This is a genomic window from Dactylosporangium maewongense (genome assembly GCF_039531485.1).
In the GTDB taxonomy this organism is placed as follows: domain Bacteria; phylum Actinomycetota; class Actinomycetes; order Mycobacteriales; family Micromonosporaceae; genus Dactylosporangium; species Dactylosporangium maewongense.
In genome coordinates this window covers 1-115,343 of record NZ_BAAAQD010000012.1, presented here as the reverse complement: position 1 = coordinate 115,343, position 115,343 = coordinate 1, and the positions used below count along the sequence as shown (strand labels likewise).

Genomic DNA, 115,343 nt, shown 5'->3' with positions numbered 1-115,343 from the left:
GACCGGAGAGGTCAGGCACGCCGTCCCGGGCGTCACCGGCGGCGACACCAAGGTCGACTACGCCTACCCGACCAACGGCAGCCAGCCGCACACCCTGCAGTCGGCCACCACGACCAGCGCGACGGTGACCAAGGCCAGCACGTTCACGTACGACACGATGGGCCGCACCATCACCCGGGTGACCCCGGAGCGGGACACCCAGACGTTCACCTGGGACCGGCACGACAAGTTGCTGGCGGTCAAGACCGGCAGCGTGTTCAACGCCGGTTACGTGTACGACCCGGACGGCGGCCTGCTGATCCAGCGGAACCCGAGCGCGAACACCACCACGCTCTTCCTGCCCGGGCAGGAGCTGACGCTGCACACGGACACCAACGTGGTGACCGGGCGGCGCTACTACTCCGCGCCCGACGGCGCGCAGTGCGTGCGGACCGGCACCACCGCCACCGCCTACAGCTACCTGTTCTCCGACAGTGTCGGCACGGCCACCCTGAGCCTGGACCGCAACGGCGCCAACCCGACCTGGCGGGCGGTCACACCATTCGGTGCGCCGCGCGGTGCCCAGCCGGCGAACTGGCCGGACACCCACGGCTACCTGGGCAAGTCGACGGACGCCACCACCGGGCTCACCATCCTCGGTGCCAGGCACTACGACCCCGTCATCGGCCGGTTCATCTCCGTCGACCCGCTGCTGAGCACCGAGGACCCGAACCAGCTGGGCGGGTACTCGTATGCCGGCAACGACCCGATCAACTCGTCGGACCCCTCGGGTCTGCAGGGCTCGGCGAGCTGTGCCCCCGGCTACGTCGGCGGCCCGGGCGGCTGCACCGGCACCGAGAACGACAGCGGCTCCTCCGGCGACTACTGCTGGTCGGCCACGACCCGCTGTGACATGCCCGGGTGGAGCCCGCCGCCGCCGAAGGCATCGCCGCCGAGCAAGAAGAAGAAGAAAAAGAACTGCGGCTTCCTGTGCAGCGCGTGGGACGCCAGCGCGGACTGGGCCATGAACCACGCCGAGCTGGTCGGTGCGGTCGCGGGCATCGCCGCCGGCATCGCGGTCGGCGCGATCTGCACCGGCGCCACGTTCGGTGCCGGGGCGGTGGGGTGTGCCGCCATCGCGGGTGCGGTCGGCGGCGCGGTCTCCGGCGCGGTCACCCACGGCCTCGACGTCGCGGCCGGCCGGGCCGACGGCAGCAGCATGATGGGCTGGGTCGGCGCGGTCGGGGTCGGGGCGGTGGTCGGCGCCGTCGCGGGTGCCGTCGGCGCGGTCGCCGGTGCCGCGGCCCTGGGCGGCGCGGTCGCCTGGGCCTCCGGGCAGGGCTTGAAGGCGGCCGGGCAGGCGGCGATCGCGGCCGGCCGCACAGCGATCACCGGCGCGGCCCGCGGTGCGGCCGCGGCCGAGGGTGCCGCCGCCGGCTCGGAGGAAGGCGCCGCGGCGAACACCGCCCGCCGGGCCGCGACCAGCTGCCGGGCCTGCCCGTGCAACAGCTTCTCCCCGGACACCCCCGTCCTCATGGCCGACGGCACCGTCAAGGCGATCAAGGACGTCGACCTCGGCGACTGGGTGCTCGCCACCGACCCGGTCACCGGCAAGACGGAGCCACGCCTCGTCACGGCGCTGCACGACAACCTCGACCACGACCTGGTGGACGTCTTCGTCCGCGACGCCGCCGGCACCGAGCAGGTCGTCCGCACTACCGCGAACCACGCCTTCTGGAGCGTCAGCGCCGGGGCCTGGATCCCGGCGGGCAAGCTGCTGCCCGACGAGCTCGTCCGCACCGCCGACGGCGGCACCGTCCCCGTCCTCGGCGTGGACACCCGCCCGGGCAGCGAGCACATGCTCAACCTGACGGTCGCCGACGCCCACACGTACTACGTGACCGCCGGCACCTCCACCGTCCTGGTCCACAACAGCGGCATCCCAGGCTGGGCCCGCGACGCGATCAGGGCCATCACGGGCGGCAACGGCTCGCCGAACAATCACAAAGGCACGCAGAACCAGAAGCTTTGGACCGGTACAGTTGCCGATGAGCACGGCAATCTCCCATCCGACGCATACAAGCGGAAATGGGGTGCGGCGCCCATCCGTAAGCCGGGGTTCCAGGGCAGTCCGGAGTGGAACGTGCCCGGGCGTGGCCCGAGCTTCAAGATTCTCGGCCCGAACGCTGACGGCGACTACGGTTACACCAGCAACCACTACAAAAAGATCACCGACGTGCCGAAAGGCATCTGCTGACACGTTGTCGGCGCCCGAATGACGAGAGGTGGGCGCATGTCCCGACCGCGGTACGCGTTCCGGATCCATGAGACCGGTGCCGTCGTGCTGCGGTGCGCGGACATCGCCCGCTTCTTCGTCAGCGACCGCACCGTCTACGACGACTTCGAGGATCCCGAGGACGCGGCGCACCAGCTGCGGTTCGGTCTCACGGGTGTCGATGTCCTGGGGGAGTTGCCCCCTGGAGTCGACATGGCCGTCGACGTGCTCGACGCGGCAGGCGCCGTGATGGGCTCCTATGAGATCTGGGACCTGCGACTCGAGCATGCGCCCGGCAACGGCGCCGCCGAGGCCACGTGCTGGATCATCAGCCTGCCGCACGCCGCGGCTGCCGGCGTCTGGGAGTGGTGGCGGGCGCGGCGTCCGGATCTGCCTGGACGGTGGGCTGCGCTGCCGCCAGGCGAGCGGGAGGGCTGGCTCGAGGTCGCCGAGCTGTGCAGCCCTTGGTCCGCGACCATCCAGCCGGACCGGGTCCACACCGTCGACGCGGTGCTCGACGGCAGGGACGTGGTCGACCTGGCGAGCTTCTTCTGCGCGCTGGGTGAGGCGGTGGAAGGCCCCGGCGGCTGGGTCGGGTCCGCATTCATCTCTGTCGCTACGATCCTGGAACTGCGGGCGGAGCAGACCTCGGCGCCATTGCGGGTGCGCTGGACGAATGCTGAGGTCGCCCGGCGCAACCTGACCCGGACCGTCCAGTACGGAGAGGACGGCAGGAGGTTCGGGTATCTGGACCTGGCGATCCGGATGCTCCGCGGCGCGGGCGTCGAGTTGACGCTTGTGGACGGTCCTGGCTGACGGGTCCAATCGGCTGCGCTGCTATGGGCGTGGGTGGCGTGCAGGAGACGTGCAGCGGCGGTGAGGCCGCTGAGCCAGCGGAACCATGGGGCGCTTTCGTCGATGTCGTGGTTGAGGGCGACGACGGCCGGCGGCGTTACCGCGGCTGGGTCGGCTGCTGCCGCCAGGACAGGCCCGCCACCAGCGCGAGCGCGCCGCCGAGGACGAGGCTGCCGAGCCACGGGCCCCACCAGTCGAGCTCGTCCAGGCCGTCGTACAGGGCCACGACGCACGCGCCGCCGAACAGGCCGCAGGCCGGCACCAGGGCGAGGACCTGGGTCAGGCGGTCGAGCACGGCAGGTCCGGGCCGGGTCAAGCGATACCAGCGGAGTGCGGCGGCGGCGAGCAGCAGGACGGCGGACACCTCCTGGACGGACTCCACCTGGTTGCTCGGTGGCACGGCGAACACCACCACCGCGGCGATCAGGGCCGCGGCCAGGCCGCGGATCTCGGCGGGCCGATTCGGCAGCTTCGACAGGGTCACCGGTGGGTCCGCGGGCGCGGGCCGGGCGGTGGTCGCCGCCCACGCGACGACGGCGCCCGTGGCGGCGACGGCGGCGGCCGCGGACGCCACCACGTAGGACGACAGTCCGGCAGCCATCAGATCATCCCCGAGATGCGTATGAAGGTGTACACGACGAGCATGAGGGCGCCGGCCGCCGCTGCCGAGAACGCCAGCCAGTCGGCGCCGCGGGGGCCGGGGTGACGCAGGCGCCAGCCGCGCCACAGCAGGCCGGCGGTGAGCAGGCCGCCGCCGATGAGCCAGAACCCGTTGCCGCTGGCCTCCAGGTAGCCCACGAGCAGGACCAGCACGGCGAAACCGGCGGCCACGAGTCCGAACAGCTCGCGTGTCCCGGTTCCGACCCCGGCCATGGGTCCGGACGCCGCGGGTACGGGCCGGGGTGCGGGCGCTGGGGGTACGGGCGCGGCGATGGGAGCCGACGGTGGCCAGGACGGCTCGTCGACCGGCCCCGCGGTGGCGGCGGTGACGACCGGCGCCGGGGGTGGGACGGTGCTCTGCATCGGCGCGACCACGGGTGGTGCGGAGACGGGTGGTGCGGAGATGGGTGACGCGGAGACGGGCGCGGAGGTGATCGGGGGCGCTGCGAAGGGCGCCGGCTCGGCGGAGACAGGCGCGGCTGCGACCGAGGGGGCCGCGAAGGTCGCAGGTGGGGCGGTCGCGGTCAGGCTCGCCAGGTGCAGGGCGCCCTCGGCCACCACCAGCTGCGGCTCCTCCAGGACCGTCGGCGCCACCCCGGTCGCCCGGTGCAGCATCGTCGCGATCAGCGGGGTACGGGTGCCGCCGCCGACGAGGAACCAGCCCGCGACCGCCTCGGGCCGCACGCGGGCCTCCTTCAGCGTCGTCAGGGCCAGGTCGACGGTGCGGCGCAGCAGCGGCTCGGCGGCCGTCTCGAACTGCTGCCGGGTCAGCAGCACCTCCTCGTCGGCCGCGGGGATGAACAGGCTGGCGGACGACTCCCGCGACAGCGCCTCACGCAGGTGCTTCGCGTCGGTCCACAGCATGGTCGTGTGGCGCAGGTCCGCGGCCGACGACGGCGCCTCCAGCCGCTGCCACAGCTCGGGCGCGCGGGACGCGACGACCGTGCGCGCGTGGGCGACGACGAGCGCGTCGAGGTCGATGCCGCCGACGTCGTCCAGGCCGCGGCAGGACAGGTCGCGGAACCCGTCGGCGGTGCGCTGCACGACGCTCGCGTCGAACGTGCCGGCGCCCAGGTCGTACACGACGACGCACTGGCCCGGCGCCACGGCGTGGCCGAGGACGGAGGCGAAGTAGGTGGCGGCGGCGACGGGCTCGGCCACCAGCGCCGGCACCGGGAGCCCGGCGAGGGCGGCGGCGTCCAGGAGCACCTGGCGGCGGGCGGCGCCCCAGGTCGCCGGGCACGTCATCGTGATCGTCGCCGGTGGGCCGCCGAGGGTCCGCAGGGCCTCGGCGCGGACCCGGGTGAGCACGGCCGAGATCAGCTCGGGCACCGGCACGCCGCGGTCGCCGAGCAGCACGTCGAGCTCGTCGATGCGCCGCTTGGGGTGCGGCTCGTAGCGGGCCGGGTCGAGCCGCGCGGAGTTCTCCGCGTCCCGCCCGACGAGCAGCCGCCCGGCGCTGTTGGCGAACACGGCGGACGGCAGCAGCGGCGACGAGTCGAACAGCAGCGGCCGGATCCGGCCGTCGGTGTGGCGGACGACGGCGACCGTGCTGGAGGTCCCGTAGTCGATTCCGAGGGCGGTGTCCGGCACCCCCGCAGCCTAGGAAGCACCGAATCCGCCCGCGATCGTGCGAACGGATCACGCCCGCTGCTCCGTTCGGCGGCGAATCGGGGCCGTGTCGGAGGTTCCGCGACCCGCCCGGCCGAGCCAGACGCTGCCGGTACATCCTGCAACAAACCTGCACACGTCACGCCTTGTCTCTAGGAAAGCGCTTGCCTTACGGTGACGAGCGTCGATGTGGATCCGCCCCGCTCCCGCCGCCCCGGAAGCGCCGCCGATCGCACTGCCGCACGCCCGTCGCGCGTGCGCGTCTGTCTTTCCGGAGGAACCATGAGTGCACAAGTCCGAACCCGGCCGCGGGCGCGCCGGTGGCTGGCCGCGTCCGCGGCGGTGGCCGCGGTCACCGGTGTCGCGCTGGCCGCGCAGGTCGCGTTCGCCGACACGGCGTTCAGCGCGACGTTCGAGGACGGCTCCACCAGCGGCTGGTCCAAGTCCGGCGGCTCCTGGAGCGTCGTCACCGACGGCAGCAAGGTGCTGCAGCAGTCCAACGCCGGCAGCGAGAACGCCCGCGACTTCGCCGGCGACAGCGGCTGGACCAACTACACGGTGCAGGCCGCGGTGAAGCCGCTGTCGCTGGGCTCGGGCGGCTTCGTCGGCCTGCTCGCCCGCTCGACCGGGGCCACCACGTTCTACCGGCTCGCGCTGCTGCCCGGCAACCAGGTGCAGCTGCAGGCGGTCAACAGCGGCTCCGTGACGGTGCTTGGCAGCGCCTCCCGGACCGTGTCCACCGGCACCTGGTACACCCTGGCCATCACCGTCAACGGCGGCGCCATCAGCGGCTCCGTCGACGGCGCCCAGGTCGCCTCCGCGAGCGACGCGTCGATCGCGAAGGGCCGGATCGGCCTGCAGACGGCGTACTCCAGCGCCAGCTTCGACAACGTCACCGTCACCACCGGCGGGACCACCCCGACCCCGACGGCGACCGTGTCACCGACGCCGTCCCGGTCGCCCTCGGGCTCGCCTTCGAGCTCGCCGTCGCAGTCCCAGCCGCCGTCGTCCGCGCTGTACGTGGCGCCGAACGGCAGCGCGGGCAACCCGGGCACGCAGGCCAGCCCGACGACGCTCGCGTCGGCGATCACCAGGGTCACCGCCGGCGGCACGATCACCGTGCGCGGCGGCACCTACAACCTGTCCTCGACCGTCACCATCGCGGTCGGCAACAACGGCACGTCGGGCGCGCCGAAGCGGATCACCGCGTACCCCGGCGAGACCCCGGTGCTGAACTTCGCCGCGCAGACCGAGGACCCGGCGAACCGCGGGCTCGCGGTGAACGGCAACTACTGGCACATCACCGGCATCGTCGTGGAGCGGGCCGGCGACAACGGCATCTTCGTCGGCGGCAGCAACAACACCATCGAGCGGGTCGTGACCCGCTTCAACCGCGACAGCGGCCTGCAGATCTCCCGCGCCGCCTCCGACACCCCGCAGTCCCAGTGGCCGGCCAACAACCTCATCCTCTCCTCGGAGTCGCACGACAACGCCGACTCCGACGGCGAGGACGCGGACGGCTTCGCCGCCAAGCTGACCAGCGGCCCCGGCAACGTGTTTCGCTACACCGTCTCGCACAACAACATCGACGACGGCTGGGACCTCTACACCAAGACCGACACCGGCCCGATCGGCGCGGTCACCATCCAGGACTCGCTGTCCTACAACAACGGCACCCTGAGCAACGGCACCGTCAACACCAACGGCGACCGCAACGGCTACAAGCTCGGCGGCGAGGGCATCGGCGTCAACCACGTCGTCCAGCGCAGCATCGCCTACCGCAACGGGCACCACGGCTTCACGTACAACAACAACCCCGGCTCGATGGCGATCTCCAACAACCTGTCCATCGACAACGCCGAACGCAACTTCTCGTTCGACGCGGGCACCCACACGTACCGCAGCAACACCTCCTGCCGGTTCAGCAGCGGCGGCTCCAACGACAAGACCGTCGGCAACGCCGACAGCAGCAACCAGTTCTGGACCGGCACGAACGGCTCCCGCTGCGCCACCTACAGCGGCGCCCTGGCCTGGTCGTTCGCCGCCGACGGGCACCTCGTGGTGACCCTCGGCGGCCGCGCGGTCAGCCTGTAGCACTGGTTCCCCGGGGCGGGCCGTGGTGACGGCCCGCCCTTTTGCGCGGCCTCAGCCGACGGGGTCACCGCCGGGGCCGCTCTGGCCCCTTGGGTCGCCGTTGACGAGCGCCACATTGGGATTCGGATCAGGGTCGCTCTCGTGCTTCGGATCGGCGGCATACATGGATGCGATGGACAACGCGGTCAGCGCCACGGTGGGATTCGGATCGCCGGTGGTCTCGTGCTTCGGATCGCTGGCATACAGGGCCGCGACGGCCGACGCGACCAGCACCGCGACGGCGAGCCGTTTCGTTCGAACCATGTCGGTCTCCTCGATGGGTTGCAAGGACCCCGGCATTCTCGGTGAGCCGGTCCAACGCCCGCGTGCAATCCGGTTGCAGCTCAGCGGCCGATCTCGTCGAGCTCGGCCAGGTCGTCGTCGGAGAGCCGAAGTCCCGCGCCGGCGGCGTTCTCGCGCAGGTGGGCCGTGGCCGATGTACCGGGGATCAGCAGGATGTTCGGCGAGCGGTGCAGGAGCCAGGCCAGGGCGACGGACATCGGGGTCGTCCCCAGGCGTGCGGCGACGCCGGAGAGCGCCGAGGACTGCAGCGGGGTGAAGCCGCCGAGCGGGAAGAACGGCACGTAGGCGATGCCTCGCCCGGCCAGGCGGTCGATCAGGTCGTCGTCGTGGCGGTGGGCCAGGTTGTACAGGTTCTGCACGCACACGATCGGGGTGATCGTCAGAGCCTCCTCGACCTGCTCCGGGGTCGCGTTGCTCACGCCGAGGTGCCGGATCAGGCCCTGCTGCCGCAGTTCGGCGAGCGTCCCGAGGGCCTCGGCGAGCGAGCCGGGCCGGGGACCCTCGGCGTCGCCGAGCCGGAGGTTGACCACGTCGAGCGCGTCGAGGCCGAGGCTGTCGAGGTTGTCGTGGACGGCCCGGCGCAGGCTCTGCGGGTCCCTGGCCGGCGGCCAGCCGCCCTGCTCGTCGCGGGTCGCCCCGACCTTGGTCGCGATGTGCAGGTCCGCCGGGTAGGGGTGCAGGGCCTCCCGGATGAGCTGGTTGGTGATCCGCGGCCCGTACGCGTCGGCGGTGTCGATGTGGGTGATGCCGAGCTCGACGGCCGCGCGGAGGACGGCGACGGCGCCGTCACGGTCGGCGGGCGGCCCCATGACCCACGGGCCGGCGAGCTGCATGGCGCCGTAGCCGAACCGGCTGACGGTCAGATCCCCCAGCGTCCAGGTGCCGCCGGGAAGTGCAGTGGACGACATGCGTGCTCCTCTGTTCTGCTGCCTGACAGGTGCCGCTCCACTCTCAGGGGGTAACTTCCTATTGGGAAGTACGCACCTCAAGGTGCGTAACACACCCGGTGGTTGGAGGGACGGCCGATGGCGACGACGACGGCGGCGCAGCAGCGGGCACAGAGCAAGGCGGAGTACGACGCCTTCCTCGCGGTGTGCCCGAGCCACAAGCTGCTCGAGCGGATCTCCGGCAAGTGGGTCGCGCTGATCCTGACCGCCCTGGGCAGCGGCCCGGACTGTGGCGGCGACCCCCGCCCGATGCGCTACTCGGAGCTGTCCCGCCTGCTCGCCGGCGTCAGCCAGAAGATGCTCACCCAGACGCTGCGCGCGCTGGAGCGCGACGGCCTGATCAGCCGCACCGTGACGCCGACCGTCCCGGTCACGGTCTCCTACGAGCTGACGGACCTGGGCCTGTCGATGTACGGCCTGGTTCGCGGCTTGAAACTGTGGGCACAGCACCACATGGACGACGTCCTCGCCCACCGTGCCTCCTACGACGAAACGACCGCCTGAAGACGGTCATGGCGCAGGTCGAGGCCGTGGACGCCTGATGAAAGTTTCGGGTCCCGGACGCGTCCTTCTGGCGTCCCGGGGCCTTCCCGTTGCCGCCGGGTGCGGCTTAAGGGTCCGAAAAGCAAACGCAAAAGGAGACTTCAGTTGCCCCGAAAAGGTTTTCGGTGCAGGGTGTGATGCCATGACCACCATCAATCTCCGATCGCGCCGGCTGTGGCTGGCGCCGCTGGTCGCGCTCGTCGTGATCGCCGGGGTGCTCGTCGCCCTGCAGACCCGGCCGGCCGCCGCCGCCGCGAAGTCGCTCTACATCCCGGCCCGCTGGACCCAGACCGGCGAGGTGCCGTGGGCCCAGAACCGCACCCGGGAGTCGACGAACTTCATCCTGCTGTGGGGCGAGAAGTCGGGCACCAACCCGGCCTCGGCGCCCTCGCCGTACAACTTCGACCCGAACAGCATCATCACCCAGCTGGAGAACCTGTACTCGTTCTACGTGAACACGATGCAGTTCACGCCGGAGCAGGGGCTGCTCGCCCAGTACAAGATCATCGTGATCGTCACGAACACGTGGAACCGCACCGAGCTCAACGCCTGGGCGACCGGCGGCTCCGTCGACGGCAAGGTCGGCGTCATCAACATCGACCCCAAGGCCGCGCTGCCCGGCTCCTGGGGCCTCGCGCACGAGCTCGGGCACGTGTTCCAGAACTACACGTTCCTGGGCCGCTCCGGGTACGGCTTCACCGACGCCAGCGCGGGCACCTTCTGGGAGACCAGCGCGGAGTTCATGGCCATGCAGGCGCTGCCCACCACCGCCGCGGGCGACCTGAGCCGCTGGCTGCGCTCGGAGAACCTGTACTACAGCTCCAGCCGCCACCACTACGGCAACTGGATGCTGATGCAGTACATCAAGGACCGCGACGGCCTCGCGATGTTCAACCGCATCTGGAACGAGGCTCGCAACACCGAGCATCCACTGGAGACGTACCGGCGAATCACCGGCATCACGCAGACCGAGCTGAACCGGCGCGTGGGCGAGTACGCGACCCGCACCGTGACCTACGACTTCGGCAACAAGTCGACGCTGATGCCGTTCATCAACGGCGTGTACGGCGCCGGCTTCCTCAACAACGCCTACAACGGCGGCAGCGTCGAGGCGGTCGACGCCTCGCTCGGCCACTACCGCATCAACGCCCGCGTCGCCCCGTCCGACTACGGCTTCAACAAGATCAAGCTGGTGGCGGCGACCGACGGCGGGCTCGTCAAGGTCCGGCTCAAGGGCCACGCCGAGACCGGCGCCACCGGCTGGACCTTCGGCCTCGTCGCCGTGCGCAACGGCACGCCGCGGTACTCGCCGCTGACGACCGGCACCGACGGCCAGATCGACTTCCAGCTGCAGGCCGGCGAGCGCGAGGTGTGGCTCGTCGTCACCGGCACCCCGTCGGCCGTGCCGCACTACGCGTTCCTCGACGGCTACCCCAAGGCGCGGCGCTTCCCGTACGAGTTCCGCGTCGCCGGCGCGGCGCCGTCGGGCTTCGAGCCCGGCTACGTGAAGCCGGCCGCCACCAACGGCGGGCACTGGCACAGCAACGGCGGCGGCTGGGTCGCCGGCAACGCCAGCGTCGCCGCCACCGCCTACGTCGGGCCGAAGGCGGCCGTCTTCGCCGGCACGGTCACCGGCAACGCCCGCATCGAAGGCCTCGGCTGGGTCAACGGCGGCACCGTCGGCGGCAACGCCGTCGTCAAGGACAACGCGCTCATCCAGAACGGCGCCAACCTCTCCGGCAGCATCGTGGTCGGCGGCGACGCCGAGTTCGCGATCGCCTGCTCGTCGGGCACCTACCTGGCGTTCAACCCGGACCGCCGCTGCGACGGCGCCGGCGGCGAGGCCGACGTGAACCCGTCGTTCAGCGCGTTCCCGAGCGCGGACCTCGCCATCGGCGGCACCACCACGCCCCCGCCGACCGGCGGCGTCAACGTGGCCGGCTCCGCGACCCCGTCGGCGTCCTACACCTCGGCGTGGGAGTCGGTCGCCGCCATCAACGACGGCATCGACCCGCCGTCGTCCAACGACACCGTCAACCGCCGCTGGGGCACCTGGCCCAACAGCGGCCAGCAGTGGGCGGAGCTCACCTGGCCGAGCGCTGTGCAGCTCAACAAGGCGCAGGTGTACCTCTTCGACGACAACCAGGGCATCGACCTGCCGTCGAGCTGGAAGCTGCAGTACTGGACCGGCAGCGCCTACACCGACGTGCCGGGCGCGTCCGCCTACACCGTGACCGCGAACGCGTACAACACGGTCACGTTCACCGCGGTGAGCACCACCCGGCTGCGCGTGGTGCTGCAGTCCAACGGCACCAGCTCGGTGGGGCTGCTGGAGGTGAAGGCCTTCACCGCCTGATGCTTTAGTCGAGGCCGGTGCGGCCGGCTGCCCAGTACGCTTTGCCGGTCACTTTGGCGGGCGGTGCGGACCACGTGCGGATCTCCCGCCGGACGGCGTGGACCGTGGCCGCGTTGCCCGTCACGACCAGCCGGTACGGGCCTGCCATGCCTGCCCTGGCGGCCCGTAGCCGGTCGAGCAGTGCGGCCGGCTCGCAGACCTCGGCGCCTGGCCGCAGGCCGTCCAGCGCCGCCGGCCGCTCCGCCTCGAACAGGCACGTGAGCGCGGCTCCCGTGGTCTCGAACGCGCCGGCCAGCGCCACGCTCGTGGCGTCGCCGACGAACAGGACCGACTCACCGGCGGCCGGCGGATCGATCGACCGGCGCGGCCCCATCAGCTTGACCCGGTCACCGGCCTGGACCCGCCGGAACCAGACGCTCGCCGGCCCGTCGCCGTGCAGGTAGGCGAGCAGGCTGGTTCGCCCTCCGTCGACGTCCCAGCTCGTGGGCGTGAACGTGCGCAGCCCCCGGCCGGCCCCCGGCGGGCGGATCTGCACCTTGGCCCCGGCCGCCCACTTGGCGGCCCGGAACGCCGGCGCCACGAGGTCGACCCGGACGAAGTCGTCGCCGACCCCGTCGACGGCCGCGACCTCGGCCTCCGTCAGCAGGGCGGCCTCGGCCATGTCGATCAGACGACCCGCGATCCCCACAGGGGCTCCTCCCACTCCGGTGCTTGCCCGTATCTTGCAGCACCGGTGTTGGCGTCCCCGGCGGGACCACGGTATGCGGTCGCGGTGGTATTGGATACGGGCATGGGACTGGCCAAGGCACGCCGGATCGCGGCTCGGGCGCACCAGGGGCAGCTGTTCGCCGGCGGTGGGCTGCTGCTCGGCCACCTCGAACGGGTGGACCGGATCCTCGCCGGGTCCGGTGCGGGGGCGGGCGTGACCGTGCGCCAGGCCGCGTGGCTGCACCTCGTGCCCGGACGTGGCGTGTCCGTCGCGGACCTGGCCCGTGCGGGGGTCGCGCCGCGCGTCGTCCACCTCGTCGAGTCCATGTCCATGCGCCCGGGCGACGACCGGGCGCGCTTCACGGAGCGGCTCGTGCGGACGCCCGGCGCGGCGACGATCCGGCACGCGGTGCTCACGGACATGCGCGACCACCTCGCCGGGCAGCACGCGTACGAATACTGGCGGGAGCAGCACGTCCGGCTCGCCGATGCGCTCGGCCTGCCGCGCCCGCTGGATCGCGCGGACGAGACGGTGCCGGGCGAGTCACCGGGCAAGGACGGGCACCTCGGCGGCTACGCGCGGCGGCTCGGCGCGATCGGCACCGGCGAGGCACTGACGGCGCTGCTCGCGGCGTACGAGGCGGAGCGGGCCGGACCGGCCCGGTTGTGCTGCCTCAATGCGTTGCGCGCCGGCGTGTACGCCATCGCCACCCGGCCGGAGACGGCGTCGTGCCGGCTTGCCGTCGCATGGTGGGACTCGACCGACGGCTGGGAGCGGCTCGTCGCCGTGAAGACGCAGGTGGCGAGCGGCCAACCACTGGACCGGGACCGGCTGCTGGACGTCGTCGAGCGGGAGACGGGATGGCTGGCCGTGGCCGCGATCCGGGGGCTGACCGGGCCGGCCGGCGACCGGGAACTCCGCCTGCTCGCCGCGGCCGCCGCCACCGCCAGGCCGGAGGACCGGTGGGTCCGCCGCGCGGCGGTAGACCGGCTGCGGGCGGTCGGCGGGCCGGCGGCCGAGGCCGCGCTGCACGGCCGGTTCCTCGATCCGATCGAGCCACCGTGGCGGGACGATCCGGGCTGGCTCACCGAGCACGGGGCCGGACACATCGCCTTCTTCATCGACAAGACCACGGATCCGGCGTGGGCGGAGTCGGCGCCCCATGCGCTCGGCGAGCTCCGCGCCGTCGAGGCGGTGCCCGCCCTGTGCCAGATGGCGCGGGAGGCGCGATGGGTGCCGATCGCCCTCGTCGCGGCGCTCGGGAAGATCGGTGCGCCCGACGCCGTGCCGACGCTGACCGACCTGGCCGGGCACGCGAACCCTAACGTCCGCGATCACAGCCTCCGGGCGCTGGCACACATCGACGACCCCCGGGTGCCCGACATCGCCCTCGTGGCCTGCGATGATCCGGACCCGGCGGTCCGTGACCGGGCGGCGCGGGTCCTGACCCGCACCGGTGACCGGCGGCACGTCGGTGCGTTGATCAGGCTGTGCGACACCGCGTACGCCGGCCGGGCGGCGGAGGCGCTGGGCCGCATCGGCGATCCGGCGGCGGCACCGACGCTGCGGCATGTGTTCGTGACTTCGCCGGACACCGCGGTCTGGCGCGCCGCCGGCCGCGCGCTCGCCACCATCCCCGGCACCGCGAATGACTGGTACGGGTTGCCCGGCGGCGACATCTTCCGGCAACGCGCGTACATCTGGATCGTGGGTCACCAGCAGGGCTGGGACGCGCGTCACGGGCTCGCCGGCGCGCTGACCCACGAGGATCCGGGCATGCGGGCGAACGCGGCCACCGCGGTGGCCCGCCGCGCCGACCGGGACCACCTGCCTGCCGTCCGCGCCCTGCTCGACGACCCGGCGCCGCAGGTGCGGGCCAGGGCGGCCGCGACGCTGCGGGCGCTGGCCGACCCCGACGCCTGCGACCGGCTCGACGCGCTCCGGTCCTCGGATCCGGACCCCCGGGTCCGCTCCGCCGCGTCCGCCGCGTCCGCCGCGTCCGCCGCGTCCGCCGCGGGACGAGTGGACCCGGACCGCTGACCTGCCGCTCGGCGGCGGCGCCGTGGACGAGACCCGGCCGCGGACGCAGAGCCGTGGTGCTACCGCAGCCCGCTGAGGATCGCCGCGGAGGCACCCATCGCCTGCGCCGCCTGCAGGGCGCTGTGTCCGTGGCTGTCCGGCACGGCGGGGTCGACGCCGGCCGCCCGCAGCCGCCGGATCAGAGCGACGTCACCGATGAGGTGGGCCATGTGCAGCAGTGATCGGCGCTGCACGCCGCGGACACCGCGAGGGTCGACCCCGGCGTCCAGCAGCCGGTGCACCTCGGCGACGTCGCCGTGGCCGGCCGCGAGCAGCATGTGGCGGGCGACCATCCGGATCTGCCGCGGCAACGGTCCGGTCCGGGCCGACCAGTTGTCCAGCACGGCGAGGCAGCCGGTTGACCTGCCACCCAGCGCACGCAGGGCGAGTTCGCGGCGCACGTCGTCCGGGGTGTGGCTCAACGCCGCCAACCTGCCGTCGCGCCACCCCACGTAGTGCCGCCGGTGGCCGCACTGGACGTGGATGCCTTCGGGCACCCGTACACCGGCCGCCGGGGCGTACGCAGTGTCCGGGGCGTCCGGGAACATCGCGGCGCGTACCAGCGGATGCACGGCGCTGATGGGCAGCCACCCGCGGCGCAGCGCCTCGACGAACCACGGCAGGTTCAAGGCGGTCTCCGGCACCGCCGGCAGGCGCTGCGCCCGGCGCCACCTGTCCACCCGCAGCACCGCCCCCGCGCCTCGGCGCAGCGTGAGCGTCAGCGCCTGGTCCGGCAGCTGCGGCAGCCAGGTCACCAGGACCGTGCCCGACCTCGCGCCGGCGCCGAGCAGGTCCCAGGCGGCCGGCACGACCAGGCTCATCCGGAAGAACGGCAGCAGCGCCCCGGCGGCGTTGAACGCCGCCGTGACCGTCGGGTCGATCTCGACCCCGGCCGCCCGCCATCCGGCGAGGCGGTCGTCGAGGAGCAGCCGTTGCTCCCACTCCGCGCTCGCCGCACGGTCGTCCCTCGGCGGCGCCGTCTGCGGCAGGTCCGCGCGGTCCAGGCGGCGGCCGTCGCGGTGGAAGCCCGGTGTACGGTCACCGCCGCCCAGCCGGTGCGGCAGCCGCGTGGCGTGGCGCGCGTCCCACAGATGCCGGCTGCTGTCCCACCGGCTACGTACCCAGGCTGTGTCCGTCGACAGCCGCAGCCGGTGCGGCCCGTACGTCTCGAAGCGGCAATGCACGACGAGCGCCAGCCCCCTGGGGTACTGCGCCAGCAGCAGCGGCAACCGGACGCCGCGCGCACACTCCAGGCCACCGTCGAGCAGATGCCAGCGGAGCAGATCCGGCGCCAGGTGCCGCAGGTCGTCCAGCATCCGGGGCTCCGCCGCGAGCACCGACGCGTCGACCTCGACGCCGGCCGCCGCGCACGCGCCCTGCCAGTCGCCCGCGAGCCGGCATCGGGTGGCGGCCCGCACGGCGGCGGCCGGAAGGTCGTACCTGCGCAGCACCGGCTCGGACAGCGCCATCGGCGTCCCCCGAACACGCGACGACAGGACGATGACGGGCGGCCGGATTCGAACCGGCGTCCTCAGGAATTGCAGTCCCGCCGCGACGACCTCTGCGCTACACCCGTCGCGGCGCATGCTACCGGCCGGCGAGCACCGGTCGGGACACCGTGCTCAACGGAGCCGATGCGCTACGGACGGTGCACCCTTGGCCGCGCACCCAGTAGCATCGGCGCACCGATCGATGCGCGGCGACAGGGAGACGACATGTCCACTGCCAACCAGCTCGCTGAAGACCTGCTCGACGTGATGCTCGACGTGTTCCCCATCGGCGCCTCCCTGCTCGGCATCCCCGGCCGCGACGACCAGATGCGCGACTACAGCGAGGCCGGCGACGCCGCGATCAGGGACCGCGCGCTCGCGATCGCCGCCCGTGCCCGGGCGCTGGACCCCGCCGGTCTCAGCGACGACGACCAGCTCACCCTCGGCGTCGTCCTGCAGCAGGCGCAGTCCATCGTGGACACCGTGGACCTGCGCTCCACCGAGTATGCGATCACCGACACCTGGACCGCACCGGCCGCGGCGCTGCTGGTCCAGCTGCCGATGGTCGGGCTGACCGACGCCACCCGCGCCGACGGCTATCTCGCCCGGCTCAGGAAGCTGCCGGAGGCGTTCGCGCAGATCGCCCAGCGCCACCGCGACGGCATCGCCGCGGGCCGACGGCCGGTCCGGCACCTTGTCGAAGGTGCCGTCGCGCACCTCGACCGCTACCTGGCCAACGCCGACGGTGACCCGCTGCGCAAGCCCGCGCCGGCCGACGACAACGGGTTCGCCGCCGAACGTGACCGGCTGATCGACGAGGTCGTCCGGCCCGCCGTCGCCGCCTACCGCGACACGCTCGCCACCGAGATCGCCCCCGCCTCCCGCGGCCTGGAGGAGGCCGGCCTGTGTTTCCTGCCCGGCGGCGACGAGCTGTACCTGCGCCAGGTGCGCCTGCACACCACCACCGACCGCACGCCCGACGAGCTGCACCGCATCGGCCTCGACCTGATCGCCGGGCTCGCCAGGGAGTTCGCGGAGATCGGCGCGGAGGCGTTCGGCGCCTCCGACACCGCCGACGTGCTGCACCGTCTGCGCACCGACCCGGCGCTGCGTTGGCGCGACGGTGACGAGATCCTCGACGCGGCACGCGACGCGATCGAGCGCGCCGAGAAGGCCGCACCCGAGTGGTTCGGCACGCTGCCGGCGCAGCGGTGCACGGTCGCGCCGGTCCCCGCCGCCGAGGCTCCCGGCGCTCCCGCCGCCTACTATCTGGCCCCGGCGATCGACGGCAGCCGCCCCGGCATCTACTTCGCCAACACCTTCCAGCCCGGCGGCCGCGACCGCACGGTCGCCGAGGCGACCGCCTTCCACGAGGCCGTCCCCGGCCACCACTTGCAGATCAGCCTCGCGCAGGAGCTGACCGGTCTGCCGCTGCTGCGGCGTATCGCGCAGTTCACCGCGTATGGCGAGGGCTGGGGGCTGTACGCGGAGCGCCTCGCCGACGAGATGGGCCTCTACTCCAGCCCGCTCACCCGGCTCGGCATGCTCGCCACCGACTCGATGCGCGCCGCCCGTCTCGTCGTGGACACCGGTATCCACGCGAAGGGCTGGAGCCGCCAGCAGGTCGTGGACTACCTGCGGGCCAACACCGCGATGGCGGAGGTCGAGATCCAGTCCGAGACCGACCGGTACATCGCCGACCCCGGCCAGGCCCTCGCGTACATGGTGGGCCGCCTGGAGATCCAGCGGCTCCGTGAGCAGGCCCGCGCCGCGATGGGGGACCGGTTCGACATCCGCGCCTTCCACGACACCGTCCTCACCTCCGGCCCGCTGCCCCTCGGCACTCTCGCCGAGCGCGTCCGACGCTGGGCGGCGTGAGCGGCCGCGGCGTGAGCGGGCGCGCGGCTATTCGCGGGTGGCTCCGATCGGCACGGGCAGTGCCGCGGCGACGCGTCGCGCCAGCTTGACCGGGTCGGCCCAGCCGGGGACCAGGGCCTGCAGAAGCTCGACGGCGGTCTGGCCGTCGGAGGCCGCGGCCGGGGAGTATTTGAGCAGTTGCCAGCCGGCGCGGCGGGGCGGGTCGTCGCGGGGTTCGGTGGGGTACTGCCAGCCCTGGTTGGTGCCGAAGAACAGATGCTCGTCGCCGACCGGGAGGACGTCGCGGATGCCCCAGTTGCAGGCGTTGTTGAACCCGGTGGTGGTGAGCGGCCAGGCGGGGCTGTCGGCGTCGTCGAACACCCAGACCTGCCCGGCGGTGCGGTTGTCCCGCAACACCAGCCGGGCCGCCAGCTGCCGCCACATCGTAGTCTCCACCGCGGTGACGGGCCGGCCGAGGAGCTGCGCGAGTATCCCGGTGGCGGGGTTGAGGGTGATGTCGCGGAACACCCGTTCGGCGTTGAAGGTGCTCGGCATCGAGGTCGACGAACAAGCGGTACTTCGCGCCGCCGAGGTCGGCCACCGCTGGCGCAACCCGATCTGGCGCCACGCCGACGGCTCCCTCGCCGAGTGGTGACAACATGAGCGTCCTCCTTTGGCACCGATCCGCGCGGTTCGGTGTCGTAGGTCGGGTCGGTGCACAGATCCATCGCCTGAGGCCAGACGAGTGGTCAGGCCGGCGGGTGACCACCGCCTGGCTGATCGTCGGTGGTTTGTGCGAGTGGGTGTGGTTGGCCGGTCATGGTGGCGAGTGCGGTGGCGACGGCTTGGAGGTCGGCGTGGATGCAGGTGGTGGTTGCTGGTCCGGTGTTGTCGGTGCGGCAGGCGTAGGGCCGGGGCTTGGAACAAACGCGCGATCGGCACGCGGGAACCCGGGCTGCGTCTCGCGCAAGGTCGGTGCGTGCGAGCGGTTGAGCTAAGGGGTTGGTGTGACGGTGGTCCGGCGGGGGGCCAGGGTCGGGGTGAGCTTCATGTGGGTGGCGGGGCGGGTGCGGTCGGCGATGCGCTCCAGGATGAGCCGGGCCGAGTTGCGGCCCATCTGGCGTCCGCCCTGATCGACGCTGGTGAGCGAGATCGGTGCGAACGCGGCGAACATCGTGTTGTCGTAGCCGGCGACGGCGACGTCGTCGGGCACGGCGAGGCCGGCCTCCGCGATGGCCTGCAGTGCCCCCATGGCGACGATGTCGGCGCCCGCGAAGATGGCGGTCGGGCGGTGCAGCCGCGACAGCAGCTGTTGGGCGCCGAGGTATCCGCCCTCCTGGGTGTAGCTGGTGGACGCGATGTCGATGTACTCGTCCAGCCGGTGGGCCCGCATCGCCTGCCGGTAGCCGTCGGCGCGCACGGCGTTGGGCATCTCGGCGAGGCGGTCCGGGTCGTTCTCGAGGTGATCAATGTGGGCGATGCGGCGGTGGCCGAGCTCGACGAGGTGGTCGACGACGAGTCTTGCTCCGGTGATGTCGTCGTCGGCCACGGAGTCGTAGCTTGCCGAGCGTCCGTGCCGTCCGACGGTGACGGTCGGGACCAGGCCGGCGACGCGGTCGAGGTGCTGGCGCGAGGAGACCGGGGCGACGAGGATGAGGCCGTCCATGCTGTGATCGATCATTGTCTCGGTCACCCGCGCCTCTTCGGCCTGGCCGTTGCAACCGGGGCCGATGAGCACCTGATAGCCGGCGTCCCGGAGGAGCTCGGTGATGCCGTCGAGGACGTCGGCGAAGAACGGGTTGCGGATCGTCGGCAGCATCACGCCGATGCTGTAAGTCTGGCCGCGCATGCCTCGGGCGGCGGCGTGCGGCCGATAGCCGAGGTCGGCCATCGCTTGGCGGACCTTCGCCTGCATCTCCGGACTGGCGCCGTAGGCGTTGCGGAGTACCTTCGACACCGCGGTCGTGGACACGTTGGCGTGGCGTGCGACGTCGACGATGGTGACGCGCCGGGCGGGTGCCGCCGTCTTGCGCATCCAGGCTCCTCCGGCTGGTCCAGTGTGGGCAACGTTACCCGCGAGTATACGGCCGGCCAGGTGGGCCCGGCCAGTATGTGCTGCGCCCGCAGCGGTGCTGCCGAGGGCAGCCGGTCACGGCAAGCAGCTTGCTGTGCGTGCTGGGCACGTCCACGATCGTGACCCTTCGAGCTGGGGCGTCAGGACTCATCCGGTGGACCTCCCATAGGTTGGGCAACGTTACCCTCGCAGAGGTAGGGATGATCTCCCTCGGAGGCGCAGTCCCTTGAGGACGCGGTGCTGGGTAATGCTGGTGAAGCACTGCCGACCCCTTGACGTAACAGCGCGAATGATCCTATGGTCGGCGTCACACATTCGGAAAACGTTGCCCATTCCCTGCGAAACTTCCCACCGCTTTTGGTCGGGTGGTCTCGGATCTGCGACAGCCCCGGCACCAATCCCATGGCGGCCGGCCGTACGACGCCGGCCAGCACCTGTTCGGCCCAAGGATGAAACGTTTCATAAGGTGGTCATTGCCCATGACACTTGCCGTGAAGCCGCAGGCCCCCTCACGCTATGCGGGAACACCGCGAGGGCGCCGAACCGGCCCCCCATGGTGGTTCGGCCTGCCGGCGATGCTGCTGTTCGCCTTCGTTGTGCTGCTGCCGAGTTCCCGCGGCGTGTACTACGCCTTCACCGACTGGGACGGGCTGTCGCCGGACTGGTCGTTCGTCGGCCTCGACAACTTCACCGCGATGGTCGACGACCCGGACGCGATGCAGGCGGTCTGGCACACGCTGGTCATCGCCGTCGCGATCACGGTCATTCAGAACGGTGTCGGGCTGCTGCTCGCACTCGGCGTCAACGCGATGATCAAGTCGCGGAACGTACTGCGGGTCTTCCTGTTCGCGCCGGCCGTGGTGACGCCGATCGTGACCGCCTACCTGTGGCGCAACCTGCTCGGCCCGGACGGGGCGGTCAACAGCCTGCTCGCCGCGCTGGGGCTCGGGTCCTGGCGGCAGGACTGGCTCGGCGACCCGCAGCTGGCGCTCTGGTCGGTGGTCGCCGTCATCGTGTGGCAGTTCGCCGGCTACTCCATGGTGATCTTCCTGGCCGGGCTCCAGTCGATCCCGAAGGAGATCTTCGAGGCCGCCGCGGTGGACGGCACCGGCCCGGTACGCCGGTTCTGGTCGATCATCCGGCCGCTGCTCGCACCGGCGATCACCATCAACCTGATGCTGTCGATCATCGGCGGGATCAAGCTCTTCGACCAGGTGTACGCGCTCACCGGCGGCGGCCCCGGGCACGCCACCGACACCATCTCCACGCTGATCTACAAGGACGCGTTCACCCTCGGCGAGTTCGGCTACAGCATCGCCCTCGCCGTCGTCCTCACGATCATCGTCGCGGTCGCCTCCACCGGCCAGTACCTGGTGCTCGCCCGCAACGAGCGGGCGGCGTCATGAACCGCTACCGCTGGCGGACGTTCGCCCTCGAACTGGTCATGGTCGCGGTCGCCGCCGTCATCGGCTTCCCGGTGTACGTGCTCGTCAACCTGGCGTTGCGGGCCCCGTCGGACACCCACTCGCCGATCGAGCCGACCACGTCACCGACGCTGTCGAACTTCACCGAGGCATGGCAGCAGGCTGGCCTGGGCGGTGCGCTCGTCAACAGCGCCCTCGTCACCGCCGTCAGCGTTGTGGTCGTGCTCGCGGTCTCCTCACTCGCCGCGTACCCCCTCGCACGGATCACGGCGCCCTGGTCCCGCGGCACGTTCCTGCTCGTCATGCTCGGCCTCGTCCTGCCATTCCAGCTCGCCGCGCTGCCGCTCTACCAGACGATGCGCGACCTCGGCCTGCTCGGATCGGTGTGGGCGCTGGTGCTGTTCTACTCCGGCCTGCAGGTGCCGTTCACGACGTTCCTCTACGTCGGGTTCCTGCGCTCGCTGCCCCGGGAGTTCGAGGACGCCGCCGCCATCGACGGCTGCGCTCCCGTCCAGGTGTTCCGCTACGTGGTGTTCCCCATGCTCAAACCCGTCACCCTGACCGCGCTCGTGCTCAACGCCGTCGCGGTCTGGAACGACTTCTTCACCCCGCTGCTGTACCTGTCCGGCGGCACCCAGCAGACCGTGCCCGTCGCGCTCGCCGGGTTCTTCGGCCAGTACGTCTCGGACTGGAACCTCGTCTTCGCTGCGCTGCTCATCAGCATCATCCCGGTGCTGGCCGTCTACTTCGCGCTGCAGCGCAGCATCATCAACGGCTTCGCCGGAGGGCTCAAAGGATGACCATCCGCGTCTACGGCCTGCAGACCGAGCAGCGGGCGGAGCCGCTCGGCATCGACCACCCCCGGCCGCGGCTGTCCTGGAAGCTCGACAGCGACCGGCGCGGCGCCGCGCAGACGGCCTACCGCATCACGGCGGCGCTGCAACCGGCGGACCGTCCGTTGTGGGACACCGGTCGCCGTGAGTCCAGCGAAGGACTGCTGGTTTCGTGGGACGGGCCGGTCCTGCAGTCGGCCACCCGCTACCACTGGCGGGTCGAGATCTGGGACGAGACCGGCACGCCGGCCGGGTCTGCGGCGAGCTGGTTCGAGACCGGGCTGCTGCACCGGACGGACTGGACAGCGGTCTGGGTCGGCCGTGACCTGCTGGCCCTGCCACCGGTCGACCCGCCGGGCGCGCACGACGTTGCCGGCGGCGAGCTGTTCCAGCCGCCGCTGCACCTGCGGCGGACGTTCGATCTCGACCGGCGGCCGGTCCGCGCCCGGTTGTACGCCACCGCGCGGGGCGTCTACGAGCCCTGGCTCAACGGCGTGCGGATCGGCGACCACGAGCTGGCGCCGGGTTGGACGGAGTACCACCGGCGCCTGCAGTACCAGACATATGACGTGACCGGCCTCGTCGACGACGGGCCGAACGTGCTCGGCGCGGTGGTGGCCGACGGCTGGTGGAGCGGCTACATCGGGTTCGACCCGCGCCGCGCGGCGCAGCACTACGGCGACTGCCCGGCCTACCTCGCGCAGCTCGTGCTCGACTTCGCCGACGGCTCCCGCCGGGTGATCGCCACCGACGCCGGGTGGACCGAGCAGCCGGGCGCCGTTCTGTCCGCGGACCTGCTCATGGGCCAGGTCGTCGACGCCCGCCGGGGCACCGGGACTGGCGGGTTCGCGCCGGTCGCGATTCTCGACGCCGAGCCTGGCCCGTTGGTCGCGCAGCCCGACGAGCCGGTCCGCGTCACCGCCGAACTGCCAGCCGTGACGGTCGAGCTGCGGGCGCCCGGCCAGTACGTCGTCGACTTCGGGCAGAATCTCGTCGGACGCGTCCGGCTCACGCTGCGCTCGGCACCACGCGGCCACCTCGTCTCCATCCGGCACGCCGAGACGCTCGCCGGAGGCGAGCTGTACGTGGCGAACCTGCGCCGCGCCGCCGCCGCCGACCGCTACATCGCCGCCGGCGAACCGCAGGAAGTGTTCGAGCCGCAGTTCACCATCCACGGCTTCCGCTACATCGAGATCGACGGCCACCCCGGCGAGCTGGCCGCCGCCGACGTCGTCGCCCGCGTGCTGCACAGCGACACCGCCTGGACCGGCCGGTTCGAGTGCTCCGACCCGGTCACGAACCAGCTGTATGCCAACATCGGCTGGGGCCAGCGCGGAAACTTCGTCGCCGTGCCGACCGACTGCCCACAACGCGACGAACGCCTCGGCTGGCTCGCCGACGCGCAGATCTTCGCCCCGACGGCGAGCCGCAACGCCGACGTCGCCGCGTTCTTCGCCCGCTGGATGCGTGACGTCGTCGACGGCCAGGACACCGGCGGGGCATTCCGGGACGTCGCCCCAGTCATCACCATGCACCGCGAGGCCGCCCCGGCCTGGGGCGACGCCGGCGTGATCATCCCCTGGCACCTGTGGCGCACCTACGGCGACCGGCAGGCGCTGGCGGACTCCTTCGACGCGATGACCGCATGGATCGCCCACGTCCGCCGGCACAACCCGGACCTGCGGTGGCGACACCGCACCGGCAACCACTACGGCGACTGGCTGCAGATCGACGCGACCACACCCCGCGAGGTCCTGGCGACGGCGTACTTCGCCCGCAGCACCGCGATCGTCGCCGCCGCCGCCGACGTCCTCGGCCGGCAGCGCGCCGCGGCCGAGCACCGCGCGCTGCATACGGCGATCCGGGATGCGTTCATCACCTCGTACGTGCGCGCCGACGGCACCGTCGAAGGGGAGACCCAGACCGCCTACCTCCTCGCCCTCGCCTTCGGGCTACTGCCCGACGAGCTGATCCCGGTCGCGGTCAAGCACCTGGCCGCGGACATCGAGCGGCGCGGCAACCGGCTCACCACCGGGTTTGTCGGCGTGCCGCTGCTGTGCCCGGTGCTGGCCCAGCACGGCCGGGCCGACCTCGCCTACGCGCTGCTGCACCAGGACGAGTTCCCGTCCTGGGGGTACTCGATCCGCCACGGCGCGACCACGATCTGGGAGCGCTGGGACGGCTGGACCGAGCACGGCGGGTTCCAGGCCGATGCGATGAACTCCTTCAACCACTACAGCCTCGGCAGCGTCGGCGAATGGCTGTTCGGCCGGGTCGCCGGCATCGACCAGACGCCCGGCTCGGTGGCCTACCGGGAGCTGCTGCTGCGCCCGCTGCCGGGCGGGCGGCTCACCTGGGCCCGCGCCGAGCAGGACACCGCCCGCGGCCTGGTCGCCTGCGGCTGGGCCGTCACCGGCGACCGGATCACCGTGACCGCCACGGTGCCGCCGGGATGCACCGCCCTGCTGGAAGTCCCCACCGCCGAGCCGGCCAGCGTGCGCGAGCACGACGAGCCGGCACGTGCGCGGCCCGGGGTCCTCGGGGCCGAACCGTCTGCCACCGGGCTCACCGTGCGGCTGACGTCCGGCCGTTACACCTTCACCGCATCCCACACCCCCGATCACACCCCCGTCCAGGAGATGTCATGAGACCGTCCCGAATACCAGCGCTCGCCGCCGCGCTGACCGTCGCGCTCGTGCTCGGCGCGTGCAGCAGCGGCACGAACGCCGGCTCCGGCAGTGACAGCAACACCCTGACCCTCGCGTCCGTCGACCAAGGCTCCATCGAGGAGGTCGTGAAGGCGTTCGAGGCCGCCAACCCCGGCGTCAAGGTCCGCTACACCACCAGCGGTGCCGACCAGTACCAGCAGCAGATCCGCACCCAGCTGGCCTCCGGCACCGCGCCCGACGTGATGACGGTCTGGCCCGGCAACGGCAACCCCGGCGCCACGTTCGTGCTGGCCAAGCCCGGCTACCTCATGGACCTGTCCGACCAGCCGTGGGCGTCGAAGCTGCCGGCCGGGCTCAAGAGCGTGGCGCAGTACCAGGGCAAGACCTACAACGCCGTGTTCGGCCTCAACGGCATCGGTGCCGTCTACAACGAGCAGGCGCTCGCCCAGGCCGGCCTCAAGGCACCGGGCACCTGGACGGAGCTGCTGGCCTTCTGCAAGGCCGCGGCAGGCAAGGGCAGCCCGGCGTTCGCCCTCGGGATCCAGGACAACTGGGTCAACCAGCTCGCCCTCTACGCCCTCGCGGCCACCGTGGTCTTCGGCGCCGAGCGGGACTTCGACACCAAGCTGCAGAGCGGTGCCACCTCGTTCGCCCAGTCGCCGTGGACGACCGCGATGGCCAAGTACCAGGAGATGGACAAGACCGGCTGCTTCCAGAAGAACCCGCTCGGTACCAGCTACGAGGCCAGCCAGGACCTCGCCGCGACCGGCAAAACCCTCGGCATCATCCAGGGCAACTGGGTCGTCGCCCTGCTCAAGGGCAAGAACCCCAGCGGCACGTTCACCCTCAAGGCGTTGCCCGCGACCGACACCCCAGCCGAGTTCATGATGCCCGCCGCCGCGGGCGCCGGCTACGGCGTCAACGCCAAGGCCAAGAACAAGGACTTGGCGCTGAAGTTCGTCAACTTCGTCATGTCGCCGGAGGGCATGAAGGTGTTCAACGCCAAGCAGGGCAGTCTGCCGTCGCTGGCGGACAGCGGCTCCGCGGTCGACCCGGCGTTCACCGAGCTGACCACATACCTCAAGGACAACCGGACCGTGCCGTTCATGGACCAGCTCTGGCCCAACGCGAAGGTCCAGCAGACCATGCTGTCCGGCCTGCAGGAAATCTTCAGCGGACAGTCCACCCCGGACAAGGTGCTCGCCGCCATGGACGCCGACTACAAGGCCGGCGCCTGACTACCCCACACTGCGCCGGTCGGCAACGGCCGGCGGGGCCACATGTGAAGGAGTACCAGTGTCAACCACCAGACATCGGGTGCGCGCACTCGTGGGACTTTGGGCGACCCTCGCCCTGGTCATGTCCCAGGCATTGAACGCCACGCCGGCCGCAGCAGCCGGCGAGCGGGCCAACGTCGAAGTCATCAACCTCAACGTCGACGGCCGGTCCGGCCAGTCCCTGGGCATCGACAACGCCGCCCCGGTCCTCGGCTGGCAGATTGCCGAAACCCGCCGCGCGGCCACACACCCCTGCTACCGCCCGAACTCCCGTGCCGCGTGCCCCGCCGACCGGCAGACCGCGTATCAGATCCGGGCCGCCACCAGCGAGGCGAACCTCGAACACGGCAGGCTCATCTGGGACACCGGCCAGGTGCAGTCCGCGACCCAGACCGGCATCTCGTACGCGGGGCGCAAGCTCGGTTCCCGCGACCGGGTCGTGTGGCAGGTCCGGGCCTGGGACGCCGACCGGCGCCCGTCCGAGTGGAGCACGCCGTCGTCGTGGGAGATGGGCCTGCTGCAGCCGTCCGACTGGGGCACGGCCCGCTGGATCGAGTACCCCGGCCGGGTCGAGAACCAGCCGATGCCGATGTTCGCTCGGCAGTTCACCGTCGACCATCGCAGACGCGTGAGCTCCGCCCGGCTGTACCTGTCGGGCGTCGGCCTGCACCTGCCGACCCTCAACGGGCGCACGCTCACCGACGAGGTCCTCGCCCCCGGCAACAGCAACTACCAGCTCTCCAGCGAGTACCGCACCTACGACATCACCCGCGACCTGCGCGACGGCGGCAACACCCTCGGCGTCCAGCTTGGCAACGGCCCGGCGTACGTCCGCCGCAGTGTCACCAACCCGGCGGTCGGCCGGATCTCGCCGTACTCCTGGTGGCAGAGCCAGCTCAAGGGCGCCGGAACCCTGGTCGCTGACTCCGCGTCCGGCGCGACGACCGTCAAACTCGACAGCGTCGCCAACTATCACGTCGGCGGCACGATCAACATCGACACCGGCAACGGCGGTGACGGCCTCGAATCCCGCACGATCACCGCGATCGGCACCGCCGGCGTGGATGGCACCGGCATCACGTTCACGCCGGGCCTGGCGAAGCCGCACATCACCGGCACGGCGGTCACCGGCTCCGGCAACAATGTCGCCGCCAGCGACGCCTCGGCCGGCGCCGCAGTAACGCCCCGGCTGATCGCGCGGCTGGAGATCGCCTACACCAACGGCTCGACCGACGTGGTCGTGTCCGACCGGTCCTGGCACACCGCGCTCGGTCCGCTCGTCACCGACGCCTGGTACTCCGGCGCCGACTACGACGCCCGCCGCGAGCAGGCCGGCTGGGACCGGCCCGGCGCCGATCTGTCGACCACCGCGAAGCGCCGCGACGGAATATCCACCGGCTGGATCGACGCGGGCATCGCGCCGCCGCCGAACCTGGCCACGAAGCTCGTCGCCCGCACCGCCGAACCCGTCGGCGTGGTTGAAACGTTTACACCGGTGTCGGTGACGAACCCCGTCCCCGGCACGTGGGTGTTCGACTTCGGTCAGAACATCGTCGGCTGGCCCGAACTGCACCTGCCCGGCGGCCTCCCGGCCGGCACGGTCGTCAAAATGGCCCCGGCCGAGTCGCTCGCCGCGGACGGCACCGTCGACCAGGCGTCTCTCATGGGCGGCGGCGGTAGCCGCGGCCGCGACCTGTTCAACACCTACACCACCGCCGGCCTGAGCGGCGGGGAGACCTGGCATCCGAACTTCAACTATTTCGGCATGCAGTGGGTGCAGGTCACCGGCCTGCCGGCCGGCTACGTCCCGACCAGGCAGCTCGTCAAGGGCCTGCGGCTACAGGCGGCCGTCCCGGTCGCCGGTGAGGTGACCACGTCCAACGCGCGGATCAACCGCATCCACACGATGTCGCGGTACTCGTTCGCATCCAACGTCATGTCGGTGTTCACCGACTGCCCCGGCCGGGAGAAGCTGTCCTACCCGGCCGACTACACCATGCCGATGGCGTCCATCCACCGCAACTTCGAGCTCGACGCCTACCTGCGCACCACCATGCACCACCTCGTCGAAGGCCAGTCGATGGCCGACACGCCGATGTACGGCAACGTCGCGCTGAAGACACCTGTCTACGACTGGGGCTACACCGGCCGGTTCGGCGACGAGATCAACTGGGGCAACGCGATCATCCTGGTCCCGTCGATGCTCTACGAGCTGTACGGCGACACCCAGACGATGGCCCGCTACTACGAGCCGATGGTCCGCTTCGCCGACTACATCCAGCGGCAGAAGGTCGGCACCGGCGACAGTGCGTACATCGTCGACGCCGCGCTCGCCGACTGGGTCGCCGCCGACCAGACCTCGGGCCGGATCACCGGCACCTGGGGCTACTACACCATGATCAGCAAGCTCGCTGTGATGGCGGAGCTGACCGGGCACCAGGCCGACGCGGCGAAATACCGGACGCTCGCCGCCGACATCAAGGCCGCGTTCAACGCCCACTTCTACAACACGACCCTGCGCCGGTACACCACCGCCGGCAACGCCGGCACCACCGGCGCGACCCAGACCGCGCAGGCGCTCGCCCTCGACGCCGGGCTCGTCCCGGACAGCGAGCGCGGCGCCGTCCTCGACGCGCTTGTCGAGCTCGTCTCCGCGTTCCACCCCAACGGCGAGGGACCGCACTTCAGCGGCGGCACCATCGGCATGGCCCCGACCGTGCGAGCCCTCGCCGACGGCGGCCGCGACGACGTGCTGTGGGACCTGCTGCAGCGCGACGAACAGCCCAGTTACGGCTACTTCATGGCGTCGACCACCGCCAACCCGGGCGGCATGACGACGATGGGGGAGCGGTGGACCCGCGGTGACTCGAAGAACCACATGATTCTCGCCCAGATCGAGGAGTGGTTCCACACGGACCTGGCCGGCATCCGCTCGACCGGCGGCGCCTACCGGTCGCTGGTCATCCGGCCGAAGCTCGTCGGGGACCTTACCTTCGTCGAGGGCAGCTACCAGACGCCGCAGGGCCCCGCGCGCTCGGCGTGGAAGCTCGACGGCCAGCGGTTCCGGCTCGACGTGACGATCCCGGCGAACACCACCGCCGAGATCTGGGTGCCACTGCGCGGCGGTCACGTGGTGGGCCAGCCCGGCCGGACCCAGTTCCTGCGCCTCGACGGCGGCTACGCCGTCTACCGCGCCGGATCCGGCTCCTACACCTTCACCTCCGTTCGGCGATAGCCCAGCCCGGAGCGGCCCGGCCCGATGGTCGGGCCGCTCCGGCAGATTGGAACTGCGTGCACCGCGACTTCCCGGCCGGATTCCTGTGGGGAGCCGCCACCTCCGCGCACCAGGTAGAGGGTGGCAATGTCAACAACGACTGGTGGGACTTCGAACACGCCCCTGCCTCGGCCGCCCGGGCGTCGTCCGGTGACGGCATCGACCACTTCCACCACTACGCCGAGGACTTCGCACTGCTGCGGCAGCTCGGGCACAACGCCCACCGGCTGTCGCTGGAGTGGTCTCGGATCGAACCGGCACCCGGCGAGTTCAGCCGGGCCGCCGTCGCGCACTACCGCCGGGTTCTCACCGCCCTCGCCGCTACCGGCATGACGGCCTTCGTCACCCTGCACCACTTCACGCTGCCCCGCTGGTTCGCGGCCCGCGGCGGCTGGCTCAGCCCGGACGCCGTGCACCTGTTCGCCCGGTACTGCCGGCATGTCGCGACCGAACTCGGCGAACTTATGCCACTCGTGTGCACCATCAACGAACCGCAGATGGTCGCGCTGCACGGCTACCTCGAGGGCTACCACCCACCCGGCATCACCAATCCGGTGCTGTGGAAACGGGTGGGCAGGATCCTGCTCGACGCCCACCACGCCGCGGTCGCCGCTGTCCGGGGCGCATCGCCCACGTCGCAGGCGGGCCTGGCCGTGCAGCTGCCGCTGCTCGCGCCGATCCGCGACGACCCGGCCTGCGATGCGTTCCACCGCAGCATGCGCCACGAGATCGTCGACCTGTACCTCGACGGGCTCACCGGACCCGACCGCGGCGACTGGCTCGGCGTCCAGTACTACCGCAAGCAGTGGGTCGACCCGGCGTCCCCGACGTTGTTCGCCGAGCCACCAGCCGGCAGCCGCCTGACCCAGATGGGCTGGGCGGTCTACCCGGACGGCCTGCGGCAGATGCTGCACCGCGCCGAGGCCACCGGCATGCCGCTCTACGTCACCGAGAACGGCATCGCCACCGAAGATGACGACGAACGCCTCGACTACCTGCACACCCACCTCGAAGCCACCGCACAGGCCATCAAGGAAGGCGTCGACGTACGCGGCTACCTGCACTGGTCGGCGTTCGACAACTTCGAGTGGAGCGAAGGCTACCGGCCGAAGTTCGGGCTGATCGGCGTCGACGAGCACTTCAACCGCGTCGCGAAGCCGAGTGCCCACGTGTTCGCCCGCATCGCCCGCACCGGCCGGCTCGACGCTCTCCGTTGATGACGCGGAACGACCCACGAATTGGGCGTGACATCCCCAACGACGCCGACCGCGCTGCTCGCCGCGCTCACCCTTGAGAAGGCGTCACTGTGCTTCGGTGCCGGATTCGGGTGGGAGCTTCGTTGCGCGGCACCAACGGCAGCGTCGTGTCTGTGCAGGCGTTTGGCCGCGGCCTCGGACGTACGCCCGGGGCCGCGGCCGCCCGCCGCTATCGGAGTGCGTTCGCGACCGTGATGAGGACCTTCGCCTCGTCCGGAGTGAGGGCCTTACCCGTCTGAGCGTTCACCTGGTTGGTGAACGCGTCGAGCGCGTTGCCGCGGGTCGTCGCGGACTTTGCCGCCGACGCTCGATCGAGCTTGTCGGCCAGGCCCTGAGCGACGTCCGCATTGACGCTGAAGTGCGCAACGAGCGCCTTGAGGAGTTCGAACGACACTGGGGCCGATCCAAACTCGAAGGTCCCGGCACCGACGCTGTACACGTCGTAGCTGCCGCTGCGCCGCAGGAACGTCGCGCCCGGCGTCAGCGGCCCGCTGATGCTCTGTGTAGCGGAGGACAGGGGGACCCAGACCTCACCGCTCGTTCCCTGCGGGGCGACGACCTCCATGTGGAACGTGCCCTTCCCGGCGTCCTGCGCCCACTTCACCGAGAGCGCACCCCGGGGAGTCGGAACCTGGCCCTGAGCCCACGCGAGGTCGGTCGGCTGCGGTTTCAGGGCCCACTTCGCATATCCCGGGTCGACGGGTGTCGCGCCGAGCACCGATTCGGTGAGGATCTGCGTCGGCCCGGCGCCCCAGGCGTGTGCGAGGCTGTCGAAGCCACGGTCGGGGAAGCCGTCGCTCATGACGAACTCCCAGAACGTCCCCGTGTAGAAGGGGCTGTTGGGATCGACCTGCAGGCCCCACAGGCGACGCAGCAGCTCGATCGCGCCGGCTGCGTCGTTGCTCTGGATCCTGGCCATCATCTCCCAGGTGTTGTTCAGCGGCTCGATCGTGTGGCCGTACGGATCCTTCATGCTTGGCGCAGGTTGCGAGATCTCGCTGCCGTGCGGCTGCCACCGATCTTTGAAGTAGGTCAGGATGTGCTGCACCTTGTCTGCCGGCGCCACCCCCAGCCGGATCGCGTTCATGTTCGCGTCCAGGGGGAAGACGCTGGGCCGGGTGTCGGTGTGCTGGTAGAGCCCGGCGTCCTGGTTGAAGAGTCGTCCGTTGATCGCGGCCTTGAGATTGGCCGCCTTCTGCGTGTACTCCGCGACCTTGTCCGCGCTGCCGATGTGGCTCTCGAGCCAGATCATGTCTTGAAGCAGCTCGTAGTAGGCGAGACTGTACTCGGTGACCTCGCCGTTCTGCCGTGTCTGCCAGTAGTCGTTGTCATTGGTCACGACCAGGCCGTTCCCGTTGACCCGGGTCGCGTGGTAGGCGGTCGCGGCCTCCAGCTTGGGCAGGAGTCCCTTGACGTATTCAGTGTCGCCGGAATACCGGAGGTACTGCACCGCGATGATCGCCGAGTAGGCGGAGTAGGTGACTGCATAGTCGAACGCGCCGCAGCCTCGGAAGCCGACTGCGCTCGTCAGCCGGCCGCTGGCGGCTTGAAGGTTAAGGATGCTGTCGATAGATCCCCTGACGTACGGGTGGCTGTTGGACCCGATCGAGAGCATGGCCACCGGGTCGGTGATCATCAAGTCGCCGGACCAGATCGCCCGGTCGCGCTTGGCGCCGTCGAAGATGACAGGCACGTTGAAGCAGGACGCGACCCCAACGGGGACCATGTCCATCTGCGCCGTGTACGCGCCGGCGTACCACATCCGGTTCAGCTGGTCGTCGCTGGAGTAGAACCAGCCCTCGTACTTGTCCGGAGCGGCCCGGTAGGCCTTGAAGTTCAGGCCGGCGCGAGTCAGCGTGACGGTTCCTGGCGTTCTGAGCTCGATCGCCTCGAACCGTAAGCCACCACGAAGACCACCCGTGTAGGTCTGTGGATTGGTGATCGTCAGATTGATCTGGGCGCCATTGTCGTTCACGTACGTGCCGATGCCTGTTGCCGTCGTGCCCGTGGGATGGGCTGCCGTCAGCGCCGGGCTGAACGTGATTCCGGAGCCGGCGGCGCCGGCGGTGCCGACCGCGGTGATGGTCCTCGTTTCAGCGCCGTCTCCGATGCCGACGGTGATCTGCGTCCCGGCATAGAACGGGGCAACCGAAGCCACCTTGACGTTCGTGTCGCCGGCGTTCGCAGCGCCGGACAACGTGGTCGTCGTGCTCGCGTTGAGGAACTTCAGCGCCTCGCTTGTCGACACCCGCAGCGTGTTCGATGTCGCCGGAGCGGTCACGGTCGACCGTGAGACATTGACGTAGGGGGTACCACCAACCTCATGCCCATAGTCGAGCACGACGACCGCCGGTGGGCCGCCGGGCTCGACCGTCAGGACGGTTTCGCCACCCTTGCCGAGCAGGGCGTCTGCGTTGGTCACCGAGCCAAGCGTCCGAGTAATGCCGACGGGAAGGACGTCGTCACTGGATGGCCCCGGGACGAGCGCCTGCCAGTTCACGTTCTCGGGCCAGGTCGGCACCTCGCTCGGGAGGTCGGGCTTGCACGCTGCCGTCGCGATGGTCACGGCGACAGCCAATCCTGTGCTGATCACGAGCCTTGTCACTCTTCGTTGGCGCAGTCTCCGCGCCGAATGGATTCCTAGGACACCGCGAACCTGCATGCGGACTCCTCCTTGTTGGAGCCGGACTCACCTGGGGCTGTGGCTGGGCGTGCGAGGTCAAGCCCCGGTCGCGTCCGACTGGAGTCAGACTTCTCGGTGCTTGCTCGTGTGGGTGTCCACAGCAACGGTGGTCATTGCGAGTGGGGTGTGGTGCGGTTGGGCCCGGCCAATCCTCGAGGATTTGAAACGTTTTAATTGCAACCGGTATCAAGAGTCTGTGGGAAGGAGCTGTGTCGGTCAAGAGTTACGGTCCAACTACTGGCGCGTTTCTGCGTGGCGACGCGCCACTGCTGATGTTTGGTGGGTGACGCGCGCCGAGCGGTGAGATCGTCTGCTGGATCAACAAGGTGAGCCGCCGCACCGACCGGGCTGAGGGGGTGACTATCTCACTCCTGACCTGCAGTTTCCGCCACGTGCAACCGAGTTGCCTGGTCGAACGGGCACGTGTCCAGATCCGGATCCAGAGTCCTCGAGTTGGACAACGTTGCCCGCGCGTCGTCGGCGAGCGCGACCCATGTGGCGAGTCCGGCTGCGAGCGCGACATCATGCACGGCACTCAGCGAGCTCCGGCTGGAAGAGCCGCTTCCTGATCCGCTGCGGCGTGCCGCCCAAGTCACGCCAACACGATCCCGAGGTGGCCGCCGCGGACTATGGCGAACGAGTCGGCGTGATGGAGGTAGGTAGGGGCCGCGAGGGGAGTTGCTTCCTCGCGGCCCCTACCTACCTGTTGCCCGGCTCAGCGATCCGCCGGGATTCCTCCGGCTTCTCTCAGCACGCCTTGCGCCGTGGTGGCGAGGGCGACCAGGTCGGCCTTTGCCTCGGCCGAGGCGCGCTTGGAGCTGGCGTTGCCGATGTGGTTGAGGAACGCCCGCAGCGCGCTGTCTGCCGGCTGGATGTTGCCCGCGGCGGTCTGCTCGCGCGCCTTGTCCACGAAGGCGAGCAGGTTCTCGGCGAACTCCGTCGACAGCTGACCGTCGTGCGCCCACTTCTGCACGGCGGCGGATAGTTCGTCGTATGAGACAACCGTCAGCACCACGCGCTTGTAGGTCTTCAGGCTCGTGTACGTCGGGTTGCTCGGAGAATCCGAGACCTCGAAGATCAGGTGGATGGTGTCACCGGTCTTGGCGTCTGCCGGAACTGTGAATGTGGCGTTCTTCGTGTTGGCCACGTCGATCGTGCCGGTGCCGGCGAGGGTGTCGACATCGGCGTACCGCCACCACTTGTACGCGAGGTTGTCCCCGTCCGGGTCATAGGCGACGCCGCTCAGGCTGACCGTCCGGCCGGCCACGACCGGAACATCGAGCCCGCTCGTGACACCCGACTTCGGGTAGTGGTTCGCGTCCGCGTACTTGTCCGTCACGGACCACTGTGCATGGACGGAGTATTCGGCCTGGATGTCCGGCACCCACCGGGAGAACGTCCAGTTCTTCGGAAGCACTGTCGATCCGGCAGGAGGAACGTCTCCCACCACCGGGGTGTAGCCGCTGCCGCCCGCGTTCGGGCTGCCTGTCCGCTCCTTGACGTCCCGGTACTCGTTCGGCCGGTTCGGGTCGCTCGGTCCGAACCTGCCGGCGAAGCTGCCCCAGGACGGGTGGTCATAGCTCCGCAGACCGTTGTCGATCAGGTACAGATACGACCCGGTGTCACCCTCTGCGTCGAACCTCCCGTCGGTCGCCCGCTGGCAGCTTCCCGAGTCGCCCCACGTGGCGAACGGGAAATTGTCCGCTGACGTGAAGGGAGGTGTATAGGCAGGCGGGGTGTAGAACTTGTGGGCGGGGTTCTGCAGAGCTGCCTTGTCGTAGCAGTACGGAGTCCTGATGCTGGACTCGCTGGTCAGCGGGCTTCCGATCTGTGTGATCGTGTCAGTCCACGCCTTGCTGAACCACGTGGCTTGTGTCTGCGCGTCATGACGCTGGGGCTGCGTCCACGTCTTGTAGAGGCCGAAGATCGCCAGATCGGGTGCTGTCTGCGAAACGGATGAAGAAATAAGACACAAGGTGTCAGGTTTTGGGTTAAGTATCGGTTGGCTGCTCGGCGTCGATGGCGGGGCATAAGCCGGGAATTCCGACAAAATACCAACAGATAAGGACGTTCGTGCGCGAAACTTCAGAAGAACTCAAAGAGCTTCAGGCGCTGCTTGATGCCTCCCTCTCCCGTTCCACCGCGCATCTCCGCTCGATCATCAGTACTGAGCGCACCCTGACCGCGCAGCAGCTCACCCACGTCCTCGCCGGCATGTGCACCCTCGCCCTGTCCACCGTGACGGCGAAGGGCGAGCCGCGGATCAGTGGTGTGGATGGGCATTTCCTGCACGGCAAGTGGCTTTTTGGCACGGCGCGCGGCTCGGCCAAGGCGCGTCATCTCTCGGCGCGGTCCGCCGTGAGCGTCGCGCACATGCGCGGTGAGGACCTGGGCGTGTTCACGCACGGGAGGGTGGAGATCCTCAACCCCCAGGACGGCGAGCCGGCCGAGGACTGGCCGGACCTGCTCGCATACCTCAAGGACTTCTACGGCGAGGACCTCTTCGACTGGGACAACGCGGTTGTCTACTACCGGCTGCGTCCGCACTGGATGGCCGCCTACGCGCCCGACATCGCCAAGCTCACTGCGCTGTCCCAGTCCTGATCCCGCAGCAGTGGCCGGATCGGGACCCGCCACGTCATGAGAGATCTGTGAAGGGTCCGCTCAGATCCCCTGGACGGCGCCCTGCGGTGAAGCGCGTGTTCGGTTTGTTCGGCAGGGCAGGGGCTGTACGCCCATGCCCTGCCTCGTTTGCGAGAGGGCGGACGAAGGTTGACTGAATTCGGATCGGGCGTCGCGAAGGGACGCGACACGATCGACGTGGTGGGGGCTCGTACCAACAATCTGCGGGACGTGTCCGTGAGCATTCCCAAAGGACGGCTCGTCGCCTTCACCGGAGTCAGCGGCAGCGGCAAGACCTCGCTGGCCATCGACACCCTGCACAGCGAAGCCCAGCTGCGGTATCTGGAGGGGCTTTCGCCGTTCGTACGGCAGTACATAACGCAGCGCAATCGGCCGAAGGTCGACCGTATCCTGGGACTTGGCGCGACGCTCGCGGTCGACCAGCGCCGTCTGAACCGTAACCCCCGTTCCACCGTCGCAACGATCACCGGCATTGATGGGCACCTGGGGCTGCTTTACTCGCGTCTCCCTGGGATCGGCGCAGACCCGGCGGCGGAGAGTGGTAACGAGTATCTGACGACCGCTCACTTCGACCGCAATACGCCGGAAGGGAGCTGTGCGGACTGCCACGGGGTGGGCGGGCGCTGGCAGGCGCAGGAAGACCTGGTCATCACCCATCCGGAGCTTCCGCTCTTCGAGGGGGCCTCGCCCTGGTACGCCAAGTGGCGATCGGGGGAACACGCGTTCATACCGGCGCTTGCCGAGAAGCGGGGCGTGGACCTCGGCCGGTCGTGGCAGTCGCTGCCTGAGGAGTTCCGTCACTGCGTGCTCCACGGCACGGGTGACGAGAAGATCGAGGCGACCATCGACATGACGAACAGGAATGAGAGGGCCATGGTGACCTACACCTCGAGTGAGCCGCTGCGGGGCGCGCTCGCCGAGGTGGAGCGGGTGTTTGTGAACGCCCAGACGTCCAGCGCCAAGCAGCGCTACCTGCGGTACATGCGCAAGCAGCCCTGCGGCACCTGCGGCGGCAGCGGATACGACCAGGTGGCCCGGTCCGTGCGGCTCGGTGGACTGACCTACCCCAACCTGCTCGAGGTGGAGGTGCGGGAGGTACGAGGCTGGGCGAAACGCGTGGCGGACGAGCTGGACGCCCGGCAGCGTGAGGTGGGCGACCCGCTGCTGCAGGACCTCGGCCGCAGGCTCGGAATCCTTGACCGGCTCGGCCTGGCCCACCTCCAACTGTCCCGGAGCGCAGCGACACTGTCCGGGGGTGAGTTGCAGCGGACCCGACTCGCCGCGCAGCTCAGCACCGAGCTGAGCGGCATAATCTTCGTCCTGGACGAGCCCGGCACCGGGCTGCATCCGGCGGACAAGGCACACCTGCTCGACATCGCCCTGGAGCTGCGCGAGGCCGGCAACACCGTACTCCTCGTCGAGCACGACCCTGAGCTGATCGCCCGAGTCGACTGGGTGATCGACATGGGGCCCGGCTCGGGCCGATTTGGCGGTGAGATCCTCGTGTCCGGGCCTCCCGCCGACGTGGCCGCTCATTCCAAGTCGCTGACCGGGCGCTATCTGGCCGGCGAGGGGCCGCGGCTGCACCGGGCCCGCCGCCCGGCCGGGGATGAGACCGGCTGGGTGGAGCTGCACGGGCTGCGTACGCACAACGTCACCGCGAGCCTGGTGAGGTTCCCCGCCGGTCGGCTCACCTGCCTGACCGGCGTGAGCGGCAGCGGCAAGAGCAGCCTCCTCGCCGCGCTCGGGGCGAGCGTGGAGGCCGCCCTGGACGGGACGGCGACCGACACGGTGCGGGAGGTGACCGGCATCGAGGGGTTCAGCTGGGTCGCCGTCGTCGATCAGGAACCGCTCGGGCGGACGCCGCGATCCAACCCGGCTACGTACAGCAAGGCGTTCGACATCGTCCGCAAGCTGTTCGCCGAGACCGAGGTGGCGCGCGGGCGAGGGGTCAACGCCTCCTGGTTCAGCTTCAACACCGCGGATGGCGGCCGCTGCGAGACCTGCACCGGTTATGGCCGCAAACTGGTCGACATGCACTTCCTACCGGACGTGTGGGTGGTTTGCGACGTGTGCGAGGGCCGGCGCTACAAGCCGGAGGCGTTGGAGACCACGTACCGGGGACTGGCCATCGATCAGGTGCTGGAGCTCACCGTCGCCGAGGCCGTGGAGCACTTCTCCGAGCCCCGCCAGCTCGTAGAGACCCTGGAAGCTCTGAACCAGGTCGGGCTCGGCTATCTCCAACTCGGCCAGAGCGCCACAGAGTTGTCCGGCGGCGAGGCGCAGCGGCTGAAGCTGGCCTCCGCCATCCAACGCGGTGCTGCGAGCCGCAAAGCCGGGCTCGTCGTTCTCGACGAGCCCGTCTCGGGCCTGCACCCGTCTGACATCCAGCGCGTGGTGGACGCGCTCGATGTGTTGCTGGACTCGGGCAACACCGTCGTCGTGGCCGAACACGACATCCCCGTCGCCGCGTCCGCGGACTGGGTGATCGACCTGGGGCCGGGAGCCGGTCCGGATGGGGGCGCGGTGGTCGCGGAGGGCACCCCGGAGGCCGTCGCGACAGCCGACACCCCGACCGCCAGCTTCTTCCGGCGGTACGCGGCGGGCCTACCGCTCCTGGAGATACGAGAAGGCCTGCGCTGACCAGGGGTCGGGGCGGGTCCTGCGTCACGTCCTGCACCCCGTCCGTGCCCCAGCCGAGGAGGAGCGCCCCCGGCTTGACATCGGCGGAAGCGTGCGCGCCTCGGCCACCGCCGAACAGCAGGTCCAGGTGTTCGCCGTCATGCGTTCACCACTGGCCGTGCCGCCGCCGGCCAAAGTCGGCCGCGTGGTCGACAGGCCATGGTGCGACGGTATGCGGCGGCCGGCCGGCTGCCGTCGGCGTTCGTCGCCGCCGCGGAGGCGCTGCTCGTCGCATACGGCGGAAGCCGCGGCTTCCCGCCAACACCGGCGCCGTCCTGATGGGCGCGCCGGCCGTCGGCATGCTGCTGGGCAACTTCGCCGCCGGCCGGTTCCTGCGGCCGTCGCTGCCGGGAACGGTCCTCGCCGGCTTCCTCGTCGTGCTCGGCACAGTCCCGCCATTCCCGCACCGGGTGCCCGGGACGGCCGTGCGGCTCACCCGCCGGTGGCCAGCCGGGCGGCGGCGACAGCGCTGTGGAACGACACCTCGCTGAGCAGCCCGGGCGCGGCGACCATGTCACCGGCAAGGTACACGCCGTCGCCGCGGTCGATCGCCGGCCGGTCGCGCCACGTCTGCCCCGGCAGGTCCAGCGCGCCGGACCGGCCGTTGGCGACGCCGTGCCGACGCCACGTGGTCCGCTCGCGCCAGCCGGGCAGGGCCAGGTCGACCAGTGCCTCCAGGCGGGCCAGGCCGTCGGCGCGGCCCTCGGCGGTGCGCAGCGGCAGCTGCGCCTGGATCAGCGACTCGCCGGGCGGCGCGAGGGTCGGGTCGGGCAGCGTGTACCGTTCCACCCAGCCGGCCGCGTCGAGGTCGGACACGACGAAGGCGTCCCGGCGGTCGTCGCGCACGGCGAGGTCCAGCAGCACCGTCCGGCCGCTCGCCACGCTCGGTAGCGCCGTGCCGAGCAGGCGGCCCGCCGCGTCGAGGGTGGTGGCCACGATCACCGGCGGCTCGGGCAGGTCGGTGACGCGGGCCCCGGTCTCCACGGCGACGCCGAGGGTACGGGCGTGGGCGGTGAGCCGGGCCAAGAGCCCGTTCCAGCCGCCGGTGAGGTACCGGGCCGGCGAGCGGGGCGCGAAGACCCGCAGCAGCCGCGGCCAGACGAACGCCGCCGACAGCCGTCCCGGGTCGGCGTCGAAGGTCGCCACGCCCATGAGGTTCGATGCGGCGACCGCCGCCACCTCCCCGTGCCGGTCGCGGATCCAGGTGTGGAAGTCGGCGTCGACCGGCGCGACCCGGCGCCGCCGGGCGAGGACCGGCAGCAACTCGGCCGGTGGGGTACGGCGCAGCCGGTCCCCGTGACGGAACCGGAATCCGGTCAGGCCGGATAGCGGTACCCCGGACGACGCGCCGATCAGGGCCCGGTCGGCGAGCCAGCGCCACCACGGACCGTCCCGGTAGAGCACGTGCGGGCCGTCGTGGGCGACGTACGGGGGTGCGGTGGCGCGGGCCCGGCCGCCGAGCGTGCGATGCGCCTCCAGCAACTGGACGCGGGCGCCGGCCTCGGCGCAGGTGATGGCGGCGACAAGGCCGGCGAACCCGCCGCCGACCACGGTGATCCTCTGCATGGCCGACTGACGACGTAGACCACAATCGTGTGACATGGACGATGGCGAGCAGCACCGCCGGTACCTGTTCGCGGTCGCCTACCGGCTGCTGGGCAGCGCCGCGGACGCCGAGGACGCGGTGCAGGAGGCGTTGCTGCGCTGGCACACCGCCGCGCCCGCCGGCGTGCAGCACCCGCGGGCGTGGCTCACCACCGTGACGTCGCGGATCTGCCTGGACCTGCTCGGCTCGGCCCGCGCCCGCCGCGAGACGTACCCCGGGACCTGGCTGCCCGAGCCGCTGCTCGGATACGACGACTCGGACCTCGGCGAGGCCACCGTCCTGCGGGAGTCGGTGCGCACCGCCGTCCTGCTGGTCCTGGAGAGCCTCTCGCCCGCCGAACGGGTCGCGTTCGTGCTGCACGACGTGTTCGGCATGGACTTCGACCGGCTCGCGACCGTGGTCGGTCGCACCCCGGCGGCGTGCCGGCAGCTCGCGTCGCGGGCGCGCCGCCGGGTCCGCGCCGAGGCCCCAGCTCGCGCGCCAGTCTCCGCAGAGGAGCACCGGCGGGTCACCGCGGCGTTCCTCAAGGCCACCGCCGACGGCGACCTCGCCGACCTGGTGAGCCTCCTCGATCCGCGGGTCGTGCTGCGCTCCGACGGCGGCGGCGAGGTGCTCGCTGCGCGGGTGCCGGTCCATGGCCCCGAGCGGGTGCTGACGCTGTTGTCCGGGCTCGGCCGCCGGTACGCCGGGGTGCGGGCCCGCCCGGTGCCCCTGGCCGGCGGCGCGGGCCTCACCCTGGAGCTGGGCGCGACGCTGATCGGCGTGATCGGCATCGAGGTTGCCGGCGGCCGGGTCACCGAGCTGAACCTCGTGGTCAACCCGGCCAAGCTGCGCCGATCGACGTAGCCTCAGCTGCCGCGCGTCGCGATCCAGCGGAACCGGTCCTGCGTGTTCGGCCCGGCGTGGAGACCGGGTTCGAGCAGCTCGCGCTGAGCGGCGCTGTTTGCGTTTGCCGATCGGAGGGCACGGTTCGAGCAGGGCCTGGCTCAGTCTTCAGATGACGGTGGCGAGCTCGTTCAACGCGGCGGCGCCGGGGAGTCCGCGTGGGGCGTCGAGCCCGAGTTCGTAGTGGCCTCGGCGGAGGTTCTGTATGAACGCGTGCCCGGCGATGATTGTCTGTGCGGTCCGGTCGGTGCGTAGCCCGCGCATCGGTCTGAGCTGGTGCTTGAGCTGGCTGTGGTCGGCCTCGATCCGGTTGTTGGCGTGCCGTTCGACGTGGTGCCACGTTGAGGGAACCAGTTCATCGAGGACCGCTGGATACATTGGCGCCGCGTCAGTGACCACCTCTGTGGGTCGCACCGTCAACGTGGTCATCGCCCGCCGGAAGAACCGACGTGCCGCAGCAGCGTCGCGGCGGGCGGAGACGAGCACGTCGATGACCTGGCCGTCCTGGTCGACGGCCCGATACGCGTATCGCCAGACACCGCTGACCTTGACGTAGGTCTCGTCAATGAACCACCTGTCACCACCCGGACACGACCCAGGACACGACCCCGGACACGGCGATGGTCGACCTGCTGTGGCAGGCGTTCTTACGCCTGTTCGACATCGAGCACACGTTTCGGCTGTTCAAGCAGACGCTCGGCTGGACCGTGCCGAAACTGCGCGACCCAGCCGCCGCCGACCGGTGGACCTGGCTGATCATCGCCGCCCGCACCCAGCTGCGACTGGCCCGCCCGATCGCCGCGGACCTGCGCCGCCCATGGGAACAGCCGGCGCCACCGGAACGGCTCACCCCGGCCCGCGTCCGGCGCGGATTTCGGCACCTCCGCGCGACAAGCACCTGTCCCGCGAACGCACCAAACCCACCCGGGCAGGACCCGGACGCCACCCGGCCAACCAAACCGCCACCCCGCCCACCGCTACGACGTCCACACCGTCACCAGCAACGAACCCGGCAAACCGAAACCTGGAAAGAAGAAGTCGACCAGCCCTCGGCCACGCCGCACAGGTTAAAGATCAAGTTAGGTCTGCGTCCCGCCGCCGTGTTGGTCGCGTTGCTGTTGAGTGGCGTGGCGGACGTCGTTCGTGGCGGTCGTGACCTGGTCGATCTGGCTGGCCAGGTGGAGATGGTGGTCGGTGAGGTGCTGCCGTACGGCAGCAAGTCGGTCGGGCAGCATGGCGGCGTCAGGGGCACCGAGAGCGGCGTGCAGGTCGTCGAGGTCGCCAGCGGCTTCGACGGGCAGGTCGGTGAGCGCGGTGACCTGGCCCGCGATGCGCCGGAGATCGGCGGTGCGGTCGTTGGCCCATCGGGTCACGGCCCGGGTGCCGGCGCGTTGATCGCGTTCGGCGCGGACGCGGTCCTCCCGGGTGCCGCCGGTGCCATCGCCGGTGCCGGTGGTGGCGATGCGGAGGTAGCGCCGCTCGGCGGCTTGGCGGCTCGTCACGCCCATCGCGGGAGCCAGACGCTGCCAGCTGACGCCAGCCCGGCGGGCGGCGGCAACCAGTTCGGGTTCAAACCGCGCGAGCCGCTGCTGCAACGCGTGGAGCAGGGACAGGGCGCTGAGGAGCTCGTCCGGGTCAGCTCGCTTGCCGGCTGTTGTGCCAGCGACGGCGGCGAGGATCCTGGCGAGCGTGTCGGCGGCATCGGTTTCGTCCTGGCCCGAGACGGTCGGCTGCGCCATGAGAAACCCTCCAGCAGAAGTCGTCATTCCGGTGACAACAGGGTTGTCGTCGTAGTGACGACGTGATAGAAACACGGTATCGCGCATTGACTGTTCCGTCGAGTGCAGGAGGTGTCGTCATGTTGATGCGCAGCGAACCGTTCACCGAGGTCCACCGCCTCGCCCAGCAGTTGCTGGGAGGGTCGTCCGCAGGAACCTGGTCGCATCCGGCAGCGATGCCGGTCGACGCGTACCGCAGTGGCGATGAGTTCGTGATCGCCTTCGACCTGCCGGGCGTGGATCAGGACGCGATCGACGTGGACGTCGAGCGCAACATGCTGACCGTGCGATGCGAGCGCCGTCCGGTCGACCTCGGCGACGAGGCCCAAGCGGTCCTGTCGGAACGACCGCTCGGAGTGTTCTCCCGCCAGCTGTTCCTCGGCGATGCCTTGGACACCGAAAAGATCCAGGCCACCTACCGCAACGGCGTCCTGGTGCTGCGGATCCCGGTCCGGGAGAAGGCGAAGCCCCGCAAGATCACCGTCTCGGCGCACACCGGATCGGACCAGAAGGTCCTCGGCAGCTGACTTCCACCCGTGACGCTCCCGGACGATCGAGAGCAACGGCACGCTGGACGAGAGGAGGTGATCGGTGATGCCAGGTGCGCACACTGGACTGTCGCCAGAGTGGGACCGCGGATTCGACGTCGCATTCGCTGAGCTCATCAGCCACGACCACGACTTCGTCGACACCGAGTTCACGGCGCTTACCATCGCGAACTGGCCGGCACCGCCCGACAGCCCGCCACCGGCATCGACGCGGCGAAACCAGACGCTCAGCGACAACACCTGACCGAAACCACCCGCTGGCCGGTGGCGTCCGATGACGCCACCGGCCAGCGACCATCTGCGTCCCCGGCGTCATCGCACCATGGTCGATGCCGCTGGCGGGATGAGAGACATCTGGTGGCCGAGTCGTGCCGGGTGCGACGAACAACAGCCTGACGGGCCGCCGCACGCGGTGCCGCCACGGTCCGCGAAGCGCAGCAAGCGCCGACACCATTCCTCTTGTCTAGGGAAGAAGATCCGATCAAAGGCTGCGGAGGATCAGTGTGCCTGACGATGGCCGTGGTGGTGTGGGTGGGGATCTCGGTCGGTTCCGTGGGGAGTTGTACCGCTGTTTGACGGCTCGTGCTGATGCGTTGTTTGAGTTGACGGACGCGGTGTTGTGTGCGAACGGGCCGGTGCGGTCGTTGCCGGCGTTGTCGCTGGTCGCGGAGCACCGTCGTGGTCACGGCGCGTTGTATGACGCGCTCGTGGCCGGGCGGGTGGATGTGCAGCGGCTGCGGACCGCGGTGGCGTCGGTGTCGTTGCCGCGCGCGGCTGACGGCCGGATCGTGCTCGCGGTGGACGTCACCTGCTGGTTGCGTCCGGAGGCGAACACCGTGCCGGAGCGGATCCTGTGTCACACGTACGGGCGGGCCAAGGACAGCACATCGGAGTTCCGGGTTGGCCGTACTCGTTCGTGGTGGCGTTGGAGACCGGCCGCGTCACCAGCAACGAACCCGGCAAACCGAAACCTGAAAGAAGAAGTCGACCAGCCCTCGGCCGCGCCGCACAGGTTAAAGATCAAGTTGGCCGTGCGCACGCGTGCAGCGCTGTCCGGAGAAGCCAACGGCGTGCCGAAGTCGCGCGGCGGACCAGTGGAGGCGATCCCGGCGCTACGAGTCGCGCGCCGCGGAGCGATCAAAGCCCGCACCGCGGCGTTCAGCCAGATGCACGGCTTGGTCGCAGCACTGTTCGGATTGCCTTGCTCCTGTCGCGGCCCCGGCCGTCGGCCAGTCAGATCCCATCCGACTTTGTGGCTGATGGTGCTGATGTGGTTGCACCACTCACTATGGGTGCCATGGCGGAGGGTCGGCAGCAGTGGCGGTGGCGCGGCCGTGCGGTGGGTGCGCTCGTCGGGGTGGCCGTTGCAGGGGGTGCGGGAGCGGGCGCGGGCCTGCGCAACCCCTGGGTGGGAGTGCCCCTTGCCGCGGTTGGAGCGCTCAGCGACGGGGCCGTCGACCCGGCCGGCACCATCGCCGCCTACGCGGACGGATCCGTCGACCCGCGGCCCCCGGTCGCCGCCACCGTCGGCCTCGACGAGGTCACCGAGGTGTTCGCCGGGCACCGGCCGGCCGACACCGGACCGGGCCCGAAAATCCACGTCGACCCACGGCGGTAACCCATGAGCGACTCCTCCCTGCTTGCACCGCTGGAACAGCTGGCGCCAGGGTCCGTGCGGACCCGGGCGTCCGACCGGCTCGGCATGGCTCACGACGCCTCCCACTACCTGCTCACCCCACAGGCCGTCGTCGTCGCGAACGATGCCGCCCACGTCGGCGCGCTGATGCGTGCCAGCGCCCGACTCGGTCTCGGAGTCACGTTCCGGTCCGGCGGCACCAGCCTCAGCGGGCAGGCGGGCACCGACCACCTGCTGGTCGACGTGCGCCGCAACTTCCGCAACATCGAGATTCTCGACAACGGCGACCGTGTCCGGGTCCAGCCCGGTGCGGTGCTGCGGCAGGTCAACGCGCGGCTCAGCCGCTACGGCCGCAAACTCGGCCCGGACCCGGCCAGCGAGGCCGCGTGCACCGTCGGTGGAGTCGTGGCCAACAACTCCAGCGGCATGACCTGCGGCACCCATGCCAACGCTTACCGCACGTGCGAATCGATGACCCTGGTACTGCCCTCCGGCACGGTCATCGACACCGCGGCCGGCGACGCCGACGCACGGCTGCGGCATCTCGAGCCGGGCCTCACCACCACCCTGGAACAGCTGCGTGATCGCATCCGCGGCAACCCCGACTCCGTCCGGCGGATCGCCGAACAGTACGCCATGAAGAACACCATGGGGTACGGCCTCAACAGCTTCCTGGACCACGACACCCCGGTCCAGATCCTCGCTCACCTGATCATCGGCAGTGAAGGCACGCTCGGGTTCGTCGCCGAAGCCGTGTTCCGCACCGTGCCGGTGCACCACGCGGCCAGCACCGGCCTGATCGTCTTCAACACCCTGCACACCGCCATGGCCGCCATGCCGGAACTCGTCGACGCCGGCCCGGCCGCGATCGAACTGCTCGACGCCGAGTCGTTGCGCGTCGCCCAACTCGACCCACAAGCCGACGCCGCACTCCGCGGGTTCACCGTCGACCAGCACGCCGCGCTGCTGGTGGAATGGCAGGAAGCCGACGACGAGCAGCTCACCGCCCGCGAAGAACAGGCCCGGCGACTGAGCACACCGCCGAAACTCAGCCGGGACCCGGCCGGGCGGGCGGCGCTGTGGCACATCCGCAAAGGCCTCTACGCCACCGTCGCCGGCAACCGCCCCACCGGAAGCGTCGCCCTGCTCGAGGACGTCGCCGTTCCGGTGCCGGCCCTCGCCGGGCTGTGCGACGACCTCAACCAGCTGTTCGACCGGCACCGCTACGAGCGCAGCGTCATCTTCGGCCACGCCAAGGACGGCAATCTGCACTTCATGCTCAACGAGCAGTTCGGCGCCGGTGACCAGACCAGCCGGTACGCCGCCTTCACCGAGGAGATGGTCGACGCGGTCCTGGCTCGCGGCGGCACCCTCAAGGCCGAACACGGCACCGGCCGGGTCATGGCCCCGTTCGTGCGGCGCCAGTTCGGCGACGAGCTGTTCGAGGTCATGCAGCAGGTCAAACGCGCCTGCGACCCGGCCGGCCTGCTCAACCCCGGAGTGCTGCTCACCGACGACCCGCAGGCTCATCTGCGCCATCTCAAACCCGTGGTCACCGTCGAGGCCGAGGTCGACCGGTGCGTCGAATGCGGCTACTGCGAACCGGTGTGCCCCAGCCGGGACCTCACCACCACACCGCGGCAGCGCATCGTGCTGCGCCGTGAACTCGCCATGGCACGCAGCGCAGGTGATGCCACGTTGGCCGGTCAGCTCGAACGGGAATATCAGTACGAAGCCGTCGATACCTGCGCCGTCGACGGAATGTGCGCCACCGCGTGTCCCGTCGGCATCAATACCGGCGACCTGACCAGACGGCTCCGCGCGGACGCCAACGGCCGCATCGCCGAACGGGTATGGACAGGCGCCGCGCGGCACTGGGACGCGGCCACCCGAGCCATGAACATCGCGCTCGACGCCGCCGCGGTCGCACCGCCGGGTCTGGTGGAAGCAGTCACCCGCGTGCCGGGCCTGCCGAGCTGGAGCCGGGATCTACCGGCCGGCGGCGGCGGCCGCCGTGCCGCACCGCAGCACGACGCGGACGCCGTCTACCTACCGTCCTGTCTCAACACGATGTTTGCACCAGCCGCCGGCGGCGCTGGCGTCATGACCGCGATCCGACGTCTCGCGCAGCGCGCCGGCCTGCGGCTGCACATTCCTGAAGGCATCGGCGACCTGTGCTGCGGCACCCCGTGGTCGTCCAAAGGCCTGCCCGCTGGCTACGCCGTCATGCGCGACCGGGTCCGGGCCGCCGTGGCCGGCACGACGCTGCCGGTGATCATCGACGCGGCGTCGTGCACGGAGGGTTTCCACAAGCTCCTCGACGACTCGGCGGTGATCGACGCGGTCGCATTCACCGCCGAGCACATCCTGCCTCGCCTCACCATCACCCACCGGCTGCCATCGCTGGCGTTGCATCCCACCTGCTCCTCTACCCGGCTTGGTCTCGATGCCGCGATCACCCGCATCGCCGAAGCAATCGCCGAACGCGTCGAGGTGCCCCACGACTGGCAATGCTGCGCGTTCGCCGGCGACCGTGGTCTGCTGCACCCGGAACTGACGGCCTCCGCAACCCGCGCCGAGGCCGACGCCGTCAACCGCGGCGACTACGCCTGGCATGCCTCGGTCAACCGAACCTGCGAGATCGGGTTGACCCGTGCGACCGGGCACCCCTACCACCACCTGCTCGAACTGCTCGACACCGCCACGGGGAGCCCGACGTGAGCGGCGGCACCCAGTCGCGCTACGGATCAGAAGGTGCGACTGGCGTCGGGCAACGCTCAACGCATCGGGCCCCGCCCGTGTCCAGTGGCACCTGGGTGCCGGCATCCACCAGCACCGACTCAGCTGGCAGCTGTGATGAGCTCCGGGCCGAGCAGCGCGGCACCGGCACCGTTGGGCACAAACGCCCACGAAGTGATGTTCCCCCTCGCGCCCTCGGCGGGAAGTCGCCGACGTGTGGATACGCCATGCACGCAGTCTCACGGTTCGACGTCAGCGACCGCATTGCCAAACCCTTCGCGCCACTCCGCACTGCTGCGACGCGGCGGTGCCAGAGCTGGTCGTAGCGGCGGCCAGTCCGGCCGGCGGTGACCGCGGCGTGCGGTGACGCCTTGGCCGGGTTGCGGCAGCGGCACGGCACGCCGATCCTGATCCGCTCGGACTTCGCCGGCTGCACCCACGGCATCCTCGCCCACATCCGCGGCCTGCGCGAGCACGGCCTGGACACCCGGTTCTCCGTCGGCGTCGCGATCACCGAACCGATCCGTCAGGCGATCCTGGCCGCCAAGCAGCACCTGCTATGGGTGCCGGCACTCGACAGCGACGGCGAACCCCGCGACGGCGCGGAGGTCTGAGAACTGACCGGTCTCGTCCCCGACGACGGCTACCCACCCGGGACCCGGTTCATCGTCCGCCGCGAACGACCGCACCCCGGCGCCCAACTGAGCTTGCTCGACACCATCGAGGGCATGCGCCACCAGGGTCGATGCCCCGGTCGTACCCGCCGGCGGCGGTCGTCGCACCTGTCGGAGGCGATCGGAGTCGAGTCGGGGTCACAAGGCGATGACCCGGCCCCGGAGGCTCGCCGGTTACCGAAAACGTGTCCTTGACGTTGGAGGTTCGGCATGGGACTTTGTATCGCAACTTAATGAAGTGGGTGGACGAAGTGCCGTTGGCGAAGCATGGGGCAGGCAGGGATCTCTCCCGGTCGGCAGTGCTCGCGCTCCTGGGGAGCCGCGGGCCGACGTCGCGCGCGGACATCGCGCGTGAGCTCGGGCTCAGCCCCACGGCCGTGTCGCAGATCATGCGGCGGCTGCTGGAGCAGCGGATGGTCGAGGAGGTCGCGCAGGCGCCGTCCAGCGGCGGGCGGCCCGGATCGCTCATCGGCCTCGTCGGCGGGGCCGGCCGGGCGCTCGGGGTCAAGGTCGCGGCCGACCACCTCGCGATCGTCAACGTCCGCCTCGACGGGCAGATGCTCAGCAGCACCACGCTGGCGTTCGACGCGATGGCCCCCGACGCGCTGCCCAGGCTGGCCGCCGAGCTGGCAACCCACACGCACAGTGACCCCGGCCTGCCGAAGCTGCTGGGCGTCGGGGTGGCGGTGCCCGGCGTCGTGGCCCGCCCGGACAAGGGCACCGTCGACGCTGACGTCCTGCAGTGGCGCCGGCTGCCGGTCGGCCGGCACCTGCGCGGCGTGCTCGGGTTGCCTGTCGTGGTCGAGAACGACGTCAACGCCCTCGCCGTCGCCGAGGTGCTCTACGGTCACGGCCGCGAGGCCGACGACTTCCTCGTGCTGACCATCGGTCGCGGCATCGGCATGGGCATCGTCGCCGACCGCTCGGTGTACCGGGGTGGCAGAGGCGGCGCGGGCGAGTTCGGGCACGTGCCGATGGACGAGCAGGGCCCGCCGTGTCAGTGCGGGCGGCACGGCTGCCTGGAGGCGTGGCTCGGCGAGCCGGCACTGGAGCGCATCGCCCGCGAGCGCGGCGTGATCGGTCCGCGGCAAGGGTTCGCCGCGCTCGTCACGGCCGCCGATCGCGGCGACCGGCTCGCGGCCGAGATCTTCGCCGACGCCGGGCGGCTGCTCGGCCGGGCGGTCGCCGGCGCCGCGAACATGTTCGACCCGGACCGGATCGTCATCTCCGGCGAGGGCGTGGCGCACTGGATCCACTGGGACGTCGCGTTCCGCGCCGAGTTCGCCCGCCGCCAGGTCCGCGGCGGTGACGGCATCGCCGTGGTCCTGCACACCTGGGACGACAGCAGCTGGGCGCAGGGCGCGGCGGCGCTGGTGCTCGCCGCGCCGTTCGACCTCGACGGGTTCGGTGGCGACCAGGCGAACCTCGTTGTCGCCCGCCTGCATGGCAGCGTCGAGGGCGCCGACGGGACGGTGGACTGATGGTCGGCCCGCGCGGTGTGCGCAAGTTCGGCATCGTTGCGCTCTTCCTGCTGCCGAGTGCCGTGCCGCTGCTGCTGTTCACGATCGCGCCGATGCTCGGCGCGGCGTGGATCAGCCTGCACAGCTGGAACCTGCAGTCGCCGATGCGGTGGACGGGCCTGGACAACTTCACCCGCCTGCTCGGCGACGCGGAGACCCGCGACGCGCTGCTGCACACGCTGTACTTCCTGGCGCTGTACCTGCCGCTGGTCTACCTGCTGGGACTGGCGCTCGCCGTCGGACTCAACCGGCGGTTCCCCGGGCGGAGCCTGCTGCGCTCGATGTACTTCCTGCCGGTCGTCACCAGCTGGGTGGTCGTCGCCCTGACCTGGAAGTGGCTGCTCAACCCCGCCAACGGTCTGGTCAACCACGCCCTGGAGTCGGTCGGCATCGCGGGCCCGGGGTGGTGGGCGTCGTCAGGATGGGCCATCCCGTCCGCGGTCGTCGCGTCGGTCTGGAAGGACGCCGGGTTCGTCATGGTGATCCTGCTGGCCGGTCTGCAGAGCATCCCAGAGGAGTACCTCGAGGCCGCCCGCCTCGACGGCGCGTCGGCATGGCAGAGCTTCTGGCGGGTCACGTTCCCGCTGCTGACCCCGTCCAGCTACTTCGTGGTGGTGATCTCGCTGATCAGCGGATTCCAGGTCTTCGACCAGATCTACGTCATGACCGGCGGCGGGCCCGCCGGCGCGTCCCGGCCGCTGGTCCAGGAGATCTACGACCTGACGTTCCGCTACGGCGACGCCGGTGGCGCGTCGGCCCTGAGCCTGCTGCTGTTCGCGCTGATCCTGCTGGTCACCGTGGTCCAGCAGCGCCTGCAGCGCAGGTGGGTGACCTATGTCTAGGCGGCTGCTCATCGCGGTGCTCGCCGTCGGCGCGCTGCTCATGATCTTCCCGTTCGTCTGGACCTTCGTCACCTCGATCACCGCCGGCGGTGACGTGCTCACCACGCCCCGCCTGATCCCCGAGAAGGCCGGCCTCGACGGGTACCGCACTCTCTTCGAGGTCCTGCCGTTCTGGCGGATCACGGTGAACAGCCTCGTGCTGGCCCTGGTCTCCACCGCGCTGCTGCTCATCACCAGCTCCACGGCGGCCTACGCCTTCGCACGGCTCGACTTCCCCGGCAAGAACGCCGTCTTCGTCGCGTACCTCGCGACGCTGATGATCCCCATGCAGGTGCTCGTCGTGCCGCTGTTCATCGAGATGCGCGCGTTCGACCTGATCGACACCTACGCCTCGCTCATCGTGCCGACGATCGCCTCCGCGTTCGGCGTCTTCCTGCTGCGCCAGTCCGTCGCCGTGCTGCCGAAGGAACTCGACGAGGCCGCGTTCGTCGACGGCGCCGGGCACATCCGCATCTTCCTGCGGATCACGCTCCCGCTGATCCGCCCCGCCCTGGTGACCTACGGCCTGTTCGCGTTCATGTCCAGCTGGAACGCGTTCCTGTGGCCGCTCGTGGTCATCCGCTCCCGCGAGTTCATGACCCTGCCGCTGGGCCTGGCCAGCCTCAGCGGCGAATACACCGTCCAGTGGAACGCCATCATGGCCGGTTCGGTGGTCAGCATCGTTCCCATCCTCGCCCTGTACGCCGTGGCGCAGAAGCACATCGTGCAAAGCGTCGCCCAGGCCGGTCTCAAGTAACCAGACACCCCCGATTGTGAGGCCCACCATGTCCGCTCGTCCCCGGCTCCGGTTACACCGGGCCGCCGCCGCTCTGATCACCGTCGCCGCTCTCGTCCTGGCCGGATGCTCCAAGGGCTCCGCCACCAAGGACACCTCCGAGGGGGGCGTCACCACAGTGCGCTACCTGACGTTCTCCGCCGCGCCCGACCACCTGGACGACCTCAACGGCATCGTCGCCGCGTTCGAGAAGGCCAACCCGGACGTCAAGATCTCCGTGCAGACCGCGCCGTACAAGGACTACTTCACCCAGTTGCAGACCTCGATCGCCGGCGGCACCGTCGCCGACGCCTTCGAGCTGGACTACCAGAACTTCGTCACCTACGCCCAGGCCGGCTCCCTCGCCGATCTTGCCGGCCCGGCGGCCAACGACAAGGCGTGGCAGCCGTCGGTGCTTTCGCCGGCCGCGCTCGACGCCTTCAAGCACGGCGGCAAGCAGTACGCACTCCCAGAGTCCTTCTCGACCGTCGTGCTCATCTACAACAAGGCGCTGTTCGACGCCGCCGGCGTGGCCTACCCCACGTCCGACTGGAAGTGGTCGGACGAGGCAGCCGCCGCGCAGAAGCTCACGAACAAGGCCAAGGGCGTCTACGGCGACTTCCAGCCGGTCAGCTTCTACGAGTTCTACAAGGCGGTGAACCAGGCCGGCGGCACGTTCCTCAGCCCCGACGGCAAGTCCGCCAGGTTCAACAGCCCGCAGGGTGTCGCCGCGGCGAAATGGCTTATCGGCAAGTCCGGCACCACGATGCCGACGCTGACCGAGATCGGCAACACCCCCGACTTCGACACCAACCTGTTCAAGTCCGGCAAGCTCGCGATGTGGCACAACGGCAACTGGCAGTTCGACACACTCAAGGACGTACCGTTCGGCTGGGACGTCGTCGTCGAGCCCGGCGATGCGCAGAAGGCCAGCGCCGTGTTCCAGAACGCCGTGGCGGTGTCGGCGGCCAGCAGCCACAAGGACGCCGCGTTCCGCTGGCTGAACTACCTCACCACCTCCGAGCAGACGGTGACCGCGCGGATCAACTCGTCGTGGGAGCTGCCGCCGCTCGCGGACGCTTCGAAGCTGTCCGGCTACCTGAGCAAGACACCGCCGGCGAACCGCAAGGCCGTCATGGACGCGCTGGGCAAGCAGTCCCTGCTGCCGGTCATCGCCAAGGAACAGCAGATGCAGGACATCGTCAACAACGCCCTGACCAAGGCGGCCGGCGGCGAGGACCCGCAGAAGATCCTCGACGACGCGGCCAAACAGGTCACCGCACTGCTGTAGCCCGGCGTCACGACGAACCCAGCAACGTAAGGAACAGCAGATGCGCGACCTGATCGAGCACAGCATCAAGGTGATCACCCGCGAGCAGGCGCCGAGCGGCGCCTACCCGGCCTGTTCGAGCTTCGCGGTGTACGGCTACGCGTGGCTGCGCGACGGCGCGTTCGTCGCCGAGAGCATGCGGGCACACGGCATCGCCGACGGGGCACGGGCCTTCCACGAGTGGACGGCCCGGGTGCTGACCGACCGCGCGGAGCGGATCGAGGCCGTCGTCGCGGCCCTCACCGCCGGCGAGGAGATCGACCAGGCGCGTTTCCTGCCCACCCGCTACACGCTCGACGGCGCCGACGGGTCCGAGTCCTGGTGGGACTTCCAGCTCGACGGCTACGGCACCTGGCTGTGGGCGTTGCAGCGACACCTCGACGGCAGCACCGACCACGCGTTCGCAGGGGCGGTCACGCTCACCGTGCGCTACCTCTGCGCCGCGTGGCGGCTGCCCTGCTACGACTGGTGGGAGGAGCACGCCGAGCAGGTCCACGTCGCTACGCTCGCATCGGTCGAGGCAGGGCTGCGCGCGGCGCTGCGCACCGGCCTGCTCGCCGACGGTGACGCCGGTACCGCATCGTCCACCGCCGACGCGATCGCTGCGGTCATCGCCGCGGACGGCAGCGTGGACGGGCGGCTGCGCAAGTGGCTCGGCTCCGACGCCGTCGACGGCAGCCTCCTCGCCGCCGTCGCCCCGTTCCGCCTCGCGGACGATGCCACGGCGCGGCGCACGGTCGCCGCCGTGGAACGCGACCTCCTCGACGATGGCGGCGTGCACCGGTTCCGGGCCGACGTGTTCTACGGCGGCGGGCGGTGGCCGGTCCTCGCGGGCCTGCTCGGGCAGTCGTACCTCCGGCTCGGCCGCCCCGGCGACGCCCGCCGTCAGCTCGCCTGGATCGCCGGCACCGCCGCGGACAACGGCGACCTGCCGGAACAGGTCAGCGACCGGCTGCTGCACCCGCAGCAGCGCCAGGAGTGGCTGGAACGGTGGGGTCCGGTCGCGACCCCGCTGCTGTGGTCGCACGCCGCCTACCTGTCCCTCGCCGCAGAACTGGGGGTGACGCTGTGATCCGGCACCGGCCCTTCGGCTCCGGCCACGTGTACCAGCCGTCCATCGACCAGCGCCTGCCGATGCGTCCCCTCGCGGGCGAGCCGGTGAACCTCGGCGTCGCGGCCGCCGCGTCCGTCACCGCCGTGCGCTGCGAGTGGGACGGCGGCGCCTTCGACCTGCGCCGCGAGGGCGCCGCGACCGGGCCGACGGCTGGGGCAGAGGGGCACCTCGCCACAGCAGCGGCCGCGCAGCGGGGCCGCAGCGTCCGCTGGGCCGCCGACAGCCCGCCGCTGCCCGCCGACCGCCCGGTCCGGTACCGGTTCGTCGCCACCGACGGCACCCGCACCCGCCGCACCCGCTGGTTCGACGTCCAGGCGGTGGCCTGGTCGCCGACCGGCGGCACCCTCACCACCCACGGAACAAGCCGCCTCGAGCCCGGCACCACGTCCTGGCTCGTGGACCCCGACCAGGTCCACCGGGTACGGTTCGCGCTGCGCCTCGCCGCCGACGAGCACGTCGTGGGGTTCGGGGAACGCTTCGACCGGCTCGACCAGCGCGGGCACACCCTCGACGCGACCGTGTTCGAGCAGTACAAGGGCCAGGGCTCGGCCGGGCGCACGTACCTGCCGATGCCGTTCGCGCACGTTCTCGGCGGCGACGGCTGGGCGTTTTACGTCGACACGGCCGAGCGGACCTGGTACGACGTCGGCGACCTGCTGTGGATTGAGGCGGACGTCACCGGGGGACACCTCGACGTGCGCTTCTACGACGGCTCTCCGGGCGACGTCCTTGCCGTGTGGCTCGGCGAGGTCGGCCGGCCGGAACCCATGCCGGACTGGGTGTTCCGGCTGTGGGCCAGCGGCAACGAGTGGAACACCCAGGAGCGGGTCACCACCGAGATGGCGCTGCACCGCAAGCACGACATCCCGGTCGGGGTCGTGGTCGTCGAGGCTTGGAGCGACGAGTCGACGTTCGTGGCGTTCCGTGACGCGCAGTACCAGGTCCACGACGACGGCCGCCCGCATCGCCTGGCCGACTTCACCTTCCCGCCGGACGGCGCCTGGCCCGACCCGAAGAGCATGGTCGACGACCTGCACGCCGACGGCGTCAAGGTCGTGCTGTGGCAGATCCCCCTGCAGAAGATGCGCCCCCACCCGACCGGCCAGAGCGCCGCCGACGCCGCCACGATGGTCGCCCGCGGCTACGGGGTGCGCGAGGGCGACGGCAGGCCGTACCGCAACCGCGGCTGGTGGTTCCCCACGGCCCTCATGCCGGATCTCACGAGCCCCGAGGCGCGCGACTGGTGGCTGGCGAAGCGGCGCTACCTCGTGGAAGACGTCGGGGTCGACGGGTTCAAGACCGACGGCGGCGAACACGCATGGGGCCACGACCTGCGCTACGCCGACGGCTCGGTCGGCGCCACCGGCAACAACCGCTTCCCCGTGCACTACGCCGCGGCGTACGGTTCCGTGCTGCGCTCGTGCGGCAAGGCACCGGTCACGTTCAGCCGGGCCGGCTTCACCGGCTCACAGGCGCACGGCTTGTTCTGGGCGGGCGACGAGGACTCCACGTGGGAGGCGATGCGGTCCTCGCTGCGGGCCGGCCTCACCGCGGCGGCGTGCGGGATCGTCTACTGGGGCTGGGATCTGGCCGGATTCTCCGGACCGGCCCCCTCCGCCGAGCTGTACCTGCGGGCCACGGCGATGTCGGCGCTCCTGCCGATCATGCAGTACCACTCGGAGTACAACCACCACCGCACCCCGTCCCGCGACCGCACCCCGTGGAACATCGCCGCACAGACCGGCGACCCCCGGGTGCTGTCGGTGTTCCGCCGGTACGCGCACCTGCGTGAGCGGCTGGTGCCCTACCTCGCGTCCTCGGCGGCCCGGACGATCGAGACCGGCTGGCCGCTGCTGCGGTCGGTGTGCCTGGTCGCGCCGGACGACCCCCGCGCGTGGCAGCACCCGTACGACTACCTGCTCGGCGACGACCTACTGGTAGCCCCGGTGGTCGCGGAGGGCGCGACGACCCGGCCGGCCTACCTGCCGCCGGGACGCTGGCTGGACCTGCGGACCCATCAGGTGCTCGACGGCGCCAGCGAGGTGGAGGTCCCGGCCCCGGTCGACGAGATCCCGGTCTGGTGCCGCCTGGAAACAGCGGAACGCCATCGCGGCCTGTTCACCTCCGGTTGACCCGGCCCCGCCGGCGCTGTTCCTCGGCGACGTACGGACGAACGGGCGACTGGTCAAACCACCTGGCCACTGGTTAGGGTGCGGCGATGCGACTGTCGGAACATGTGCACCTGGTGGGGAGCGGCTGGCTCGGCTATTCGCTCTCTGACCGGCACGACGGCCATGTCTACCTGGTCGAGGGCGGCACGGCGTCCTTCCTCATCGACGCGGGGTCCGGGCTCAACACGGCGAGGATCGCGGCCCGGATCGAGGCCGCGCAGGTGCCACCCGTGACGCATATCCTGGTGACCCACGGCCACGCTGACCATGCCGCCGGCGCGGATGCCCTCGCGCGGCTGCTGGGCGCCGAGATCTGGACTTCGCCCGAGGTGGCCCGGATGCTCATCGATGCCGATGAGGTCGCTACCGGCCTGGCGCTCGCGCGCTCCGCCGGCGTCTACCCGGCCGCGCTGTCGCTGACGCCGACCGAGGTGCACCGGCGACTCGGGGATGAGACGTTCACCATTGGGGCCGCAACCGTACGCTGCATGCCCACACCCGGTCACGCGGTGGGGCATGCCTGCTATCTCGTCGATGTGGACGGTGCCCGCGCTGTCTTCACCGGCGATCTCGTATTCGCCCGTGGGAGGGTCGCCGTGCTAGGCACCACCGAAACCGACGTCGGCGCGCTGCGCGACAGCATCGCTGCGGTGGCGGCGACCGGACCCGGCGCTCTCTTCCCGGGTCACGGCAGCGTCGCACTGAGCGACGCGGACCGCCACCTGGCGGCGGCCCTCGACGCCTTCGACCGCGGCCAACTGCCGCCGGGGCTGCTGCCATGAACGCCATCCCTGATAAGAGTGGTGCTCCGGAGCGGCTTCGGGTCGGCGTTTGCGGGTTGGGCTCCATCGGGCTGCGCCATGCCCGGCTGCTGGCGGAGTCGCCCGGGGTCCGCGTCGCGGCCTTCGACGCGGCGCCGCACGGTTTGCAGCTGCCACCGGCGGTCGAGGCGACCCTGACGATTGTCTCCTCGTTCGAGGAGCTGCTCGACGCGGCGCCGGACGCACTGGTGGTGGCCACCCCCGACGCCCTGCACGCGCCGCAGGCGATCGAGGCCTGCCGGCGGGGGATCACGGTGCTGGTGGAGAAACCGGTCGCCGATAGCGTCGCCGCGGCCGAGGAACTGGCCCGGGTGGCGGCGCAGAGCGGCGCGCGGGTGCTGGTGGGTTACGTGCTGCGCCACTACGCGGTGCTGCGACGGGTGCGGGAGTTGCTCGCCGACGGAGCCGTGGGCACGCCGGTCTCGGTGCACGTCAACCTCGGCGCGTACGAGACGCTTAGGGTGGCCCGCAACCGGTTCTCCGAAACGGACCGTTACCGGCTGCCGTACGACTACAGCCATGAGTGGGACTACCTGCAGTGGCTGCTGGGTCCAGTGGCCGAGGTCGCTGCGGTCGCCCGCCTCGCCGGTGACCTCCCGCTGCGTCAGGATCCCAACGTCATCAACGGGGTCGTCGCCTTCGACTCCGGTGTGACCGGGACGTTCCATCTGGACTACGTGCAGGAGGGGCAGGGCCGCCGGCTCGACGTGGTCGGAGACCGGGGCACACTTCGGGCCGACCTCGCCCGGGGTCGCGTCACGGTGCGGGCCCACGCTGACGCCCTCACCCGTTCCTACGACTGTTCCGAGGAGCGCGATGTCGCGTTCGGCCGCCAACTCAGCCACTTTCTGGACGTGGCCCGTGGTGTCGCGGTCCCGTTGGTGAGTGTCGAGGACGGGCTCCGGGCGCTGCGGGTCGCCGACGCGGTCGTGGCCGCATGCGACGGAGGGGGTTGGCGGAGCGTGGACGTTCGCATCTAGTGAAACAGAACTTTCGCGGAATGAAATACCGCCGTACCGTGGGGCGATGACGAACGAGTCAGTTGAGCGTGAACGGCGAGTACTCGCGCGGATCCCTGGTGGCGCGCAGCTGCTCTCCAAGCGGCCGGAACAGTTTGCGCCGGGTCAGTGGCCGCGGCACTATTCGCGCGCCAAGGGCGTGTATACCTGGGATCTCGACGGTCACCGGTACGTCGACATGAGTACCAGCGGTATCGGCACTTGTGTGCTCGGCTTCGCCGACGACGAGGTGGACTCCGCCGTCCGTGATGTCATCGCCAACGGATCCATGAGCACACTGAACTGCATCGAGGAGCTGGAGCTCGCCGAACTGCTCTGTGAGCTGCATCCGTGGGCCGACATGGTCCGCTACGCGCGCAGCGGGGGTGAGGCGCTCGCCATCGCGGTCCGGTTGGCCCGGGCCGCCACCGGACGGTCGACGGTGGCGTTCTGCGGCTACCACGGCTGGCACGATTGGTATCTGGCCGCGAACCTCGCCGGCCCGTCGAGCCTCGACGGGCATCTGCTGCCGGGCCTGGATCCCAGCGGCGTCCCGGCCCAGCTCGCCGGCACCGCATTCGGGTTCCGGTACAACAGGTTGGACGAGCTCGAGGCGATCATCGCCGAGCATCAGCTCGCCGCGGTCGTGATGGAGCCCATCCGCGAACATGATCCCGAGCCGGGGTTTTTGCCGGGCGTGGTGGAGCTGGCCCGCCGTGCGGGTGCCGTCCTCATCTTCGACGAGGTGACCTCTGGCCTGCGCGTCAACACCGGCGGCATTCATCTCGAGCTGGGTGTCGAACCCGATGTGGCGGTCTTCGCCAAGGCCATCGGCAACGGCTATCCGATGGCGGCCGTGCTGGGGCGCGCGGCTGTGCTGGAACACGCACAGCGCTCCTTCGTCAGCAGCACCTACTGGACCGAGCGGATCGGGCCGGCGGCGGCGCTCGCCACCCTACGCCGGCACCGGGACAACTCGGTGGGAACGCGCCTGACGGCGGTCGGCGCGGCCGTGCAGGCCGGCTGGCGGGCTGCGGCCGAGGAGGTGGGGCTGGCGGTGCGGATCCACGGCATCGCGCCGCTGAGCCACCTGCGTTTCGTGGAACAGCCGCAGCCCAGCGTTACCCTCTTCACCCAGCTGATGCTCGACCAGGGGTTCCTCGCCGGTGGTTCGTTCTATCCGTCCTTCGCGCACCAGGACGAGCATGTTGAGGAGTATCTGGCCGCGGTGCGCACCGTCTTCGCCGAGATCCGCGCGGCCCAGGACGCCGGATCGGTGCAGGCCGCCCTGCGCGGACCGGTGGCGCACACCGGCTTCACCCGCCTGACCTGACCGTTGGCTCGACCGTGGTCACCGTGGTGCAGGGCTGCTACGCCGATCTTCGCAACACGGTGACCACTGATCGTCAGGGTGCGCTGGACACGGCGTACGCGTCGGGCAGGGCGGCGGGCTGGCGGTCCGGGTCGACCGTCTCGGTCCGGCCGGTGAGCATGCTGAGCTCCGCCGCTGCCAAGGTGCCGCACACGACCGCGGCGCTGTCGTAAGAGTACGGCCAGGCGGCCTCGCCACGGACCGCCGCGAGGAAGGCGGAGATCTCCTTGGCGTACATCGGCTCGTACTCCTGCTGCCAGTCACACAGGACCCGGGAGTACCCGTCGCCGAGGTCCGGCAGCGCGCGCTCCAGGGTGCCGGTCAGCAGGTCGAACCGGATGAAGCCGCGGTCGCCGATCGCCCAGCCCTGGCGAGCTGTCTGCGGGCTCGCCATGACCACCGTCAGCTGCCCGGTGGCGCCGGACGCCAACTCCATCTGCAGCGACCAGCTGTCGGCACCTGGTAGGTCGAGGCCGCCGCGCCGGACCACGCGCCCCGAGGCCGCCACCGGCGTGCCGAAGATGTGGTCGAGTGCGATGAGCTCGAACGGCACCATCTCCCGGGCCGGCGCGGTGGCACGGTGACGGGCGTAATATTCGGCGCCCTCGCCCGGATGCCAGCTCGGCGCGTTGACCGAGAGCACGTAGCCGTAGGCGTGCAGGGTGCCCAGTTCCTCCCGGACCACGCGGCGCAGTTCCTGGACGAAGGGGTGGAAGTACAGGGTGCAGGAGGGGGCCGCGACCAGTCCGCCCTCCGGCCGTCGAGCGTTCGCCGCTGCCACCGCCCGGGGATCGAAGGCCCAGATGTCGGCTTCGCAGAAGAAGTGCCGGCCGGTGTCCAGCGCCAGTCGCACATAGTCGGTGTGCTGGTCGGGCGGGGTTGAGATGACCAGTGCGTCCGGCTCGGTCGCCATCGCCTCGTCGAGCGAGGCCGTGGTGGCGACGCCGAACCGGCTCGCCGCGGCAGCCCGCCGGTCGGCCCGCTGGTCGAACAGGGTCACCTCGACGCCCTCACACGCGCGTAGGTCACGAAGGCGCCGGGTGCCCATGGAGCCGGCGCCGATCTGCAGGATCCTCATCCCTGTCTCCCTTGTCGTGGACTTGAACTCAACAGTGTCATCAGCCGAAACGATCGCCGGGCCGACGTTACCGACCTGACATCGCGCCGTCTGCCAAACGTTACGGCAGTTGAAATGCACGTTCCATCTGTTGACATGGTGGTGTCCTGCATCGCAGACTTCCCGCACAACGCCGTGACGACAGGCCTGCGGGAGGATCGATGACGACAGAAGCGGTACCGGCACGCGGGAGCGTGTCGCGCCGGATCTCCCGCCGGGTGGACCGGCTCAGCGACCGCCGCTTCGCCCTATTGCTGTTCGTACCGGCAGCCGTGTTCATCGGCGTGATCGTGCTCCCACCGATCGCGGCAGTCTTCGTGATGAGCCTCTACCGGATCGAACTGCTTCAGGACGGACCGACGAGGTTCCTGGGCCTGGACAACATCACCCGGATGTTCAACGACTCATTCTTCGTCGACTCCATTCCGCGCACCCTCTGGTTCGCGGTCGGCACCACCGTGCTCACCATCCCGTTGGCACTCGCCACCGCACTGCTGATGAACAGGCGGTCGCGGTTCGAGACGCCGCTCGCCGTCGCGTTGTTGCTGCCATGGGCGATCGCCCCGATCGTGACAGGGTTCTTCTGGCGCTTCATCTTCCAGCCCAGCTTCGGGCTGGCGACCCAGGTCAGCAACGGACTCGGCCTCACCGAGGGTGCGGTGCCCTGGCTGCAGGAACCGACCACCGCGCTGATGCTCGCGATGATCGCCACGGCGTGGCGATCGGTGCCCCTGCTGGCCCTCATCATCCTGTCCGCGCTCAAGGCGATTCCCAACCAGCTCTACCGCGCGGCCCGGATGGACGGTGCGACGCCGTGGCAGGCCTTCCGATCGATCACGCTACCCAGCATCGGGCCCACCCTGCTGATCGCCACGATCCTGCAGATCATCGTCTCGCTGCAGGTCTTCGACCTGCTCTTCCAGCTCACCCGTGGTGGCCCCGGCTTCGAGACGACGACCATCACCTACTACATCTTCACCGCCGCCTTCGACAACCTCAGTCTCGGCTACTCGGCGATGCTGGCCCTGTTCCTCATGGCGATCATCGTCGCCGCGAGCGGTGCGACACTCTACCTGCGTTCGGGCGGACTCCTCCGCCGCCGCCAGGCGAAGAACCCCGCCGACGAGCCGGCCGGACGGTTGCGGCTCGACAGCGCGGCGCGGGCAGATCAGTCGCCGCAGGAGTGGCCCGAGGACTCGCGCAAGCGGCGTCGGTGGACCCTGCCACCCGCCGTACGCCGCGTCGGTTCGACGGTGGCGATCGGCGCGCTCCTCGTCTGGTCGATCGGCCCGACCCTGTGGATCGTGCTGGCCAGCTTGCAGCCGGAGTCCGCTGTCACCTCGGTGCCGCTGGACCTGACCGCGCGGCTGGACTTCTCCCAGTACGTCGACATCCTCACCAACGACAAGTGGCTCTCCTCGATCTGGGTGAGCCTGCAGATCACGGTCGGGTCGACGCTGCTGACGCTCCTGGTCGCCGCACTCGCCGCGTACCCGCTGGCCCGGCTCGACCTGCCCGGTAAGGGCGCCGCGATCGCGGTGCTCATGTTCGCCTACACCGTGCCGGCCATCGTCCTGCTCATTCCGCTGCTGTTCATCTTCAACGCGCTCAACCTCAACGACTCGGTGATCGGGTTGATTGTGGCCCACGTCGCCTTCTCGTTGCCACTGACGATCTGGTTGCTGCGCAACATCTTCGCAAGTGTCCCACCGGCGCTGGAGGCCTCGGCGCGGATGGATGGATGCACCAGGTTGGGCACCCTGTTCCGGGTGACCATCCCGTCGGCTTCGGCCGGCCTGGCCGCCACGGCAATTCTGCTGCTCATCAGCGTCTGGAACGAGTTCCTGTTCGCGGTTGTGCTGGGCAACCAGGGCGCGGTGACGGTCACGCGCAGGATCGGCTACATCAACTCGCCGTCGGGGATCAGTGGCGAACCTCCCTACACCTACCAGGCGGCGGCGGGCATCGTCGCCGTGCTACCCGTGATCGTTCTGGTGATCCTCTTCCACCGCCGGATCAGATCCGGCTTGAGTGAGGGCTACCTCAAGGGCTGAAGGGGCACAACTCATGAATCAATTTGCATCCCGCAGTACCTCCCGGCGTACGCTGCTGCGAAGCGCCTTCGCCGTCGCGGCGGCCACACCGATCCTCTCCGCCTGCACCGACGACCCGGCACCCACTCCGACGAGCAAGGGCGACGGAAAGTTCCCCGGGGTCACGATCAACGTCGCCTGCAACCCGTCCAGCGTGCAGGCGTGCACGGAGGCCGGCAAGCAATGGGGCCAGGTCACCGGCGCCACGGTCAACGCCCAGGTGATTCCCTTTGCGGAACGGGCCACCAGCTACGCCTCGTGGATCGTCTCCAAGGACGCGAGCTACGACGTGCTCTACGGCGGCGTCGACTTCATCTCCAACTTCGGCGACAAGCTCTACCTTCCGCTCAAGGACATGCTCGGCGACACCAGCGACTACGTTCCGGCCGCGCTCGGTCAGCTCACCAAGGGCGGCGCGCTGCTCGCCGCACCGCTCTTCGCCGACATGCTGCTCTTCTTCTACAACAAGTCCGACTGGTCCGCGGCGGCACTGCCGGAGAAGATCCCGGGAACGTGGGACGACCTGTACGGGTACGCGCCCAAGCTGACGGTCGGCAACCGCGAGCCCTGCGTGATCCCGTGGAACAACAACGGCGTCCCGTTCTGGATCGCGTTCTTCAACTCCACCAAGGGCCAACTGTTCAGCGACGACAAGAGCCAGCTGCTCTTCGACAACGACAAGGGCCTCGCCGCCTGGCAGGCGATCAGCCGCGGCTTCCAGTCGAAGTTCTTCGGGCTGGCCGGCGCCAACGCAGTGGGCGACCAGGACACCTCGTTGCTGTTCAACCAGAACCTGGCCGCCAGCCAGGCCGCCACCACCGGCTTCGGCAGCACGGCCGGCAGCACCGACCCGGCCAAGAAGTCGGTGATCACCAAGGCTGAGGTCGGCGTCAGCGTGATGCCGGGCATCACGGCCGGCACGAGCGGCAGCGTCATCGTGGCCGAGGGCCTGGGCATCAACAAGTTCACCCGAAACCGCGACGCCGCACTGAGCTTCGTCAAATACACCACCGGGACGGAGTTTCAGAAGCAGATGGTGCTCGGTAAGGCCGGTCAGGTGCTGCCGTCGAGCCGCCTGTCGGTCAGCAAGGACCCGGAGGTGGCCGCGGGCTTCCCGCTCGCGGCGACGCTGGCCGAGCAGGCATCGGCGCAGCTGGCCTGGCCAGGCAACGCCCCGTTCAAATGGAACGCGCCGTTCCTGCTGGGCCTGACCAACCTGTCGAAGGGCACGTGGACGCCCGAGCAGGCCCACGAAGAGACGATCAAGGCGGTCAAGAAGCTGATGATCGCCCAACTCGGCTCGTAGGTCGCCTGGCTCATAGCTTCCTGCGTTCGTTGTTTCTCGGAGGAGTTGGACATGGCGGGTATGTCACTACGGCTGGAATCGATCTATCGTCGCTACGGCAAGGTGATGGCGGTGAACGACCTGTCGCTGGAATTGCCGGCGGGCAAGTTCATCACGCTGCTCGGGCCGTCCGGGTGTGGCAAGACCACGACCCTGAACCTGATCGCCGGCCTGGACCAAGCTGACGGCGGCTCGATCCACATGGGCGAGCGTGACATCACCAGGGTGCCCCCGAACGAGCGTGGCATGGCGATCGTGTTCCAGAATTACGCGCTGTACCCGCACATGTCTGTCTTCGACAACATCGCCTTCGGGCTGCGGCTCCAGCGCCGTCCGAAGCCGGAGATCCAGTCCCGGGTCCGGCACACGGCAGAACTGCTCGCCATCGAGCACCTGCTGGACCGCCGGCCCGGGCAGCTCTCCGGTGGCCAGCAGCAGCGGGTGGCGCTGGGGCGGGCGATGGTGAAGAAGCCCGCGGTCTTCCTGCTTGACGAGCCGTTCAGCAATCTCGATGCGGCCCTGCGCGCACGCATGCGGACCGAGGTGAAGCATCTCCACCAGACGCTCGGCACCACCAGCGTCTTCGTCACCCACGACCAGGAGGAGGCGATGACCCTCTCCGACCTGATCGCGGTGATGCGCGATGGCAAGCTGGTTCAGTACGGCACCCAGCACGAGGTTTACGGCAAACCGCGGGACATGTACGTGGCGACCTTCCTCGGCAAGCCGAGGATGAGCCTCATCGAGGGAAGCCTGGAGCGGCACGCCGCCGGGGTCGTGTTCACGGCGCCGGACGTCCGCCTCGAACTCGGCACCGCCGAGTCCATCGGGCTGCGCGACGGCGAGTGGCCGCGGGTCGCGGCCGGCCTGCGGGCCGAGGACGTGTCGCTGGGCGCGCCGGGCGGGTTGTCCTTCGACGCGCAGGTCGCCCTGCTGGAGCCGATCGGGTCGGACACGTTCGTGGAACTCGAGGTCGGCGGAGCGACGGTCGTCGCCCGGGTGCCACCCGAGGACCCGGTCGCAGTGGGTGACCGCGTCACCGCGGTGATCAAGCCCGGCCGCGTCCACCTCTTCGACCTCGATTCCACCGAGCGCATCGTCCGTTAGCGCAAGGCACTCGGGCAGGTCAACTTCGGCTCGACCCCTTGTGGACACCACAAGGGGTCCGCGCCACGCTTCCAGACGCGCGGCACGCGGGCCTGGTCCCATACCCCGGTCAGTGGGCGGTCCAGCCGCCGTCGACCATGAGGTTCACACCGGTCACATAGCCGGAGGCGTCCGAGGCCAGGAAGACCACCGGGCCCTTGATGTCGTCGGGTCCGGCCAATCGACCCAGCGGCGTGCGTTCGGCGTAGGCGGTGACGAATGCCGCCGGCTGGTCTGGGGTCGCCAACCCGCCCGGCGACAGGCAGTTCACCCGCACGCCGTAGGGCGCGTAGAAGCACGCGAGGTACCGGGTGAGGTTCACCATGCCACCCTTGTCGAACGCGTAGAAGGCAGGCGAGGTCATCTCGGTGCCCGCATAGACGTCGAAGGTGGGCCCGACCACACCGTAGATCGAGCCGATGTTGACGATGCTGCCCGAACGTTGGGCCATCATCTGCTCGCCGATGTGTTTCGTGATCAGGAAGAGCCCGGAGGAGTTCACCTCGCTGGTGGCGGTCCAGTCCGCGGCGGTGGTGCGGTTGGGGTCGCTGCCCTGGCGGTGCACCGAACCGTTCACCAGCACGTCGATGCGGCCCAGCGATGCCACGACAGCATCGCGAAGCTCCACGATGGACGCCTCGTCGGCCTGGTCGAGCCGGTGCGCGCTGGCCTCGTAACCGTCCCGGCGGAGGGCGGTGGCGGCCGCCTCGCACGCGGTCAGGTCGCGGGAGGTGACCACCACGTGCGCACCGGCCTCGGCCAGTGCGTAGCACATGTGGCGACCGTAGAGGCCGGCTCCGCCGGTCACGATCGCGACGCGACCGGTGAGGTCGTAGAGGCTGTTGATCGAGCGCGGTGCAGACAAGGCGATCCGGCCTTCCATTAGCGGAGGATGTCCATCGCGGTGGTGATCTGGTCGGCGGTGATCCGGGGCACCGGGTCGTCGCCGGCGAGCCGGGCGAGGGCACCGGCGTCCTTGTAGCCGGCCCCGGTCGCGACGATCACCGCCCGGTCGGAGGGGTCGAGCCGGCCCGCCGCCGCGTCGGCGAGCAGGCCCGCGAATGCGGTCGCGCCGGCCGGTTCGACCAGGATGCCGTGCCGGCGGGCGAGGATACGCTGCGCATCGAGGATCTCCTCGTCGGTGACTTCGGTCAGGTGCCCGCCGGATTCGCGCACCGCGTCGACCGCGCCGACGCCGTCGAAGAGGACGGCGACCTGCAGCCCGGAGACGGTGGTGGTGCATGGGCCCCGAAGCCCGGTGAGGTCACCGGCCAACGCCGGGCGCAGTGTCGGGCAACCAGCCGGCTGCACACCGACGACCCGGGGGCGCGCACCGTTGGCGATCAACCCGCCTGCGGTGAAGCCACGGCCGATCGCGGAGAGCAGCCCGCCACCGCCGACCGGCGCGTACACCACGGTCGTGGCCGGGGCGTCCTCGGCGATCTCGTACGCGATCGTGGTCGCACCCTCCATCGCCTCGGGGGAGAACCGGCCGCCGGTCAGGAGCGGCATCAGGCCCCGATCGGCGGCGATCGCTGCAATGGTGACGGCCGCCGAGTCGGTGGCTGCGGCGTCGTGACCGAGGCCGTCGACGAGATGGACACGCGCGCCGAGCGCTCGGATCTGGCGCAGCTTGGGTGCGGCGGTGTCGGCGAGGGCGAACAGCGCCGCCGGCACGCCGGCCCGGCTCGCGTAGGCGGCGGCGGCTGCGCCGCCGTTACCGGAGGAGGTGCCGACGCAGCCGGCGAGCCGGCGTTCACGCACGATGGAGAGGGCGACTGAAGCGATGCGGTCCTTGAAGGAGCCGGTCGGGTTCAGATGCTCGCACTTGACCTGCACGGAGGCGACGCCGGGCACGGCACCGGTCAGCTCCACCAGCGGCGTGGCACCCTCGCCCAGACTCACGATGTTCGCCGGGTCGTGCAGCGGTAGCCGGCCCTGGTAGCGCCAGACCCCGCGCCGCGCCGGGTCCTGCCAACCGTCGGAGGCAGCGGCGTAGCGCACGACCAGTTCTCCGCCGCAGCTGGCGCAGCGGTAACGCAGGGAGCCGGCTTCCCGGGACCTGCCACAGGCGCGGCATTCCAGCCAGAAAGCGGCCTCTCCGCTTCGCTCCGGGCCGCTCAAGGCTTCACGCCGGGCCGGGCTACGAAGGTCGTCGGTGGGAGGGTCATCGGCGTTGTGTTGCGGGGAAGTGAGGCGACGTCGATCGGGCAGGCGCCGGGCGTGGCAACCTCGATGACCTCGGCGGCGATGTCACCGAACGCGGCCCGCCAGGCGATGGCGCCCTTCGCGACGATGATCTTGGCGGAGCGGGCGTCCACCCCGACGGAGGAGAGCTGCTCGGCGTGGAACGGCGGCGTCGGCCTCTCGGTCACCACGAGGGTGATGCCCTCGACGCGCAGCACCGCGGTGGTGCCCATGCTGAACTCGCGTCCGGTCATCCAGCTGCCCTGGGTGCGGTAGCGGCCGTCGGTGACCGTGACGACCCGTCCGCGCACGCGCACCGGGTCGCCGTGCCGGCGGTCGGTCTTCCCGCCGACCAGCGCCTCGATCTCCGCGCCGGTGCCGAGGTCCGCTGCCAGGCGGGCGACCCGCGCGTCGGCCACGGTCACCACGGCGTCCTGTGCGTGCTGGGCCAGCAGTTCGGCGAGCAGTGCGGTCCCGTCGCCCGGGCTGCCGCCGCCGATGTTGTCGGCGACGTCGGCGAGGACGACCGGGCGGGCCGCGCCGGCGATCGCCCGGCGCACGGCCGTGGCGGCGTCGTCGCGAGCCACCATGAAGGCGTCGGTCTGTTCGGTGATGTCGGCGAGGGTCTCGGCGATGACGTCGCGCGCGGCCGCCTCGTCGCCCTCGTCGTGGATGGCGAGCACGCTCATGCCGACCCGGTCGACGTCGCTGTAGGCGAAGCCGGCCGGGATGCAGATCCGCACCAGTCCCGCGGCGCGGGCCCGGGCCGCGGCCCGTCGCTGCAGCGAGCGCATCGGCTCGGCGTCGGTCGCCTGAGCCAACGGGCAGACCAGCAGTGGGAGCTTGCCGACAGCCGTGCGCAACCGCCGCCCGGCGAACACGTCGCCGAGCAGCCGGGCCGCCTCGCGGCCCCGTTCGCGCATGTCCACGTGCGGGTAGGTGTCGTAGCTGACGAGTACCTCGCATGATTCGACCAGCTCGGGTGACGGGTTGGCGTGCAGGTCGAGCACCGCCGCCAGCGGCACGGACCCGACGGTCTCCCGGACCACCGACAGCAGCGCCGTCTCGGTGTCGGGATAGCCGTCGGCGACCATCGCTCCGTGCAGGTTGACGAGCAGCCCGTCGAGCGGGCCGGCCGCGCGCAAGGCCCGGCCGGCGCGCTCGAGCAGGGCCTCGATGGTGACCCGATCGGCCGGGCCGCACGGCCAGGCGCCGGCCGAGAAGATCGGCACCAGTTCGTGGTCGGGAGAGTCGGCGAAGCCGCCGATGACCGATCCGGTGTCCACGTTCTGCTCGAGGACCTCGTGACCCTGCGCGAGTTCGAAGTCAGCGAAGTCCGCGAGGGTGGCCTGGTGCGTGGCGTAGGTGTTGGTTTCGTGCCAGAGACCGAGAATGCCGACCCGCATGTGCCCCGAACTCCCTACGCGCCTGATTCGTTCAGCGCATCGTCCACGCGCTCAAGCGTGGTGGCGAGTTCACGCGGACCGTGCGCCGCTGAGACGTACCAGATCCCTCGCCCGGCGACCCAGACCCCGTACCCAGCCAGCACCTCGGCGAAGCGGGCGTACCGGGCAAGGTCGAGGTTGCGCAGTTCGCGGTGGTCGGTGACCGGTTCCCGAGGGCCGAACGAGGCGTGGAACGCCATCGGGACACCTTGCACCCGCAGCGGCACCTGGTGCTTGTCGGCCAGTTCGAGGAGCCCGGCCATCAACGCCGTGCCGTGCTCGGCGATGCGCTCGTACGGCGGGTCCGAGGTCAGCAGGTCGATGGTGGCGACCACCGCCGCGGCGGCCATCACGGAGCCGTTGAAGGTGCCCGAGTGGTTGACCTCGCCGGTGCCGAATCGTTCCATCAGGTGAGCGTGTCCGGCCAAGGCCGCGACCGGCCAGCCACCCGCCATGGCCTTGCCGTAGGTGGCAAGGTCGGGTGTGACGCCGTACCGGGCCGCCGCACCGCCGAGGGCGACCCGGAAGCCGCTGATCACCTCGTCGAAGATGAGCACCACGCCGTGCTCGGTGCACAGTTCGCGGACGCGCTGCAGATAGCCGGGTCGCGGTTCGATCGTGCCGGCGTTGACCATGATGGGTTCCATGATGAGCGCGGCGATCTGGCCATGGTGCTCGGCCAGCGCAGCCGCGACGGCCTCCGCGTCGTTCCACGGCAGCACCACCGAGTCGGCGAGTTGTGCGCCGACCTGGCCGGCGCTGGCGGGTCCGGTGCCAGCGGCGTCGACGAGCACGTTGTCGAGCCAGCCGTGGTAGTGGCCCTCGAACCGGATGAACCGCCGGCGTCCGGTCGCCGCACGCGCCAGCCGCAGGGCCGCCTGGACCGACTCGGTGCCGGTCAGGCCGAGCCGGACCATCTCGGCCCAGCCGAGCGCCGAACAGATCCGCTCCGCGGCCTCGACCTCCAGCACGTGTGAGTTGCCGTAGAGCATGCCGTCCCCGCAGGCGTCGTGGACCGCCTGATTCACTGTGGCGTTGGCGTGGCCCAGGAAGCTCGGCCCTTGCCCTAGCAGGTAGTCGACATAGTCGTTGCCGTCCACGTCCCACATCCACGCGCCTTGGGCGCGGCTGAAGAAGACCGGCGGCGCGGACAGCCGCACATTGGAGTTGACCCCACCCGGAAGATGGCGGCTCGCTCGCGGCCAGTACTCCGCTGACTTGATCCTCGAGGCTTTTGACACCACTCGGCTCCCCTTCCGGTGCCCGTCGCGCCGTCCGCGTTCTGCCTAGTGGATTTCGCAGACCGACAGTTGAAACTGGCACGACGGTAGCCGCCGCCGCGGCCGGTGGTCAACACCGCGCGTGGGGCTGGGCTGTGCGGATGGTGGATTGCTTGTGGAGAGCGCGCTTCAGGCGCTGGCGTGGTAGTCGCGCACCAGCTGCATCGCAGTGCGGCGCAGCGCGCGGGCGACCGTCTCGACCTTGTCGGAGGTCAGCCGACGGGCCGGCGCGCTCACGCTGATGCCGCACAGGAACGGGATGCTCTCCAGCACGACCGCCACGCAGCGGCCGTCGGGCTGGTTCTCGCAGTCGTCGAGCCCATATCCCTCGCGCCGGACGCGCTTGAGCTCGGCCAGGTATCCCTCGACGGAGACGATCGTGCTGTCGGTGTACTGGAGCATCTGCTCGGCCGAGAGGATGGCGCGCACTCGGTCATCAGGCAGTTCGGCCGCGATCGCCTTGCCCAGCGCGGTGGCGTGGATGCTGCCCCGCTCGCCGATGCGCGCCGCGAGCCGCATCATCTCGTTGCTCTCCACCACGAGGGCGTGCACGATGTGCGCTCCGTCCAGCACGCCCAGGTTTGTGGTCTCGCCGAGCCGGTCGCGCAGCTTCTCCAGGTGTGGCCTGGCCTGGTTGACGAGCACGTCCACCTGCCGGGTGTGCTGCGGCCGGAAGGCCAGGCCGAGCCGATACAGGCTGTTGGCCGGATCACGCTCGACGTAGCGGCGGGCCTCGAGGGCCGACAGGTAGCGAAAGGCCGAGCTCTTCGGCAGCGCCGTCACCTCGGCGACATCCGAGAGCGACGCACCGTCACGGGATCGCTGCAGCACGTCAAGAATGTCGCAGACGCGCTCGACGGCCCGGATCGGGTAGCTGGCGGCGGACTCAGCCGTCTGCTTCATCGGTCTGTCCTGTCTCGTGACACTGGGGACGGTGGCGCGGAGCGAGTATGAGGTCGCACGGGCGATGATACCCCTGGTAGGGCCCATACCGGCGCCTCATCGTAGTCGATTTGTTTCACCTGTCAAAACGCTTCGACCCGCCGGATACGCTGCCGCAGCAGCTCGTACCGACCATTATCGGAACGATCGTTTCAGCCGTTGACATGACTTTGTGGCCGCGCTAATACTCAGTCACGCGTCAGAGGATCGCGTCCCGCCTGGTGGCGGGCGGCTTCGTCGAAGTGGAGACAGTCCAAATGTCTACGCGCCGCAGGGGAATGTACTCCCGGCTGGTCGCCGGTGGTGCCGTGTTCCTCATGATCGCCGCCGCCGCAGCGTGCGGTTCGGCAGATACCGACAACTCGGCCGGCGGCGGGACGCTGCACATCGCCGAGGGCGCCGAGCAGCCGACCCTGGACCCGGCCAAGAACATTCAATACCTCAGTGACGAGATGGCCGCCATCTACGACACGCTCGTGGTGGCCAACGCCGACGGCACGATCGGTCCCAGCCTGGCCGAGTCCTGGACCGTCGAGGGCCCGTCCATCACGTTCAAGCTCCGCGCCGGAGTCAAGTTCCACGACGGCACCCCGTTCAACGCCGCAGCGGTCAAGGCCGCGCTGGACCGGGTCGTCGACCCGGCCACCAAGGCGACCAACTCCAAGAGCGTTCTCGGCCCGTACGACAACAGTCAGGTCATCGACGACAGCACCGTAAAGGTGACCTGGAAGACGCCCGTGGGCGCGGCATTGATCAACCTCACCAACGCGGATCTCAGCATCCCGTCGCCGGCCGCGGCGAGTGCCGGCACGCTCGACGCCAAGCCCGTGGGAACCGGCCCCTACAAGTTCGTCAGTTACGTCAAGGGTGACCGCCTCGAGGTCGAGCGGAACAACGACTACACGACGATCCGTCCCGACCTGACGAACAAAGGCGCTCCGAAGTACGCGCGGATCATCTTCCAGTACGTGACCAACGCCAGCACCCGGGCGAACCTGCTGACCACCGGGGCGGTGCAGGTGGCCCAGCTGACCGGGCCCGACGCCAAGCGTCTCGCCTCCGCATCCAACCTCAACAACACTTCCTTCCCCGGGGTCAGCGAGACCGCCCTGTGGATCAATGCGAAGAGTGTGCCGGACCTCAACGTCCGCAAGGCGATCTCGGCGGCGATCGACCGTGACGCGCTCATCCAGGCCGTGGCCAGTGGCTACGCCGAGACCAACTGGAGCACGGTGCCGACCATCGTCCCCGGCTACGACAAGACCGTCGAGAGCGCGGTGACCAAGTACAGCCAGGCCCAGGCCAAGTCGCTGCTTGCGGCGGCCGGTTACACCGCCGGTGCCGACGGCGTCATGCAGAAGGACGGCAAGCCGCTGACGCTGTCCATCCTGTCCGCGAGCGACGACCCGTGGCCCGCGATCGACCAGCTCGTCCAGGACCAGCTGGCCCAGGTGGGCATCAAGGCACAGATCAAGACCGAGGAGTTCGCCACGGTCACCCAGACCCGCCGCAAGGGTGACCAGTCCATCTACATCGGCCGCTACGGCATCCTGGACCCGGCCGGGTCGATGCGGATCCTCTTCGCTTGCGCCAACATCCCATCGGCGCAGGTGCCGCAGGGCACCAACCTGACGTTCAACTGCAACCCGGATGTGGACGCCGCGCTGGACCAGGCGATCAGCGAGGTCGACGCGGCCAAGCGCAACGCGCTCGTGTCCCGGGCGCAGCATCTCATGGCGGCCGACCATACGGCCCTGGTGCTCTACCAGCCGAAGAGCGTCGTGTTCTCGGCGAAGGCGGTCGGCGGGATCGGCATGCAGCCGGACGGCATCCTGAAGATCAACGACTTGGTGCCGGCCGAGTGAGCTTCGTACGGTTCGTCGCGCGGCGGGTACTGGTGACAGTTCCCGCCGCGCTGGCGGTGCTCGTGATCACGTTCGCGATGATCCGTCTCGTGCCTGGCGACCCCGTGCAGGTCATCGCGGGTACCAATCTGGATCCGCAGGTCGCCGAGGAACTGCGGGAACAGCTTGGACTCAACGATCCGCTGCTGGTGCAGTTCTTCACCTATCTGGAGAACGTCCTGCACGGCGATCTGGGCACCTCGTTCCTCACCCGGCAGCCGGTGGCCGACGTCGTCGCCGAGCGCCTGCCCAACACGCTGATGCTGACGGCAGCCGGCGTTCTCGCCGGCCTGCTGCTCTCGCTGCCGATCGGCATCGCCAGCGCGTTGCGCGACGCGAAGCGGCGCCGCGCGGGGCTGAGCTTCACCACCGTGACCACGATGCTGGTGGCCACACCCGACTTCCTGCTCGCCACGGTGCTTGCCACGGTGTTCGCGGTATATCTGCAGATCTTCCCGGTGGCCGGCGCGGAATCCTGGACCTCGATCGTGCTGCCCGCGCTGGCCCTGGGCATTCCGCTCGCCGGCATCCAGGCGCGGGTCGTGCGGGCGAGCGTGCTGGACGCGGTGGGCCGGCCCTTCGTGCGGACGCTGCGTGCCGTCGGTGTGCCCCAGCGGCGGCTGCTCACCCGCAACGTGCTGCCCAACGCGTCCATCCCGGTGGTCACGCTGCTCTCGGTGGAGTTCGGACGGCTACTGGCGGGCGCCCTCATCGTGGAGAACATCTTCTCCTGGCCGGGACTCGGCACCACGATCTTCGACTCGATCGGCCGGCGGGACCTGCCGGCCGTGCAGGGGGAGATCCTCGTCGTGGCGTTGTTGATCCTCGGCATCAACCTGTTCATCGATGTGGTCTATCGCATCATCGACCCCCGGATCGGCCTGTCATGACGACCAGATCCAGCGCGGCTCGCCGGTTCCTGTCGCAGCGACTGACCCGGGTGGGTCTGGTGCTGCTCCTGATCGTGGCGGTCGTCACCGTAGTAGGTCCCTTGATCTACGGTGCGTCACCGACCCGCACGCATCCGATGGACGCCTACGCCGGTCCGTCCGCGACCTACCCGCTCGGCACCGACAACCTCGGGCGCGACATCCTCGCCCGGCTCCTGCACGCCGGCGTGCTGTCCATCCCGGCCGGCCTGCTCGCGGTCGGCCTGGGCGCGGTCGCCGGCAGCCTGCTCGGCATCGCGTCCGGCTTCATCGGCCGGATGTTCGACACCGTCGTGATGCGTGTGGTGGACGTGCTGCTGTCGTTCCCGACGCTGCTTACAGCGATCGTCGTGGTGGCGATCCTGGGCCCGAGCGTGACGAGCGCGGTGCTCGCGGTGTCGATCGCGGCGTTGCCGTCCTACGCCAGGGTCATGCGCGGGTCGGTCCTGCCACTGCGCAGCGCGGCGTTCATCCAGGCGGCTCGCGTCAGCAACACCTCACTGCCGCGGATGCTGCGCGTGCATGTGCTGCCCAACGTCGCTGACGTGCTGGTCGTCCTGCTGGTAATCGGAATGGGGAACGGGATCGTGGTGCTGTCCGCCTTGAGCTTCCTCGGCATCGGCGTACAGCCGCCTGAAGCGGACTGGGGTGTGATGCTCACCGAAGGGGTCCGGGCGATCTACACCGCCCCGGTGGCCGCGCTCGCGCCCGCGCTGATGCTGATGCTGACCGTGCTCGGCATCAACTTCGTCGGCGAAGGGCTCGGCGCCGCGCTCCGGGTCGACGTGTCCAGCAGGCGGACGCGGTGAGCCTGCTCTCAGTTCGCGACCTGACCATCGTCTACGACGACGTGCGGGCCGTCGCGGGCGCCTCCTTCAACGTGGCGTCCGGCGAGCGCGTCGGCATCGTCGGTGAGTCCGGCTCGGGCAAGACGACGCTGGCGCTGGCACTGATGCGGCTCCTGCCGCCGTGGTCGAAGCAGGAGTCCGGTTCCATCACGATCGACGGCATCGAGCTGTCGGACCTGCCGGAGGAGCGGATGCGCAGGCTGCGCGGCAGCAAGGCCGGCATGGTGTTCCAGGACCCGCTCACCTCGTTCGACCCGCTACGGACCCTGGGCGACCACCTTTCCGAAGGGCTGCGCGCGCACGGCGAGACCGACCGCGGGCGCCGCCGGGATCGGGCCGTCCAGGCGCTGCGGTCGGTGGGCATGCCCGCGCCGCGCAGCCAACTCGCGCGGCGTCCGCACGAGCTCTCCGGTGGCATGCGGCAGCGCGGCCTGATCGCGCTGGGGCTGTCGAACGACCCGCTGCTGGTGATCGCGGACGAGCCGACCACGGCGCTGGACGTCACCATCCAGGCACAGATCATGGAACTCTTCGCCACCATCGGGGCGCCGGGCCCGCAGGCCGACATGGGGCTGGTCATCGTCTCGCACAACCTTGGCCTGATCCGCCAGCTCTGCACCCGGGTCATCGTCATGTACGGCGGCCGGATCGTCGAGGACAGCCCAGCGCCGGACTTCTTCGCCCGGCCGCGCCATCCGTATGCGGCCGCGCTGCGCGATGCGACCCCGCGTATCACACTGCGGCGGGGAGAGGTTGCAAGCATCGCGGGCAGCGCGGTGGACCTCGCCGATCCACCGCCCGGCTGCCCGTTCGAGCCGCGCTGCACCTACCGGCTCGACGCCTGTGCGCAGAGCATGCCCGAGCTGCTGGCGATCGGCGGCGGGCACTGGGTCGCCTGCTTCAACCACGACGCGGTCGGGCAGGCGCCCCGCAACGCAGGCGCTGACGGCCCGGCACCGTCTCCCGCGCCGGTGCTGCCGGAGCAGCCCGTGAAGCAGCTGGTGGTCGGCGAGCCGCTCGTGGTTGTTCGTGCGGCGACCAAGGTCTACCGGGTGCGTCGCAGGAAGCTGCATGCGTTGGCCGGTGTCGACCTCGACGTACGGGCCGGCGAAACGGTGGCGCTCGTGGGCGAGTCCGGCTCCGGCAAGTCCACCCTGGCGCATCTTGTGCTGGGCCTGCAGCCGCCCACATCGGGCACCGTCAGGGTCGCCGGCGACAATCCGGCCGACCCGCGCGGCGGCGTGCGGCGCCAGCAGCGCATGCAGGCTGTCTTCCAGGACCCGCACGGCTCACTCAACCCACGTCAACGAGTCGGCGACGCGATCGCGGAGCCGCTGGTCAATCTCGGCATGCCCGGGGATCAGCGCCGCCGGCGGGTGGCCGAACTGCTCGACGAGGTGCGACTGGGTCAGGCCCTGGCCGGGCGGTATCCACATGAGCTCTCCGGTGGCCAGGCGCAGCGGGTCGCGATCGCCCGTGCGCTCGCCGCCCGTCCCGAGCTGATCGTGCTCGACGAGCCGACCGCCTCGCTCGACGTGTCGATCCAGACGCACGTCATCGCGTTGCTGCGGGACCTGCAGCGCGAGCACGGCCTCGCCTACCTGTTCGTCTCGCACGACCTGGTCGCGGTCCGGGAGATCGCCACCCGGATCGCCGTGATGTACCTGGGGCGTCTGGTGGAGCTGGCGCCGTGGGAGCAATTCTTCGAGCAGCCCCTGCATCCGTACTCGGTGGCGCTGCTCTCCGCGCTTCCCCGGGTGGATCTGGCCCCGGGTGCGGCGGACCGGATCGTGCTGGCCGGCGAACCGCCCTCGCCCCTGGACGCGCCACCCGGCTGCCCGTTCCAGCCTCGCTGTCCCGTGGCGCAGGACATCTGCGCTACGAGCCCCCCACCGTTGTCGCCGGTTTCATCCGACCGTCAGGTCGCCTGTCACTTCCCCGGATCGCTCATCAGTCCCGGATCGTCGCCTACCGCTCGCTAGGAAGGTCTCCATGACATCGCTTCGTGTCCCGGTCCCCCCGCCGATCGCCGGCGTGATCGTGCCGATGGTCACCCCGATGCTGCCGTCGGGTGCCCCGGATCTCGAGTCGCTCGACGCACTCGTCGACCACCTCATCGGGCGGGGCGTGACCGGGCTGCTCGTGCTCGGCTCGTGCGGCGAGAACGGCGCGCTCTCCCGCGACGAGCGGCTCGAGGTCGCTGCCCGTGCGGTGGCCCGGGTCGACGAGCGGACCCATCTCATGATCGGCGTGCCGGCGCTCGGCACCCGCGAGGCGGTCGCCGACGCGAAGGTGTACGCGCAGATGGGCGCCGACTCGTTGCTCGTGCCGCCGACGTTCGTCTTCCCGCACTCCGCCGCCGAGCTCGGCGGGCACTTCCGCGCTGTGGCCGGGGCCGCGGGCTCGGTGCCGGTCCTCGCCTACAACATTCCCAGCCGGGTCACCGTGGTGCTGGAGCCGGACCTGATGCGTGAGCTCGCCGGCGAGGGAGTTGTGGCGGGGGTGAAAGACTCCTCGGGCAACGTGGAGGCCCAGCGGATGCTGGCCGAGGCGACGGCGGACATCGAGGGGTTCCGTCGCTACACGGGCAGCGAGTTCGCGATCGACGGGCTGTTGCTGGGCGGGTTCCACGGCGCCGTGCCGGGCCTGGCCAACGTCTTCGCGCCGTGGCACGTCGAACTCGCCGCGCGCGCGACGGCCGGGGACTGGAAGGGTGCGGCCGAGATGCAGAGCCGCATCGTGGCGTTTTTCAAGCTCTACCAGCACCCGATGCCGGGCGGCAGTTTCAGCGCCTCGGTCATCGCGTCGTTGAAGGAGGCCCTGGTACAGCAGGGGGTCATCGCACATTCGACGACCGCGTTGCCGTTCGTGCAGGTCGACGACGGCATGCGGACCCACGTGCGGGAAACGTTGGCGGCGGCCGAGATCGGGCGGCCGTGACGACACACCGGATCGACGTCGGCGAGGCTACGGTCGTGATCCGGGAACTGGCGGGCTCCGCCGCCGGCCCGACCGTGGCCCTGCTCGGCGGGGTGCATGGCGACGAACTGGAGGGCATCGCCGCCGTACGGGCGATCGTGGCGCACCTCAGCGCCGACCCGCCGCAATGGTCCGGGCGGATCCTCGCGGTGGCGGTCGCGAACCCGCCGGCCCACGAGGCGGGCACCCGGACCAGCCCTGTCGACGACGGCAACCTGGCCCGCGCCTTCCCCGGCCGCGCCGACGGCACGGTCACCGAACGGATCGCGGACGCCCTGGCACAGCGCGTCATCCGTAACTCGGACCTGCTCATCGATCTGCACTCGGCGGGACTCAACTACGCGATGCCGTTCTTCGCCGGTTTCAGCGATCCGACCGGCCGACCGGCGGCGCACGCGTTCGGTGCGCCGCTGCTCTGGGCGCACGACCGGCTCAATCCGGGGCGCAGCCTTACCACGGCCTCGTCCTACGGCGTGCCGTCCATCTACGTCGAGGGCGGCGGCGGCGGATCGTTGCGCCGCTCGGAGCTGCTCGGCTACCGCGACGGCGTACTGCGGGTGCTCGGCCGGCTCGGCATGCTCGCCGACGCGGACGTGCCGGCGGGATCGGGACCGCAACGGATCCTGCGCGGTGGTGACGGCGACGTCGACTCGTCGGTCTCCGCATCGGTGTCAGGCTGGTGTGTCACCGCGGTCCGGGCCGGCGACCAGGTCAGGTGCGGCGACCTGGTGGCGGAGATTCTCGACGGGGACGGGTTGCCGGCCGAGGAGATCTCGGCCCCGCACGACGGAACGGTGATGATGCTGCGGCGGCGGGCCGAGGTCGAGCCCGGCATCGGCATCGTCATGCTCGGGCCCGTCGCGGAGGAGGTGTCGTGGCAGTGACCGGCACCGCCGGATTGGCCGGGCGGGTGGCCCTGGTGACCGGCGGCGGAAGCGGGATCGGCGCGGCGATCTCGGCCCGCCTCGCCGATGAGGGCGCGCACGTCCTCGTCGGTCAGCGAACCCCGCAGACCGCGGCCGCGGCGGCGAGCCGGCTCGCCGCGCCCCACCGCAGTCTCGACGTAGCTGTGGCCGACCTCGCCGACGCGGCGTCCTGCAGGGCGCTCGTCGCGCGTTGTGTGGAGCGCTTCGGCGGCATCGACATCCTGGTGAACAACGCGGCGGTGACCGGGCCGGGCGCGTCGCGCCCGCTGCTGGACTGCGATGACGAGTGGCTGGATCGCATCGTCGGCGTGAATCTCACCGCTGCGTTCCGGTGTTCCCGCGAGGCCGCCCGGTGCATGGTGGCGAGGGGCACGCCGGGCGTGATTGTCAACATCGGCTCGGTCGCCGCGTATGCGGCCCAGCACCACGCGACCGCCTACACGACGACCAAGGCGGGGATGCTGGGGCTGACCCGGGGGCTGGCGTTCGAATTGGCGCCGCACAACATCCGAGCGGTCCACGTCGCGCCGGGTGACATCGCGCTCGACGAGCGCGCCGGCACCCCGGCGCCCCCGCCGGAGCTGTCCGAGCCGCAGCGGTGGTGGGAGCGGCACACGCCGCTGGGCCGCCGCGGCCATCCCGACGACGTGGCCTCGATGGTGGCCTACCTCTGCTCCGCCGAGGCCGGCTTCGTCACCGGCGCGAGCATCCTCGTCGACGGTGGCTGGCTGTCCTACTGAGCGTCCAGGCGCTCCACGGTGAGCTCACCGTGGAGCGCCGGTTCAGGTCGTCAGGCGGGGTCGGGGAGCAGCACGACCGCGTCGATCTCGATCAGGAATCCGGGCAGTGGTACCGGGATCGTCGTACGCGCTGGATGCGGGGTGGGTAGTACGTCGCGCATGATGTCGTTGAACTCCGCGAAGTCGTCCAGGGTGTGCAGGTAGGCGCCGATGCGCAGGATGCCGGAGAGATTCCCGCCGGCGGCCGTGATGATGCGTTCGATGTTGGCGAAGGTGGCGCGTGCCTGGATCTGGAAGGTGTCGCCGATGAGCTTGCCGTCGGCATCGAAGGGGCCTTGGCCCGAGACGAAGAGCAGGTTGCCGGCCCGGATTCCGGGTGAGTAGGGCCCGGCCGGCGGTGCGCCGCCGGCGGGGACGATCGGTTCCTTCTGCATGGTTGCCTCCTGGGGCCGCGGTTATGCGATGCGGTATTGGGACAGCGTGGTCTCGTCGATCTCGATGCCGAGGCCCGGCGAGTCGGGCACCGCGAAACATCCGTCCACCAAGGATGGTGGGACGCGCAGGATGTCGCGGATGAACGGGTTTTCGCTCGTGTCGTATTCGAGCATGGGACCACTCACGTCGCCGCCGGGCCAGGTGCCGTCGCCGGTGCGTGCGGCCGGTGGCAGGACGGCGGCCAGATGCAGGGTGGCGGCGGCCATCACGGCCCCGTTCCAGGTGTGCGGCACGCACGCGATCTCATGCAGCGCCGCGAGCTCCCCGACGAACCGGGCCGCGGCGAGTCCCCCGCAGATCGCCGCGTCGGGCTGGATCACGTCGAACGTGCGGTGGTCGAGCAGCCGTGCGAACTCGGACGGCGTCCGCCCCATCTCGCCACCGGCGACCGGCACCGCCAGCTGCGCGGTGAGCTCGGGCCGGGTCAGGGGGGTCGGCTCCTCGAACCACGCGACGCCCAGGTCGGCCAGGCGCCGGCCCACCCGCACCGCGGTGGGAGCCGAATAGGCGCCCCAGGCGTCGACCATGAGCATCACGTCGCCGGGGAGCGTGGCCCGCAGCTGCTCCAGCAGCGCCAGCTCCTCGACCGGCGGGTAGCCGCCCATTCGTACCTTCATGGCGCGGAAGCCTCGCTCGTGCAGTCTGGCCGCCTCGTCCGGCCAGGCGTCGGCGGGGTGGCGGCCCTCCTGGTAGAGGAAGCCGGAGGCGTACGCCGGCACCCGCTCGCGTCGGGCGCCGCCGAGCAGGGTGTGCACCGGCACGCCGAGCGTTCGGCCGAGCAGGTCGTGCCAGGCGATGTCGACGGCGCTCAGCGCCAGCGCGGCGCCCACCTCGTCGAGGCCGGGGCGGCGTGGCCACGCGTGCGTGACCGGCGCGCCGACAAGGTCCGCGGCGAGCATGGCCAGGAGGTCGCGGGTGCCGGGCAGGGCGTAGGTCTCGCCCCAGCCGACCGTTCCGTCGGATGTGGACAGCTTCAGCAGCAACGTTTCGCGGTGCCGGTTGAACACGCCGGCCGGACCGGCCGCGACGGTGAGCGGTGCCCGCACGTGCAGCACTTCGGCGGCGGTGACGCGCATGGGGCCTCCTTGACATCGGTGTAGCTGGCTGATTCTATCGAGTAAAATGCTGAGTTCAACTGCTGAAACGGCCGCATTGTGCGAGGAGAGATATGGGCGCTCCCACCGTTGTTGTCTACGACCCCATCACCACCCTGCGGTGGAACTACGACGTCGAACGGGACACGCTGGCGGCCCGTGGCGTCGACCTGGTGCTACCGGCCGATCTGGACGCCGCCCGCAAGGCGCTGCCAAAGGCCGACGTCGTCGTCGCGTCGGGCCGGCTACCCCGCGAAGAGCTCGACCTGATGACACGATGCTGCGGCATTCTCTGTTACAGCGTCGGCATGGACGGCGTGGACACGGCACGCGCGGCAGAGCTCGGCATCGAGGTCACGAACGTGCCCGACTACTGCACCGAGGAGGTCTCCGACCAGGCCATCGCACTGCTGATGGCGGTGCAGCGGGCACTGGTGCCGATGGCGAGTGCAGCCGCGGCCGGTCAATGGGAGGTCCGTGAACTGCCGGAGTTCTACATGATTCGACGGGTGCGCGGTCAGCGCATCGGGGTGGTCGGCCTTGGTCGCATCGGCACCCGCGTCGCCGAGAAGGCACACGGACTCGGCATGACGGTCGTGGCCTACGATCCGTACCGCACCGAGGCGCCCTTCCCGCTCGTACCGTTGAACGACCTCCTCGACGAAAGCGACGCGGTCGTGCTGTGCGCCGCGTTGACCGCGGACTCGCGCCACGTGCTTGACGCCGCGGCGATCGAACGCCTGCGGCCGGACGCGGTGGTGGTGAACGTGGCCCGGGGCGGGCTCATCGACGAGGAGGCCCTGGCGGCCGCCTTGAAGGCCGGCCGTCTGCGCGGCGCGGGCCTCGACGTCCGGGAGGTGGAACCGCCGCCGGTGCCGGACCCGCTGTCCGGGCTCACGAATGTGGTACTGACCCAGCACGTCGGCGCGACGTCGGTGGAGGCGTTCGCCGACATGCACACCCTCTCGGCGGCCCGCATCATCGACCTGCTCGACCGGCACGGTCGGCTCAGGGAGGCATCATGACCGGCTCGGAGCGAAGCGGAGAGGGCATGACCGGCGTCGGTGTGCTCGGCTCCGGCTTCATGGGACGCACCTGGTCGGAGGTGGCGGCCAACCACGTGGCGCAGGCGAACCTGGTCGGCGTCGCCGGCGGCCGGCGCGCGCCGGCTCTGGCTGCCGACTACGGTTGCCCACTGCACGACTCGTACGAAAGCCTCCTCGCCGATCCTGCGGTCGAGGTCGTCGTGCTGACGACGCCACCGGCCGGCCACGAGCTTCAAGCCGTCGCCGCGGCCCGGGCGGGCAAGCACATCCTGATCGAGAAGCCGATGGCGCAGAACGCGGCCGAATGCACCCGGATGAACGACGCCGCCGAGGCGGCCGGAGTGCAGCTCGCCGTCGTGTCGCAGCACCGGTTCCGCGACGCACCCGTGTTCGCCAAGCGACTCCTCGACGACGGTGTGATCGGGCGGGTCACGATGGTGCGGGCGATCGGGCCCGAAATGGGCTTCTGGGACACCAGCAAGACCCAGGACCAGTGGAAGCTCGATCCCGCCCAGCAGACCACCTACGCCTCGTGGGGTGCGCACGCCTGCGACCTGGTGCGCTGGTTCATCGGCGACGAACCCGACCTCGCGTTCGCCCTCTTCGAACAGTACGGAGCCGCGGACCCGCCACTGCGCAGCGCGATGGCCACGTATCACTTCAAGGGCGGCGCGATGGCACAGCTGTGGATGAGCTACGACATCCCCGCGCCCGGCCTGGGCTCCGGGCTTCAATTCCAGCTGGTCGGTACCGATGGCATGATCGACTGCGACGCGTACGGAGCGGTGCGCCTCGGCAAGGGGGAGGGCTTCTCGGTCGTCTTCGAGCAGGCGGCGTTCGACCCGCTCGACCCGGTCAGCGGGCCGCGCCTGGCGGCCTACGCGGCCGAACTGACGGACCTGATCGGGGCGGCCCGAGACGGCCGCCCGCCGTTGGTGAGCGGCGCCGAGGGACTGGCCACGACAGCGATGCTCGAGGCGGCGGAGCTCTCCGCCCGCACTCGCCAGGCGGTGCCGCTGCCCTGAGCCGGGGGTGCACCATTGCGTTGAGCGTCGGCAAGATCGATGCAGACTTGAGCAGTGAAGTCATCGACCCGGTTCTGCCGGCGCTCGCCAGGCGACAGGTGGCACGTCGATGAGACGTATGTAAAGGTCAACGGAATCTGGCGGTACGTGTATCGCGCCGTCGACCAGTACGGGCAGGTCATCGACGTGCTGGTCTCGGCCCGCCGCGACGCCGAAGCCGCTCGGCGGTTCTTCCGACGGGCGCTGTCGATGTTGAAGGTGACACCCAGGGAGGTCATCACCGACGCCGCCGCGGTCTACCCCGGCGTGCTCGACGAGCTGATCCCGTCGGCGTGGCATCACGTCGAGCGGTACGCCAATAATCCGATCGAGGCTGATCACAGCCAGCTCAAACACCGGTTGAGACCGATGCGCGGCCTGCGCGCTGACCGGACCGCACAGACCATCATCGCCGGGCACGCCTTCATGCAGAACCTTCGACGCGGCCACTACGAACTCGCCGTCGACGCCCCGCCGGCTACGCGGGTCGCCGCAGCGTTCGCCGAACTCGCCCGGGCGATCTGACCGCGGACCGGACACGGGTTCAACGCGTCGCCGATCCCACAACGCAACGGCGCCTCCATCAGGCCACCGCAGCCACCAGCATCCACCAAGCCCGATACGTTGGCCTCAGCAAAGTCGACCTTGAACACGCCTTCGCCGCGACCGCAGTCAACCTCATCCGCCTCAACGCATGGTGGACCGGCACACCCATACAACGCACCCGAACAACCCGCCTGAGCAGGCTCGATCTCACCCTCGCCGCATAGCCAGAATTAGGCAACAGAGTCGTACAGGGCCTGCACGCAGGCGACGACCTCGGCCTGCTCGTCGCTGAGCGTGGCGTTCAGGTGAGGTCAAAGCAGGAGTGTCCCGGATGGTTGGGACCGGGCGGAAACCATGGTCAGGCAGTCGCTCCACTGCCACCCAACCACCGTATGAGCTGCGGGGATGAAGTTTGCGAACGTACCACCGAACACCTCGGAACACCGACGAAAGGGCTGGGTCAGCAGTTAGCGTCGCCCCAGGATGCACGAGGTTCGGATATCAGGGGGATCACCGTGGCTGCCGCCGTCAAGTTCTGGATCAACGCCTTCATCCCGACTGCCGTCTGCCAGGACATCGGGGGCACGGAGGCAGCCGTTGTGCAGGGCACCTTCCCGGGCACGCCATTCCCCAGCACCTGGTTTCTCGCGGGTGACCAGCGAAGTTTCTCAGACGACATCGACGCCAGCGCACGGCTGCATTCGGAGGTCGAGATCGGCGGCCTCGACACCGGGACGCCGGACGTCACCTTCGAGATGCACCGGTGCGGCGAGTCCCGTGCCCTCGATGCCGACGGCAACGTCATCGAGGTCGGCGTCGCGCCTACCACCGACATGGCCTTCTTCAACCTGCGCCGCAACCAGACCGTGGACCCCGAGGGCGGCGTCATCGACGACGACGACAACCCGAACCTTGTCCAGATCGACGTCTCCGGCAGCGGGCGGGTCCCCTTCTCCGTCGCCCCTTTCGTGCCGTCCATCGACTACGTGGGCACGTTGTCCTTCGACCCCGACAGTAAACAGGCGCGCTTCCGCGGCGGGATCGACGGATTTCCCGCGTACGAGATCTATGTGACGGTCGACGGCGGAACGCCGGTGCCTGTCGGCGCCTTCTCCGCCAACAATCCATTCGAACTGTTCGGCGACGCGACCAAGCATGTCGATGTCAGCGTCACCGTCCCATGAAGCCTGCAGGCCGCTGACCCTGGGGTGGTGATCCGTGGCGACGAGCCCTGGTCAGGAGCTGCTGGCGTTTTCCACGGCCATCAGACCATGATCAAGAAGCTCCATGAAAGCGGGGGTGGCTCACCCCACAGGAATAACCCGACCGCGCGGGCCCGCTCGATGCGCTTGCTGTCTTCCTCATCGGCCGCCATTTGCGGACATCTCCTCCTCACCACTGACCACACAGGACAGTTCGTGAGGATCACCGACTCGACCGAAGCCACGTCAGAGTCAACTCGTGTTGACCAACTCAGGCAGGCCAGCCCGGCGCCAACAACCGGCCACCCGACATGGCCGACACCCACACCCACGACGGCACCCCGAACACCCCAAACCGGGTGACCGCCGCCGTCACCGCCGCGTCGATCACCGCCAGCGCGTCCGCCCACGCCCCGCCCGCCGGCGCCGGTATCACCGGATCCACGGCCATCGCCCGCAGCAGCACGGTGAACAGCTGCCGCACCGCCTCAGCCCGAGCGGCGAACCGCCGCAACCAGCCCCGCACCGTCTCGGGTGGGCGCCCCAGCCACCCAGCGATCCGCCGGAACCCCGCACCAGCAGCCCTGGCGGTCAACGCAGCCCCGATCACGACCACCGCGTCCGCCTGTCGCAGCAGCCACTGCACCGGCAGCAGCACATGCGTCACCCCACACCTGTGCACCGCGCTCGCCAGGGACGTGCCGGCACGGCAACCTCCTGCCCCCGAAGCCGCCGGGACCGGGCATACCCCCACCTGTCAGCACGCCCGAGCAGCCAGGGCAGACCAGTCGCCATGCAACCAATCGCCGCTCGACCGCAGCGGCGTCACCGCCTACCGTGACCACGACGCCTCCACGCGTGTCACCGCACGGCCCTTCCGCGGCACTCCGGCCAAAGAGACAGCGGGAGGGCCGTCGCCTATCAGGACCTGATCACGGTGCCGCCGAACACCAACAAGGGCAACCACACAGTGGCAGCCCCAAACCCGTCCTCATCCCCAACGCCGCGGACCTACCCCAACCTGCTCATCCTGAGCGCCGTCCAACAATCACGCGACACTAGCCGGGACCGCTCGTTCAGACCCCGCGCTCCGGCATGACGTCGAGAATGAGGCGTATTGGCTGCTGGGCGGCATCACAGCGGAATGACGTCCGCGTGGACGATTCGCCGGGTGGCGACGAGGCTTGGCGAAGGCTGGGCGCTGCGGTCGTCCGCGGGGTGGAACTCGTACTCCCGTACCGCGATCCGCAGCCTCCGGCCTTGCGTCTCCGGCAGCTGCAGGTTGCCACTCCATGTTGCGGTCCCATCCTCGGTCACCACCACGGAGGCGAGCTTGTTCTCGGGCCCCGCGGCGGCCCAGCCGAGGAGCGGATCGGTTACGGCGGGCTCCTGCGCCTCGACGACGGCGGACACCAGGTGCGAGCCGTCTACGACAGTTCCATGTTCCCCCACGGACGCCGACCACGCCGGGCCGCTGAGTGCGAGGGTGGCGCTTCCGTGCGGGGAGACGGTGCAGGTGAGCGTCCGGTCCGGCACTGTCTGAACGAAGGCGGTCGGTACGATCGGGGACAGTTCGCAGCCGGGGATGGACATGGGCTGGTACCGCGCCAGCCCCAGCCGGACGAACGGGAAGTACGCCGCACCGGTACGGAACTCCACGTCGCAATACCATGCCTGCCGGTCGGCATCCCAGGTCGGTCGAAAGGCTGCGATGTCCCGGCGGAGCCCGAGCCCGTTCAACGTGACGCTCTCGCGGGTCAGAGCGGCGTTGCGGAAAGACGAGGCGAGCAGCGGCTGGGGCATGACCGAGGTGTGGGCCGGGTCCAGGGCGATGACGGTGATCTCGCGGGAGAGTTCGCTCTCTGGTGTGAGCGGTCCGCCGTCGTGGCAGACCACAGCCAACAGTTCGCCCGCACCGGAGGAGAGCCACCGATTCCCCAGCCATACGCGCAGGCCGCGGCCTTCACGTTTGCTGGTGATGTCGCCACCATCCGCCCGGCTCTGGGTGTAGGCCATGAGCGGCAAAACGTGCTGCATCACCGGCTTGGCGGGTGGGGCGCTGCTGAGGACCTCGACGGTGAGGGGTTGGCCGACAAAGGTGCCATCTGTCGCAGACATGGCAGGGTCGAAGTACTCGCGGAAGCGGGTGGCGGCGGTGGTCTGGTAGGTGACCTGGCGATATCTGGTGTCGCCGAACTCGTGGGCGCGCAGCTTCTCCAGTTGCGCCGCGCCGGCTTCGAGCCGCCGCCGTTCAGGGGCGTTGAGGCCCGGGGCGGCCGCGGCGGCCAGCAGGGCGAGCCGCTTCTGTTCGGGCGCCTGACTCTCCCAGCCGCGGGTACTGAAACCCACCGTGACCTCGTCGACCGGCTCGATGAACGGGGTGAGCTCGGGAATCCAGGGGGTGCCGAGCGGTTCCGGTACCGGGAGGGAGAAGACCTCGCGGTGGACCGGACGCATCATGGCCTCTGCGGATGGGTAGCGCTGCGTGGGGCTGTCCTCCACCTCGTCCCAGCTGGCGGATAGGTCCAGCTGGGCTGTCGACGGCGCGTCGAAAATCAGGCGGCCCGCCAGTTGGGCCGCAGTGGCACCGCGCGGCCGTGCCAGGGTACGCATGCCGGCGAAGCCGGGGGTCTCATCCAGGTTCAGCTCCAGGGTTGGCTCCCACAGGGGCCGTTGCACGGCGTGGATCAGGAGCAGATCTCGCCATGGCGCTGTCATCCAGTGCGTCCCGGATCTGATCGCGTCGTAGACCTGCTCCACGTTCGCGGGGGCCGGCTCCTGCTGGCACCAGTCGAGGATCCCGAAGATCTCGGGATTGGAGAGGAACAGCGAGGAGAGGCGCAGCCTGGCCGTCCGGCCTGCGGGGAGCCCGATGGTGAGCAGCCGCTCCGCCTCGCTGTACTGGGCAGTAAAGCTGCCCTCCTCAAGCCGGAGCCGGATGGGTAGCGGGCGGTGCCAGCCGTCGCCGTCGTCGGAAGGGATCTCCAGCACCTCCTCCGGACGGCCAGGCTCCAGTGCGATGCGCGCCTTCGTCCCGGCGGCCAAGGGGTCCGGCAGGTAGGGAAGTTCCACCGAGTCCGCGTCGAGGCAGACGTAGCCCTGCGGCACCCCCTCGTGCACGCCAGTGGGGACGAAGAGCGCGCCGGGGGCATCGCGGAAGCTACGGCACTCGCGGGAGAAAAGTTCGTAAAAGGGTTGAGCTGCTGCGGCCGCAGCAGCCGGTTCCATGCCGCGGACGGCGTCGATCGCCTCGTCCAACAACCCATGCGCCTCCACCATCTGCAGCGAGGCCTTGGCGGTGGCGATGTGGCGGTCGCAGAACGGCTGGAACCGTAGGAAAGGGCTGGCTGCTGCCTGGCTGGCATCGGCGTAGTCCGCTGCGGACTGGTCAGGGGCACTGCGGACTACTAGCCGCTCCAGGTTCTCGCCGGGGCCGAAGGGCAGGCGAGGCACCAGTTCAGGCGGCGGCACCGGCTCGAATCGGAGGTAGCGCAGCGGGTCCGCCGGGGCGGCGCTGACGTACTGGGGTTGGCCAGTGCCCTCGAGGGTCTGCAGTGAGAGATCGGCGGTGGGGAGGCTGTGGGAGTTTCCGGCCAGGTCCACTGTGCGTAGGCGGGTACGGTACCTGGACTGGAAGCGTAGCCGTGGCAGGGTTCCGGGCAGTGGGTCGGCAGCAATAGACAGGCGCATGCTGCCGAGTTCGGCGCCGGCCGGCGGGGCCGCTGGCTCCTGCGGTATGGCCTGCCCTGGCCTGGGGAGCGAGAGGCTCCAGCCGTCCCACGTGGCCAGCGCCTCGTGGGTGTAGAGCGGCCGGTCCGGGTCCGCGGGCGCGCTCGGCCGGTCCGCCTCCGCGGTGAGAGAGAGCTGGAGACTGCCCTCGTCGTCGGCCTCCAGACTCTCCTCGGGGGCGCGGTCAGGTGTGTAGGTGACGTGTCGGCGGTGCAGGGAGCGCCAGATTCCCTCGTAGTCGGACCAGATGTCCATGCGATAGCCGCGCACCAGGTCCTGCGCGGCGAGCGTCGGCGGGTTGTCCGGGTCCTGCTCGAGGGCGTCGTTGTTGGCTCGCGCCTGGTAGAAGTCCTCGTGAAGTTCCTCAGCATGGCGGGTGTGGACCAGCGCTATGCCGCCCGTCCGGGCGGAGGGGACCCCGTCGCGCTCCGGCTCCTCCACGGGCCGCCGCTCCTCCTGGTCTTGGTGCTCCAGGGTCGCGGCCATGTTCAGCGCCTTCAACGCCAGGCCGTCGACGTCCACAGCCACCGGGGCGTACCGGTCCGGGTCCAGGTGCACGAAGCCGTGGGCGAAGTCCTGCCGGGCGGCCCGGTCGGCGGCGCTGAAGAAGGCCTGGCCGTCGATGTTGGTCAGCCGGCAGCCAGTCCAGGGCGTGACATCCACATTCCAGGTGTCCGCGTTGGGATCATCGTTGCGGGGCGGGAAGTCGGAGGGGCGCTCGACGCGCAGCCGGAGCAGCGTGGGCGGGTCCGTGTCGTTGGTCTCCGGGACGAAGTCGGGGCGGATCGTCAGGTCCAGTACCAGGCCCAGGCCACGCAGCAGGACGGGGTGGTCACCTAGGGCGGAGAGATGGTGGTGGAAGTCCAGGGCCTCCTCGAGTTCTGCCTGGGCCTGCTTCCGATCCGCGGGGAACTCCTTGGGCAACTCCCGTGAAGGGCGGGCGTGAAATCCCGCCAGAGCATAGAAAGCCTCTGAGGGGCTGCCCCCCGAACCGAAGGGGCGGACGAGGGCTTGGGGCTGCAGGCTGTGCTGCTGTCGAAGGCCCCCCGCCTGCTCTGCGGCGTTGTCCAGGCGGCTCCGCAGCCGCCTCGAGAGGTCTTCGCCGTCGCGGACATCGTGAAGATCTCATGTCGAACGGCGATACGCAGGTCGGTGAAATGGTCGGCGAGTGTGACGCGGCGCTCGCTCGGGCCGCTCGGCGGCGGCCCGATGGGGGCGGCGTTGCGGTTGGTGACAGGCAATTCCTCCAGTGCATGGAGGGCCAACGCGGCCCATTGCTCGCGGAGATGGCTCAGCACCTCGCCGACGGGGTAGCTGATGAGTGGCCGGTCCGCAAAGTCGTCGAACTCGAAAGCGCGGACTGTCGTGGTCGCAGGGAACAACGCCTGCCACAGCGCACCCGACGCGGACACCGCCACGCTCATCGGTACCTCCGTGGCACCGTCACTCCTCTCCAGGACCAGATGCAGCCCGTCCAGCACCGAGCGCCAGTCCGCGAAGTCCGGGAAGTCCGCCAGGGTGGCCGGCTCGCTAGGGCGCAGACGCGGCGCGACGAACACGGACGCAGAAAGCTGACCGTCGGCGGTAAGGCCGTTGGGCAGCAGGATCCACTGGACGAGCTGGTGACGGATCATTCGGGCCTCCCCGAGATTGCGCGGCGGATTCAGGCAAAGGACTGTAGGTAGCCAGCCCACGCGGACGGTGACACCGACTGTGCGAAGCTCGGATCGCCGCCGGACCCGGCGAAGCGGCGTTCGACGGAGAGGGTGACGGACTTGCTGATGAAGGCGATCTTCACGCACACCGTGAGACTCGCCTGCCCCCACACCTCGCTGCCGTTGCCGGCCTTCTGGTGGTAGGTGAAGGCGAGATAGAACTCAAGGGAGATGGAGATGAGCCCGAGCACCTCGAGGTAGCCGCCGCAGCGCAGATAGCCGGTGAGTTCGACGCTGCTGCCCTTCATGCCAAAATAAATTCCGGCCATCACGGTTACGCCTCCGGAGGCGATGCCGAGGTTGAGGCTGATGTTGCCACCGAACTCGAGGGCGGCCTCTACCTGCTCCAGGCCCAAGGCGCTCACGCCGACGGCGAAGAAGCCGCCTCCGCCGAACAGACTCACGGAGATCAGCAACGGCTTGTGTCGTTCGCAGATTGCGAAGCGCACACCCGCCGGGCGGTCGGTGAACGGAATGGACAGCGCGGCAGACAACGCGATGTTCTGCAGGCTGAACACACCTACCCCGATGCTAGGCACGCCGAGGGTGTAGCCAGCCACGACGCCTTGGGCGTCCACGGTCACCGACGGTGGATCGTCGAAGCCGTCCGCGGGCAGGATGCTCTGCAGGGAGTTCACAAAGGCCAGCGGACCTTCAAAGACGATCCGCACGTCCGCGGCTCTGACATCCATTTTCTTGCCGCTCTCGGCATGGAAACAGAGGCTTCCGATCGTCACAGCCAGGGCATCGACGAACTGCATCGTTGCGTTACGGAGCCGGCCGGTGACGGCAGAGCTGGTCTCGCCGCCGCGGGCCGAGCGGGTGGTGGCGTCGAGCAGCAGATCCGCACCGCGCAGGTCGATGGTGAGGAACGGCGGGGTGAGGGAGGGCGGAAGGCCAACCGGCTGTTTCCGGAGTGGCGGCTTCCAGAGGAAGCGGGTCTCGACCAGGTCCGCTTGGCGGCGGGTGGTGAGGCGTGGCGGATTGAGGGTGAAGTCCGGATCGTCCAACTGTTGCTGGGAGACCGGTGTGTCGGCGGCCGCGGCGTCGTCGAAAGGGAGATCGCCGGGGAGCAGGTCAAGCAGCGGGATGGTACCCAGGAGTCTCGTCTTCGCGAAGGCCGAGAGGTCCACCTTGCGATCCTGCAGCTCCTTCGGCGCGGAAACCGGGCCTAGGCTCCGAGACAGCGCCTTCGCCACCGACGTGGGGCTGACCAGCCCGCCGCCGCGCTGGCTGGAAAGCGCTAGCGGTAGATCCTGAACAAAACTTACGAAGGTCTGCGCGCGGTTGTCGTCGCCATCGATATCGTGCTCCAGGTATACCGAGGCTAGGACGAGCTCCTGCTGCTGGCAGGTGCCAAGAAGGTCGTCCACCGCGGGGACAGAGGCCATCAGGGAGGCGACGCGGGGAAGAAAACGTGGTACATACGACGGTGGCGCCCCAGCGACCTTCATAGCATGCGCCGGCTGCGGATCCGCTTCATGCGGCGGCTGCTCGATGTCATAGCGGACGCTGCCCGTTTTCAAAACCGTGGAGCCAGCCTTGTCCCCGGGTGGGGCATAGGTCACGGCCTGGCCAGCGAGATCGATGGTGCTTGCATCGGTAAAGGTCAGGTTGTCAAAAACCTCACGGATACGTCGATGCTCGCCGATCTGGCCGTACGGGACGAACATCAGTGGGAGTGAGAAGTCCACGAAACTCTTCGCGATGTCCGTGCCGACGGCGTGGAACATGAGTTTCTGCCCATCCGGATCCCGCAGCCAGAACGGTTCTTCTTCCACGTGTTCCCGTGGTGCGATCCGTGCGGACGTCGTGGTGATCCGGATGCTCCTTAGCGGCATCTCGCGGCCGCCGTGGGCGAAGGAAGCGGCCAGGGGGCCGTAGTCGACCACGGGCTGTAGTAGCACCACCTCAAGAGTTGTCCCGAGCAGGTAGCCCGTCGCGCCGAAGAGCCCACCACCGGATGGGCTGTGGCCCACCACTCTGGGATTGGTGGGCAGCCTTTCGATGGTCTCGATGATCACGGCACGGTGTCCGGTGCCACAGAGGTACCCCACGGCCACGGTCCGCACGAGATGGTCCCGTCCCAGGGCGGTGGTGTGCTGGTAGCTGCGCAGGTCCCACGGCATGAATTCGGGCTGGTCCGGTGGAATCAGCGGGAAGTCCCAGCCGGCCTCGAGCTCGGCGTTGGCGCCTAACGTGGTTAGTTCGAGGCGCTTGGCGCGGAGCGGGACGGGCGTGAAGAACGGCGCACCGGCGCTTGACGGGAGCGGTAGCTGGAAATTGGAGCTGAGCTGGACGATCTGCCGCCGTCGGCTGGCATCAAGTGAGGTGTCGAAAGGCTCCGGACCGGCCAGAGCGGCGAGCGCGCGCACATCGGCGGACTCGACCACGCCATCACCGTCCACTGTGTACAGAACCGCGCACCACAACTGGTGAAGCTGCGCCGCATTGGCGCTATTGTCCGTCCGCCATCGCCCCATGACGTCCGGCGAAAGCACCAGCCGCCAGGGAAACTCGATGGCTGTCTCCATCGCGACCGGGAGGGCAGGCGGCGGAATAGCGGCATCCGGCGCCGTGCCGCGCGGCAGCGCTATCGGGGCCAACACCGGCTTCCAGTGCTCCCACGCGAGCAGATGATCCGTCGTCAGCGGAACGGTGGCGCCGTCGGGGATCCGGAACACCAGGCGGGTGGGGCCCGTCATGGCAGTGCGGATAGGTGGATTGACCCCCACCGCGTTTGCCCAGACAGTCTCCGCCAACGCCTGTGGGGGGAAATGCACGACGACGAAGGCGCCCGCCGCCGCGTCCTGGGGCACCAGCGCTGCCCCATCGGCTGAGATCTCCAGATTGACCAGCTCGAAGTCGAGGATCAGCAGATCGTGTGGACGGAGGATGCTGAGTCTCGTGTTGCCACTCACAGAAGGTCCTTAGCTCGAGGTGCTGAATACGCAAATAGAGCCATGTGTCATCGGCGAACGAGGAGCGTTGTAGTCTCCGGGGGCCACAACTTTCTCCGTGGCGAGCTCCGCGTCAAAGCACCGGCAACGAGTAGCCGCCTGGAAGCTTGGATCGTAGGGAACGGACGCAGCTACACCGTCGCACTGCGAACAGCGTTCTCTACGCCAAACTGTCGGACCAGTTGGCGAAATCACCCGCTTCGGTTCCGCCGTGCGACACAATGCCACCGCTCGAGCCCGCAACTCGGGCGGGCACGTCCGCTGAGCTGTCGTCACAACAGTAATCGTGTTCGAAGTGGCGTCCCTGATAGTGGTGTAACGCGGTTGGCGTGATCGGTGGACGGCCTCATCGGGGGCTGGACACGGGCGCGGTCGTCGCGTGATCTTTCGAGTGAACCTCTCACAGCACTCTCGAAAGGGACCGTCACGATGACCGCACCTCACATCATCGACCCTGCCGGCCTGCTCGGCCAAGCACTGGGCGACGCGTCGCCGGATCTGATGCGGCACCTGCTGTCCACGGTGATCAACGCGCTGTTGTCGAGTGGCGGCATCCCGGAACCTGTCCGGCAGGTGCAACCACCGGCACAAGCTACCCATCCGAAGCGGGCGATGGCCTGTGCGACAAGTTTTGGCACGGGTGTGAGCTGCTGTTTGTGATGCTGGCACAGGATGGCGGACGTGTTCGTTCGACGGCTGTACCTGAGCGCAGTGCGAGTTCTCGGATGGCTGCCGCAGGACGCCCGCGGTGAGTCCGCGACGCTCGCTGAGCTGCTGGTGCTGCGGCGCCAGGTCGATCGGGAAGGGCGGGTCGGGCCTCGTCGAGCGCCTGCGCAATGTCCGGCTCGGGCAGTGCTGCCATGTCGCCGAACCCGACGCTTGGTGAGGACCCGGATGACCGCACGGACTTCTTGCTGATCGTCCATTGTGGACGTCGTTTGGTCCGATCGGGCTGAATCGCAGACTCCTTTACCCGGGTTCCGCAGTTCGTAGTGTCGCGGCTTCCTGAAGACTGACCCCCAGTGGGATTCGCTGAGGGCATCATCGTGGCCCGCGGGCGAACGCCTACGCCGAACGGTGGGTGCGCATGGTGCGCCGTGAGTGCCTGGACGGATCCTGATCTGCAACCCGCGGCTTCTGCTCACCACCCTGGCGGCATACGTCGCGCATGACAACGAACACCGACCAGCCCGGGGACGCGACCAGCGTCCTCCAGCGCTCGAGACATTACCCGCACCGGTCACCGATCTCGCCACGGTCCGGGTCCGACGACGGAAAGTCCTCAATGGACTGGTCAACGACTATTCTCAGGCAGCGTAGCCAAACCGGGTTTCCGAACGGTATTTGGCTGTTCAATCCCGAGAGATATTCATTGATGGACGGCAATTGAAAAACTCGCAGACATCTTGTCCCGGAGTTGTGGCTCAGGTATCGTGGGCGGTCAACGGAGACGGGAAGGTCCTGCTGAATCGTGTATTCGCACCTGCATCCGGCCACGGAGCGCCCAAGTTACGCCGGCTATCTCCGAATTCCGGAGCTCATGTCGCTGCAGCATCCGCTCGCTCCGCCGGACGACCCCAGGACGTTCCGTGCGGAGCACTTCTTCATTGTCGTACATCAATGCAGCGAGTTACTGTTGCGACAGGTAATCCTTGAGCTCGACGCCGCGGTCGACTGCCTGGCCATGACGGACGGCGACGTCGAGGACTGGCTCGAGAGCGTGGGCCGGGCTAGCGACTGCATGGTGACACTGCGTCAGCAGGCCGAGCTCCTCGGGCGACTGCCGGTCGAGTGCTTCGCCGCGTTCCGGCAGCGGCTCGGCACGGCGAGCGGCGCCCAGTCCGCGCACTTCCACCGGCTGCGGACGATCCTCGGCCTGAACGGCGACGGGCCGGGCCCGCTCTTCGATGGCTACCTGCGGCTGCTCGACCGTTCCGGTCGCGACCTGGCCGAGCTGGTCGCCGGGGGGCTGCGCGGCGACCCAATGTTTCGGATGTCCCAGGCCCTCGCCGAGCTAGCACAGGGAGTCTGGAACTGGCAGACGACCCACCTCCACGTCGTCACCCGGATGACCGGTAGCCGCTCGGGCACGGGCGGCACCACCGGCCTCGAATACCTGACGAGCCGGCTGCGCACGCCGTTCCCGCAGCTGTGGGCGGCCCGCGCCGAAGCGCACGCCGGCCAGGCAGCCCAGACCCGCAGCCACGGCCAGATCCGCGGCAATGCCGAGACCCGCAGCAGCCACGCCGAGACCCACGGGGTGTCAGTTGCTTAGCCGGACCGACTTCACCGGTACGACCGCCGTCCTGTCCCTGCTGTCCGGCGCCATCACGACTCAGGTCGTCTCGGTCGGCGTCGGCCTCGGGCTGCCCGACCTCGTGGCCGAGCGCCCCCGAAGCGCTGAGGACCTCGCGCGGGACACCGGCGTCGACCTGCCCAACCTGCTGCGTATCGTGCGGGCCTGGGCGGCGTTCGGCCTGCTCGCCATCGACGACGCTGGCGAGCTGCGGCAGACGCCATTGACCCCGCTGCTGCGCCGGGACACGCCGGGCTCGCTCCACCACCGGTCGCTGCAGCTCGGCCACCCCGACCTGTTCCGGGTCTTCGAAGGGCTCGGCACCGCGCTGCTCGACGGCGGTTGCGCGTTCGAGGCGGCGCACAAGCGCACGATGTACGAGTTCTTCGGCGACCGTCCGCCGCTCGGGGAGCTGTTCGTGCGCGACCTGTCCGCCAACTCCGTCGGCATCGGCGACGAGCTCGCCCGCGCGTACGCCTTCTCGGGCGTGTCCTCCGTCGTCGACATCGGCGGCGGCGACGGCCGGATGCTGACCCGGCTGCTGCGCGCCTGGCCGCACCTGCGCGGCGCCGTCTTAGAGCGGGCCGAGGTGCGGCCGGCGGTGGAGCGGCTCCTCGACGCGGAAGGTGTGGCGGACCGGTGCGCGGTCGTCACCGGCGACTTCTTCGCGGGCGTCCCGGCCGGGCACGACATGTACCTGCTGAAGTACGTTCTGCAGGACTGGGGCGACGCGGAGGCGACCGCGCTGCTGAGGTCGTGCCGGGCGGCGATGGGCGACGGGAGCCGCCTGCTGATCCTCGAGCAGATCGTCCCAGACCGGCCCACGGCGACGCCCCGCGCACAGTCGGCGGTTCTCGACGACCTGCTGGTGTTCTCGTTCACCGGCGGCGGCAACCGCACCATGAGCGAGTTGGCGGCACTCGTTCACGGCTCGGGCCTGGCGATCCGCGAGCCCGCGACCCGGCTGCCGCAGGTCGACGTCGTCGAGTGCGTTCCCACGTGAACGTTCAGTAGTAGCGGATCTCGGCGTCTTCGAGCCGCCGGATCGCCTCCACGACGACGTCCTCGCCTCCGCCCAGGTACGCCCGCAGGAACGGCACGCCGGCGTCGGTGCCGTCGATCGTGATCGACGCGTGCGAGAACAGCAGCCCGGCGCGGTCCAGCAGGTCGCGGCGCCAGGCGTCGACGCCGTCCGGCCGGGTGCGGAACGCGGGCGGTACTGCGACCAGGAAGTACGGCGTCGCGGTCCCGGTGGCGGTGAGCTCCCGCGGCCAGCCCAGCCCGACCAGCGATTTGGCCCACAGGGACCGGTGGTGGCCGAAAGCGGCGCGCTGCCCGGCGAGGTAGCGGGCGCACGCGGGGTCGCCCAGCCAGCGCGCGATCGCCCACTGCCGCCGCGCCCCGCGTGGGAAGGCCCACTGGATGGTGTGCCGTGCGATGGCGCGCAACGTCTCGGGGTGGGCCATGACGCTGCCGATGCCCCAGTCGTTGCAGGCGAACACCTTGCCGAACGACTCCACGCGGCACCACCGGCGCCGTGCCCGCTCCGGCGCGTCGGCGCGTACGAAGTACCCGAGCAGGGTCGCCGGCGCGGAGACCTCGTCGGCGTCGTTGGTCACGACCCGGCGGTAGGCGTCGTCGAGCAGGATTCCCGCGCCGCGGGCGGTGGCGGCCTCGAACAGCGTCGCCAGCACGCTCTCCGGCCAGGTCGCGCCGGTCGGGTTGTGCTGGGTGTTCACCACGACCAGCGCGAGCCGTCGGCCGGGGTCGGCGTCGATCCCGGCCAGCGCATGCTCGATGTCGGCGGGGTCGGGGATCCAGGCGTGTTCGGCGCGCAAGGGCCAGTACGCCATCTCGTAGCCGAGCGGCTCGAAGACGCCGGCGTAGTCCCACGTCGGGTAGGCGCACAACACCGCCGGGGTCCGGCCGTCGCCGTCGGCGTCGAGCAGGTGCCGGGCGAAGTCGCCCATGATGCCGCGGGTGCCGGTGCCGGAGGTGAGATGCAGGTCGAAGTCCGCACCGGGGCTCGCGTGCCGGTCCAGTCGCTCGGACCGCACGGTGTCCGCCGCGATCGACTGGCGCGCCTCGGGCAGGCCGGCCGGCGTCCGGCTGTATCCTGCGAGGTGCTGCGGCGCCTGCTGTTCGTACGCCGCCAGCCCGGCCGGCAGCGCCCCACCGAGCAGGTAGGGGTCGCCGATCGACATTGGCAGCGGTGGCAGGGCGTGCCCGGACCGCAGGTAGCGGTCGAGCATCCGCGCGTCATCGGTGGTGTCGACGTCGGGATCGGCCATCAGGCCGGCGAGAGGCGGCAACCGCAGCATCCGCACCATGATAGCAGACATATATAAATGTCGATGCATGACCCGCGCTGACCCGACTTTCCCGGATGTCGGAGACGGCGAGCCTGCCGAAGGGCTGCACGTGGAAGACGGTGAACGCCACAATGCTCGCCACCGCTGTGGCCAGCCCGAGCCTGTGGGGCTCGTAAATCAGACTCGGCTACGCTGCCTGCGAGTATTCGTTGATCAGGCCGCCGGGGATCGGACGCCGTTGGACCCGGGCGGCGGTGAGGTCGACGACCTGCGATGGTGGGTTCGGTGGTCGCTGGCCGAGCGATCGGTGTGGCCGGTGGCCGTTGTAGTGCTCGGTATATTCGGTCAGGACCCTGGTCAGGTGTCGTTCGCCAGCGATGAACATCCGGTCGGTGCACTCGCGTCTGGTCGGTGGGTGGCGGCGCCGCGTATCAGGGCGTGCCGCGGAACGCGTCGACTCCGTTGCGCCATGTGGTGTCGACATCGGCGTGGGGTGGGAATCGATGGTTCAGCTCGAGGATGGCCATCCCGTGCGCGAAGGCCCAGATGGCCCGCGCTCGTTCGAGATCGCCGCCTGTTGCGTTGACCAGCGGCATCGCGGCTGCCTCCTCGACGCCGGGAGTGATCAGGTCGCGACGTAGGGGCCTTTCGGTCATCAGCCGGTACAGGTTCGGCTGGCGGCAGGCGAAGTCGCGGTACGCGGCGGTGAGGGAGGCGATCGGATCGTCGGACCGTTCGACGGCCCGGGTGAACAGTTCGGCTTGTTCCTCGAAGCCCACTGAGATCAGCGCGGCCTCCAGCGCCTGCTTGTCGCGGACGTGTTCGTAGATCGACGAGGCGCGGATCCCGAGGTGGGCGCCGAGGCGACGCATCGACAGTGCGTCAGGGCCTTCCCGCTCGAGAAGCTCGCGCGCGGTCCGCACAATCTCCCGGGCCCGCGGAGTGAGCTGACTCAGCGCCTGGGACGTCATCGGCCGTCCATGGTCCAAGGCCCGAACATTTCGGAGCCAACCAATTCGAGGCCAACACGTGGAGCGCAGCCGGGATCTGTGAGCTTCCATCCTCAACAAGCTCGGACTGAGCCTCGCCGCGCTGTCCTTCGGAAGCAGACCGCCGGCGCTCGCGCGGCCCTGATCGCCGACGGCGCGGTCACGCCCCTGACCACGGCGGCGAAGTACGGGTTGAGCAGGTCGGCACGAGCAGCCCGACGTTGCCGGTGCACCCGGTGCTCAGCGCGCGCAACCCGGTTGGGGTGGTAGCCGCGATCGCCAGCCGCCTGCTCGATCCGCCGGCGGGTGCCGGTCGGCAGCAGGTCGGAGCCGGCCAGTGCCCGGCTCACCGTCGACGTCGAGACAACCGACCGCCCGGGCGATGTCCTTGATCGTTACCGCCATCACGTACCCCTGGAAGGGGTCCGGGCGGGCGGTCGCGGGGCGCCGGACCCGCGGCCGCCCGGCCCGGACGATCAGGCGACGGTGACCCTGAGGATCCGGTCGGAACCGTTGCTGGCGCCGCCGTTGTTGTCGCAGTTGGTGGTGCTGAGCCAGAAGGCGTCGGCGCCGGGGATTTTGGTGACGGTGCGGAGGCGGCCGTAGGTGCCGACGTAGTAGGCGCTGGGGGTGCCGGTGGATTCGCCGGTGAGGATGGGGATGCGCCAGAGACGTTCGCCGCGCAGGGCGCCCATGTAGACGACGTCGCGGACGATGGCGATGCCGCTGGGTGAGGCCTGGTCGACGGACCACTGCCGTTTGGGGTTTTCCATGCCGGCGGTGCTGCAGGTGCCTTCGCAGGTGGGCCAGCCGTAGTTGAGGCCGGGTTTGATCAGGTTGAGTTCGTCGAACATGGAGTTGCCGAACTCGGCTTCCCAGAGCCGGCCTTGGGAATCCCAGGCGATGCCTTGTGGGTTGCGGTGGCCGTAGCTGTAGATGAGGGTGCCGAACGGGTTGCCGGGGGCTGGGGTGCCGTCGGTCTTCATCCGCAGGATCTTGCCGTTGAGGGAGTTCTTGTTTTGGGCGTTGCTGCCTGTTTGGGCGTCGCCGGTGGTGGCGTAGAGGTATCCGTCGGGGCCGAAGGCGAGCCGGCCGCCGTTGTGGTAGCGGTTTTTGGCGATTCCGGTGACCAGGGTGGTGTATCCGGTGAGGGTGCTGCCGTTGTAGGTCATGCGGGCGATGCGGTTGCCTTCGGAGGCGGTGTGCATGAAGTAGACGAAGTGGTTGGTGGCCCAGTTGGGGTCGAAGGCGACGCCGAGCAGTCCGCCTTCGCCGTTGGTGGTGACGACGTTGGGGACGGTGCCGACCAGGGTCTTGCTGCCGCCGGTGGTGTTGAGTTTGTACACCCGGAACTGTCCGGCGGCGACTTTGTCGTCGCGTTCGGTGATCAGCGCGGACTGGCCGTCGGGGGCGAAGTAGGTGCCCCAGGGGATGGTCCAGCCGGTCGAGTAGGTGGAGATGGCTGAGGGCACGCCGCCGCTGCAGGAGGCGGTGGTGAAGGTGACGGTGTTGCTCTGGGTCGAGACGTTGCCGGCGAGGTCGCGGGCGACGACGTTGAGTGTGTAGGGCGTGTTGCAGGCCAGGCTGGTGACGGTGGTGGTGGTTGCGGGTGGGGTGCCGTTGACCGAGGTGACTGTGGTGGTGCCGGCTCGGATGTCGTAGGCGACGACGCCGACGTTGTCGCTGGAGGCGCCCCACGCCAGTGAGACGCTGCCGGTGGTCACCTTGGAGAAGGTGAGGTTGGTGGGCGCGGTCGGGGCCTGGGTGTCGCTGCTGGGCAGTGTGGTGCAGATGGCCTGGGCGCTGGACAGTGACACGTTGCCGGCGGCGTCGCGGGCGAAGACGGACAGCCGGTATTCGGTGTTGGGGGTGAGCCCGGTCAGGGTCTTGCCGGTGCCGGTGGACTGGGCCAGGAGGTTGCCGTCGTGGTAGATGTCGTAGCCGGTGACGGCGACGTTGTCGGTGGAGGCGCCCCAGGTCAGGTCGAGGCTGTTCTCGGTGATGTTCGCGCAGCTGGGCTGGCCGGGTGTGCTCGGGGCGGTGGAGTCGGTCTGGCCGGTGACGCGTAGCCGGTCGAGGTTCGGTCCGCCGTTGGTGGTGGTGGCGGTGGCCCGGACGGTGTTGGTGCCGGCGTTGAGTGCGACCGAGATGCTCTGATCGGCCCAGGTGTCCCAGTTGGTGGTGGCGCCGAAGGTCAGGTCCAAGGCGGCGGAGTTGCCGTTGACGGTGATGTCCATCGGTCGGTTGATGGTGGTGCCGTTGGCGTAGCGGAAGCTCAGTTGCGCGGTTCCGGCTGCTGCCGCGCTGACCTGGAACTCGACGTAACTGCCGGCGATGTTGGTGTAGTCGACGAAGCCGGTGCCGGTGTAGCCGGTGTGGTTGGTGGCGACCGTGCCTTGGGAGATGGTGGCTGTTTCGGCTTGGTAGTCGGTGAATGCTGCGGCGACGCTGAAGTCGACGTAGTCGAGGTTGGGGTTGCCCAGCGCGGTGGTTGCGGTGATCCGGATTTTGTTGGTTCCGGCGTTGACGTTGGTGGTGACGGTTTTGTCGGCCCAGGTGTCCCAGTTGGTGGTTGGGTCGAACGCGGCGGCTGCGGCGACGGTGGTGCCGTTGACGCTGATGTCGGCGGGGCGGTTGCCGGTGCTGCCGTTGGAGTAGCGGATGACGAAGGTGCCGGGGCCGGCGTTGGCTGCGGCGACGGTGCATTCGAGGTAGTTGCCGACGGCGTTGTCACCGTTGGCGAATCCGGTGCCGCTGTAGTTGGCGTGGTTCGTGTCCACGGTGCCGGCCGACATCGTGCAGGCCTCCGCCTCATACCGGGTCGACGCGGCGCCGGCGGCCGTCGCGATCACCATCGGTAGCAAGAGCAGGAGTCCGGCGGCGGCCGCCAGTCTGGTTCTTCTCATCGATCCTCCATCGAGGAAGAGCTCAGCGGATGCTGAGGTAGTCGACATTCGGTCCACCGTTGGCGGTGGTGGCTGTTGCGCGGACGGTGTTGGTGCCGGCGGTCACCGGTACCGTCACGGTCACGTCCTGCCAGGTGTCCCAGCTCGCGGTGGGGTTGAAGGCGACGCCGGCGGCGACGACGGTGCCGTTGACGGCGATGTCCATCGGCCGGTTGGCGGTCGTGCCGTTGGCGACGCGGAAGGTGAGCGTCGCGGTGCCTGCCGCGGGTGCGGTCACCGACCACTGGACGTAGCTGCCGGCGACGTTGGTGTAGTCGACGAAGCCGGTGCCCGAGTAGCCGGTGTGGTTGGTCGCGACCGTGCCCTGCGAGATCGTGGCCTTCTCCGCCTCGTACCGCACGAGCCCGGCCGGCGTCGTCACGCTGGCCGCGTTACTCATCCCGGAGTTGTTGCCCGCACCGTCGTGCGCCCGGACGGTGTAGGTGTAGGTGGTCCCCGGGGCCACGGTCGTGTCGGTGGCCGTCGTGCCGCTCACCGTGGTGAGCGGGCTTGCGTCGCGAAAGACGTCGTAGCCGGTGACCCCGGTGTTGTCCGTCGACGCGTCCCAGACCAGGCCGACCGCGCCCGCGGCGACCGAGGTGCTGCGCAGGTTGCCCGGCACGCTCGGCGGCTCGGTGTCGGGGCCGCCGCTACCGCCGGCCGGCACCGTCTGGGTCGCCACGTTCCAACCCGAGACCCGCACCGACGGGGCCGCGCCGGCCAGGTCGCTCGTGCGGTACTTCGCCGTCAGCGTCTTCGACTCGCCCGGCCACAGGCTGATCTCGTTGTCGTTCCACTGGATCGGCAGCACCGGCTTCCCGGCCGCGCCGACCACGTGCGCGTCGACGTAGAACGCCGGCGTCTTGCCCGTCGAGGTGTTGCGCAGCGTGACGGTGGTCGTCGTGACGCCGCCCGCCTCTGTCGACGACGCGGTCGCCGACACCGGCACCTGCGCCATGCCCGACAGGCCCTTGAGGTTGGCGTAGCTGGTCGTCGGCGCGTAATACCAGTCGTTGTTCGCCCAGTCGACCGTGTCCGCCGCGGTCGACAGCCAGTAGACGTTGCGGCTGACCTCGGCGCCCGACGAGTCGAGCAGCACCAGCCTGGCGAGGTAGGTGCTGGCGATGCCGCTGATCGAGGACGGCACGGTCAGCGCCGTGGCCCGCCCGCCGTCGCCCGGCACCGTCAGCGACGCCGACGTCTGGGCGAACACCTCGGTGCCGTCGGGGTTGTACAGGTTCACCTTGGCGGTCAGGCCGCTCGCCGAGCCGTGCCGCTGGTTGACCACGACGACCGAGCGGTTGTCGTAGGACCACTGCACGTGCAGCGGCTCGTTGGCCTTCTTGGCGCCGTAGTACGCGCCGTTCTGGTCCAGGTAGTAGTCGAACAGCTGCCAGTGCAGCGAGGTCCAACCGCTGTTGAGCATCCAGTAGATGACGCCGTCGGCCGGGTTCGACGAGTCGGTGAAGTTGCGCCGGTAGGACTCAAACTGCGCCCGGACGTTCTCGTACTGCGCCAGCTGCGCCTTGCGTACGTAGTCGTCCAGGCCGGCCGGCGTCCCGTAGCGGCCGGTGATGGCGTTGTCGAAGATCTTCAAGTTGTTGAAGGTGCTCGACGGCGAGCGGTGGTACTGCGTCGCGTTCGGGCTCTGCCACAGCGTGTTCAGCTCGCTCGTGGACATCATCCGCTTGAGCGTGTCCATGGTCGGCACGTCCGGCCCGGCGCTGGTCTCGCCGTTGAAGCCCCAGGCACCGCCGCTGTCCGAGTGCGCCTTGTCGTACCAGTAGTTCGGCGGGATCCAGTCGTACGGCCCGGTCATCTTCATCCCCGACGGGCCGGTCAGCGGCGCCGAGCGGTCCGCCGCCGCGGCGATGACCGGGGTCGACCAGTCGGCCGCACTCAGCGCGTCCATGTAGTTCTTCTCGATGGTCGCGTCGGGCGCGAAGTCGCTGCCGATGAGGAACGAGATGACGCTCGGGTGGTCGCGCAGCCGGGCGGCCTCGGCGGCCATCGACGCCTTCGCGATCGGGTAGTCGGCCGACGTCCAGGCGTCGCCCGGCTCGCCGCCGTTGACCTGGCCCTCCCACTTGTCGCAGCACTCCCAGCCGGGCAGCGTGAGGATGCCGTACTGGTCGGTCAGGTCGAAGAACTCGCTCGCCTCGATGTGTCCCTCGAGGCGGATCGTGTTGAGCCCGAGGTCGAGCGCGTAGCGCAGCTTGTCCTCGACGTAGCCGGGATTCCACCGCAGGAACAGGTCCGGCGACCAGCCGCCGCCGCGGATCTGCAGCGGGCGTCCGTTGATGGTGTACCGCCGGTGCCCGCTGGCGTCCAGCGGCGCCTTCACGTCACGCACTCCGAACCGCTCGTACGCGGCGTCGCCGGCCGTTCCGCCGACCGATGCGGTCAGGTGCAGGTCGTACAGCGGCTGCCCACCCATGCCGGCCGGCCACCAGACCTGCGGATTGGCCAGCGTCACCTGGCCGAAGGTGACCGTCTTCGTCTCGTGCGCGGCCAGGCTCACCGACTGCGACAGGGCGTTGCCGGCGACGGTGCCGGAGACCGTCGCGGTGACCGCGACGGCGGAGTCGTTGCGCACGTCAGCCTTCGCGGTCAGCGTCGCGCTGTCCAGCGCCGGCGTGCTGAGCCTCGTCACCACGTGCGCGTTGCGCAGCGCCACCGTGCCGGACCGGCGCAGCGTCACATCGCGGACGATGCCCATGTTCTTGTCCGGCGGTGTCTGCACCCAGTCGATCCACCCCATGGTGAGGTCGCGGTTGGGATCGTTCGGGTACACCTTGATGGCGACGCTGTTGACGCCGCTGTGGACGATCGCGGTCAGGTCCAGCTCATGGTCGGTGTAGGCGCCGGCGATCGTGGCGCTCGTGGCGACCTGGGTGCCGTTGACCCAGACGTCGGCCTTGGACAGCACGCCGGTCACGTCGACGAACGTGTGCAGCCCGGCCTCGGAGCCGAGCGTGAAGTCCGCGCGGTACCACCACGGCACGGTGAAGTCCGCGGTGGGGATCGACTTCATGTTGGTGGAGTAGAACGGGTCGGGGTACACGTTGTTCTGCAGCAGGCCGGCGAGCACGGTCGAGCGGTCCGACACCGCGTACCAGCCCGAGGCCGCATACCCGGGCTGCGAGATGGTGCCGCCGGTGTCGCTGGTCCGGCCGGACGACTGGACGGCGAAGCCGGGGATCGCGGTCGACTCGCCGGGCGCGGCGGAGACCTGGACGGCGGCCCTCGGTGCGGCCGCCGCCGGGTGGGCCACGGCCGGTGCCGCGCCGTTGCCGGCCAGCGCGACCGCCGTGGCCGCCGCGACGAGCAGGCGCAACGGGGAACAGGTTCGGGTTTTGAGCAGCATGACGCCTCCCGGGTGATGGACGGGCGGGCCGGGGCGGGTGAACTGTTAAAGAGTCTTACTATTTAATGGCTCTCGATGCTAGGCGCGTGGCTCAGGCGCGGTCAAGACGCGCAATGTTGTTGAAGGCTGTGGGTTGACCTCGGTTCGTGTGCGGTCCTAACATCGATTTTTATCTGTCAGTAAGGTTGCCTGACAGTTGCATCTCAGTCAGGGAGGGAGCCAATGGGCAAACGCAGACAGCGGGCCATGCTCGCGATGCTCGGCATCGCGGGGCTCGGGCTCGGTGTCCTGATCCCCGCCGCACCGGCGAGCGCCGCCGCGACCCGCTACGAGGCGGAGAGCGCGACGATCTCGCAGGGCGTGGTGGAGTCGAACCACCTGAACTTCTCCGGTACCGGCTTCGTGAACAACGACAACGCCGTCGGCAGCTACACGCAGTGGACGGTCAACGCCGCCAGTGCAGGCTCGGCCACGATCACGATCCGCTACTCCAACGGCACCACCGCCAGCCGGCCCGCCGACATCGCGGTGAACGGCACCGTGGTCGCCGCCGCGTCGGCGTTCAACAGCACCACCAACTGGGACACCTGGGCCAACAAGACGATCACGGCGCCGGTGAACGCGGGCGCCAACACCATCCGCGTCACGTCCACCACGGCCAACGGCCCGGCGAACCTGGACTACCTGGACTTCGAGGTCGCCGCGTCGACGTTCACGGACTATCAGGCCGAGAACGCGACGCTGAACCAGGCCGCGGTCGCGACCAACCACACCGGCTACACCGGCACGGGGTTCGTCGACTACACCAACGTGGCCGGCGCGTACGTCGAGTGGACAGTCAGCGCGTCGGCGGCCGGCAGCGTGGACTTCACCATCCGCTACGCCAACGGCACGACGGTCAACCGGCCGATGACCATCGCCGTCAACGGCACGACCGTCGCCTCCAGCCAGGCGTTCAACGGCACCGGCACCTGGGACACCTGGGCGGACCAGAGCTTCACGGCGACGTTCAACGCCGGCACCAACACGATCCGTGCGATGGCGACGACGAGCAACGGCGGCCCGAACGTGGACCGGCTGCGCTTCGGCGCCTCCGGCGGTGGTGGCGGCGGCGCGCCGACCGCGGCCGACCTGCTGGCCAAGGTGAACACGTGCAACCAGATCTCCAACGGCAAGTACAAGACGGACGAGGACGTGTCGAGCGCGACCATCGCCGTGTGCCAGAAGACGGGCGCGGTGTTCTGGAAGGCCGACATGGACATCGACTGCGACGGCGTGCGCACCACACAGTGCAACGAGAGCACGGACTGCTGCTTCCAGGCGGACACCTTCTGCCACACGTCGGGCGACAGCCCGCTGAACGCGGCGCAGCTGCCGTACGTCGTGGTCCCCAGCCCCAGCTCGACCTGGAACTACACCAACTACCAGATCGGCTGCGGCACGGTCGTCGCCGTCATCTACAACAACCAGGTGCTCTACGCCGTGGTCGGTGACACCGGGCCCACGGCAATCATCGGGGAATCGTCCTATGCGACCGCCAATTCGCTGGGTATCAACCCCGACCCGAGCAACGGCGGCACCGACTCCGGCGTGACCTACATCGTGTTTCAGGGCTCGCAGCGGGTTTCCCCGATCGAGAACCACAACAACGCGGTGACGCTCGGCCAGAACCTCGCTCGTACCTTCGTCGACAACAACTGATTCTGGGTGGATGGGGAAACCCTGCCGGCGGGTGCGCCCGCCGGCAGGGTCGGTTCACGTGTGCAGCCGGGCGATCGCCGACCGCGCGACCGCGGCGGCCGTGTCCCGCAGGCGATCCGTGCCCGGCGATCCGGCCGCGGCCGAGGTCACCTTGAGCCGCACGCCAAGCTGCGTGCGGCCGTCGAGCGCCCACAGCTGGTAGGTGCGCGCCGTGCCGTCGCCGATCTGGTAGCCGAACGCGCTCGAGCCGACGCCGGTGATGTCCGCCGCGCCCGCGGGCGCGTTCGCCCGCGCGTCGGCGAAGCGCCGGGACGCGCCCGTGACATCGACACCCACGAGGGCCGTGACGTCCGCGGCGATCTGCAGGCCGTCGCCGGTGAAGGGCCGATCGCAGGTGTACGCCGTGTAGTCCGACTTGTCGGTGTGGTCCCCGGCGGCCGGCTGTGTCGCGGCCGTGCCCAGGCCGGCGACCAGCCCGAAGTCGACGGCGGCGCACAGGTCGAGCGTCCCGTTCGGCGCGCCTTGTGAGCCGGCCGTGCCTGTGCCGGTGGGGCCGGTCGTGACCGTCGCCCCGGGCCCGCCCGCCGTGGACGGGCCGGATGCCCCCGCCGTCGCCGTGGCGGTCGCCGTCCGCGTGGCGGCGGCCGAGCCGGGCGCGGAGGTGTTCGCGGCCTCGTTGCGCCCGGCCGGCGTGCCGCCGCCGAGTGCCGCGACGGCCAGCACCACCAGGGCTACGACCACCGCCGCGATCCCGGCGATGGTCCACCATGCCGTCTTGCCGAGCCGCCGTTGCGGGACAGTCGCGCCATCCATCGGCGCAGTATCGCAGAACCGCACCGTTCTGTTGAGTATCATCGATATTGCGGCGATGACCGGCGGCCCTGATGATTCAGCCGCCGTTGACCGGGCGGAACTGTGGTACGACCGTCTTGACGCGTGCGGCGGCCACGGTGGTGGCCTTGACGGTGTCGAACACGGTGCGGCGAGCACGGCGTGTGCCTCGCCGGCCTGGTGCGTCGCGCCGTAGTCACCGAGTTCCTGTCCGGCGTCAGCCGGCGCGGTTGAGGCGCATCACGGCGCTGGCCCAGGACCCGATGCGCAGGGCCGGGTGCCGGGCGCGCAACCGGTCGATGACCTGGTAGACGCCGCGGGTGTGGTCGATCCACAGCCAGTCCTGGGCGTCGCCGCGTCCGGGCCAGCCGGCCTGGCTGAAGCCGCGGTTCATGTCCCACTTGAGGTGGTCCACGTGGTTGCCGGTGACGAGCCGGTCGAGCCAGTCGAGGGCCCAGTCGCGCACGTCGGCGCGGGCATAGTTGAGCACGAGCTGGCGGCGCAGCTCGTCGCGGCGACGGTGCGGGAAGTGCAGGACCCAGTCCGGGTGGGCGCGGTACAGCTCGCTGTCGGGGTTGACCATCTCCGGCTCGACCCAGACGCCGAACCGCATGCCGAGCCGGTGGACCTGCCCGGCGACGGCGGCCAGCCCGCCGGGGAAGCGGCCGGGGTTGGGCCACCAGTCGCCGAGGCCGGAGTGGTCGCCGGTGCGGGTGCTGAACCAGCCGTCGTCGATGACGAACAGCTCCACGCCGAGGTCCGCGGCGCGGCGGGCGAGGTCGAGCTGTGCGGCCTCGTCGACGTCGAACTCGACGGCTTCCCACGAGTTGTACAGCACGGGCCGGTCCTCGCCGGGGTGGCGCAGCACGTGGGTGCGGGCGTGCCGGTGCCAGCCGCGGCTGGCCGCGCCGAAACCGCCGCCGGTGTAGAGGCCGAGGATCGGTGGCGTGGTCAGCTCGGCGCCGGGGTCGAGGGGCCAACCGAGGCCATCGTGGCCGAACCCGGCGCTGACGGCGGCGCGGCCCTGGAACTGGCGGTGGTCGGTGAGGCGCCAGGAGCCGCTCCACGCGAGCGCCACGCTCCACACCGGCCCGTGCGCCTCGGTGGCGGTGCCGTCGTCGATCATCATCCAGGGGTTGGCGTGGTGCGCGGTGATGCTGGTGCGGCTGGTGAGGCGGGTACTCCCCGTCGGCCAGCCGCCCGCGCCGCAGCTGGCCCTCGGCGTAGTAGCCGCCGCTGACGACGCTGTAGCGGTAGTCGTCGAGCTGGGGGACGAGCCAGTTGCCGGAGTCGGCGCGGATGATCCGCAGCGGCTCGCCGCTGCCGGCGGTGTGCCGGAGCGTGACCCAGCGCTCGATGACCTCGGAGTCCTCGCGGACGCGGTGGTGCAGGACGACCTGGAGCGGGAAGTGCGTGTCGGCGAGCACCAGGTCGAGCCGGTGTGCGCCGGGCTCGGCGGCGACCACGTCGTCGACGAGCTTCAGCTCGAGGGAGCGGACGCCGCCGGGAAAGGCGATCTGCAGCGACGGCGGCCCCCCAGCGCAGGCCACCCTCGACCAGCAGTGGCTCCTGGCTCTCCAGCGGCAGCTCGTACGGCGGCACGGCGGCGGCCTCGCCGAGGCGGGATCCGTCGCCGGGGGAGAGCCGGGCCGCCAGTGCAGCTGCACGAGGCGTCCGTCGGCGGCGGCGGCGAGCACGTGGCTGCCGCCGGTGATGGGCGAGGGCGAGCTCGGCGCCGGGCGGGCCGGGGCGGTCATGCGCGCGGTGCGGCGGTCGAGCGGCGGACGACGACCTCGGTTTGCAGCAGGATCGGTGGTGGTGTCCCGCCGTCGATGATGTCGAGCAGCGTGGTGACCGCGGCGGCACCGATTGCGTCGGTGTCCTGCCGGACCGTGGTCAGCCGCGGCGTGGCGCTGGCAACGGTGCGCCCGCCGCGCCGAGGTGGCGGGCGGCGGCGGGTGGCGTCAGTGCCAGCGTGGGCGCCGCGCCGTACGCGGCCACGTTCACCGCAGCGAGCCCGTCAACCGTCATGCCAACGCAGCGGCGCAGCGCGCGACGCGGCGCGTGGTTGCGCTTCGCTCGTGCTGGACGGGACGGCAGGAAACGCGCCAACTCCGAACCCCTGATCTGCCGGTCCGTCCGTCATGGTGCGGGCCGCTGTCAGCAGTTCCACCAACGGGGCGTGACCCGTAACGGGTCCGTCAACCATTCCCTCACACCGTCGGTCCCGGAAGGAGCACCGCAATGGTCACAACCTCCCGAATCCCTTGAACGTCCACAGTGGAGGAACATGGCTGCCGGCCACCCCGACACCTCCGGTCGCATCCCTGACGGGCGACTGAACCTCCGCGCCACTCAGCGCGACACCACGCCGGCTGAGCCAACCCCGCCGACCGACAGCAGCGACACGGACACGGACAACCCGCACCGCGACACCCCCGGCCACCCACAAGCGCGCGGCACCCCTGCCAATGGCGCGGCGTTGCTGCTAGACCTCGCCACCGAAACCGAAGACGAGATCCAACCCCCTCGCCGCCGAGGCCGGACCCATGAGCGAAGACTGACGCGCTACCCTCGCCCGGCTTGCTGCGCCTCAATCGGAGCGGCCAACGCGCCGCGTGACCGGTAGCCCGCACCGATGACCGGACTTGCCCATGCTGGCAGGCGTTTCAAGCACGGGCAACCCGGACGTCAGTTCGCCACCCCCACCTGATCGACGACGGCAGAACACCGAAATCCCCGCTGGTGGCGGGTGGCGGATCACCCGCACACCACGTGAACGCTCGCGGGCGCGCGAGACGCGTCCGCACGGATGGCCCACTACATCCGCCACCCGTTGAAAACCTTCACCAGCGTGCCCCCACGCACCTGATCGCCGCGGGCTGGGGATCGCCGGTGGGTGCGTGTCCACGTCAATGTGGGCACGCACTTGTGGGCGGCTGTCAGGGTCCGGTTTGGACGGGCACCGGCCCGCTGAGTGCCGCGTCGAGCAGAACCCGGTTACCCAGCGGCACGTCCAGGTGCACGGTGATTGTTGCCGGGCGCCCGATGGCCAGGCACACACCGTTGTCGCCTGGCGGCTTCGGCGTGGCGATTACCGCGACCACGACCTCGGTGCCCGTCTCGTGGATAGCGCCGGTTTCGGTGACGTTGCATCCGGCGAGATAGTGCAGGGTCAGATCCTGGCCGGTGACGGTCACTGAGTCCACTGCGGTCATGCCTTCCGCGGGTGGCAGGCTGGGGGCGGGCAATATCGTGATGGCAGACGGCGCCACCGCGATCCGGATCACGGGCACGGTCAGCTCAGTGACGGTGAATTGCCATGCCGGTACGTCGATTTGACCACGCGAGGTGCGCAGCACCGCCGTGCCCAGGACCGCGTCGGTGATGGTGAGCGTGCAGCCGCGGTTGGCGCAGGGGCCATCGCCGCGGTCTACCGCCGCGTAGGCCTGCGCCGCTGACACGACAGGCACGGTGAGCCTGCCGCCGTCAGGAAAGTCGATCTCGTATTGCCCCGGCTGGATGCTGGGCAGTGTCCCAGCTAGACGGTAGTGCCCATCGCTGAGCGCGGCTTTCGCTTTCTGGGCCAGATCTGACTGATCACCGTCCACATAGATCGATGCGCTGGCCGCTGGAACCCGGGTCAGTTCCTGCGACGGCAGCGCCACCAGCCCCGTGCGCCACGCGGCGTCGGCGCCCGAGGCCTGCCAGGCGGCGATCACCTGCTGGCTGCGCTCCTGGAAGGTCGGCGTGAGCTGCTGGGCTGGCGGCATGGACTGCGGCGCGGACCGCACCAGCTGCGCGGTCATGGCGGTCACCGCCAGCGTCACCACAGCTGCGGTGCAGACCGCCACGGCGCGCCGCCGGCGTGCGCGATGGCGGATGGCTTTCATCGGCGGGTCCACCGCAGCGCGCGGCGGCATCGGCATGCCCTCGCGCAGCAGCTCTGCCAGGTGAGTTTCGTTCACGGCGATGCCTCCTCGGATGCCGGGGTGACGAGCGAAACGAGTTCGGGCCTCGCCCTTAGCCTGTCCAGGGCACGTGCCGTGTAGGACTTCACCGTCCCCACGCTGATGCCCATCGCCTGCGCCGTCTGAGCCTCGGTCAGATCGGCGTGAAAACGCAGCATCAGCACGGCCCGCTGCCGCCGGGGCAGGCTGGCCAGCATCTCTGCCAGCGAGATGCGCAGGTCCGAGCCGCTATACGGGTCGCCTGACGGGTGCTCAGGCAGAACATCGAAGGCCACCTCGCCCCGCCACCTACGGCGCCACCAGTTCAGATATGTGGTGACCATCATCCGGCGCAGGTAAGCCTGCGGAGCATCGTCGCGGACCCGCTTCCACCGGCCGTAAACGCGGGCCAGCACGGTCTGCACCAGATCCTCGGCCCGGTGCCAGTCGCCAGTGAGCAGCCACGCTGAGCGCAGCAGCCCCGGCCACGCGGCGCGGACAAACTCCTCAAAATCGTCCACTCGCCACCTCCTTCAGCCCGTCAACAGGCCGGTGCGCACAAATGGTTGCCAGTACCCCTACAGACTCAAAGGCATCGACCTGACCCTGCGGTTCCTGGCCGACAAGCGGCAACAAGCCACTTGCCTGAGTCAGGTCCCGGCGCCATCGAGCTCGGCATGCCCAGCATCTGCCCGCTCGCGCGATAGCGGACACCAACGGCCGGCCGGGTCTTCAGTTTGGGATTGGTCGCAGACTTCCGTCAGCCGGTAAGCACCGTACTGGCCAGGACAACGTGGACGCGGTGCCGCCGAGGATGCTCAGCAGGGTGCTGCGGCGCCACAAATGCAGGCCGATGGTGGCGGCCAAAGCCAGCAGCACGGCGAGCAACCGGTGGGGCGGAGCTTGGGGCAGGTCGCGCAGGCAGTAGGCGGCGAGGATGACCATGACCCCGGCCGGCATGACGGTGCTGAGGTAGGTAATCGTGCGGCTGGCGCGCAGCCGGGCCAGCGCGGCGAACGGCAGAGCCCGGAGGGCCCAGGTGACGGCCGCGGATATGCCGACCTCGGCATGGCCCGGCGCTGCGGTTCGTGGTGTAGGGACCACATGTCTGGCGGCCGCGTGCTGTACCTGTCGGACAAGGAGGCACAGGTCTAGCGGCGGGTGGTGCAAGCGGCAGCGTGCTCGGTCAGCCACTGCAGTGCGGTCGCGATCGAGCCCGCGTCCTCGTCCACACCACATCCGGTGCACCGCTTGGTGAGGTACCCGGAGAGGTTCATCTCGATCCACGCCTGCGCTCCACCGGTGGTCGTAACGATGTCCGACACGATCTCCCGATACTCGTACCTGCCGTCATCGTGCCGCCGGCCGCGGGCCATTTCTGTGCCAAAGTCGGTGTCGAACAGTAGAACCACTCGATCAATAGCCCACCACCCCGTCATGCCGTCTGGCGCGTGCCGGTGCTGGTCGTCAGCCGCCACGACGTCCACCTCGCGGTTTGCCCGGTGCTGCTGCAGTTGACGACGCGGTCCCACGCAACGGGCCCCGACCGGTCCGGCCGGGGCCCGTTCGATCCTGTCCGATGTCTGCGTACGTCTCCGTCTACGGCTGGCCGACGAAGGTGACCTGCACCGTGGCGGAGCGGGCGGTGGCGCTGGTCGGGTAGGGCGCGAACGTCACGGTGCCGGTGCCGTAGCAGGGCAGCACCAGCGTGGTCGGGATCTTCGCGCTGACCGCCCACGTCCGCAGGACGATCGGGCTGGTGGTGCTGGACGCGGGGCCGAAGCTCACCAGCACCGAATTGGCGGCGCTGCCCGTGTAGCCGGCCTGGCTGGTGGTCGGGCCGGTCACCGGGAGCACCTTGACGGTCTGGCCGTCCATCGGATGGCCGGTCTGTCCGATGTGCACCGGGCCGAAGCAGGCCATCCTGATGGTGGCGTTGGGGGTCTGGTCGTTGACCAGACCGACGAAGGGGTTGTTGGGCGCGATCGGGGCCGGGTCGACGACACCGCCGGCGAACGCTGGCACCGGTGCGGCAAGGAGGGCGCCGGCCGCGGCCAGTGACACACACCAGGAGCGCAGCTTGCGAGACACGATTCCTCCGGAGGGGGAGCGGAAGCCTGGCGGGGCATCCGTTGGAAGGGTAGTCAAGAAGGTAGAACGCTAATCGTCAATGATCAATGTTCGATTGTCTCTTCCGACATGAGCCTCGTTGCAGTTGACCGCGAAGGGTCGCGTCGCGTTGGGCCGGCCGCCGGCAGAGACGATCCGGGCGCTGTGGCGCTCCTGGGTCGGTAAGGCGGTCATCGACGAGCTGAGCCGGGTCGAGCACATCAAGGGCCAGCGCACCGCCAACACGCTGACGTCGGCGAAGACCCGCCGGCGGGCGGTTGCTGCGGCGCTGTCCGGCTGTCCGGTCGACGAGTGGGTGGCGATCGACGGCCTGTTCGACAGGATGCGCCGCGGCGGGTTGTCGCCGACGGCGGCGCGCAGCGAACGGGCGTTGTGGCGGTTGTACCTCACCGATCGGGAGTACGGCAGTCTGGGCTACGCCGGGTTCGCGGACTGGCCGGTCCTAGAGGGCCGCTACACCCTGGTGGTGCTGTTCGAGTACGCCGGCACGCTTGGCCTGTTCGACCTGGACTACACCGACCCGGCCGGCGCCCGGGACGACTTCCGCGGCAACTGGGGCACCGACGAGCTGGAGTATCTCAGCCGCTACGACGGGCTGCGGGCGGTGCGCCTCAACGCCCTGGGCGCCTACACCTTGGGCCTGACCGGCCGCTACCAGGCGCCTACGGCGGATGCGGCGGTGGCCGGGGCGCTGAAGGTGCTGCCCAACCTCGACATCGTTGTCACCGGCGAGCTGCCGCCGGCCGACCGGCTGATGCTCGACGCGTATGCGCAACGCACCGCGGACCGAGTCTGGGCACTGCGCCGTGCGACCCTGCTGGCCATGCTGGCCATGCTGGACGCCGGCCACCACCTCGATCAGCTACGCGAGTTCCTGACCGCCCGTGCCACCCATGAGCTACCCAATCCGGTGACCACCCTGCTGGCTGACGTCGAGGCCCGCGCCGGGCGACTCCGCAACCTTGGTGTGGTCCGCCTGGTGGAGTGCGCCGATCCGGCGCTGGCGACCCTGATCGCGGGTGACCGGCGGCTGCGCGGCCTGTGCCAGCGGGTCGGTGACCGGCTCCTGGCCGTGGCCGTCGACCGGGAGCCGGAGTTCCGCAAGGCGCTGCGGGCGCTGGGCCACATCCTGCCGGGCGACACCCCGGCCTGACCGTCGCCCGAGCGCACCGAACCCGCCACCACGGCGCAACCGCCGGTTAGGGATGGCGATGGCCGCCGGGAATTCGGGCGGTAGGAAGCTGCCGCCGCAGGTTCCTGGAACTGGTCAAGCCCAAGGCGTCGCGAAATCAGCGATCGGGATCTCGAGCCGCCCCGCGAGGCACCCGCGGCGATACCCCGGAAGGTTTATTGTCATCGATGGATACATGCATCAGTCTATCCAGGAGCGTCGATCACGAGTCGGCGTCCGGAGGTGGAGGAGTCTGCGTGAACCCATCCACGTTCCGCCGCGGCGGGGTCCCGGTGCTGATCGCTGCGACGACCGTGCTCGCCCTGCTCGGTGTGCCGCCGTCATCCGCCGTTGCCGCGCCTGCCGTACCTGCTGAGCCGGCGGGGACCGTCCAGGCCGTCGCCGCTCGGCTCGCCGGGCAGCTCGCGGTGTCGCTGCGCGACTCGGGCCAGCGGGATC

The 115,343-nt window shown here is 70.0% G+C and carries 85 protein-coding genes, 1 tRNA gene and 8 pseudogenes (1 of these 94 running past the window's edge); 51 read left to right on the top strand and 43 right to left on the bottom strand.

Annotated features, from left to right (window positions below; all coding sequences use genetic code 11):
* Together ABD332_RS28770 and ABD332_RS28765 are read left to right on the top strand one after the other, a co-directional pair.
* On the top strand, positions 1–2,236 hold the final stretch of the coding sequence (locus tag ABD332_RS28770; RefSeq protein WP_344505382.1) for a polymorphic toxin-type HINT domain-containing protein. It extends 4,907 nt beyond the left edge of the window; 2,236 of the gene's 7,143 nt are visible here — the last part of the coding sequence; its start codon lies beyond the left edge, outside the window; its stop codon occupies positions 2,234–2,236.
* Positions 2,237–2,272: 36 nt separating this feature from the next.
* On the top strand, positions 2,273–3,070 hold the full coding sequence (locus ABD332_RS28765) for a barstar family protein (protein ID WP_344505381.1): 798 nt from the start codon (positions 2,273–2,275) through the stop codon (positions 3,068–3,070).
* Between the two features lie 136 nt (positions 3,071–3,206).
* Here the strand turns inward: ABD332_RS28765 and ABD332_RS28760 are convergent, their stop codons facing one another.
* Together ABD332_RS28760 and ABD332_RS28755 are read right to left on the bottom strand one after the other, a co-directional pair.
* Positions 3,207–3,710, bottom strand: coding sequence for a hypothetical protein (locus ABD332_RS28760; RefSeq protein ID WP_344505380.1), 504 nt, complete (start codon positions 3,708–3,710; stop codon positions 3,207–3,209).
* On the bottom strand, positions 3,710–5,362 hold the full coding sequence (locus ABD332_RS28755; RefSeq protein WP_344505378.1) for an Hsp70 family protein: 1,653 nt from the start codon (positions 5,360–5,362) through the stop codon (positions 3,710–3,712). Before ABD332_RS28755 ends, ABD332_RS28760 begins: the two co-directional genes overlap by 1 nt.
* A gap of 300 nt (positions 5,363–5,662) precedes the next feature.
* On the opposite strand from ABD332_RS28755, the gene ABD332_RS28750 reads away from it, so the two are divergent.
* Complete coding sequence (locus tag ABD332_RS28750; RefSeq protein WP_344505376.1) at positions 5,663–7,474, top strand: 3-keto-alpha-glucoside-1,2-lyase-like domain-containing protein; 1,812 nt, start codon at positions 5,663–5,665, stop codon at positions 7,472–7,474.
* 51 nt (positions 7,475–7,525) lie between these two features.
* On the opposite strand, the gene ABD332_RS28745 is transcribed toward ABD332_RS28750, so the two are convergent.
* Positions 7,526–7,801, bottom strand: a complete 276-nt coding sequence (locus tag ABD332_RS28745; RefSeq protein ID WP_344505374.1) for a hypothetical protein — start codon at positions 7,799–7,801, stop codon at positions 7,526–7,528.
* Positions 7,802–7,857: 56 nt separating this feature from the next.
* Complete coding sequence (locus ABD332_RS28740) at positions 7,858–8,724, bottom strand: aldo/keto reductase family oxidoreductase (RefSeq protein WP_344505373.1); 867 nt, start codon at positions 8,722–8,724, stop codon at positions 7,858–7,860.
* 117 nt (positions 8,725–8,841) lie between these two features.
* On the opposite strand from ABD332_RS28740, the gene ABD332_RS28735 reads away from it, so the two are divergent.
* Positions 8,842–9,267: a winged helix-turn-helix transcriptional regulator gene (locus ABD332_RS28735; protein WP_344505372.1), complete on the top strand. Its 426-nt coding sequence runs from the start codon at positions 8,842–8,844 to the stop codon at positions 9,265–9,267.
* A 181-nt stretch (positions 9,268–9,448) separates the two neighbouring features.
* Positions 9,449–11,662: a DUF6055 domain-containing protein gene (locus tag ABD332_RS28730; RefSeq protein ID WP_344505370.1), complete on the top strand. Its 2,214-nt coding sequence runs from the start codon at positions 9,449–9,451 to the stop codon at positions 11,660–11,662.
* A gap of 4 nt (positions 11,663–11,666) precedes the next feature.
* Here the strand turns inward: ABD332_RS28730 and ABD332_RS28725 are convergent, their stop codons facing one another.
* Positions 11,667–12,350 carry a siderophore-interacting protein gene (locus tag ABD332_RS28725; RefSeq protein ID WP_344505369.1) on the bottom strand — a complete coding sequence of 228 codons (684 nt, stop codon included), beginning with the start codon at positions 12,348–12,350 and terminating at the stop codon, positions 11,667–11,669.
* Positions 12,351–12,452: 102 nt separating this feature from the next.
* Here ABD332_RS28725 and ABD332_RS28720 point away from each other — a divergent pair, with 102 nt between their 5' ends.
* Positions 12,453–14,411 carry a HEAT repeat domain-containing protein gene (locus ABD332_RS28720; RefSeq protein ID WP_344505368.1) on the top strand — a complete coding sequence of 653 codons (1,959 nt, stop codon included), beginning with the start codon at positions 12,453–12,455 and terminating at the stop codon, positions 14,409–14,411.
* 59 nt (positions 14,412–14,470) lie between these two features.
* Here the strand turns inward: ABD332_RS28720 and ABD332_RS28715 are convergent, their stop codons facing one another.
* Together ABD332_RS28715 and ABD332_RS28710 are read right to left on the bottom strand one after the other, a co-directional pair.
* A complete protein-coding gene (locus ABD332_RS28715; RefSeq protein WP_344505367.1) occupies positions 14,471–15,919 on the bottom strand; it encodes a hypothetical protein in 1,449 nt (482 codons plus the stop codon).
* A 33-nt stretch (positions 15,920–15,952) separates the two neighbouring features.
* Positions 15,953–16,026 (bottom strand) — tRNA-Cys (locus ABD332_RS28710).
* 139 nt (positions 16,027–16,165) lie between these two features.
* Between ABD332_RS28710 and ABD332_RS28705 the strand changes: the two genes are divergently transcribed.
* Positions 16,166–17,818 (top strand): DUF885 domain-containing protein, encoded by a 1,653-nt coding sequence (locus ABD332_RS28705; RefSeq protein ID WP_344505366.1) that lies wholly within the window; start codon positions 16,166–16,168, stop codon positions 17,816–17,818.
* Between the two features lie 27 nt (positions 17,819–17,845).
* Here the strand turns inward: ABD332_RS28705 and ABD332_RS28700 are convergent, their stop codons facing one another.
* Both ABD332_RS28700 and ABD332_RS28695 read right to left on the bottom strand, forming a co-directional pair.
* Complete coding sequence (locus ABD332_RS28700) at positions 17,846–18,352, bottom strand: hypothetical protein (RefSeq protein WP_344505365.1); 507 nt, start codon at positions 18,350–18,352, stop codon at positions 17,846–17,848.
* A gap of 439 nt (positions 18,353–18,791) precedes the next feature.
* Positions 18,792–19,832, bottom strand: a complete 1,041-nt coding sequence (locus ABD332_RS28695; protein WP_344505364.1) for a LacI family DNA-binding transcriptional regulator — start codon at positions 19,830–19,832, stop codon at positions 18,792–18,794.
* Positions 19,833–20,446: 614 nt separating this feature from the next.
* Here ABD332_RS28695 and ABD332_RS28690 point away from each other — a divergent pair.
* From ABD332_RS28690 to ABD332_RS28665, 6 genes are all read left to right on the top strand, one after another.
* Complete coding sequence (locus tag ABD332_RS28690; protein WP_344505363.1) at positions 20,447–21,277, top strand: carbohydrate ABC transporter permease; 831 nt, start codon at positions 20,447–20,449, stop codon at positions 21,275–21,277.
* Positions 21,274–22,095 (top strand): carbohydrate ABC transporter permease, encoded by an 822-nt coding sequence (locus ABD332_RS28685; protein ID WP_344505362.1) that lies wholly within the window; start codon positions 21,274–21,276, stop codon positions 22,093–22,095. Before ABD332_RS28690 ends, ABD332_RS28685 begins: the two co-directional genes overlap by 4 nt.
* Positions 22,092–24,776 (top strand): alpha-L-rhamnosidase, encoded by a 2,685-nt coding sequence (locus ABD332_RS28680; RefSeq protein ID WP_344505360.1) that lies wholly within the window; start codon positions 22,092–22,094, stop codon positions 24,774–24,776. Before ABD332_RS28685 ends, ABD332_RS28680 begins: the two co-directional genes overlap by 4 nt.
* Positions 24,773–26,035, top strand: a complete 1,263-nt coding sequence (locus ABD332_RS28675) for an ABC transporter substrate-binding protein (RefSeq protein ID WP_344505359.1) — start codon at positions 24,773–24,775, stop codon at positions 26,033–26,035. Before ABD332_RS28680 ends, ABD332_RS28675 begins: the two co-directional genes overlap by 4 nt.
* A 79-nt stretch (positions 26,036–26,114) precedes the next feature.
* Positions 26,115–29,309, top strand: a complete 3,195-nt coding sequence (locus tag ABD332_RS28670; protein WP_344505358.1) for a family 78 glycoside hydrolase catalytic domain — start codon at positions 26,115–26,117, stop codon at positions 29,307–29,309.
* Positions 29,310–29,365: 56 nt separating this feature from the next.
* Entirely contained in the window at positions 29,366–30,565 is a 1,200-nt protein-coding gene (locus tag ABD332_RS28665; protein WP_344505357.1) for a glycoside hydrolase family 1 protein, read from the top strand.
* Positions 30,566–30,773: 208 nt separating this feature from the next.
* Here the strand turns inward: ABD332_RS28665 and ABD332_RS28660 are convergent, their stop codons facing one another.
* Both ABD332_RS28660 and ABD332_RS28655 read right to left on the bottom strand, forming a co-directional pair.
* Complete coding sequence (locus ABD332_RS28660) at positions 30,774–33,170, bottom strand: alpha-L-rhamnosidase C-terminal domain-containing protein (protein WP_344505356.1); 2,397 nt, start codon at positions 33,168–33,170, stop codon at positions 30,774–30,776.
* Between the two features lie 832 nt (positions 33,171–34,002).
* Positions 34,003–35,337, bottom strand: coding sequence for a nucleoside hydrolase-like domain-containing protein (locus tag ABD332_RS28655; protein WP_344505355.1), 1,335 nt, complete (start codon positions 35,335–35,337; stop codon positions 34,003–34,005).
* Between the two features lie 23 nt (positions 35,338–35,360).
* Between ABD332_RS28655 and ABD332_RS28650 the strand changes: the two genes are divergently transcribed.
* On the top strand, positions 35,361–35,891 hold the full coding sequence (locus tag ABD332_RS28650; protein WP_344505354.1) for a pyridoxamine 5'-phosphate oxidase family protein: 531 nt from the start codon (positions 35,361–35,363) through the stop codon (positions 35,889–35,891).
* A gap of 168 nt (positions 35,892–36,059) precedes the next feature.
* A complete protein-coding gene (locus ABD332_RS28645; RefSeq protein ID WP_344505353.1) occupies positions 36,060–38,573 on the top strand; it encodes an excinuclease ABC subunit UvrA in 2,514 nt (837 codons plus the stop codon).
* A gap of 471 nt (positions 38,574–39,044) precedes the next feature.
* On the opposite strand, the gene ABD332_RS28640 is transcribed toward ABD332_RS28645, so the two are convergent.
* The gene (locus ABD332_RS28640; RefSeq protein WP_344505352.1) at positions 39,045–40,178 is read right to left on the bottom strand and encodes an FAD-dependent oxidoreductase; all 1,134 of its coding nucleotides are present in this window, start codon (positions 40,176–40,178) and stop codon (positions 39,045–39,047) included.
* 34 nt (positions 40,179–40,212) lie between these two features.
* Between ABD332_RS28640 and sigJ the strand changes: the two genes are divergently transcribed.
* Positions 40,213–41,064, top strand: a complete 852-nt coding sequence (gene sigJ, locus ABD332_RS28635) for an RNA polymerase sigma factor SigJ (RefSeq protein ID WP_344505350.1) — start codon at positions 40,213–40,215, stop codon at positions 41,062–41,064.
* Between the two features lie 147 nt (positions 41,065–41,211).
* Here the strand turns inward: sigJ and ABD332_RS28630 are convergent.
* Positions 41,212–41,682 (bottom strand): annotated as a pseudogene (locus tag ABD332_RS28630) (IS6 family transposase); the annotation flags it as partial.
* 38 nt (positions 41,683–41,720) lie between these two features.
* Here ABD332_RS28630 and ABD332_RS28625 point away from each other — a divergent pair.
* A pseudogene (locus tag ABD332_RS28625) lies at positions 41,721–42,174 on the top strand (NF041680 family putative transposase); the annotation flags it as partial.
* 8 nt (positions 42,175–42,182) lie between these two features.
* On the opposite strand, the gene ABD332_RS28620 reads toward ABD332_RS28625, so the two are convergent.
* Entirely contained in the window at positions 42,183–42,929 is a 747-nt protein-coding gene (locus ABD332_RS28620; protein WP_344505349.1) for a hypothetical protein, read from the bottom strand.
* 32 nt (positions 42,930–42,961) lie between these two features.
* On the opposite strand from ABD332_RS28620, the gene ABD332_RS28615 reads away from it, so the two are divergent.
* From ABD332_RS28615 to ABD332_RS28550, 14 genes and pseudogenes are all read left to right on the top strand, one after another.
* Positions 42,962–43,408 (top strand): Hsp20/alpha crystallin family protein, encoded by a 447-nt coding sequence (locus ABD332_RS28615; protein ID WP_344505348.1) that lies wholly within the window; start codon positions 42,962–42,964, stop codon positions 43,406–43,408.
* Between the two features lie 518 nt (positions 43,409–43,926).
* Positions 43,927–44,375 (top strand): annotated as a pseudogene (locus tag ABD332_RS28610) (transposase); the annotation flags it as partial.
* A 351-nt stretch (positions 44,376–44,726) separates the two neighbouring features.
* A complete protein-coding gene (locus tag ABD332_RS28605; RefSeq protein ID WP_344505709.1) occupies positions 44,727–45,047 on the top strand; it encodes a hypothetical protein in 321 nt (106 codons plus the stop codon).
* Between the two features lie 3 nt (positions 45,048–45,050).
* Positions 45,051–47,786, top strand: coding sequence for an FAD-binding and (Fe-S)-binding domain-containing protein (locus ABD332_RS28600; RefSeq protein ID WP_344505346.1), 2,736 nt, complete (start codon positions 45,051–45,053; stop codon positions 47,784–47,786).
* Positions 47,787–48,193: 407 nt separating this feature from the next.
* Positions 48,194–48,544, top strand: a pseudogene (locus ABD332_RS60135) (IS1380 family transposase); the annotation flags it as partial.
* 167 nt (positions 48,545–48,711) lie between these two features.
* Positions 48,712–49,959, top strand: a complete 1,248-nt coding sequence (locus ABD332_RS28590) for an ROK family protein (protein ID WP_344505345.1) — start codon at positions 48,712–48,714, stop codon at positions 49,957–49,959.
* Complete coding sequence (locus ABD332_RS28585; protein WP_344505344.1) at positions 49,959–50,840, top strand: carbohydrate ABC transporter permease; 882 nt, start codon at positions 49,959–49,961, stop codon at positions 50,838–50,840. Before ABD332_RS28590 ends, ABD332_RS28585 begins: the two co-directional genes overlap by 1 nt.
* Positions 50,833–51,636, top strand: a complete 804-nt coding sequence (locus ABD332_RS28580; protein ID WP_327002122.1) for a carbohydrate ABC transporter permease — start codon at positions 50,833–50,835, stop codon at positions 51,634–51,636. Before ABD332_RS28585 ends, ABD332_RS28580 begins: the two co-directional genes overlap by 8 nt.
* Positions 51,637–51,664: 28 nt before the next feature.
* Positions 51,665–52,945, top strand: a complete 1,281-nt coding sequence (locus ABD332_RS28575; RefSeq protein ID WP_344505342.1) for an ABC transporter substrate-binding protein — start codon at positions 51,665–51,667, stop codon at positions 52,943–52,945.
* A 40-nt stretch (positions 52,946–52,985) separates the two neighbouring features.
* Positions 52,986–54,056: a glycoside hydrolase family 15 protein gene (locus ABD332_RS28570; RefSeq protein ID WP_344505340.1), complete on the top strand. Its 1,071-nt coding sequence runs from the start codon at positions 52,986–52,988 to the stop codon at positions 54,054–54,056.
* Positions 54,053–56,230, top strand: coding sequence for a glycoside hydrolase family 31 protein (locus ABD332_RS28565; RefSeq protein WP_344505338.1), 2,178 nt, complete (start codon positions 54,053–54,055; stop codon positions 56,228–56,230). Before ABD332_RS28570 ends, ABD332_RS28565 begins: the two co-directional genes overlap by 4 nt.
* An 86-nt stretch (positions 56,231–56,316) precedes the next feature.
* The gene (locus ABD332_RS28560; protein WP_344505336.1) at positions 56,317–57,051 is read left to right on the top strand and encodes an MBL fold metallo-hydrolase; all 735 of its coding nucleotides are present in this window, start codon (positions 56,317–56,319) and stop codon (positions 57,049–57,051) included.
* Positions 57,048–58,070: a Gfo/Idh/MocA family protein gene (locus ABD332_RS28555; protein ID WP_344505334.1), complete on the top strand. Its 1,023-nt coding sequence runs from the start codon at positions 57,048–57,050 to the stop codon at positions 58,068–58,070. Before ABD332_RS28560 ends, ABD332_RS28555 begins: the two co-directional genes overlap by 4 nt.
* A gap of 46 nt (positions 58,071–58,116) precedes the next feature.
* A complete protein-coding gene (locus tag ABD332_RS28550) occupies positions 58,117–59,421 on the top strand; it encodes an aminotransferase class III-fold pyridoxal phosphate-dependent enzyme (RefSeq protein ID WP_344505332.1) in 1,305 nt (434 codons plus the stop codon).
* 73 nt (positions 59,422–59,494) lie between these two features.
* Here the strand turns inward: ABD332_RS28550 and ABD332_RS28545 are convergent, their stop codons facing one another.
* Entirely contained in the window at positions 59,495–60,538 is a 1,044-nt protein-coding gene (locus ABD332_RS28545) for a Gfo/Idh/MocA family protein (protein WP_344505330.1), read from the bottom strand.
* 200 nt (positions 60,539–60,738) lie between these two features.
* Between ABD332_RS28545 and ABD332_RS28540 the strand changes: the two genes are divergently transcribed.
* The 3 genes from ABD332_RS28540 to ABD332_RS28530 all read left to right on the top strand — a co-directional run bounded on the left by ABD332_RS28540 (position 60,739) and on the right by ABD332_RS28530 (position 65,122).
* Complete coding sequence (locus ABD332_RS28540) at positions 60,739–62,631, top strand: ABC transporter permease (RefSeq protein WP_344505329.1); 1,893 nt, start codon at positions 60,739–60,741, stop codon at positions 62,629–62,631.
* Between the two features lie 13 nt (positions 62,632–62,644).
* Positions 62,645–63,976 (top strand): sugar ABC transporter substrate-binding protein, encoded by a 1,332-nt coding sequence (locus tag ABD332_RS28535; RefSeq protein WP_344505327.1) that lies wholly within the window; start codon positions 62,645–62,647, stop codon positions 63,974–63,976.
* A 111-nt stretch (positions 63,977–64,087) separates the two neighbouring features.
* Positions 64,088–65,122, top strand: coding sequence for an ABC transporter ATP-binding protein (locus ABD332_RS28530; RefSeq protein ID WP_344505326.1), 1,035 nt, complete (start codon positions 64,088–64,090; stop codon positions 65,120–65,122).
* Between the two features lie 109 nt (positions 65,123–65,231).
* Here ABD332_RS28530 and ABD332_RS28525 read toward each other — a convergent pair whose 3' ends face one another.
* The 5 genes from ABD332_RS28525 to ABD332_RS28505 form a co-directional block, all read right to left on the bottom strand.
* A complete protein-coding gene (locus ABD332_RS28525; RefSeq protein ID WP_344505325.1) occupies positions 65,232–66,044 on the bottom strand; it encodes an SDR family oxidoreductase in 813 nt (270 codons plus the stop codon).
* On the bottom strand, positions 66,044–67,165 hold the full coding sequence (locus ABD332_RS28520; RefSeq protein ID WP_344505323.1) for a pyridoxal-phosphate dependent enzyme: 1,122 nt from the start codon (positions 67,163–67,165) through the stop codon (positions 66,044–66,046). The genes ABD332_RS28525 and ABD332_RS28520 overlap by 1 nt, the downstream gene beginning before the upstream one ends.
* A 116-nt stretch (positions 67,166–67,281) precedes the next feature.
* Complete coding sequence (locus ABD332_RS28515; RefSeq protein WP_344505322.1) at positions 67,282–68,754, bottom strand: M81 family metallopeptidase; 1,473 nt, start codon at positions 68,752–68,754, stop codon at positions 67,282–67,284.
* Positions 68,755–68,768: 14 nt separating this feature from the next.
* Complete coding sequence (locus tag ABD332_RS28510; RefSeq protein ID WP_344505698.1) at positions 68,769–69,953, bottom strand: aspartate aminotransferase family protein; 1,185 nt, start codon at positions 69,951–69,953, stop codon at positions 68,769–68,771.
* A gap of 249 nt (positions 69,954–70,202) precedes the next feature.
* Positions 70,203–70,976, bottom strand: coding sequence for an IclR family transcriptional regulator (locus tag ABD332_RS28505; RefSeq protein WP_344505320.1), 774 nt, complete (start codon positions 70,974–70,976; stop codon positions 70,203–70,205).
* A 296-nt stretch (positions 70,977–71,272) separates the two neighbouring features.
* Between ABD332_RS28505 and ABD332_RS28500 the strand changes: the two genes are divergently transcribed.
* From ABD332_RS28500 to ABD332_RS28470, 7 genes are read left to right on the top strand one after another with little or no spacing between them, the layout of a single operon-like run.
* Positions 71,273–72,880: an ABC transporter substrate-binding protein gene (locus ABD332_RS28500; protein WP_344505319.1), complete on the top strand. Its 1,608-nt coding sequence runs from the start codon at positions 71,273–71,275 to the stop codon at positions 72,878–72,880.
* Positions 72,877–73,809 (top strand): ABC transporter permease, encoded by a 933-nt coding sequence (locus ABD332_RS28495; protein ID WP_344505318.1) that lies wholly within the window; start codon positions 72,877–72,879, stop codon positions 73,807–73,809. The genes ABD332_RS28500 and ABD332_RS28495 overlap by 4 nt, the downstream gene beginning before the upstream one ends.
* Positions 73,806–74,657, top strand: a complete 852-nt coding sequence (locus tag ABD332_RS28490; RefSeq protein WP_344505316.1) for an ABC transporter permease — start codon at positions 73,806–73,808, stop codon at positions 74,655–74,657. Before ABD332_RS28495 ends, ABD332_RS28490 begins: the two co-directional genes overlap by 4 nt.
* Positions 74,654–76,678, top strand: coding sequence for a dipeptide ABC transporter ATP-binding protein (locus ABD332_RS28485; RefSeq protein WP_344505314.1), 2,025 nt, complete (start codon positions 74,654–74,656; stop codon positions 76,676–76,678). Before ABD332_RS28490 ends, ABD332_RS28485 begins: the two co-directional genes overlap by 4 nt.
* A gap of 10 nt (positions 76,679–76,688) precedes the next feature.
* Positions 76,689–77,636: a dihydrodipicolinate synthase family protein gene (locus ABD332_RS28480; protein ID WP_344505312.1), complete on the top strand. Its 948-nt coding sequence runs from the start codon at positions 76,689–76,691 to the stop codon at positions 77,634–77,636.
* A complete protein-coding gene (locus ABD332_RS28475) occupies positions 77,633–78,559 on the top strand; it encodes a succinylglutamate desuccinylase/aspartoacylase family protein (protein WP_344505310.1) in 927 nt (308 codons plus the stop codon). Before ABD332_RS28480 ends, ABD332_RS28475 begins: the two co-directional genes overlap by 4 nt.
* Entirely contained in the window at positions 78,550–79,341 is a 792-nt protein-coding gene (locus ABD332_RS28470; protein ID WP_344505309.1) for an SDR family NAD(P)-dependent oxidoreductase, read from the top strand. Before ABD332_RS28475 ends, ABD332_RS28470 begins: the two co-directional genes overlap by 10 nt.
* A 50-nt stretch (positions 79,342–79,391) precedes the next feature.
* On the opposite strand, the gene ABD332_RS28465 is transcribed toward ABD332_RS28470, so the two are convergent.
* Together ABD332_RS28465 and ABD332_RS28460 are read right to left on the bottom strand one after the other, a co-directional pair.
* Positions 79,392–79,775, bottom strand: coding sequence for a RidA family protein (locus ABD332_RS28465; RefSeq protein ID WP_327010582.1), 384 nt, complete (start codon positions 79,773–79,775; stop codon positions 79,392–79,394).
* A 21-nt stretch (positions 79,776–79,796) separates the two neighbouring features.
* Entirely contained in the window at positions 79,797–80,912 is a 1,116-nt protein-coding gene (locus ABD332_RS28460; RefSeq protein ID WP_344505306.1) for a mandelate racemase/muconate lactonizing enzyme family protein, read from the bottom strand.
* Between the two features lie 92 nt (positions 80,913–81,004).
* Between ABD332_RS28460 and ABD332_RS28455 the strand changes: the two genes are divergently transcribed.
* The 4 genes and pseudogenes from ABD332_RS28455 to ABD332_RS28440 all read left to right on the top strand — a co-directional run bounded on the left by ABD332_RS28455 (position 81,005) and on the right by ABD332_RS28440 (position 84,770).
* Positions 81,005–81,955, top strand: a complete 951-nt coding sequence (locus ABD332_RS28455; protein WP_344505304.1) for an NAD(P)-dependent oxidoreductase — start codon at positions 81,005–81,007, stop codon at positions 81,953–81,955.
* A 26-nt stretch (positions 81,956–81,981) separates the two neighbouring features.
* The gene (locus tag ABD332_RS28450; protein ID WP_344505303.1) at positions 81,982–83,001 is read left to right on the top strand and encodes a Gfo/Idh/MocA family protein; all 1,020 of its coding nucleotides are present in this window, start codon (positions 81,982–81,984) and stop codon (positions 82,999–83,001) included.
* Between the two features lie 63 nt (positions 83,002–83,064).
* A pseudogene (locus ABD332_RS28445) lies at positions 83,065–83,565 on the top strand (IS6 family transposase); the annotation flags it as partial.
* Positions 83,566–84,101: 536 nt separating this feature from the next.
* Entirely contained in the window at positions 84,102–84,770 is a 669-nt protein-coding gene (locus ABD332_RS28440) for a hypothetical protein (RefSeq protein WP_344505302.1), read from the top strand.
* Between the two features lie 289 nt (positions 84,771–85,059).
* Here ABD332_RS28440 and ABD332_RS28435 read toward each other — a convergent pair whose 3' ends face one another.
* The 4 genes from ABD332_RS28435 to ABD332_RS28420 all read right to left on the bottom strand — a co-directional run bounded on the left by ABD332_RS28435 (position 85,060) and on the right by ABD332_RS28420 (position 93,153).
* Positions 85,060–85,455, bottom strand: a complete 396-nt coding sequence (locus ABD332_RS28435) for a hypothetical protein (protein WP_344505300.1) — start codon at positions 85,453–85,455, stop codon at positions 85,060–85,062.
* Positions 85,456–85,922: 467 nt separating this feature from the next.
* Positions 85,923–89,441: a hypothetical protein gene (locus tag ABD332_RS28430; RefSeq protein WP_344505299.1), complete on the bottom strand. Its 3,519-nt coding sequence runs from the start codon at positions 89,439–89,441 to the stop codon at positions 85,923–85,925.
* Positions 89,354–90,151 carry a hypothetical protein gene (locus tag ABD332_RS28425; protein ID WP_344505297.1) on the bottom strand — a complete coding sequence of 266 codons (798 nt, stop codon included), beginning with the start codon at positions 90,149–90,151 and terminating at the stop codon, positions 89,354–89,356. Before ABD332_RS28425 ends, ABD332_RS28430 begins: the two co-directional genes overlap by 88 nt.
* Before the next feature lie 29 nt (positions 90,152–90,180).
* The gene (locus tag ABD332_RS28420; RefSeq protein ID WP_344505295.1) at positions 90,181–93,153 is read right to left on the bottom strand and encodes a hypothetical protein; all 2,973 of its coding nucleotides are present in this window, start codon (positions 93,151–93,153) and stop codon (positions 90,181–90,183) included.
* 468 nt (positions 93,154–93,621) lie between these two features.
* Here ABD332_RS28420 and ABD332_RS60130 point away from each other — a divergent pair.
* The 3 genes and pseudogenes from ABD332_RS60130 to ABD332_RS28405 form a co-directional block, all read left to right on the top strand.
* Positions 93,622–93,771, top strand: a pseudogene (locus ABD332_RS60130) (IS256 family transposase); the annotation flags it as partial.
* Positions 93,772–94,663: 892 nt separating this feature from the next.
* The gene (locus ABD332_RS28410) at positions 94,664–95,467 is read left to right on the top strand and encodes a tryptophan 2,3-dioxygenase family protein (protein ID WP_344505293.1); all 804 of its coding nucleotides are present in this window, start codon (positions 94,664–94,666) and stop codon (positions 95,465–95,467) included.
* The gene (locus tag ABD332_RS28405; protein WP_344505291.1) at positions 95,460–96,491 is read left to right on the top strand and encodes a methyltransferase; all 1,032 of its coding nucleotides are present in this window, start codon (positions 95,460–95,462) and stop codon (positions 96,489–96,491) included. The genes ABD332_RS28410 and ABD332_RS28405 overlap by 8 nt, the downstream gene beginning before the upstream one ends.
* 4 nt (positions 96,492–96,495) lie before the next feature.
* Here the strand turns inward: ABD332_RS28405 and ABD332_RS28400 are convergent, their stop codons facing one another.
* The 6 genes from ABD332_RS28400 to ABD332_RS28380 form a co-directional block, all read right to left on the bottom strand.
* Positions 96,496–97,809 (bottom strand): pyridoxal phosphate-dependent aminotransferase, encoded by a 1,314-nt coding sequence (locus tag ABD332_RS28400; RefSeq protein WP_344505289.1) that lies wholly within the window; start codon positions 97,807–97,809, stop codon positions 96,496–96,498.
* Positions 97,810–97,987: 178 nt separating this feature from the next.
* A complete protein-coding gene (locus ABD332_RS28395) occupies positions 97,988–98,284 on the bottom strand; it encodes an integrase core domain-containing protein (protein ID WP_344505287.1) in 297 nt (98 codons plus the stop codon).
* Positions 98,232–98,771 (bottom strand): TetR/AcrR family transcriptional regulator, encoded by a 540-nt coding sequence (locus ABD332_RS28390; protein WP_344505285.1) that lies wholly within the window; start codon positions 98,769–98,771, stop codon positions 98,232–98,234. Before ABD332_RS28390 ends, ABD332_RS28395 begins: the two co-directional genes overlap by 53 nt.
* 92 nt (positions 98,772–98,863) lie before the next feature.
* The gene (locus tag ABD332_RS60125) at positions 98,864–99,139 is read right to left on the bottom strand and encodes a hypothetical protein (RefSeq protein ID WP_425552301.1); all 276 of its coding nucleotides are present in this window, start codon (positions 99,137–99,139) and stop codon (positions 98,864–98,866) included.
* A 126-nt stretch (positions 99,140–99,265) separates the two neighbouring features.
* Entirely contained in the window at positions 99,266–101,695 is a 2,430-nt protein-coding gene (locus tag ABD332_RS28385) for a PQQ-dependent sugar dehydrogenase (protein WP_344505282.1), read from the bottom strand.
* A gap of 22 nt (positions 101,696–101,717) precedes the next feature.
* On the bottom strand, positions 101,718–105,101 hold the full coding sequence (locus ABD332_RS28380) for a glycosyl hydrolase 2 galactose-binding domain-containing protein (protein ID WP_344505280.1): 3,384 nt from the start codon (positions 105,099–105,101) through the stop codon (positions 101,718–101,720).
* A gap of 222 nt (positions 105,102–105,323) precedes the next feature.
* On the opposite strand from ABD332_RS28380, the gene ABD332_RS28375 reads away from it, so the two are divergent.
* A complete protein-coding gene (locus ABD332_RS28375) occupies positions 105,324–106,802 on the top strand; it encodes a glycoside hydrolase family 75 protein (RefSeq protein WP_344505278.1) in 1,479 nt (492 codons plus the stop codon).
* Between the two features lie 54 nt (positions 106,803–106,856).
* On the opposite strand, the gene ABD332_RS28370 is transcribed toward ABD332_RS28375, so the two are convergent.
* The 11 genes and pseudogenes from ABD332_RS28370 to ABD332_RS28325 form a co-directional block, all read right to left on the bottom strand.
* Complete coding sequence (locus ABD332_RS28370; protein WP_344505276.1) at positions 106,857–107,615, bottom strand: hypothetical protein; 759 nt, start codon at positions 107,613–107,615, stop codon at positions 106,857–106,859.
* A 235-nt stretch (positions 107,616–107,850) separates the two neighbouring features.
* A complete protein-coding gene (locus tag ABD332_RS28365; RefSeq protein WP_344505697.1) occupies positions 107,851–108,573 on the bottom strand; it encodes an alpha-galactosidase in 723 nt (240 codons plus the stop codon).
* Positions 108,574–108,615: 42 nt separating this feature from the next.
* A pseudogene (locus tag ABD332_RS28360) lies at positions 108,616–108,810 on the bottom strand (glycoside hydrolase family 36 N-terminal domain-containing protein); the annotation flags it as partial.
* 25 nt (positions 108,811–108,835) lie between these two features.
* Positions 108,836–109,390 (bottom strand): annotated as a pseudogene (locus ABD332_RS60120) (glycoside hydrolase family 36 N-terminal domain-containing protein); the annotation flags it as partial.
* Positions 109,387–109,503: a hypothetical protein gene (locus ABD332_RS28355; RefSeq protein ID WP_344505696.1), complete on the bottom strand. Its 117-nt coding sequence runs from the start codon at positions 109,501–109,503 to the stop codon at positions 109,387–109,389. The pseudogene ABD332_RS60120 and the gene ABD332_RS28355, both read right to left, overlap by 4 nt.
* Positions 109,504–109,529: 26 nt before the next feature.
* Positions 109,530–109,664 carry a hypothetical protein gene (locus tag ABD332_RS28350; RefSeq protein ID WP_344505274.1) on the bottom strand — a complete coding sequence of 45 codons (135 nt, stop codon included), beginning with the start codon at positions 109,662–109,664 and terminating at the stop codon, positions 109,530–109,532.
* A 911-nt stretch (positions 109,665–110,575) separates the two neighbouring features.
* Complete coding sequence (locus ABD332_RS28345; protein ID WP_344505272.1) at positions 110,576–111,601, bottom strand: hypothetical protein; 1,026 nt, start codon at positions 111,599–111,601, stop codon at positions 110,576–110,578.
* On the bottom strand, positions 111,598–112,104 hold the full coding sequence (locus ABD332_RS28340; RefSeq protein ID WP_344505270.1) for a SigE family RNA polymerase sigma factor: 507 nt from the start codon (positions 112,102–112,104) through the stop codon (positions 111,598–111,600). The genes ABD332_RS28345 and ABD332_RS28340 overlap by 4 nt, the downstream gene beginning before the upstream one ends.
* Before the next feature lie 211 nt (positions 112,105–112,315).
* Positions 112,316–112,822: a branched-chain amino acid transporter permease gene (locus tag ABD332_RS28335; protein ID WP_344505268.1), complete on the bottom strand. Its 507-nt coding sequence runs from the start codon at positions 112,820–112,822 to the stop codon at positions 112,316–112,318.
* Entirely contained in the window at positions 112,735–113,061 is a 327-nt protein-coding gene (locus ABD332_RS28330; RefSeq protein WP_344505266.1) for a hypothetical protein, read from the bottom strand. Before ABD332_RS28330 ends, ABD332_RS28335 begins: the two co-directional genes overlap by 88 nt.
* Positions 113,062–113,182: 121 nt before the next feature.
* Positions 113,183–113,674 (bottom strand): hypothetical protein, encoded by a 492-nt coding sequence (locus ABD332_RS28325; protein ID WP_344505265.1) that lies wholly within the window; start codon positions 113,672–113,674, stop codon positions 113,183–113,185.
* A gap of 124 nt (positions 113,675–113,798) precedes the next feature.
* On the opposite strand from ABD332_RS28325, the gene ABD332_RS28320 reads away from it, so the two are divergent.
* Positions 113,799–114,866 carry a helicase-associated domain-containing protein gene (locus ABD332_RS28320; protein WP_344505262.1) on the top strand — a complete coding sequence of 356 codons (1,068 nt, stop codon included), beginning with the start codon at positions 113,799–113,801 and terminating at the stop codon, positions 114,864–114,866.
* A gap of 275 nt (positions 114,867–115,141) precedes the next feature.
* On the top strand, positions 115,142–115,343 hold a 202-nt coding region (locus ABD332_RS28315; protein WP_344505260.1), incomplete at its 3' end, for a hypothetical protein.

Coding starts and splice junctions, on each gene's coding strand:
- ABD332_RS28500 (WP_344505319.1), top strand. CDS start 71,273: ATGTCTACGCGCCGCAGGGGAATGTACTCCCGGCTGGTCGCCGGTGGT.
- ABD332_RS28600 (WP_344505346.1), top strand. CDS start 45,051: ATGAGCGACTCCTCCCTGCTTGCACCGCTGGAACAGCTGGCGCCAGGG.
- ABD332_RS28525 (WP_344505325.1), bottom strand. CDS start 66,044: ATGGAAGGCCGGATCGCCTTGTCTGCACCGCGCTCGATCAACAGCCTC.
- ABD332_RS28675 (WP_344505359.1), top strand. CDS start 24,773: ATGAGACCGTCCCGAATACCAGCGCTCGCCGCCGCGCTGACCGTCGCG.
- ABD332_RS28335 (WP_344505268.1), bottom strand. CDS start 112,822: ATGTGGTGTGGACGAGGACGCGGGCTCGATCGCGACCGCACTGCAGTG.
- ABD332_RS28705 (WP_344505366.1), top strand. CDS start 16,166: ATGTCCACTGCCAACCAGCTCGCTGAAGACCTGCTCGACGTGATGCTC.
- ABD332_RS28395 (WP_344505287.1), bottom strand. CDS start 98,284: ATGTCGACACCACATGGCGCAACGGAGTCGACGCGTTCCGCGGCACGC.
- ABD332_RS28590 (WP_344505345.1), top strand. CDS start 48,712: ATGAAGTGGGTGGACGAAGTGCCGTTGGCGAAGCATGGGGCAGGCAGG.
- ABD332_RS28380 (WP_344505280.1), bottom strand. CDS start 105,101: ATGCTGCTCAAAACCCGAACCTGTTCCCCGTTGCGCCTGCTCGTCGCG.
- ABD332_RS28505 (WP_344505320.1), bottom strand. CDS start 70,976: ATGAAGCAGACGGCTGAGTCCGCCGCCAGCTACCCGATCCGGGCCGTC.
- sigJ (WP_344505350.1), top strand. CDS start 40,213: ATGGACGATGGCGAGCAGCACCGCCGGTACCTGTTCGCGGTCGCCTAC.
- ABD332_RS28605 (WP_344505709.1), top strand. CDS start 44,727: ATGGCGGAGGGTCGGCAGCAGTGGCGGTGGCGCGGCCGTGCGGTGGGT.
- ABD332_RS28540 (WP_344505329.1), top strand. CDS start 60,739: ATGACGACAGAAGCGGTACCGGCACGCGGGAGCGTGTCGCGCCGGATC.
- ABD332_RS28615 (WP_344505348.1), top strand. CDS start 42,962: ATGTTGATGCGCAGCGAACCGTTCACCGAGGTCCACCGCCTCGCCCAG.
- ABD332_RS28385 (WP_344505282.1), bottom strand. CDS start 101,695: ATGAGAAGAACCAGACTGGCGGCCGCCGCCGGACTCCTGCTCTTGCTA.
- ABD332_RS28375 (WP_344505278.1), top strand. CDS start 105,324: ATGGGCAAACGCAGACAGCGGGCCATGCTCGCGATGCTCGGCATCGCG.
- ABD332_RS28400 (WP_344505289.1), bottom strand. CDS start 97,809: ATGCTGCGGTTGCCGCCTCTCGCCGGCCTGATGGCCGATCCCGACGTC.
- ABD332_RS28695 (WP_344505364.1), bottom strand. CDS start 19,832: ATGCGCAAGACGGCGGCACCCGCCCGGCGCGTCACCATCGTCGACGTC.
- ABD332_RS28460 (WP_344505306.1), bottom strand. CDS start 80,912: ATGCGCGTCACCGCCGCCGAAGTGCTGCACGTGCGGGCACCGCTCACC.
- ABD332_RS28715 (WP_344505367.1), bottom strand. CDS start 15,919: ATGGCGCTGTCCGAGCCGGTGCTGCGCAGGTACGACCTTCCGGCCGCC.
- ABD332_RS28735 (WP_344505372.1), top strand. CDS start 8,842: ATGGCGACGACGACGGCGGCGCAGCAGCGGGCACAGAGCAAGGCGGAG.
- ABD332_RS28390 (WP_344505285.1), bottom strand. CDS start 98,771: ATGACGTCCCAGGCGCTGAGTCAGCTCACTCCGCGGGCCCGGGAGATT.
- ABD332_RS28455 (WP_344505304.1), top strand. CDS start 81,005: ATGGGCGCTCCCACCGTTGTTGTCTACGACCCCATCACCACCCTGCGG.
- ABD332_RS28370 (WP_344505276.1), bottom strand. CDS start 107,615: ATGGATGGCGCGACTGTCCCGCAACGGCGGCTCGGCAAGACGGCATGG.
- ABD332_RS28550 (WP_344505332.1), top strand. CDS start 58,117: ATGACGAACGAGTCAGTTGAGCGTGAACGGCGAGTACTCGCGCGGATC.
- ABD332_RS28685 (WP_344505362.1), top strand. CDS start 21,274: ATGAACCGCTACCGCTGGCGGACGTTCGCCCTCGAACTGGTCATGGTC.
- ABD332_RS28560 (WP_344505336.1), top strand. CDS start 56,317: ATGCGACTGTCGGAACATGTGCACCTGGTGGGGAGCGGCTGGCTCGGC.
- ABD332_RS28570 (WP_344505340.1), top strand. CDS start 52,986: ATGCGCGACCTGATCGAGCACAGCATCAAGGTGATCACCCGCGAGCAG.
- ABD332_RS28425 (WP_344505297.1), bottom strand. CDS start 90,151: ATGATCCGTCACCAGCTCGTCCAGTGGATCCTGCTGCCCAACGGCCTT.
- ABD332_RS28765 (WP_344505381.1), top strand. CDS start 2,273: ATGTCCCGACCGCGGTACGCGTTCCGGATCCATGAGACCGGTGCCGTC.
- ABD332_RS28535 (WP_344505327.1), top strand. CDS start 62,645: ATGAATCAATTTGCATCCCGCAGTACCTCCCGGCGTACGCTGCTGCGA.
- ABD332_RS28575 (WP_344505342.1), top strand. CDS start 51,665: ATGTCCGCTCGTCCCCGGCTCCGGTTACACCGGGCCGCCGCCGCTCTG.
- ABD332_RS28720 (WP_344505368.1), top strand. CDS start 12,453: ATGGGACTGGCCAAGGCACGCCGGATCGCGGCTCGGGCGCACCAGGGG.
- ABD332_RS28680 (WP_344505360.1), top strand. CDS start 22,092: ATGACCATCCGCGTCTACGGCCTGCAGACCGAGCAGCGGGCGGAGCCG.
- ABD332_RS28690 (WP_344505363.1), top strand. CDS start 20,447: ATGCTGCTGTTCGCCTTCGTTGTGCTGCTGCCGAGTTCCCGCGGCGTG.
- ABD332_RS28760 (WP_344505380.1), bottom strand. CDS start 3,710: ATGGCTGCCGGACTGTCGTCCTACGTGGTGGCGTCCGCGGCCGCCGCC.
- ABD332_RS28480 (WP_344505312.1), top strand. CDS start 76,689: ATGACATCGCTTCGTGTCCCGGTCCCCCCGCCGATCGCCGGCGTGATC.
- ABD332_RS28620 (WP_344505349.1), bottom strand. CDS start 42,929: ATGCGCGATACCGTGTTTCTATCACGTCGTCACTACGACGACAACCCT.
- ABD332_RS28750 (WP_344505376.1), top strand. CDS start 5,663: ATGAGTGCACAAGTCCGAACCCGGCCGCGGGCGCGCCGGTGGCTGGCC.
- ABD332_RS28490 (WP_344505316.1), top strand. CDS start 73,806: ATGACGACCAGATCCAGCGCGGCTCGCCGGTTCCTGTCGCAGCGACTG.
- ABD332_RS28740 (WP_344505373.1), bottom strand. CDS start 8,724: ATGTCGTCCACTGCACTTCCCGGCGGCACCTGGACGCTGGGGGATCTG.
- ABD332_RS28450 (WP_344505303.1), top strand. CDS start 81,982: ATGACCGGCGTCGGTGTGCTCGGCTCCGGCTTCATGGGACGCACCTGG.
- ABD332_RS28580 (WP_327002122.1), top strand. CDS start 50,833: ATGTCTAGGCGGCTGCTCATCGCGGTGCTCGCCGTCGGCGCGCTGCTC.
- ABD332_RS28640 (WP_344505352.1), bottom strand. CDS start 40,178: ATGCAGAGGATCACCGTGGTCGGCGGCGGGTTCGCCGGCCTTGTCGCC.
- ABD332_RS28515 (WP_344505322.1), bottom strand. CDS start 68,754: ATGCGGGTCGGCATTCTCGGTCTCTGGCACGAAACCAACACCTACGCC.
- ABD332_RS28555 (WP_344505334.1), top strand. CDS start 57,048: ATGAACGCCATCCCTGATAAGAGTGGTGCTCCGGAGCGGCTTCGGGTC.
- ABD332_RS28545 (WP_344505330.1), bottom strand. CDS start 60,538: ATGAGGATCCTGCAGATCGGCGCCGGCTCCATGGGCACCCGGCGCCTT.
- ABD332_RS28730 (WP_344505370.1), top strand. CDS start 9,449: ATGACCACCATCAATCTCCGATCGCGCCGGCTGTGGCTGGCGCCGCTG.
- ABD332_RS28350 (WP_344505274.1), bottom strand. CDS start 109,664: ATGACGGTTGACGGGCTCGCTGCGGTGAACGTGGCCGCGTACGGCGCG.
- ABD332_RS28585 (WP_344505344.1), top strand. CDS start 49,959: ATGGTCGGCCCGCGCGGTGTGCGCAAGTTCGGCATCGTTGCGCTCTTC.
- ABD332_RS28465 (WP_327010582.1), bottom strand. CDS start 79,775: ATGCAGAAGGAACCGATCGTCCCCGCCGGCGGCGCACCGCCGGCCGGG.
- ABD332_RS28700 (WP_344505365.1), bottom strand. CDS start 18,352: ATGCCGAGCACCTTCAACGCCGAACGGGTGTTCCGCGACATCACCCTC.